Below are 112,756 nucleotides of genomic sequence, written 5' to 3' on the forward strand. Positions count from 1 at the left end.
TCGGCGGCCAGGTGAGGGCCGCCTCCCAGAGCCCGACCGACCAGGCGAACAGTGCCGTGCCGGCTGCCGCCGCGAGGACGAGGACGCCGGTCAGGCCGGCGCCGACCACCCGGTTGAGCGCGGCCGCGCCCGGCACACCCCACCGGTCGGCGCCCGTCGCCACCAGCAGCCCGGCCGTCGCCAGCGCGAACGCGGCGATCCAGAGCCAGTCCATCGAGGCGGAGAGGAGCAGGTAGCCGGCCGGCGGCCGGGGGCCGTCGCTCCAGCTCGCCCCCTGCCAGGTCAGGTCACCGGCGACGATCGCGACGGCGGCCACCGCGACGACCCGCAGCGCCAGCCCGCGCAGCGCGCCGACCGCCAGCTCGGCCTGGTACGCCGGGGCCAGCTGCGCCGGGTTGCCGAACTCGGCCACCGCGCGCCGCTGCGCCTCCGTCGGCGACAGCCCGCCCTCCCGATACGCCTCGACGGCGTCCAGCAGGCCGTGCCGGGCCTCGGTCAACAGGTCGGACTTGAGTCGTACCGGCCCGCGCAGCCGGTCACCCAGCTCGCGCAGGCGCGCCTCCACCAACACCTCGTCACCGCCGGACATGGCTCCACCCTGCCACGGCTGCCCGCCGTGCGTCGTCCGGGACAACCCTGGCCGGACCCGGAGGCGCGGTCAGGGGGTCAGCGCGAGATACCCGCGTTCGGCCGCCTCCTGGAGCCGCCACTGGTCCCGGTACCAGCCGGGGGCCGCGACCAGGTCGGCGTGCCGGCCGCGCTGGACCACCCGGCCAGCGTCCAGCACCACGATCTCGTCCAGCCCGGCCAGCCCGCTGAGCCGGTGGCTGATCAGCAGCACCGAGTGCCCGGGCGGGGTGGCGGCCAGCGTCGAGGCGAGCACCGCGTCGGCGGCGGCCGGGTCGAGCCCCTCGGTCGGTTCGTCGAGCACCAGCACGCCCGGGGCGGCGAGCAGCGCCCGGGCCAGCGCGAGCCGTTGCCGCTGGCCGCCGGAGAGCTGCCCGCCCTCCTCGCCGACCACCGTGTCCCAGCCCTCCGGCTGCTCGCGTACCCAGTCCAGCAGGCCGGCCGCCGCGGTCGCCGCGGCCAGCTCGTCGTCGCTCGCGCCGGCGCGGCCGAGCAGCAGGTTGTCCCGGACCGAGGCGTGGAAGACGTACGCCTCGGCGAGCAGGCCGCCGACCGCCCGGGGCAGCTCCTGCTCGGGATACGCCGACAGGTCCCGCCCGTCCAGGGTGACCCGGCCCGCCTCGGGCCGTACCGACCCGGTGAGGACGGCGGCGATGGTGCTCTTGCCCGCGCCGCTCGGCCCGACCACGGCGACCCGCCGCCCGGCGGGCAGGTGGAGGTCGAACCCTTCCAGGGCGGGTGCGGCGCCGGCCCGGTAGCGCACGGTCACGCCGGCGAACCGCACGTCGTGCGGGGCGGCCGTGGTCACCGTCGCGGCGCCGGGCGCCGCCGCACCGCCACCGGCCGGCGTGGCGTCGGCCGGCACCGGGAGGGCCGGGGCGGCGCCGCCCGGGGTGGCGTCGGCCGGGGTGGCGTCGGCCGGGGTGGCGTCGAGCAGGGCCGCGACCCGGGTCAGACCGGCGCGCAGCTGGGTCCACTGCCGGGCGGCCCCGACCAGCGCCAGCGCCACCTCCACCGCGGCGAGCGCGCCGACCGCGAGCACCCCGACCAGGACGCCGTTCACGTCCCCGGCCAGCGCGACGAGCACCACCGCGCCGGCGGTCAGCCCGGCGACCAGCACCCCGGCCGCGTCGACGGCGAACCCGGTCGCGGCGAGCCGTCGTTCCAGCCGGGCCAGCCGCCCGGCGCGCCGCTCGGCGGCCGCCAGCGCGGACCCGGTGGCGCCGAACGCGGCCAGGTCGGCCGCGCCGTGGGTGAGGTCGACGGCGTCGGTGGCCAGCGCCCCGCGCAGCGGCGCCACCTCGGCGGCGGCGCGCCGGGTGATCGCGGTGGCCAGCGCGGGCAGCGCGACGCCGGCCACCAGCAGGCCCAGGGCGAGCGCCCCGGCGGCCGCCGGGGAGATCAGCGCCGCCCCGCCCACCGCCACCACGCTGACCAGCGTGGCCGCCGAGGCCGGCACGAGCACCCGGAGCAGCAGGTCCTGCACCGCCTCCACGTCGGAGACCAGCCGGCTCAGCGCGTCCCCGGTGCGCTGCTCGGGCGCCCGCCGGGCGGCGAGGGTGGCGAAGACCCGGGCCCGGACGTCGGTGACCAGCCGGAGCACGGCGTCGTGCCCGGCGAGCCGCTCGGTGTAGCGGAACACGCCCCGGCTGATCGCCAGGGCCCGGACCGCGACGATCGCCACGGTGAGCCGGTCCAGCGGCGGCCGTCCGGCCGCGCTCATCAGCAGCCAGGTGGCGGTGGCCATCAGGGCCAGTCCGGCGAACTCGGTGACCGCGGCGAGCAGCCCCGCGCCGAGCAGCCGGCCCAGGTACGGCCGGGCCAGCCGGAGCACCGCCCGCTCGGGGCCGACGCCGCGCCGGCCGTCACCGCCCGGAGCCGGTGCCACGGCGGGTGCTGTCGGGCTCACCGGATCACCTCCGGGGTCGGTACCGGGCTGAGCTCGGTGACCCGGCCGTCCTCGACCCGCAGCACGCGGTCGGCGTCCTCGAGCAACGCGGGGCGGTGCGCGACCAGCAGCGCGGTCCGGCCGGCGACCAGCCGGCGCGTGGCGGCCAGCACGACCGCCTCGGACGCGCTGTCCAGCCGGGCGGTCGGCTCGTCGAGCAGCACCACCGGGGCGTGCCGCAGGAACGCGCGGGCCAGCGCCACCCGCTGCCGCTGGCCGCTGGAGAGGCCGTGCCCGCGCTCGCCGAGCACGGTGGCCAACCCGTCGGGCAGCCCGGCGACCACGTCGTCCAGCGCGGCGTCGTGCACCGCGGCGGCGAGCGCGGCGTCCGGGGTGTCGGGGGCGCCGAGCCGGATGTTGTCGGCCAGCGAGGCGGCGAAGAGGTGGGCACGCTGCGGCACCCAGGCCAGTTGCCGGCGCCAGGTCGCCGGATCCGCGCCGGCCAGGTCGACGCCGCCCACGGTGACCCGGCCCGCGGTCGGGGTGACGAAGCCGAGCAGCAGACCGAGCAGGGTGCTCTTGCCGGCGCCGCTGGGCCCGACGATCGCGATCCGCTCGCCCGGCCGGATGGTCAGCGTGACGTCCCGCAGCGCGGTGGTGCGCTCGTACTCGACGGTCACCGACTCGAACCGGATCTCCGCCCGTCCGTCCGGGGCGGGACCGTGCGTGCCCTCCGGCGCCGGCGGCGTGGCCGAGACGGTGAGCGCCTCGTCCAGCGCGGTGAGCCCTTCCATGCTGGCGTGGAACCGGGCCCCGGCGGCCCGCAGCGGCAGGTACGCCTCCGGGGTGAGCAGCAGTACCAGCAGCGCGGTCTGCAGGGCGAGCCCGCCGCCGAGCAGCCGCAGGCCGACCGGCACCGCGACCAGGGCTACCGAGAGGGTGGCCACCAGTTCCAGCACCAGGGCGGAGAGGAACGCGATGCGCAGCGTCTTCATGGTCGCCACCCGGTGCCCGTCGGCCATCCGGCGGACCGCGTCCACCTGGGCCCGGGCCCGGCCGAAGGCGCGCAGCGTGGGCAGCCCGGCGACCATGTCGAGGAAGTGCCCGCCGAGCAGCGACAGCCGTCGCCACTGCCGTTCGGTGGCGGCCTGGGCCTGCCAGCCGAGCAGCGCCCCGAAGATGGGGATCAGCGGCAGGGTGGCCGCGATGATCAGCGCGGAACTCCAGTCCGCCACGAAGACCCGGGCCAGCACGGCCAGCGGCACGGTGACGCTGAGCACGAGCTGCGGCAGGTAACCGGTGAAGTAGGCGTCCAGGGCGTCCAACCCGCGCCCGGCCAGGGTGGCCAGCTGCCCGGCACGCTGCCCGGCGACCCAGCCGGGGCCGTGCCGCCCGACCGCGCCGAGCAGTTCCACCCGCAGCGCCGCCTTGACCGTCGCGGCGGCCCGCGCCGACACGGTGCCCTGCGCCCAGACCAGCAGCGAGCGCGCGGCCACGGCGGCGACGAAGCCGGCCAGCGCCGGCCGGTCCAGCCGACCTTCGAACGCGGTCGCCAGCAGCGCCGCCAGCGCGGTCGCCTGGGCCACGACCAGCCCCGCGGCGACCACGCCCAGCAAAGCGAGCACGGCGAGGTCGCGCCGGGCCGCGGGGACCCGGCGCAGCAGACGCGGGTCGAAGGGACGGCGGTTCACCAGTACACCGGTGCCCTGCCGTCGGTCCGTCCCCGGAAAACCCACCAGCACATCAGCTGAAAGCCTAGTAGGGCCGGCAGGAGCGGCACCGTCAGCCAGCCCAGCAGTCGCAGGGTGGGGCCGCTGGCCGCCGCGTCGGCCACGGTCAGCGAGGCGCCGGGGTCGACGGTGGAGATCAGTGCGTACGGCCAGAGGGTCGCGCCGACCAGCGCCACCAGCCCGGCCAGGGCGGTCCCGGTGGCGGCGAAGGCCAGCCCCGGCCGGCGCCGGGCGAGCGCCGCCCGGGCCACCAGTAGCGCCCCGGCCAGCAGCGCCGGCGCGAGCAGCGCGGCCACCGGCTGCTGTGCGGCGGCGCGTACCCGGTCGGAGAGCAGGCCGAGGACGGTGGCCGTGCCGATCGCGGCGAGGGCCACCGGGATCAGCCGGCGGGCCAGCCGGCCGGTCGCTTCGGCGTCGGCGGCCGGCAGCCGCAGGGTGAGGAAGGTCGCGCCGTGCGCCGCGACCAGCGCCACCACGGCCAGCCCGGCGGCGGCCACGAACGGGGTGAACAGGTGGGTGATCCCGGCGACGTGCCCGTCGGCGTGCAGCGGCACGCCCTGGAGCAGGCCGGCCAGCAGGGCGCCCCAGCCGAGCGCGGCGAGCAGGCTGCCGATCACCACCACCCGGTCCCACCCGGCCCGGGACCGCTCGCCGGCCGGGCGGCTGCGCAACTGCACCCCGGCGGTCACCAGGATCACCCCGACCAGCGCGCCGACCACCGCCGGGTAGAACCCGGAGAGCAGCTCACCCTCCAGCACGGGGAAGGCGCCGAACAGGATGCCGACGGCGGCGACCAGCCAGACCTCGTTGCCCAGGAAGAACGGGCCGACGGCGTTGAGCGCCGCGCGGCGGCGGGCCGGGTCGGTGCCCCGGGCGAGCAGCAGCCCGACGCCGTAGTCGTAGCCGCCGAGCACCAGGTAGCTGGCGAAGAAGAGGCCGAGCAGGGCGTACCAGGCGAGTTCCACGGTGGTCTCTCCCTCAGGCGAAGGCGGGCGCGGGACGGGTGTCGGCGGGCGGCTGGGTGGGCGGCCGGCCCAGGGCCGGATCGGCCGCGCCCCGGGCGGCGTGCCGGGCCAGCAGCACCCAGTTGGCCACCGCCAGGGTGCCAAGCAGCAGGCTGAAGCCGATCAGCGAGGCGAGCATCACGCCGGCGTCGACGCCGGAGACGGCCTGTTCGGTGGGGAGCAGACCGTAGGCCACCCAGGGCTGCCGGCCGACCTCGCGGGCGATCCAGCCGAGGATCACCGCGACGAACGGCAGCGGCAGGGCGAGCAGGATCAGCCAGAGCGGGAAGCGCAGCCGGATCGCCCAGTCCCGCCAGAGCAGCGGGAGCAGCAGCCAGAGGGCGCCGAGGGTGAAGCCGATCAGGATCATGAAGCCGAGCCCGACGCTGGCCAGCACCGGCGGGGTGTAGTCGCCCTCGCCGAACCGGGTGGTCCACTCGGTGACCAGGGCGTCCGCGTCCGGGTTGCCGCCGAACTTGGTGGGCTGCACCTGCCCCACCGGCCCGAACTGGGCGAAGCCGAAGCCCTGCACCATGGTGATCGACAGCGCCGAGGTGACCAGGCCGATCCGCAGCGAGGTGCGGAACAGCGCGTGGTCGGGGGTGCGCCGGATCAGGTGCCAGGCGCTGACCGCGGCCATCAGCATCCCGCCGACCAGCAACGCGGCGAAGACCACGTGGCCGAAGGCCATGCCGAGGCTGGGGTTGGTGAGTAGGGCGGTGAAGTCGGTGAGGTGGGCGATCCCGTCGCGCAGTTCGTAGCCGACCGGGTTCTGCAGCCAGGAGTTGGCCACCATGATCCAGAACGCCGAGGCGTACGCGGTGAGCGCGACCCCCCAGAGCAGCGCGAGGTGGACGCCCTTGCGCAGCCGGTGCCAACCGAAGATCCACATGCCGAGCAGGGTGGACTCGAGGAAGAACGCGACCAGCGTCTCGATCGCCAGCGGGGCGCCGAAGACGTTGCCCACGTAGCGCGAGAGGCCGCTCCAGTTCAGCCCGAACTGGAACTCCATCACGATGCCGGTGGCGATGCCGAGCACGTAGTTGATCACGTAGAGCTGACCCCAGAACCGGGTCAGCCGCCAGTAGACCGGCTTGCCGGTCAGCACCGCGGTCGTCTGCAACCCCACGAGCAGGGTGACCAGGCCGAGGGTGACCACCACGAAGAGGAAGTGGATCGAGGTGGTGGTGGCGAACTGCAGTCGGGCGAGGAGGAGGGTGTCCATGGCCGGCTCTCCGTACTGTCGGCTCACTTGTCGTAGTGAGCCTACACGTAGATTACCTACGCATAACTACTACGCCACGTCGTAGGAAAGTTTACGACATGGCGTAGTAGTTTGGGGGAGTGCGGGCCGAGCGGTCAGGTGAGGAAGAGCGAGATCGGCAGGGCGACCAGCGTGCCGGCCACCGCCAGGGCGACGCCGCCGAGCAGCCGGGCCGGCTGGTCGGCGACCAGCAAACGCTGCACCCGGACGTCCAGGTCCCGGTCGCCGAGCCCGAGCGCGCCCGCCGGGGTGATCCGGTGTCCGGCCGCGGCGAACCGGCGCAGCGCGCGGCCCAGCGCCTCCGGGTGCGCCTCCCGGGCCTTGTCGTCGGCGCGCATCTCGACCAGCAGGGCGACCCGCTCGTGGATCTCGCGTACCCAGCCGAACCAGGGCAGCGTCCGGCAGAGCGCGGTGAACGGCAGCAGCACCAGGTCGTGCCGCTCCTCGGCGTGCGCCCGCTCGTGCGTCAGCACCGCCGCGAGTTCCGCGCGGTCCAGCAGGCTCAGCGTGCCGGCGCTGACCACCACCTGCGGCTTGACCCCCGGCAGGCAGTACGCCGCCGCGCTCGGGTGGTCGAGCACCAGCGCGCCGGGGGCCGCCGGGTCGTTCCGGGCCACCAGGGCGAGTAGGTCCCGGTGCCGGCGCTGGGCGCGCACCGCGCCGAGGATGGTGCGCACCGTCGTGGTCAGCAGCACCGCGCCGATGCCGAAGCCGACGCCGACCAGGCTCAGCTGGACCGCCCCGAGCCCGGGCGGCAGGGTGCCGTGGACCAGGTCGCCGCCCAGCGCCACCAGCGCGCTGCCGGTCGGCCGGTCGTACGGGGCCAGACCCACCGCGATCGGGAGGCCCATCTCGGAGAGGCCGAGCGCCAGCCCGATCGCCTGCCAGCAGACGATCGCCACCCGGGGGCTGCGCCAGGTCCAGGTGGAGCGGGCCAGCACCTGCGCGGTCGCCAGGCAGGCCAGCATCGACGCGGCGAAGTGCAGGGCGTACGCCACGGCCGCCGCCCTACCGGTCCGCGGCCTCGTCGGCGACGGGCGCGCGGGCGACCCGGTCGGTCGGTGCCTCGACCCGGTCGGTCAGCTCGCCGGTCGCGGCCGGCACGCCGCCGGCGGCCTCGGCGGCCAGCGCGGCGCGTAGCACCTCGGCCTCGGTGCCGGTCACCGAGCGGGCGAAGCGCACCAGCGCGGCGTCCCGGCTGCCGCCGAGGTCGAGCGCGTCGAGCATGAGCTGGGCGATGTACCCCTCGCGGCTGGCCGCGGCCCGGTAGCGCCAGGCCCGGCCCTCCCGCTCGCGCTGCACCATGCCCTTGCCGGCCAGCCGGTCCAGCACGGTCATCACCGTCGTGTACGCCAGTTCGCGCCCGGCCAACGCGTCCGCGACCTCCCGCACGGTGACGCCGTCCGACGCGGCGGGAACCGAGTCCCACAGCACGTCCATCACCGCACGTTCGAGATCACCCAGCCGAGTCACACCGCAATCCTACCCCCGGTAGTAGACCCCCGCCCCGCCCCCTCCACGCCCATGGGGCTGGGCGCAACTTCGGGGAAAGTGCGGCCTCCGGATGCGCCGAGGCCGCACTTTCAGGGATGTTGGCGTGGGCGCGGCTGCCCGAAACCAAGAGGTCGGGCCGGCTCACACCCCCTTGGGGTGCCAGACGGTCTTCGTCTCCAGCAGCGACGTCATCCGCGCGAGACCCGGGTCGCCGAACCAGTCGTGGTCGGCCGGCACCGGCCGGAGCACCCGCTTGAGGTTCTCCGCCGCCTTGACCTCGAGGTCGGTCGCCAGCTCCGGGTCGGTCACCCCGGTCAGGTCGATGGCGTTGACGTCCATGTGCCCGGCCAGCGCCGGCACGGTCTCGGAGAGCCGGCCGGTCAGGATGTTGACCACACCGCCGGGCAGGTCCGAGGTGGCGAGCACCTCGGCCAGCGTCACCGCCGCCAGGGGCTCGGCGGGCGAGGCCGCCACCACCACCGTGTTGCCGGTGACGATCGCCGGGGCGATCACGCTGACCAGGCCGAGCAGCGCCGGCCGCTCCGGGGCCACCACGGCGACCACGCCGGTCGGCTCCGGCGCGGAGAGGTTGAAGTACGGGCCGGCGACCGGGTTCGCGCCGCCGTACACCTGGGGGAGCTTGTCCGACCAGCCGGCGTACCAGACCCAGCGGTCGACCGCCGCGTCCACCTCGTCGCCGGGCACGCCGAGCGCGACGAACTGCTCGCGCCGGCCCTCCAGCATCTCGGCGGCCCGGTAGAGGATCTGCCCCCGGTTGTACGCGGTGGCGCCCGCCCAGCCCTTGACCGCGGCGCGGGCGGCGACGACGGCGTCCCGCGCGTCCTTCCGAGACGCCAAAGACACGTTCGCGTCCTGCACGAGATACGACCGTCCCGACTCGCTGCGTGGGAACTTCCCGCCGATGAAGAGCTTGTACGTCTTGCGTACCGCGACCCGCTCAGACATTGAGGTAGCCCTCCAGCCCGTGCCGGCCGCCCTCGCGACCGTAGCCCGACTCCTTGTAGCCGCCGAACGGCGAGGTGGGGTCGAACTTGTTGAACGTGTTGGCCCAGACCACCCCGGCGCGCAGCCGGTCGGCCGTCCAGAGGATCCGGGAGCCCTTGTCGGTCCAGATCCCGGCCGACAGCCCGTACGGGGTGTTGTTCGCCTTCTCCACCGCCTCGGCCGGGGTGCGGAAGGTCAGCACCGACAGCACCGGCCCGAAGATCTCCTCGCGGGCGATCCGGTGCGCCTGGGTGACCCCGGTGAAGATGGTCGGGGCGAACCAGAAGCCGCGCTCCGGCAGCTCGCACGGCGGCGACCAGCGCTCCGCGCCCTCCGCCGACCCGGCCTCGGACAGCTCCCGGATCCGGGCCAGCTGGGCGGCCGAGTTGATCGCGCCGATGTCGGTGTTCTTGTCCAGCGGGTCACCGACGCGCAGCTGGGCCATCCGCCGCTTGAGCGACTCGAGCACCCGGTCGGCGACGTTCTCCTGCACCAGCAGCCGGGAGCCGGCGCAGCAGACGTGCCCCTGGTTGAAGAAGATGCCGTTGACGATCCCCTCGACCGCCTGGTCGATCGGGGCGTCGTCGAAGACGATGTTGGCGGCCTTGCCGCCCAGCTCCAGGGTGAGCTTCTTGCGGGTGCCGGCGACCGAGCGGGCGATGGCCCGGCCCACCTCGGTGGAACCGGTGAAGGCGACCTTGTCCACGCCCGGGTGCTCGACCAGCGCCCGGCCGGTCTCGCCGGCGCCGGTGACGATGTTGACCACGCCGGCCGGCAGGTCGGCCTGCTGGCAGATCTCGGCGAAGAGCAGCGCGGTGAGCGGGGTGGTCTCGGCCGGCTTCAGCACCACCGTGTTGCCCGCCGCGAGGGCGGGCGCGATCTTCCAGGCCAGCATCAGCAGCGGGAAGTTCCACGGGATGACCTGCGCCGCGACGCCGACCGGCTTCGGGTCCGGCCCGAAGCCGGCGTACGGGAGCTTGTCGGCCCAGCCGGCGTAGTAGAAGAAGTGGGCGGCGACCAGCGGCAGGTCGACGTCGCGCGACTCCTTGATCGGCTTGCCGTTGTCCAGCGACTCCAGCACCGCCAGCTCGCGGGAGCGCTCCTGGATGATCCGGGCGATCCGGTACAGGTACTTGGCCCGGTCCCGGCCCGGCATCGGGCCCCAGACCTTGTCGTACGCCGCCCGGGCGGCCCGGACCGCGCGGTCGACGTCACCGGCGCCGCCCTCGGCGACCTCGGCGAGCACCTCCTCGCTGGCCGGGTTGATCGACTTGAAGCTGCCGCCGTCGGTCGGGTCGACGAACGCTCCGTCGATGAAGAGCCCGTACGTCGGCTTGATGTCCACCACCGAGCGGGACTCGGGGGCGGGGGCGTATTCGAACATCGGCTCTCAGTCCAGGGTGAAGTAGTCGGGACCGGAGTAGACGCCGGTCGTCAGCTTGGTGCGCTGCATCAGCAGGTCGTTGAGGAGGCTGGAGGCGCCGAACCGGAACCAGTCCGGGTCCAGCCAGTCCGGGCCGACGGTCTCGTTGACCATCACCAGGTACTTGACGGCGTCCTTGGTGGTCTTGATGCCGCCGGCCGGCTTCACGCCGACCTGGCGACCGGTGGCGGCGCGGAAGTCGCGCACCGCCTCCAGCATCACCAGCGTCACCGGGGGCGTGGCCGCGACGGGCACCTTGCCGGTGGAGGTCTTGATGAAGTCGCCACCGGCCAGCATCGCCAGCCAGGAGGCGCGCCGGACGTTGTCGTAGGTGGCCAGCTCGCCGGTCTCCAGGATCACCTTGAGGTGGGCGTCCCCGCAGGCCTCCTTGGTGGCGACGATCTCGTCGTACACCTCGGAGTAGCGGCCGGCCAGGAAGGCGCCCCGGTTGATCACCATGTCGATCTCGTCGGCGCCGGCCTCGACGGCGGCCCGGGTGTCGGCGAGCTTGACCTCCAGCGGCGCCTGGCCCGACGGGAAGGCGGTCGCCACGCTGGCCAGGTGCACGCCGCTGCCGCGGAGCACCTCGGCCACGTGCGGGACCATGGCCGGGTAGACGCAGACGGCGCCGACGTGCGGGCAGGACGGGTCGGCCGGGTCGGGACGCAGCGCCTTGGCGGCGAGCGCCCGCACCTTGCCCGGCGTGTCCGCGCCCTCGAGGGTGGTCAGGTCGACCATCCGGATGGCCAGGTCGATGGCCTTGGCCTTGGCGGTGGTCTTGATGGAGCGGGTGCCGAGCTGTGCCGCCCGCTGCTCCGCGCCGACCTGGTCCACGCCCGGCAGGCCGTGCAGGAAGGTCCGCAGAGCGGTCTCGGATCGTCCCAGCTCGGAGAGATCCGACCGGGCCGACGTCGCTGTCGCCGTCATGTCTGGAAGTCTACGCATCCGCCCGGTCAGTGATCTTGGTCACGCCGTCGGTCGGTGAGCGGGATCGCTGGTCCGCCCGCACCCGCAGTGCCCGGGCCGCCGGTTCGGTAGGTTGAGCGACCGTGGACGTACTCGTCATTGACCATCCGCTCGCCCAGTCGCGGCTGACCGCCATGCGGGACGCGCGCACCGATTCCGCCAACTTCCGCGCGGCGCTGCACGAACTCACCACCATGCTGGTGTACGAGGCGGCCCGGTCCTTCCCGGTCGAGCGGTACCCGGTGCAGACCCCGGTCACCGGCACCGAGGGCACCCGGCTGGCCAACCCGCCGCTGCTCGTGCCGGTGCTGCGGGCCGGGCTCGGCATGGCCGACGCCGCGCTCGGGCTGCTGCCCGAGTCCTCGATGGGCTTCGTCGGGCTGGCCCGCGACGAGGAGACCTACGAGCCGCGCGCCTACATGGAGTCGCTGCCCCGGGACCTGGCCGGGCTGCCGGTGCTGGTGCTCGAGCCGATGGTGGCCACCGGCGGTTCCCTCGAGCACTCCTGCCGGCTGCTCGCCGACCGGGGCTGCACCGACATCACCGTGCTCTGCGTCCTGGTCGCACCCGTCGCCATCGAACGGCTGGAGCGGTCCGGCCTGCCACTGCGCCTGGTCACCGCCTCGATCGACGAGGGCCTCAACGACCGGATGTTCATCGTCCCCGGTCTCGGCGACGCCGGCGACCGCCAGTTCGGCGGCATGCCCCGCTTCTGAACCCCGCCGGGCGCGCCCCACGCCGAGTTCGTGCGTGGGGTGCGCGCAGCCGCTAGCGTCTCGGGCCATGACTGGTGTTGCGCTCGCCGAAGAGCTGCTCCTCCTCGCCTACGACGACGAGACCGGCAAGGCGACCATGCCGAGGATCAGCCTCGACCTGGGGATGGCCGCGGCGGTGCTGATCGAGCTGGCCCTCGCCGGCCGGATCGCGTACTCCGACGGCTCCCTGACGGTGGTCGACCCGACGCCCACCGGCGAGCCGGTCGCCGACGCCGTCCTCGAGCGGATGGCCGCCGACACCCCGCACTCCGCCTCCTCCTGGGTGCAGCGGCTGCGGCACGGCCTGCGCGACCGCATCCTCGGTGACCTGTGCCGCCAGGGCGTGGTGCGGGACGTGGACGAGACCGAGCTGGGCTTCATCCACGTGCACCGGTACCCGGTGGTGGACCGGTCGGTGGAGGCGGACACCCGGCGCCGGCTGGCCGAGGCGCTGACCGGCACGGCGGCGCCCGACGAGCGCACCGCCGCGCTGGCCACCCTGGTCGCGGTGCTCCGGATGGAACCGGCGCTCGGGATCAGCGCCGAGGCCGCCGAGGACGCCCGCCGCCGGCTGGCGGAGATCGCCAGCGGCGCCGGCTTCTCCGGCGAGGTCAGCCTGGAGGACTCGGTGGTCCGCCCCTCCGTCGGCCTGGTCGTGGTCGCCCTGGGCCGGGCGGTCGACGCCGCCCTCGGCCCGCGCCGCTGACCCTTCCGCCCCGCCCTCCCGGTGCGCCCGCGACGGTGGCCGCGCCGCGGGCGTCCCGGCTAGAGCCCGAGCGCGGCGGCGATCTCGGCGCGGAGGGCGGCGACGGCCTCGGTTGCCCGGGCGCGCGCCGCGGCGACGTCGCCGTCCGCGACCGGCTCGACCACCTCGAGGTACGCCTTGAGCTTCGGCTCCGTGCCGGACGGCCGGATCACCACCCGGGCGGCCTCGGTGCGCAGGATCACCACGTCGGCCTCGGGGAGCAGGTCCTGCGTCGTGGTGACCGGGTGGCCGAGCAGCGCGGTGGGGGTGGCGGCCCGGATCCGGGCCATCGCGGTGGCGATCTCGCGCAGGTCGTCCACCCGCACCGAGAGCTGGTCGGTGTGGTGCACGCCGAACTCCGCCGCGAGCTCGTCCAGCCGGTCGGTCAGCGTCCGGCCCTGCGCCTTGAGCCCGGCGGCCAGCTCGGCCACGGTCAGCGCGGCGGTGATGCCGTCCTTGTCGCGTACGTGGTCGGGGGCCACGCAGTAGCCCAGCGCCTCCTCGTAGCCGAAGACCAGCGGCGCGCGCCCGCCGCCGGCCCGGACGATCCACTTGAACCCGGTCAACGTCTCGTCGTACGGCACGTCCCGGGCGGCGCACATCGCCCGCAGCAGGGACGACGACACGATCGTGGTGGCGTACAGGCCGGTCACCCCGCGGCGCATCAGGTGGTCGGCGAGGAGCACCCCCACCTCGTCACCGCGCAGCATCCGCCACCCCGCCGCCGCGTCCCGGACGACCACCGCGCAGCGGTCCGCGTCCGGGTCGTTGGCGATGGCGACGTCCGCGCCGGTCGACTCGGCGAGCGCGACCAGCCGGTCCACCGCCCCCGGCTCCTCGGGGTTGGGGAACGAGACGGTCGGAAACGCCGGGTCCGGCTCGGCCTGCTCCGGCACCACCCCGGGCACCGGGAAGCCGGCCCGGGCGAAGGCCGCGGTGAGCACCGCCGCGCCCACCCCGTGCAGCGGGGTGTACGCCACGGCGAGGTCCCGCGGCCCGTCCGGCGCGATCACCGCGGCGGCCCGTTCCACGTAGGAGGCCACCAGGTCGTCGCCGAGCACCTGGCCGGGCGGGCCGAGCGGCACCTCGGCCAGCGGGCCGACCGCCCGGATCGCGGCCTCGATCCCGGCGTCGGCCGGGGGCACGATCTGGGCGCCGGCGCCGAGTCCGCCGCCCAGCTCCGCGCCCAGGTAGACCTTGTAGCCGTTGTCCTGCGGCGGGTTGTGACTGGCGGTCACCATCACCCCGGCCACCCCGCCCAGGTGCCGCACCGCGTACGCCAGCACGGGGGTGGGCAGCGGGCGGGGCAGCAGCAGCGCGGGCCGGCCGGCGCCGGTGGCCACCTGGGCGGTCCGCTCGGCGAACTGGCGGGAGCCGTGCCGGGCGTCGTAGCCGATCACCAGGGGGCCGGTGCCACCCTGGTCGGCGAGCCAGCCGACCAGCCCGGCGGCGGCCTGGGTGACCACCGCGAGGTTCATCCCGTTCGGGCCGGCGCGCAGCGGGCCGCGCAGCCCGGCGGTGCCGAAGGTGAGCGGCCCGGCGAACCGGTCGGCCAGCTCCGGGGCGCTGGTCGGCAGCCGGTCGAGCATCGCCTGCAGCTCCGCCCGGCTGGTTGGGTCGGGGTCGTCGTGGAGCCAGCGCCGGGCTTGCTCGCGAATGTCGTCGATGTCAGTGGTGTCCGCCGGCATGCCTCTTGATAGCACGCCGGCGGATCACCCCATCGGCTTCCCCCGGCCTCAGCCGGCCGAGGTCAGCTGGAACGTCTTCACCATCTCGTCGAAGATCGGCTTGCTCTCCTCGAACTTGCCGTCGGTCGAGGTGAGGTAGAACGAGTAGGCCTTGCCGTCGCTGACCACGCCGCGCCAGACGCCGTGCCGCATGGTCTCGCCCTCGCCGCAGGTGTATTCCAACTCGGCCGCCGGCTTGCCGGCCAGCGTCGTCTCGGTCAGCGACACCTGGGCGTACGGCTCGACGCACGACTTCGACCGGGTCTTCAGGCCGTTCTCGGCCACCTCGGCCCAGCGCATCGAGTTGCTGCTGAACTTCTCGGTGATCAGGCGTACCTTGCGGCCGTCGTCCTCCGGGTCGACGTAGTCCGTGTAGCTGCCGGCGCTCGCCTTCTTCCAGCCCTTCGGCACCATCACCTGGACGCCGCGCGCCGAGTGCTCCTGCATCTCGACGCCCGGCCCGGCCGGGGCGGTGGCGGTCGGCTGGGCCTGCGGGGTGGGCGGGGCCGGGTCGTCGCCGCCGCTGAACAGGGCGACCGCCCCGATCAGCAGCACCACGGCCAGCCCGCCGGCCGCGGCGAGCTGGACCTTGCGCGGCCAGCCCTTGACGGTGGTGACCAGTTCACCGCCGACCCGGCGGACCCGGTCGAGCGGAGCGTTGCCCGCGCCCGGCGCGGTGGCCGGCGCGGTCCACGGCTGGCCGGTGCCGGGCACCGACCACTGGCCGCCGCCGTAGGTGCCGCCCACCCGTTGGGTGGCGTCCGGCGCGGCGGCGTAGGGCACCGCCTGGGTGGCGTCCGGTCGGGCGCCCCAGGTGACCCGCTGGGTCGCGTCGGGCTGGCCGGCGCCGTCCACCCGCTGGGTGGCGTCGGCGCCGCCGTAGGTGCGCCCGGTCGCCGGCGGCATCGCGCCGGTCGGCGTGTGCAGCGGGCCGGCCAGGGCGTCCGCGCTGGTCTGGTCCATCGCGGCGGCGCTCGGCGCGGCGGCCGGCTGCGGGCGTTCGCCCCGGCGCAGGGCGGCCAGCCGGTCGGTCAGCGACTCACCGGGGGCGAGCATCGCCCGGCCGCCGATCTGCCCACTGGGCTTCGGCTCCGGCTGGGCCGGCGGCGGGGTCGGCACCGGCCGCTGGACCGGCACCACCGAGTAGGGGTCGGTCACCGAGTTCACCGCGGTGGCGTTGCTGGTCAGCGGCCCGGCGAGCAGCTCGCGCAGCATGGCCCGGGCGGTGTGCACGTCCAGCCGGCGGGCCGGGTCCTTCTCCAGCAGGCCCATCAGCACCCGGGTCAGCGGGCCGCTGCGCTGCGGGGTGGCGGGCGGGTCCTCGACCACCGCGTGCATGGTCTCGATCGGGTCGCCCTTGTCGAACGGGGGCCGCCCCTCGACCGCAGTGTAGAGCGTCACGCCGAGCGAGAACAGGTCGCTCGGTGGGCCGAACTCCTGGCCCATGGCCCGCTCGGGGGAGATGAAATGCGGCGAGCCGAGCACCATTCCGGGCGTGGTGAGCTGCACGTCGGTGGGCATCCGGGCCACCCCGAAGTCGGTCAGCACGCAGCGGCCGTCGGAGCAGATCAGCACGTTGGCCGGCTTGACGTCGCGGTGCAGCACGCCGATCGCGTGGGCCACCTCGAGCGCGCCGAGCAGCGCGATGCCGATCTTGGCGACCACCCGGGGCGCGACCGGCCCGTCCTCGATCACCATGTCGGCGAGGCTGCGGGCGTCCAGCAGCTCCATCACGATCCACGGCCGGCCGCCCTCGGTGACCACGTCGTAGACCTGCACCACGGCGGGGTGCTGGATGGCCGCGGCGGCCCGGGCCTCGCGCAGGGTGCGCTCGTACATGGCGTCACGGTCACTGGGGGCCAGCCCCGGCGGGAGCACGACCTCCTTCACCGCGACGTCCCGGCGCAGGAGTGTGTCTGTGGCACGCCAGACCGTGCCCATGCCGCCGTTGCCCACCGCCGACCGCAGCGAGTAGCGACCACCGATGGTGGTGCCGGGTGCCGCGCGTCCGGTCGGGGGACTGACTGGTCCGCCGCTCCACGTCGGGATCTGAGTCACAGAAAAGCCACCGGGGGAATTCGAGGGGGCTGGGACACAACCCCCCTATCTTGCTGGTTCCGACGCCCGATGCGAAAGCCGACGCGACGGACGTTTACCGAACTCGACGGTCTGTGCCCGATCGTTCACCTTCCGTCGATGTCCGCCGACGCAGTGTGCGGAATCCCTCACCCGGCGGCGCGTGCGCTCGTCCTACCATCCGGGGATGAACGAACGGCGGTCAAGCGAGTCCGGTTTCCCGATCAAGGGCGTCTACACGGCGGCCGACCTCCCCGAGGACCTGGACTCCCGGCTCGGCGGCCCGGGCGAGTACCCGTACACCCGTGGGGTCTACCCCACCATGTACACCTCCCGACCCTGGACGATGCGCCAGTACGCCGGCTTCGGCACCGCGACCGAGTCCAACGCGCGCTACCACCAGTTGCTGCGCGCCGGCACGATGGGCCTCTCGGTCGCCTTCGACCTGCCGACCCAGATGGGCTACGACTCCGACGACCCGATCGCGCACGGCGAGGTGGGCAAGGTCGGGGTGGCCATCGACTCCATCGAGGACATGCGGCTGCTCTTCGACGGCATCCCGCTGGACAAGGTCTCCACCTCGATGACCATCAACGCGCCCGGCTCGGTGCTGCTGCTGCTCTACCAGCTGGTCGCCGAGGAGAACGGGGTGCCGGGCTCGGCGCTCAACGGCACCATCCAGAACGACATCCTCAAGGAGTACATCGCCCGGGGGACGTACATCTTCCCGCCGAAGCCCTCGCTGCGGCTGGTCGCCGACACGTTCGGCTACTGCCGCAAGGAGGTGCCGAAGTGGAACACCATCTCCATCTCCGGCTACCACATGGCCGAGGCCGGCGCGACGCCCGCGCAGGAGATCGCGTTCACCCTGGCCAACGGCGTGGAGTACGTCCGGGCCGCGCTGGCCGCCGGGCTGGCGGTGGACGACTTCGCCCCCCGGCTGTCGTTCTTCTTCGTCGCCCGCACCACGCTGCTGGAGGAGGTGGCGAAGTTCCGGGCCGCCCGGCGGATCTGGGCCCGGCTGATGCGCGACGACTTCGGCGCCAAGGATCCGAAGTCGATGATGCTGCGTTTCCACACCCAGACCGCCGGGGTGCAGCTCACCGCCCAGCAGCCCGAGGTGAACCTGGTCCGGGTGGCGGTGCAGGGGCTGGCCGCGGTGCTCGGCGGCACCCAGTCGCTGCACACCAACAGCTTCGACGAGGCGATCGCGCTGCCCACCGAGAAGGCCGCCCGGCTGGCGCTGCGGACCCAGCAGGTGCTGGCGTACGAGACGGACCTGACCGCGACCGTCGACCCGTTCGCCGGGTCGTACGTGGTCGAGGCGATGACCGCCGAGCTGGAGGCGGCGGCGAACGAGCTGATGGACCGGGTCTTCGACCACGGGTCGGCGGTGGACGCGATCGAGGCCGGCTTCCAGAAGCGGGAGATCGAGCAGTCGGCGTACCGGATCGCCCAGGAGATCGACTCGGCGGAGCGGGTGGTGGTCGGGCTCAACCGGTTCGCCATCGACGAGGAGGAGCCGTACGAGCCGCTGCGAGTCGACCCGGCGATCGAGGCGGCGCAGGCCGAGCGCCTGGCCGGGCTGCGCCGCTCGCGGGACGCGGGCGCCGTGGAGCGGGCGCTCGCCGAGCTGCGCGCCGCCGCCTCCGGTACGGAGAACGTGCTCTATCCGATGAAGGAGGCGCTGCGGGCGCGGGCCACGGTCGGCGAGGTCTGCGGGACGCTGCGGGAGGTCTGGGGGCTGTACCGCCCCTCCGACCGGTTCTGACGCTTTTCTGATCCCGCGGCCACCGGGGGCGCCCACCCGCGTCGCCGGTGGCCGCCGGCGTCCGCGCCGCAGGTCGGCACGGCGCTACAGTTCTAAGCAGGTTCCCCGCCGCCGATCGGCGGCGCAGGCGTGGAGCGGGCCGGCGACGCCGCCGCGGTCCCGCGTTCCCCGGGGCGGCGCGGCCCACCGGTCGCGGCGTGTGCCGGGAAGGTTTACGGGTACCCCGACCGGGTGATCGGGGACGCACACCCTGTGCGGTCGGATGGTGCCCGCCCGTGTGAACGTCGGCGGATGCCTCATTGCCGAGAGTGGTCGGGTAATTGTCGGAGTGTCAGTTCATTGAACCGACTAATGCGACAATTCGGAACAGCGGCCCGGTAGTCGGCGCCGACTTCGTGACCCGCGAAACGGTTACGCGTTGTAGGAGGTGTGGGGCAGATGACGGCGTTCGACCGCGATCTACCTGCTGTCCCGCAGATCTACGACCGCTCTCAGCAGGGCATTCGTGACGCTGTGCGCTCCGATCACTACCGTAAGGAGGTTGCGCAGCGTCACCGCCGGAGGTCTAGGCTGTCTGCTGTTCCTGATGATCCATCCATCTCTAGTGATCGAGAATTCGACGTGACGAGTGCGTTGACGCTGCCCACGGGCAGCCAGCTGGCGTCGTCCTGGCCGGAGGCGCCGACCGGGTCCCTACCCCTGCCCTTCGAGCTGGATCACCTTCTCGCCCTCCGGGTACCCGGGCTCATCGCCACCCGCCGTCACATCCACTCGCACCCCGAGCTCTCCGGCGAGGAGTTCGAGACCGCGGCGCTGGTCGCCCGGGAGCTCTCCCTGGCCGGGCTGAACCCCCGGATGCTGCCGAAGGGCAACGGCGTCATCTGCGACATCGACGGCCGCCCGGACGGCCCGGTGATCGCGCTGCGCGCCGACATCGACGCGCTGCCGCTGACCGACGTGAAGGACGCGCCGTACCGCTCGACGGTCGACGGGGTCTGCCACGCCTGCGGCCACGACGTGCACACCTCGATCATGCTCGGCGTGGGCATGCTGCTGGCTCAGCTCGCCGACCTCGGCGAGCTGCCCGGCCGGGTCCGGCTGATCTTCCAGCCCGCCGAGGAGATCCTGCCCTGCGGCTCGCTGGAGGTGATCGAGGCCGGCGGCCTGGACGACGTGGTGCAGATCTTCGCGCTGCACTGCGACCCCAACCTGCCGGTCGGGCAGATCGGCCTGCGGGTCGGCCCGATCACCGCGGCCGCCGACAACGTCACCGTCCGGCTGACCGGGCCGGGTGGCCACACCGCCCGGCCGCACCTGACCGTCGACCTGGTCGACGCGCTCGGCCGGCTGATCACCGAGGTGCCCGCGCTGGTCAGCCGCCGGGTGCCGGCCAACAGCGGGCTGCTGCTGGTCTTCGGCCACGCCTCGGCCGGCACCCGGTACAACGTCATCCCCTCCGAGGCGTGCGCGGCCGGCACCCTGCGGGTGATGGACCGCGACACCTGGGAGCTGGCTCCCAAGATCGTCGGTCAGGTGGTCCGGGACGTCATCGCGCCGACCGGCGCCACGGTCGACCTGGAATACCTGCGCGGCCGCCCGCCGGTGAGCAACGACTCCCGGGCCATCCAGGTGCTGACCTCCGCCACCACCGCCGCGCTCGGCGCGGAGGGCGTCGCCGAGACCCCGCAGAGCATGGGCGGCGAGGACTTCTCCTGGTACCTGGAGTACGTGCCCGGCGCGCTGGCCCGGCTCGGCGTTGGCCGCTCCGGGCCCAACGTGGACCTGCACCGCGCCTCGTTCGACGTGGACGAACGGGCCATCCCGGTCGGCGTACGCGTCATGGTGCAGACCGCGCTGCGGGCACTGGCGGCGGCGCGCTGACCGGCGGCGCCGGCTGGCGATGACGCCGCCGGCGCAGCACCACCAGCAGCACCGCCAGCGGTACGCCGAACGCGATCAGCCAGGGCAGCAGCGCACCGAGCACGGTCAGCAGCAGCGTCATCGAGGCGAGGAAGACCTTCCAGCCGCTCTCGAGCCCGACCAGGAAGCCGAGCTCGGTCTCCTTCTCCTCGGCAGGGCTGACGTCCGGCCCGACCAGCGACACGGTGATGGTCGAGAGGGCGCTGAGGTCGGCCAGCCGGCGCTTCTTCGCCTCCAGCGAGGCGAGGTCGGCCTCTCGGCGGCCCAACTCGTTCTCCAGCGACACCAGTTCGGTGATCGAGGTGGCCCGGGCGAGCAGGCGGCGGGCGCTCTCCACCCGAGCGCGCTGGCTGGTGATACGGGCGTCGAGGTCGATCGTCTCGTCGGTGACGTCCTCCGTCCTGATCTCCCGGCGCTGCTGCCGGCCCAGCTTCGCGAGTTCGTCGACGACCTCGTTGAACTTCGCCGCCGGCACCCGCAGCTCCAGGTCCGCCACCGCGTCCGCCGCCGAGTGTTGCCGCTGGTCACCGCCGACGAAACCGCCGGCCCGGGTGGCCGCGGCCACCGCTTCCCGCGCGGCGGCGTCCACATCGTCCACCTGCACCCGCATGGTTCCGGTGTAGATGATCGCCCGCTGGTCGATCCGCAGGTCCGGTGCGCCGGCGCCGGCCTGCTCCGGCGCGCCCGGGCCGGCCTTGTTCTGTTCCGCCGCGGCACCCGCCTCCTGCCCGGCCGGCGCACCGGCCGCCGAGTCCCGGGCGTCGCCGGAGTCACCGCCTCCGCTCCCGCAGCCCGCGAGGGCGAGCAGCGCGACAAGTCCCGCCGCGACCAGGGCCGTCCCACGGCGACGTGCTCTTCGTCCGTCCATCCCCGTTCCTCCTCAACCGCCCCGCTGCGGGGCGATACCTCAGACGCGACGCGTCGGCACGTCGGTTCCGGCAGACTGCGCTCAGTACGTCACGATTCGATAATCGAGGAGTCACGATGCAGCTCACCAAGTACGCCCACTCCTGTCTCCGGGTGGAGCACGACGGGGGAGTGCTGGTCATCGACCCGGGAGTGTTCAGCGATCCGGCGGCGCTCGACGGGGCGGACGCGGTGCTGATCACCCACGAGCACCCCGACCACGTCGACGTCGAGACGCTGGTCCGCCAACTCGACCGGCGCCCGGTGCCCGTGTACGGGCCGTCCTCACTCGCCCGCACCCTCGGCGACGCGGCCGAGGCGCTGGAGCCGGTCGAGCCGGGTCAGTCGTTCATCGCCGCCGGCGTGGCGGTCCGCGCCCACGGCGGCCGGCACGCCGTCATCCACCCCGACATCCCGGTGGTGGACAACCTGGCGTACCTGGTCAACGACGTGGTCTACCACCCCGGCGACTCGCTGGTGGTCCCCGACGACGTGCAGGTCGACACGCTCTTCGCGCCGATCCACGCGCCCTGGTCGAAGTTCTCCGAGGTGGTCGACTTCATCCGGGCGGTCGCCCCGCGGCGCGTCTTCGCGCTGCACGACGGGCTGCTCAACGACAACGGGTTCGCCGTGCTCGACCGGCAGTACACCGCGCTGTCCAACTGCGAGTACCAGCGGTTGGAGCCGGGCACCAAGATCGACGGCTGAGGCGATGGCCGGCCCCTCCCGCGACCTCGTCCAGCAGCTCTACAGCACGCCGCCCGACCGGTTCGTCGCCGCCCGCGACGCGGCCGCCGCCGAGGCCCGCAAGGCCGGCGACCCGAAGACCGCCCGGGAGATCGCCAAGCTGCGCCGCCCCACCGTCGCCGCCTGGTTGGTCAACCTGCTCGCCCTCCGCCGGCCCGAGCTGGTCGCCGACCTGGCGCAGCTCGCCGAGGCGCTCCGCTCCGCCCAGCGCGAGCTGCGCGGCCCCCGGCTGCGCGAGCTCTCGGCCCAGCGCCGCGCGGTGGTCGGCGCGCTGGTCGCCGAGATCCGCAAGCTGGCGGCGCAGACCGAGGGGGCGCCGCCGGCCGGGAAGCTGCCGCTGGCCGAGATCGAGGCGACCCTGAACGCCGCGCTCTCCGACACCGAGGTGGCCGAACAGGTCCGCGCCGGCCGGCTGCTGCGGGCCACCAGCTACGCCGGCTTCGGCGAGGTGCCCCGGCCGCAGCTGCGCCTGGTCACTGGCGGGGAGGAGGCCGAACCCGAGCCGCCCCGCCCGGAACGCGGCCGCCCGGACCGGGCCGCCCTGCGCGCGGAACAGGCCGACCGGGCCGCCCGGGCGGAGCGCGAGCGGCGGCGCCGGGCGCTGGAGAAGGAGCTGGCGAAGGCGCGTACCGACCAGGAGCGGGCGGAGGCGGAGCTGGCCGGCGCGGCGGCGGCCGAACGCGACGGTGCCGCCGCCCTGGACGCCGTCGAGGCGGAGCTGGCCGAGCTGGAACGCCGGCGGGCGGTCGTCGAGCAGGAGCTGAGCCGGTCCAAGCTGGCCCGACGGGCGGCCGAACGGACGCTCACCGCCGCCCGGCGCCGCACCGGCGAGGTGGAGGCGGCGGTCGAGGCGCTGGACGCCGAAGAGGGGGCTGCCGAGGGAGGTCGAGGCAGGGCAGACTGAACCGGCGATGAGCGGACGGCGGGGAGCGGGCGGATGACGCCGGAACAGGTTGCCGCGGCCAGCAAGCCGATCGTGCTCGAACTCGGCGACGCCTACACCCGGTGCCCCACCACGCTGCGCCGGGCCCGGCTGCTCGGCATCTCCGGCTGGGCGTTCTACATCACCGGCCGGGCCGGTGCGCTCGGGGACGTCCGGGCCGAGACGGCGGCCGCCGCGCTCGGCTTCATCGAGCCCGACGCGGTGGCCGACGGCTGGGACGCCGCCGCCCGGACGGTCCGGCCGATCGAGGTCGCGGTCGCCAGCCTGGCCGAGTGCTGCCGCTGGGGCGACGAGCGGCTCGGCACCGCCCCCGGCGTGGAGCGCCTCGCCGACCTGCTCGAGCGCGCGGTCCTCGCCGCCGACGCCAGCGGCATGCCGCTCTTCGCCGCCTGGCGGGCGGTGACGGTGCCGGGGCGGACGCCGGGCGCCCGGGCCGCCGCCGGGCTGCGCCTGCTCCGGGAGCACTTCGCCGGGGCGCACCTGCTCGCCGTACGGGCCAGCGGGATGAGCCCGCTGGAGGCGGTGCTGGCCGGGCCGGAGGGAGAGGCCGGCGCGCTGGCCTGTGGCTGGCCGCCGCCGTACCCGCCGGTGGGGCCGTTGGTGCGGCGCCGGCTGTGGGCCGAGGCGGTGACCGACCGGCTGACCGCCTCGGCGTTCGGGGCGCTCGGCCCGGCCGACGGCACCGCGCTGCTGGAACTGCTGGCCGCGACCCGGGCGCACCTGAGCCCCCGGTAATTCGGCGGCGCATCCCGGGCCGGCCTGTCAGGATCGCCCCCGTGATTCTCCCCGCCGGCTGGACCGCCCGCCGACCCACCCTCGACGACGTCCCCGCGATCCTGGCGGTGGTGCACGCCGCCGACACCTTCGCCGTCGGCTACCCCGATTTCGACGCCGACGACGTGCGGGACGCGCTCACCGCGCCCTTCGTCGACCCGCAGCGCGACTCCTGGCTGGTCACCGACCCCGAAGGCGTGGTGGTCGGCTGGGCGATCCTGGCCAACCCGACCGGCGTGGGCCGCGAGTTCGTCGAGGTCTACGTCGACCCGGAGCGCGGCGAGGGGGTGCGCGCCCCGCTGCTCGCCCGGCAGCTCGACCGGATCGCCGAACGGGCCGCCGAGCGGGGCCGGCCGGCGCTGACCGTGCGCACCGCGGTGTTCGCGCCGGAGACGCGCTGGGCGGCCGAGCTGGCCGAGGCCGGGTTCAGCCGGGCCAAGCGGTACGTGCGGATGCGTCGCGAGCTGGCCGACCTGCCCGCCGAGCCGCCGCTCCCGCCCGGGGTGACGGTCCGGCCGCTGCGCGCCGACGACGAGGCCGACCTGCGGCGGTTCCACCAGATCTACGACACCGCGTTCCGGGACACCCCGGACTACGAGCCGGCCGGCTTCGACCGCTGGCGCGAGGCGCTTCCCGCCCACGGCAACCTCTGGGACGAGTGGTTCGTCGCCGAGGTCGACGGGGTGCCCGCGGGGGCGTTGCAGTCCTCGGGCCAGGCGCTGGAGCAGGACGAGGGCTTCGTGCGGACGTTGTCGGTGCTGCCGGCGTACCGGCGGCGGGGGGTGGGCGCGGCGCTGCTGTGGCGGGCCTTCACCGGCTATGCCGCGAAGGGTCGCAAATATGCCGGGCTCGGCGTCGACCTGACCAACCCGACGGCCCCAGTGACGCTCTACCGGTCGGTCGGGCTGCGCGAGGTGCGCTGGACGGACATGTACGAGCTGGTCGTGCCGGCCGCCGGTGTGTGATTGACGACGCCGCACGGGGTCGGCTCGTCGGGCCGCCCCGGCCGGTAGCAGACTGTGGGTCGTGGGATACGCGCTACGCCGACGCGGTGCCGGTGGGGCGGGACCGCAGCTCGGTGACGTAGTCGTCCGGCGCGCCCGCCTTCTCGGCGGCGTTCGCGATCTCCGAGAGATACCACGAGGTGGGCAGGCCGCCCTCGTAGCCGTCGAAGACGTAGATCCACGCGGTGACGTCCCCGTCGAGGGCGGAGACCCGCACGTGCAGCTTGCGGTACGTGCCGGCGGTCACGCCCTCGATCTCGTCGAGCTGGGCGGCGTCGTACGGGTGGATGTCGTAGAGCGCCACGAACACCCGGTCGCCGGGGGACTCGACGACGGTGCTGACCGCGCCCTCCCAGCCGATCACGTCCTCACCCGCGAAGGTGAGCCGCCAGCCCTCCAGCCAGCCGGTGCCCACCATCGGCGAATGCGGACAGTAAGCGCGCATCCGGGCGGGGTCGAGGTTTGAGCCATAGGCGGCGTAATGACGCACGGCGATGACGATAGCCCGGCCGGCGGGTGGGGGAGAATACGACGGTGCGTGTCGGACGCGTTCGGGAGAAGAAAGTCACTGTGAGCATCGACGAAGGGCGAGCGCTGTGAGCCGGATCGTGATCATCGGAGGCGGACCGGCCGGCTACGAGGCGGCACTGGTCGCCGCCCAGCTGGACGCTGATGTCACCGTGGTGGAGGCCGAGGGCGCCGGCGGGGCGTGCGTGCTGTCCGACTGCGTACCGTCGAAGACCTTCATCGCCAGCTCCGAGGTGGTGACCGGCTACCGGGACACCGAGGAGTTCGGCGTGCACTCCGACGGGCTGGAGGCGGTCACCGTCGACGCCCGGGCGGTGCACGAGCGGGTCAAGCGGCTCGCCCTGGCCCAGTCCGCCGACATCCACGCCAAGCTGCTCAAGGCCGGGGTGACCTTCATCGCCGGCAGCGCCCGGCTCGGTGAGGACACGCTCGGTCACACCCACCGGGTCGTCGTCACCCCCGCGGACGGTGGCGCGGAGTACTCGATCGACGCGTCGACCGTGCTGGTGGCCACCGGCGCCACGCCGCGCCAGCTGCCCACCGCCGTACCGGACGGCGAGCGCATCCTGACCTGGCGCCAGGTGTACGACCTGCCCGACCTGCCCGAGCACCTGATCGTGGTCGGCTCCGGCGTCACCGGCGCCGAGTTCGCCAGCGCCTACCTCGCGATGGGCGTCCAGGTGACCCTGGTCTCCAGCCGCGACCGGGTGATGCCGCACGAGGACGCCGACGCGGCGATGGCCATCGAGCGGGTCTTCCGCAACCGGGGCATGAGCATCCTGAACAACTCCCGGGCCGACGCGGTCCGCCGGACCGCCGACGGTGTCGAGGTCGAGCTGTCCGACGGTCGCAAGGTGCACGGCTCGCACGCGCTGATCGCGGTCGGTTCGATCCCGAACACCGCCAACCTGGGCCTGGCCGAGTACGGCGTCGAACTGGCCCGGGGCGGTTACGTCACGGTCGACCGGGTCTCCCGCACGAACGTGCCCGGCATCTACGCCGCCGGCGACTGCACTGGGGTGCTCCCGCTGGCCAGCGTGGCCGCCATGCAGGGCCGGATCGCGATGTGGCACGCGCTCGGCGAGGCGGTCCGGCCGCTGCGGCTGCGGACCGTCGCGGCGAACGTCTTCACCGACCCGGAGCTGGCCACCGTCGGCGTCTCCCAGGACGAGGTCGACGCCGGCAAGGTCCCGGCCCGGCAGGTGATGCTGCCGCTCTCCGGCAACGCCCGGGCGAAGATGGCCGACCTGGCCGACGGCTTCGTGAAGCTCTTCTGCCGGCCGGCCAGCGGCCAGGTGATCGGCGGCGTGGTGGTCGCCCCGAAGGCCAGCGAGCTGATCCTGCCGATCACCATGGCCGTGGAGAACAACCTGACGGTCAACGAACTGGCCCAGACCATCACCATCTACCCGTCGCTGTCGGGCTCGATCACCGAGGCCGCCCGCCAGCTCATGCTCCACGAACTCGAGTGACCGGCGGTCAGTCCCAGAAGCATTCCAGGCCGCCGTCGAGGGTGACCGCCTCGGCGTCGACGCAGAACCGCTCGGCGGCGGCGCGCAGGTCGGCGTCGATCCGCGGCGCGTAGATGCTCTCCAGCGACGTGCGGTAGTCGGGGCGGTCGGGGCTCACCACGTAGCCCGCGGCGCGGACCTGCGGGTGTTCGCAGAGGAACCGGAAGATCTGCCACACCGTCGGCGCGGCGTTCTGCCGCTCGTACGGGTCGGCGAAGCGGGCCTCGATGAGGGCGGCCAGGTCGGCGGCGTCGAGGTCGCCGAAGGAGGCGATCCCGCCGGTGTACGGGTCGGCGGGGTCGATGCCGATGAGGCTGTCCCGCCGCTCCGAGTCCCGGTCGTACGGGAAGTCGCGCCGCTGCGCCGGTGCCGGTGCGGCGCACAGGCGGGGTGGTCCGGCCGAGGGCGGGGCGGGCGGACTCGCGCCAGCCGGCGTACCGGTCGCGGTGGACGCCGGCGCGGAACCGGCCGCCGCCCGGTCCGCAGACGAGCCGGGGCCACCGCAGCCGGCGAGGGCGATGACCAGGCCCAGGCCCGTTGCGATCCGTGCCGTCCGCACCGACTCGTCCGCCCTTCCGCCGCTAGCCGCCGTGCCCGTGATCTTGTCGCATCGGGCGGAGCGGGAGCCTAGCCGGTGCCGTGCGGCGCCGTTGCCCCGCCCGGACGTGCCATAGCGCCACCGTGGCAATCAGGGCCACCTCGGTGACGATGAGGAGCCGTTCGACCAGGCCGATCAGGAGGCGGTCGCCGGGGTAGGCCGACCAGACCATCGCCGCCGCCAGGGCCAGGCTGGCCAGGGCGAACCCGCGGATCCAGCGGCCGGCGCCGTCCGGCAGTCGCCGGGCGAGCAGCCAGCCGGCGAACGGCAGCGTCAGGAAGGCGACCACCGAGGCGTACCGGTGGACGTACGCGGCGGTGTCCATGGGCAGCCCGGGCTCGTTGGTCGGCACGACCGCGGCCAGCAGCAGCCCACCGACCCACGCCACCAGCAGCACCTCCGCCAACCGCCCGGGACCGGGCCGGTCGGCGACGGGCGGCCCGGTCACCCGGCGCAGGGCGGGCAGGAGCACGGCGGTGGCCACCGCCAGCACGACCATGGCCACGTCGATCACGCCGCCCCGGTCGGACACGGCGAAGTCGCTGACGGTCAGCGACCAGGGGTTCAGGTCGTCGTTCATCTCGAGGTGACCGATCACGGCGAGCAGCGCCGCCAGGGCGATCCCGCCGAGGGCCAGCAGGCCACTGTTCCGGGTTCCAGGCATGCCTCAGCCTGTCGCCGAGGACACCTCAGACGGATCCGGGACGACCACCGAGATCGATCCCGGGGGCGACCCCTAGAGGTTGTGCTTGATCGACTCCGGGTCGCCGATGTGGCGGTGTCCACGGGGTCCGGAGACCGCCACATCGCCGACGTGGCGCGCGGAGACCCGATGTCCGCTCAGTCGGTGGCCTCGGCGGGGGTGTGGTGCCGGGCGCTGAGCACGGTCATCGCCCAGCCGGCCGCCGCGAATCCGGCCGCCGCCGCCCCGGCGACCACGGCCAGCCGCCAGGCCGATCCGGTCAGCGCGGTCCCGCCGAGGTGCCCCACCAGCGCGCCGTACGTCGCCCAGGCCAGCGCGGCCACCGCCTCGTAGAGCAGGAAGAGCCGGTACGGGTACCGGCTGCGCCCGGCCGAGAAGCAGGCCGCCATCCGCCCGCCCGGCACGAACCGGCAGAGCAGGATCACCAGCGGGCCGGGTCGGCGCAGGCCTCGGGTGACCCGGCCGGCGACCCGTCGGGCCCGGCCCGGTCCGGTATGCCGGGGCGGCCGGCGGCCGGGCGCGCCCCGGCCAAGCAGGTAGCAGGCCAGGTCGCCGGCGAAGACGCCGAGCGCGCCGACGGCGATGGTCAGCGGCAGGTTCAGCCCGCCGTACACGGTGAGGGCGCCGCTGGTGATCATGATGACCTGGGTGGGGATCACCGGCACGAAGGCGTCCGCGACCAGCAACCCGAGCAACGCGAGGTACGCCCAGGTCGGCGACGCGACCTCAGTGAGTAGTTCGGGCACGACTGCCACCTCGCCGGACGGGGCCGATTGGGTGTACCGAGCCTGACGTCGTGTCCGGCGTCACGGGGGACGGCCCTGGCCTGGGGTGACCGTCGACACGACCACGCCACCGTGGATCCAACGACCGGTCGGCCAGGAGGTTACGGGCGCTCGCGCGGTCGGCGGATCGGCGGGCGTCGGCGTACCGTTGTCGGCGCGCGGCCCAGCACCGTCGGGTCCCCCGTCCCTGACGACGGGCCGCCGCGGGCCGCCGGCAGGTCCCGTGCCGGCGGCCCGCCCCCTGCCCCCGCCCGTCCGGCCGCGTCCCGCCGGGAAATGCGGGTGCGATCTGCGTCGCGGCCGGCGTACCGTCGCGGCATGCGCAGTGCGGAGCTGACCACGACGCCGGGAGACCCCGGCGCGCCGCACTGACACATCCGTCGACGAGGCCCCGGGGCGATCCGCCCCGGGGCCTCGTGGCGTTCCGGACCGGCTCGCCCGTGGGGCGTACCCGATCAAGGAGCGCGACATGATCGACCACCGCAGGCTCGGCCGGGAGCTGGACCTGTTCGTCTCCGACCCGCTGGCCGGCGCCGGGCTGCCGATCTGGCTGCCGGCCGGCGCCGCCGCCCGGCACGCCGTCGAGGAGTACGTGCGGGAGCTGGAGCGCCGGGCCGGCTACCGGCACGTCTACTCCCCGCCGCTGGGCAAACGGCAGCTCTTCGAGATCTCCGGCCACCTCGACTACTTCGCCGAGGACATGTTCCCGCCGATGCGGCTCAGCGCCGACGACGAGTTCGTGCTCCGGCCGGCGCTCTGCCCACACCACGCCCTGGTCTACCGGGCCCGGGGCCGCTCCTACCGGGAGCTGCCGCTGCGGATCGCCGAACTGGGCGGCATGTACCGGGCCGAGCGCTCGGGGGTGCTCGGCGGGCTGTCCCGGGTCCGCGCCATCTCGCTCAACGACGCGCACAACTTCTGCGCCCTGGAGCAGGTGGGCGAGGAGGTCGCGGCCATCCTCGGGCTGATCCGCGCGGCGCACGCCGCGCTCGGCGTCCGGCCCGCCGGGTTCCGGCTGTCGCTGCGCGGGCCGGATCAGCGCTCGTCGGGGACGACGCGCAGTGGGCCCGGGCCGAGGAGCTGCTGCGGGAGGCCCTGGCCGGGGTGGAGTACGCCGAGGCGCCCGGCGACGCCGCCTTCTACGGACCGAAGATCGACATCCAGATCGCGGACGCCGCCGGCCGGGAGTCCACCCTGTCCACCGTGCAGCTCGACTTCGACAAGCCGGCGAAGTTCGACCTGTGGTACACCGACTCGGACGGGTCGCGGCGCCGGCCGGTGATGGTGCACCGGAGCCTGGTCGGCAGCATGGAGCGGCTCTTCGCGTACCTCATCGAGGTGCACCAGGGGGCGTTCCCGGCCTGGTACGCCCCCGTCCAGCTGGTGGTGCTGCCGGTCGACGACGGGCAGGCGGAGGCGGCCGACCGGTTCGCCGCCGACGCGCTGGCGGCCGGGCTGCGGGTCGAGGTCGACGCCGCCGGCTCGCTGGGCGCCCGGGTGCGCGACGCCGCCCGGCGCCGGGTGCCGTACGCCGCGGTGATCGGGCCCCGCGAGGCGGCCGACGGGCTGGTCTCGCTGCGCCTGCGCGACGGCCGCGGGCTGGACCCGATGCCCGCCGCCGGCGCGCTCGGGCTGATCGCCGGCGTGGTGGCCGCCCGCTCGGCCGACCTGCTCGGCCCGGGCTGAGCCCTCGCCGGTTCCGGCCGGGGCCGGGTCGCTTCCGGTCCCGGCCGGGCCTGTTCCGGCGCGGGCCGGGGCGTCCGGCCATACCGTGTGGGTCAGGAGGAGATCGTGGCCCAGGCAGCTGTCGCGCACCGGACCGTCGAGGTCGACGGGATCGGCGTCTTCTACCGGGAGTCCGGGCCGCCGGACGCCCCGGTGGTGCTGCTGCCGCACGGCTACCCGTCCTCGTCGTTCCAGTTCCGCAACCTGCTGCCCGCGCTCGGCGACCGGTGGCGGGCGATCGCCCCGGACCATCCCGGCTTCGGGTACAGCGACACCCCGGACCCGGACCGGTTCGGGTACACCTTCGACGCCTACGCCGACCTGCTGCGCCGGTTCACCGAAGTGCTGTCGCTGACCCGCTACGTGATCTACCTGCAGGACTACGGCAGCCAGTTCGGGCTGCGGCTGGCGATGGCCACGCCGGAGCGGGTCGCCGGCCTGGTCATCCAGAACGGCGACATCTACCCCGACCAGCACGGCCCCAAGTACGAGCCGCTGAAGCGGTTCTGGCGCGACCCGACCGACGAGGGCCGGGCCCGCCTCGCCGAGGCGGTCAGCGAGGCGGGCTTCCGGAGCGAGTTCGTCGGTGAGCTGCCGGACCGGTTGGTCGACCGGGTCAGCCCCGACCTGTGGCGGCTGTCCTGGGCCCAGGTCGAGGCCGAGCCGGCGCGGCGGGCCAACCTGGTCCGCCTCCTGGCCGACCAGGGCAGCACCGTCGCCTGGTTCCCCCGCCAGCAGGAGTACCTGCGCGCCCACCGGCCGCCGACCCTGATCGTCTGGGGTCCGCACGACGGCTACATGCCGGCGGGCGCGGCGCAGGCCTACCTGCGGGACCTGCCCGACTCGGAACTGCACCTGCTCGACGGCGGGCACTGGCTGCTGGAGACGCACCTCGACGAGGTGGTACGCCTGCTGCGGGACTTCCTCAACCGGGTCCACCGCTGACCGTCCCGACTACCCCGCGACCGGCGCGGCGTCGACCTGGTCGTCGACCACCGGTTGGGCGAACTGGGCCTGGTACAGCCGGTGGTACGCGCCGCCGGCGGCGAGCAGTTCCTCGTGCGTGCCCTGCTCGACGATCCGGCCGTCCTCCATCATCAGGATCAGGTCGGCGTCCCGGATGGTGGAGAGCCGGTGCGCGATCACGAAGCTGGTCCGGTCCGACCGCAGCGCGGCCATCGCCCGCTGGAGCAGCACCTCGGTACGGGTGTCCACCGAGCTGGTCGCCTCGTCCAGGATCAGCAGCGACGGCTCGGCGAGGAACGCCCGGGCGATGGTGATCAACTGCTTCTCGCCCGCGCTGACGTTGCTGCCCTCCTCGTCGATCACCGTGTCGTAGCCGTCCGGCAGGCTGCGCACGAACCGGTCCACGAAGGTCGCCCGGGCCGCGGCCAGGATCTCCTCCTCTGCCGCGTCCGGCCGCCCGTAGGCGATGTTGTCCCGGATGGTGCCGCCGAAGAGCCAGGTGTCCTGGAGGACCATCCCGATCCGGCCGCGCAGCTCGTCCCGGCGCATCGTGGTGATGTCCACCCCGTCCAGGGTGATCCGGCCGGCGTCCAGTTCGTAGAAGCGCATGACCAGGTTGACCAGAGTGGTCTTGCCCGCCCCGGTCGGCCCGACGATGGCCACCGTGTGGCCGGGCTCGGCCACCAGCGACAGGTCCTCGATCAGCGGCTTGTCCGGGGCGTACCGGAACGACACGTGCTCGAACTCGACCCGGCCGTGCGGGTCGCGTACCCGGGCCGGCTCGGCCGGGTCCGGGCTCTGCTCCTCGGCGTCGAGCACCGCGAAGACCCGCTCGGCCGAGGCCACCCCGGACTGGAGCAGGTTGGCCATCGAGGCGACCTGGGTCAGCGGCTGGGTGAACTGCCGGGAGTACTGGATGAACGCCTGCACGTCGCCGAGGCTCATCGCTCCGGTGGCCACCCGCAGGCCGCCGACCACGGCGATCGCCACGTAGCTGAGGTTCCCGATGAACATCATCGCCGGCATGATCATCCCGGAGATGAACTGGGCGCCGAAGCTGGCCCGGAACAGTTCCTCGTTCTTGGCCGCGAAGGCGGCCTCGACCTCGCGCTGCCGGCCGAAGACCTTGACCAGCTCGTGACCGGTGAACGCCTCCTCGATCTGGCCGTTGAGCTGGCCGGTGTGCGTCCACTGGGCGATGAACTGCTGCTGCGACCGCTTGGCGATCCGCTGGGTGACCAGCACCGACAGCGGCACCGCGACCAGGGCCACCAGGGCCAGCAGCGGCGAGATCCAGAACATCATGGCGAGCACGCCGACCACGGTCAGCAGCGAGGTGAGCAGCTGGCTCAACGTCTGCTGCAGGCTCTGCGAGATGTTGTCGATGTCGTTGGTGACCCGGCTGAGCAGCTCACCGCGGGGCTGCCGGTCGAAGTAGGGCAGCGGCAGCCGGTTGAGCTTGTCCTCCACGTCGGCGCGCAGCTTCAGCACGGTCCGCTGCACCACGCCGTTGAGCAGCCAACCCTGCCACCACAGCAGGAGGCTGGCGGCGAGGTAGAGCCCGAGCGCCAGCAGCAGCACCCGGCCCAGCGCCGCGAAGTCGATGCCAACGCCGGGCACCACGTCCATCCGGGCGAGCATGTCGGCGAAGCTGTCGTTGCCGGCCGCCCGGGCCGCGGCCACCGCCTGCTCGGCGGTGGTGCCCGCCGGCAGTTGCCGGCCGATCACCCCGGTGAAGATCAGGTCGGTGGCGTGGCCCAGCACCTTCGGCCCGATCACGCTGAGCCCCACGCTGACCACCGCCAGCGCGATGATCGCGGTCAACTGGAGCCGGTGCGGCCGGAGCCGGCCGAGGAGCCGCCGGGCGGACGGGCCGAAGTTCATCGACCGCTCGGTGGGCATTCCCGCGCCCGCCCAGGGCGGTCCGCCGCGTTGCCCGCCGCCGGGCAACCGCTTCGGCGCCGGCGCGTCGGCGGCCGGCTTCTGGGCGGGTACGTTCGCCCTGCGCTCGCTCATGCCGCCACCTCCGCGCTCTGCTGCGAGGCGACGATCTCCGCGTAGGTCGGGCAGGTTTTCAGCAGTTGTTCGTGTCGGCCCACTCCGACCACGCCCCCGTCCTCCAGCACGATGATCTGATCGGCGTCGACGATCGTGGAGACCCGCTGGGCCACGATCACCACGGCGGCGTCGGCGGTGACCGGCCGCAGCGCCGCCCGCAGCCGCGCGTCGGTGCCGAGGTCGAGCGCGGAGAACGAGTCGTCGAAGAGGTAGATCTCCGGCCGGCGGACCAGCGCGCGGGCGATCGCCAGCCGCTGCCGCTGCCCGCCGGAGACGTTGGTGCCGCCCTGCGCGATCGGGGCGTCCAGCCGTTCCGGCATCGCCTCGACGAAGTCCCGCGCCTGGGCGATCTCCAGCGCCGACCACAGCTCCGCGTCGGTGGCGTCCGGGTTGCCGTAGCGCAGGTTGCTCGCCACGGTGCCGGTGAACAGGTACGGCCGCTGCGGCACCAGGCCGATCCGGCGCCACAGCTCGTCCGGCGCCAGTTCGCGGACGTCCACCCCGTCGACCAGCACCGCGCCGGCCGTCACGTCGACCAGCCGGGGGATCAGCGACAGCAGCGTGGTCTTGCCGGCGCCGGTGCTGCCGATGATCGCCGTGGTCGTCCCGGCGGCGACCCGGAACGAGATGTCGCGCAGCACCGGCTCGGCCGCGCCCGGGTACTGGAACCGCACCCCGCGCAGCTCCAATTCGCCCCGCGTCGGCACCTCGGTGACCCCGCCCGCCGGGGGCAGCACCGACGAGTCGGTGTCCAGCACCTCGACGATGCGTTCGGCGCAGACCGCCGCGCGCGGCACCATCATCATCATGAAGGTGGCCATCATGACCGCCATCAGGATCTGCATGAGGTACTGCAGGAAGGCGGTGAGCGCGCCGACCTGGATCGCCCCGGCGTCCACCCGCTGCGCGCCGAACCAGAGCACCGCGACGCTGGAGACGTTGAGCACCAGCATCACCATCGGGAAGATCAGCGCCAGCAGCCGGCCGGTGCGCAGCGCGGTCGCGGTCAGGTCGGCGTTCGCGGCGGCGAAGCGGCGCGTCTCGTACGGCTCGCGGACGAACGCCCGGACCACCCGGATGCCGGTGATCTGCTCGCGCAGCACCCGGTTGACCGTGTCGATCCGGGTCTGCATAAGCCGGAACCCGGGCACCATCCGGCGGATCACCAGCCCCAGCGCGACGGCCAGCACGGGTACGCAGACCAGCATCAGCCAGGAGAGGCCGACGTCCTCGCGCAGTGCCATGACCACGCCGCCGACGCTCATGATCGGGGCGGCCACCAGCATGGTGCAGCTCATCAGGACGAGCATCTGCACCTGCTGGACGTCGTTGGTGTTGCGGGTGATCAGCGACGGCGCCCCGAACCGGGCGACCTCGCGGGCGGAGAACCGGTTGACGTGCGCGAAGACCGCGGCCCGCACGTCCCGCCCGAAGCCCATCGCGGTACGCGCGCCGAGGTAGACCGCCGCGATCGCGCAGACGATCTGCACCAGGCTGACCAGCAGCATCCACATGCCGGTGCGCAGGATGTAGTCGGTGTCGCCGCGGGCCACGCCGAGGTCGATGATGTCGGCGTTGAGGCTGGGCAGGTAGAGCGAGGCCATGGTGCCGACGAACTGGAGCAGCACCACCGCGGTCAGCGGCCGGTGGTAGGGGCGCAGGCTGTCGCGGAGCAGTCGGATCAGCACGCCGGGCCTCCCGGCACGCCGGCGGTGCCCGTCATGGGTGGTTCCTCTCCACTGCCGATGACCTCCAGCAGGAACGCCCGGATCACGGCGGCCTTCGCCGGGTCGGCGTCGACCGAGGTGAGCGGAGGATTGGACTGGATCAGGGTGGTGACCGCCGCCAGCCGCTCCCGGCCGGTGGGGGTGATGGCGAGCCGGACGCTGCGCCGGTCGCTCTCGTCGCGCTGCCGCTCGACCAGCCCGTCGCGTTCGAGGGTGTCGATGATTCCGGTCAGGGTGGCTGGCCGGACGAAGCACCGTTGGGCGACCTCGCCGTGCGGCAGCGCGCCGTCCTTGTCGAGCGTCATCAGGGTGACCATGCCGGCCTGGGTGAGGTTGAACTTCTCGGCCAGGAAGCGGTTCCACCTCTGGCTGACCACATGGCCCGCGACCACCAGAAGGCGACCGATCGGCACGTCGTTGAGGGTGACCAGGTTCACGAGGCTATGTTAGCCCCCTGATTGTCAGGACCCAAACGAAATAGCGGCGGCCACGCCGACGAAGAAGACCTGCTCCACCGTCCGCGGCCCGAGGGGAGTCGCCGGCCGACCCCCCAGGGTCAGCCCGCGCCGCACCGCCGAGACGTTCGCCGGGAACATGGCCAGCATCAGCAGGGCCAGTCCGGCCGCCGCCCAGCGGGCGGTCGCCGGCAGCAGCAGCCCGACCGCGCCCACCAGCTCCAGCACCCCGGTGACCGCGACCAGCAGGTCGGGCCGGGGCAGGGCGGGGGGCACCATCGCGATCATGTCCGCCCGGTAGGCGGGGGCGAAGTGCGCGACACCGGTCACCACGAACATCAGCGCCAGCCCCACCCGCAGCGCTGGATGCCAGCCGTCGAGCGCACCCACGCCCAGCAGCCCGGCCAGCCGGGCGAGCGCGGTGCCGGCGACGAGCGCGATCAGTGGAGCCATCGGTACCTCCCAGGAAAGCCAATCTTGTCGACGACAAGATTGCCCCTCCGGGTGCCATCTTGTCAATGGCAAGTTAGGATTCCGGGATGACCGGCACACGTGGCTACCATCACGGCGACCTGCGGCGGGCCCTGCTCGCGGCAGCGGTGCAGGCGATCGAGGAGTCCGGCGTCAGCGCGCTCAGCCTGCGTGACCTGGCCCGCCGGGCGGGTGTCTCGCACGCCGCGCCGGCACACCACTTCGGCGACAAGGCCGGGCTGCTCACCGCGCTCGCCGTCGAGGGCTTCGACCTGCTGGCCGACCGGTTGCACGGCGCCGGCGACGACATGCTGGAGGCCGGTGTCGCGTACGTCGATTTCGCGGTCGGGCACCGCGCCCACTTCGAGGTGATGTTCCGCCCGGAGCTCTACCGGGCCGACGCCGCCGAGGTGCGGGCGGCCAACGAGCGGGCCCGCACGGCGCTCTACGCGGGGGTGGCGGCGCTGCCCGGCCGGCGGGCGCGGGGCGCCGACCCGGGGCGGGACGCGCTGGCCGCCTGGTCGATCGTGCACGGCTTCGCCACGCTCTGGCTCTCCGGCGCGCTGCCGGCCAGGATCGGCGACGACCCCGGGGAGGCGGCCAGGGAAGTGATCGCCCGCCTCTTCGCCTAGCCAGGGTAGACATTGACGAAGGTGACGGCCTTACTGTAAACAATGTGCACCGATGCCTCGCGGAGGTGCCCATGCGACGGTCCGTCCTGCTCGTGGTGGCCCTGCTCGTCCTGATCGCGGCGGCCCCACCGGCCGTCGCCGGCCCGGCCCCGGCCGTCGCCGGCCCGGCCCCGGCCGGCGCCGCACCCCCGGCCGGCATGGCGACCCAGGCCGCAAGCCCGGTGCAGATCTACGGTGCGTGGCACTGCGGCAACGACTTCTGCACCTGGGGCACGGTCCGCAGCGTCGCCGAGTTCGACGCCCAGAACCACTGGCTGGTCGACCGGGGCGACGGCCACCCCTCGGTCAACCTGGTCGTGCTCAGCTTCGTCAACCCGCTGGCGCTGCTGCGGCAGACCACCGACCAGGCCACCCTCGACGGCGTGCCGCGGGGGATGACCCCCGAGATCGTCAACTACTTCACCTCGCGGGGCATCCGGGTCATGCTCTCCATCGGTGGGATCACCTACACCGACGACTGGGACGCCGCGCTCGCCGAGAACCCGACGCTGTTCGGCCAGCGTGCCGCCGCGGTGGCCACCCGGCTCGGCGTCGGCATCGAGATCGACTACGAGCAGAACACCGATCCGAACCTGACCGCGCTCCAGGCGTTCATCGACGCCTACCGGGCCGTGCACCCGTACGACGCCACCGGCACCCGGCCCCAGGCCCGGCTCACCATCGACGTGGCGGCCGGTGACCGCTGGCTGATCGCGCTGAACCGCAAGGCGACCGCCGACTGGCTGCGCACCGACCGGCCGGTGCTCGACTACGCCAACGCGATGGTGACCGCCCGGCCCGCCTCGGCGAGCAGCGCGCAGGCCAACTGGCAGGAGCACGTCGACGGCAAGCCGCAGTACAGCCCCCCGGTGCCGCCGCTGGCCCCGGCCAAGTTCACCGGCGGCATCTACATCGCCTACGGCGGCCGGCCGCTGCCCGAGTGCGTCGGCTGGGCCGCGTCGGTCCAGCGGGCCACCGCCCCGTACGTCCAGACGGTCGCCCCGAACGGCGCGGGCACGACCGCCGGCATGCTCGGCTTCATGTTCTGGGCCGCCGAGCGCCCCTCCACCCGCGGCATCGGCACGGTGCCGCCGTATACCTGCGAGGGCGGGGTGGGCGCCGGCGCCTCCGCACTGGCCGTCCCGGTGCCGATGCCGCCGCTGCGCCAGAGCTGATCGGTACGACGCCCGGCCGGGCGCCGTACCGATCACGGCGGCGGGCTCACCAACTGGTGGGCAGCGGCATCCCCTCGGTGTAGCCGGCGGTGCTCTGCACGCCGACCACGGCCCGCTCGTGGTACTCCGCGAGGTTCCGCGCCCCGGCGTAGGTGAAGGCGCTGCGGACCCCGGCGATGATCTCGTCGATCAGGTCCTCCACGCCCGGCCGGTTCGGGTCCAGGTACATCCGCGCCGAGGAGATGCCCTCCTCGAAGACCGCCTTGCGGGCCCGGTCGTACGCGCTGTCGTCGGCGGTGCGCGCGCTGACCGCCCGCGCCGAGGCCATCCCGAAGCTCTCCTTGTAACGCCGCCCGTCAGGCTCGGTGTAGAGGTCGCCGGGGGACTCGTAGGTGCCGGCGAACCAGGAGCCGATCATCACGTTCGACGCGCCCGCGGCCAGCGCCAGCGCCACATCCCGCGGGTGCCGGACGCCGCCGTCGGCCCAGACGTGCCGGCCGAGGTCGCGGGCCGCCGCCGCGCAGTCGAGCACCGCGGAGAACTGCGGCCGGCCCACCCCGGTCATCATCCGGGTGGTGCACATGGCGCCCGGGCCCACACCCACCTTGACGATGTCCGCACCCGCCTCCACCAGGTCGCGTACGCCCTCGGCGGTGACCACGTTGCCGGCCGCCACCGGCACCGCCGGGTCCAGCTTGCGGACCGCCCGCAGCGCGGAGATCATCCGCTCCTGGTGCCCGTGCGCGGTGTCCACGACCAGCGTGTCCACCCCGGCTTCCAGCAGGGCCGCCGCCTTGCCGGTGACGTCCCCGTTGATGCCGATCGCCGCGGCGATCCGCAGCCGCCCCCGGTCGTCGACCGCCGGCTTGTAGAGCGTGGCGCGCAGCGCGCCCTGCCGGGTGAGCACCCCGACCAGCCGCCCCTCGGCGTCGACCACCGGGGCGAGCCGGCGCCGGCCCGCCGAGAGCCGGTCGAAGCCGGTCCGCGGGTCGGCGTCCGCCGGGACGGTGTGCAGTTCGGTCGACATCACGTGGCGCAGCTGGGCGAACCGGTCGACGCCCACGGTGTCCGCCTCGGTCACCACGCCCAGCGGCCGGCCCGCCGGGTCGACCACGATCACCGCCCCGTGCGCCCGCTTCGGCAGCAGGTGGATCGCGTCACCCACGGTGTCGGTCGGGCCGAGGGTGATCGCGGTGTCGTGCACCAGGTGCCGCTGCTTGACCCAGGCGACGACGTTCGCCACCACCTCGATCGGGATGTCCTGCGGGATCACCGCGATGGCGCCGCGCCGGGCGACCGTCTCGGCCATCCGCCGGCCGCTCACCGCGGTCATGTTCGACACCACCAGCGGGATGGTGGTGCCCGTACCGTCGCCGGTGGCCAGGTCGACGTCGAGCCGCGAGCCCAGGTCGGAGCGGGCCGGCGCCATGAAGACGTCGTTGTAGGTCAGGTCGTGCGCGGGGACCGCGCCATGAAGGAACCGCACCCGGCCATCATCCGCGACCGGCGGCCCGCCCGCCCCCGGTGGTCACGGAAAACACTCCCCGGCCCGGTCAGCCGAGCAGCAGCACGACGGCCAGCGCGGCCATCACGACGGCGATCACGCCGTCCAGCAGCCGCCAGGCGACGGTACGGGCGAGCAGCGGGGCCAGCCGGTGCGCACCGACGCCCAGCGCGGTGAACCAGACCACGCTGGCCAGCGCGGCGCCGACGCCGAACACCCAACGGTGCGGCTGCTGCTGGGCGATCCCGCCGAGGAGCAGCACGGTGTCCAGGTAGACGTGCGGGTTCAGGTAGGTGAAGGCGGCGCAGGCGAGCAGGGTCGCCCGCAGGGTGGCCGGCGGGCGTTCGGTGGGCAGCAGCGCGCCGGGACGCAGGGCGCGGCGGGCGGCGAGCGCCGCGTAGCAGAGCAGGAACACCGCGCCGCCCCAGCGGATCGCCGTCAGCAGCCCGGGCCGCCCGGTCACCAGCGTGCCCACCCCGGCGATGCCGGCGGCGATCAACAGCGCGTCCGAGGCGGCGCAGGTGAGGACCACGGGTACCACGTGCTCGCGGCGCAACCCCTGGCGCAGGACGAAGGCGTTCTGGGCGCCGATGGCGACGATCAGCGCGATGGACATGGAGAACCCGGCGACGGCGGAGGTGAGCACGTCACGACGCTAGAGCCGCCGCCGACCATCAGTCCAACTAAACATTCTGACGCGGCTTAAGCTGAATTTATGAACGGACTCGACTCGGCCCAGCTGCGTACGCTCGCCGCCGTGGTCGCCGAGGGCAGCTTCGAGGCGGCCGCCCGGCTGCTGCACATCACCCCGTCCGCGGTCAGTCAGCGGGTCAAGGCGCTGGAGGAGACGGTCGGCCAGGTGCTGGTCCGCCGCACCCGGCCGTGCGCGGCGACCGAGGCGGGCCGACCGCTGCTGCGGCTGGCCGGCCAGCTCGCGCTGCTGGAACGGGAGGCGCTGGCCGACGCCCGGGGCCCGCTGACCGGCGGGGGGCGCACCCGGGTGGCCGTGGTGGTCAACGCGGACTCGCTGGCCACCTGGTTCCCGGCCGCGCTGGCCCGGCTGCCGCAGCGGTCGGGGCTCTTCTTCGACCTGCGCCAGGACGACCAGGACCACACCGCCGAACTGCTCCGGGACGGCTCGGTGACGGCGGCGGTCACCGCCCAGCGGGAGGCCGTGCAGGGCTGCCGGGTGATCCGGCTCGGCGCGATGCGCTACCGCGCGCTGGCCGCTCCGGAGTTCGCGGCGGCCCACTTCGCCGACGGGCTCACCCCGGCCGCGATGGCCACCGTGCCGCTCGTGGTCTTCGACCGCAAGGACCGGGTGCAGCACCGGTTCCTGCGCGCGGTGGCCGGCCGCCCGCTGGAGCCGCCGGTGCACTACGTGCCCTCGGTGCCGGCCTTCAGCGAGGCGATCCGGTTGGGGCTCGGCTGGAGCCTGGTGCCCGAGCAGATCGCCGACGCCGACCTGGCCGCCGGGCGCTGCGTCGACCTCGCCCCCGGCCGGCACCTGGACATCCCGCTCTACTGGCAGCACTGGCGGCTGGAGTCGGACGTGCTGAACGCCCTCACCGCCGCGGTACGCGAGGTGGCCGCCGAGACCCTGCGCTGAGGCCGCACCCGTCGGCGCGACGGGAGGGGGTCCGCCGGCTCAGGCGATGGTGCAGATGGTCGCGCCCGCCGTGATCACCGCACCGACCTCGGCGCCCAGGCCGCTGACCGTGCCGGCCTTGTGCGCGTGCAGCGGCTGCTCCATCTTCATCGCCTCCAGCACCACGACCAGGTCGCCCTCGGCCACGGTGTCGCCGTCGGCGACCGCGATCTTCACGATGGTGCCCTGCATCGGGGAGGTGAGCGCGTCGCCGCTGACCGTGGCACCGGCCTTCGCGCCGCCACCCCGGCGGGCCGGCTTGCGGGCGGCGGGCACGGCGGTGGCCGTACCCCCGCCGAGGCCGGCGGGGAGCGTGACCTCCAGCCGCTTTCCGCCGACCTCGACCACGACGGTCTCCCGCTCGGCCGGCGCCTCGGCGGCGCCGGCGGCGGCGGTGAACGGCGGGACGGTGTTGTCGAACTCGGTCTCGATCCACCGGGTGTGCACGGTGAACGGCTCGGCGGTGAACGCCTCGTCCCGCACCACGAGCCGGTGGAACGGCAGCGCGGTGGCCATCCCCTCGACCGTCATCTCGTCCAGTGCCCGGCGGGCCCGCTCGATCGCCTCGGTGCGGGTCTCGCCGGTGATGATGACCTTGGCCAGCAGCGAGTCGAAGTTGCCGCCGATCACGTCGCCGGCCGAGATGCCGGTGTCCACCCGTACGCCCGGGCCGGTGGGCAGCCGCAGCGCGGTGACCGTGCCGGGGGCGGGCAGGAAGCTGCGGCCCGGGTCCTCGCCGTTGATCCGGAACTCGATGGCGTGCCCGCGCGGGGCCGGGTCCTCGGTGAACCGCAGCTTCTCGCCGTCGGCGATCCGGAACTGCTCGCGGACCAGGTCGATGCCGGCGGTCTCCTCGGTGACCGGGTGCTCGACCTGGAGGCGGGTGTTCACCTCCAGGAAGGAGATGGTGCCGTCCGCGCCGACCAGGTATTCCACCGTGCCGGCGCCGTGGTAGCCGGCCTCCCGGCAGATCGCCTTGGCACTGTCGTGGATCTGGGCGCGCTGCGCGTCGGTGAGGAACGGCGCGGGGGCCTCCTCGACCAGCTTCTGGTGCCGCCGCTGCAGCGAGCAGTCGCGGGTGCCGACCACGATCACGTTGCCGTGCTGGTCGGCCAGCACCTGCGCCTCGACGTGCCGGGGCTTGTCCAGGTAGCGCTCGACGAAGCACTCCCCGCGGCCGAAAGCGGCGACCGCCTCGCGGGTGGCCGACTCGAACAGGTGCGGGATCTCCTCCATGGTGCGGGCCACCTTGAGCCCGCGCCCGCCGCCGCCGAAGGCGGCCTTGATAGCGACCGGCAGGCCGTGGTCGACCGCGAACGCGATCACCTCGTCGGCGTTGCCGACCGGGTCCGGGGTGCCGGGGACCAGGGGCGCGCCGGCGCGCTGGGCGATGTGCCGGGCGGTGACCTTGTCACCCAGGTCGCGGATCGCCTGCGGCGTCGGGCCGATCCAGGTCAGCCCGGCGTCGATGACCGCCTGGGCGAAGTCGGCGTTCTCGGAGAGGAACCCGTAGCCCGGGTGCACCGCGTCGGCGTCGGCCTTGGCGGCGACCTCCAGCAGCTTGTCGATGCGCAGGTACGACTCAGCGGCGGTGTCCCCGCCGAGGGCGTACGCCTCGTCGGCCAGCGTGGCGTGCAGGGCGTCCCGGTCGGAGTCCGCGTAGACCGCGACGCTGCCCAGGCCGGCGTCCCGGCAGGCACGGATGACGCGGACGGCGATCTCGCCGCGGTTGGCGATGAGTACCTTGCGCACCTTGGTGACTCCTCCCGGAGGGTTACTGACCGGGAGTGTATCGGCCACTCTGACGGCCCTAACGATCGCTCAGTGTGGGATGCCGCACTGTCCGGAGGCGCCTTAGTCAAACTTGCTTATTACGCTTGACCGGTGTCTGCCACCCGAATGATGATCCTCGGTCTGGTTCGCTGGATGCAGCCGGTGCACGGCTACGACGTCCGCCGCGAGCTGCTCAGCTGGAACGCCGACAAGTGGGCCAACGTGCAACCGGGATCGATCTACCACGCCCTGCGCAAGCTGACCGAGGAGGGGCTGCTGCGCGAGGTCGCCATCGAGCAGGTGGGCGCCCGCCCGGCCCGTACCAACTACGAGGTCACCCCGAAGGGCGAGGAGGAGTTCGAGACGCTGCTGCGCGGGCTCTGGTGGCGGCTGGACGAGCCGCCCGACCCGTTCGCGGCCGCCTTCTCCTTCCTGCCGGCGATGCCTCGCGAGGAGGCGGCGGCGGCGCTGCGCAACCGGGCGAACCTGATGCGCGCCGGTGTCGAGTGGATGCGGACGTCGTTGAACTCTGACTGGATGCGCGAAACCAAGCCGGTGCACGTGGGCTGGATGTTCGAGCTCTGGACGGCCCGGTCGGAGGCGGAGATCGCCTGGTGCGAGCGGATCGCGGAACGGATCGAGTCGGGGGTGTCGTACCTGCCTGATGGACTCGAACGGGCGGAGGGTTGGGATGGCTGGGAAGAGCGCCTGCCACCACGGCAGCCGGGCGTCGAATAATCAACGTTGACCAAAAAAGCTATATCGCGTTAGCCTCGTCGCGGCACACGGGGGAGCGCGCCGTCCGGCGTCCGTCCCCATGGGACAGCCGGCCGGCCGCTGCCGGCCCGGACGACCAGGAGCAGAGATGATCGAGACCAGAGGGTTGCGGAAGTCGTTCCGCTCCCGTGCGGGTCGGGAGACCAAGACCGTCGACGCGGTGCGCGGGGTCAACCTGCAGGTCGCCGAGGGCGAGATCTTCGGCTTCCTCGGCCCGAACGGCGCCGGCAAGACGACCACCCTGCGGATGCTGGCCACGTTGATCGAGCCGGACGGCGGGGAGGCCAGCATCGCCGGGGCCGACCTGCGCAAGGACCCGGCCGAGGTGCGCCGCCGGATCGGCTACGTGGCCCAGGGCGGCAGCACCTGGGACGAGTCCACCGCCCGCGAGGAGCTGGTGCTGCACGCCCGGATGTACGGCATTGGCAAGGCCGAGGCGCACCGCCGGGCCGCCCGCGCCCTGGACGCCTTCCAGCTCACCGAGTTCGCCGACCGCAAGTGCAAGACCTACTCCGGCGGCCAGCGGCGGCGGGTGGAGATCGCGCTCGGCATCATCCACGAGCCGAAGATCGTCTTCCTGGACGAGCCGACCACCGGCCTCGACCCGCAGAGCCGGGCGCACATGTGGGACGAGATCCGGCGGCTGCGCACCGAGGGCATGACCGTCTTCATCACCACCCACTACCTCGACGAGGCCGACGCGCTCTGCGACCGGATCGCGATCATGGATCACGGCGAGGTGGTGGCCGAGGGCACCCCGGCCGACCTGAAGCGCGAGATCTCCGGCGACGTCGTGCTGCTCGGGCTGGACGTCGCGGCCACCCCGCAGGCCGCGCAACTGCTCGACAGCGAGCCGTACGTCAACAAGCTGGAAACCGCCGACGAGGGCGGGCTGCGGCTCTACGTCGACGAGGGCGCCACCGCCATCCCGCAGATCCTGCGCCGGGTGGACGGCGCCGGCCTGGCGCTGAACTCCATCGAGCTGCACCGGCCCAGCCTCGACGACGTCTTCCTGACCAAGACCGGCCGCTCGCTGCGCGAGTCCTGACCCCCATCCGGAGAGACCTCATGAAACTCGCCCGTGACACCTGGCTGATCTTCCAGCGCCAGCTCCAGCTGCTGCTGCGCAACCCGGTCTGGGTCTTCGTCGGCGTCTTCCAGCCGGTGATGTACCTGCTGCTCTTCGCCCCGCTGCTGAAGCCGGCGCTGAACGCGCCCAGCCAGGCCGAGGCCTACAAGATCTTCGTACCCGGCCTGCTGGTGCTGCTGGCCATCTTCGGCGGCCTGTTCCAGGGCTTCGGCCTGATCGCCGAGCTGCGCGCCGGCGTGATCGAACGCTCCCGGGTCACCCCGGTCAGCCGGCTGGCCCTGCTGCTCGGCCGCTCGCTGCGCGACGTGGTCTCGCTGATCGTGCAGGCAGTGATCATCACCCTGCTCGCGCTCCTGTTCGACCTGCGGGTCTTCATCGGCGACCTGCTGCTGGCGTACCTCATGCTCGCCCTGATCGCGCTGATGACCTCGGCCGTCTCCTACGGCGTGGCGCTCAAGGTCAAGAGCGAGGACGCCCTCGCCCCGCTGATGAACACCGTGGCGCAGCCGGTGCTGCTGCTCTCCGGCATCCTGCTGCCGCTCACCTTCGCGCCCGGCTGGCTGCAGGGCATCGCCGACTGGAACCCGTTCTCCTGGGCGGTCGACGGCACCCGCGCGCTCTTCGCCGGCGATCTCGGCGACGAAAGGGTCTGGCAGGGGCTGACCATCATCGCGGTGCTGGCCGCGGCCGGCGTCTTCTGGGCCGCCCGCCAGTTCGCCCGGAGCGTCCGCTGACCAGAGAGTTGCCTCTCACCGAAGGTGGGGCACCGGTCGAGCGCTTGTAGCGTAAGGCCGGTGCCCCATCTCACCCGTGACCGGCTCACCTGGCTGACCTACGCCCAGCTGGGTCTGTGGGGCTTCTTCCTCTACGGGTTCGGCCCGGTCGTCCCGCTGCTCCGCGACGAGCAGGGCACCTCGGCCGCCGTCGCCGGCCTGCACAGCACCGGCATCGCGATCGGCGCGCTGACCGGCGGTGCGCTCTTCGCGCCGATCGCCCGGCGGTTCGGCCGGGGAGCGGCCATCTGGCTCGGCCTGGCCGGGGTGGCCGTCGGCGTCGCCGCCCTCGGCACCCTCCGTGCCCTGCCGGCCACGCTCACCGCGGTCGCCGTGATCGCCACCTTCGGCATGATGGTGATCAGCGGGGTCAACGTCGTGCTCACCGCCCGGCACGGCCCCGCCGCACCGGCCGCGCTCACCGAGGCCAACGCCGCCTGCGCCGGCATGGGCATCCTCGCCCCGCTGGTGATCGGCACCAGCGTCGACGCCGGGTGGGGGTGGCGACCGGTGATGGCCGTCGAGGTCGGGCTGATCGCGCTGGTCGCGCTCGCCGCGCTGACCTTCCGCGTGCGCCTGCCGGAGGCCGCTCCCGCGCCCGCCGCTCGCCCCACGGCCGCCGCCGGCCCGGACCGGCGACTGCCCCGCGCGTACTGGATCGCCTGGGTGCTGATGGCGGTCACCGGCTCGATCGAGGTGTGCCTGTCGCTCTGGACCGCCGACGTGCTCCGCTCGCACGCCGGCATGACCGCCGGTGCCGCCTCGGCCGCCGTCGCGGCGATCGTCTGCGGGATGTTCCTCGGCCGGCTGCTCGGCGGCCGGATCGCGCTGCGGTACCGGCCGGTGCCGCTGCTGCTCGCGGCGCTGGGCGTGTCGCTGGCCGGGTTCACGGTGTTCTGGGCGGCCCCGATCGGCTGGCTCGCGGTTACCGGTCTGGTCGTGCTCGGCCTCGGCAACGCCCTGCACTACCCGCTGGCCATCTCGATCGCGCTCGCCGTGGCCGGGCCGGCCGCCGACCGGGCGGCGGGCTGGGCGTCGTACTCGATGGGGATCGGCTTCGGGATCGCGCCGGTGGCGCTCGGCCGGGTGGCCGACGGCGTGGGGCCGCACCTGGCGTTCCTGCTGCTGCCGGGCTTCATCGCGGCGGCCGCGCTGCTCGCCGTCCGCCTCGGTCGCGCGCTGCGCACCCCGCGTCCGGCGCAGGAGCGCGTGCCCACATCCGCGGGCGTCTGACCGGCCTTGCCGCGTGATCCACACAATGTCCCGGATGTCGCGGTTTCCGGGTAGGTCGGACACCGCAATATCCGGTATCCGGAGTGGATCGAGCCAGCCACGGCCGACCGGGGCCGCCCGTGGCCTGCTCAGTGCACCCGGGCCAGGGTCAGGCCGTCGGCGACCGGCAGCATCACCGCGTCCACCCGGACGTCGGCGAGCACCTCGTCGTTGAACGCGGCGATCGCCCGGTCGTCGGCGTTCTGCGGCGCGATCACCCGGCCGCCGCGCAGCACGTTGTCCACCGCGATCACGCCCCCCGGGCGCATCCGCGGCACCAGCTCGGTCCAGTAGATCGGGTAGCCGGTCTTGTCCGCGTCGATGAAGGCGAAGTCGAGGTACCGCTCGTGGGGCAACTCGTGCAGCCCGTCCGCGGCCGGCCCGATGCGCAGCTCGATCCGGTCCGCCACGCCCGCCCGATCCCAGTACCGCCGGGCGATGCCGGTGTACTCCTCAGAGATGTCGAAGCAGGTCAGCCGCCCGCCCTCGGGCAGCCCACGCGCGATGGCCAGCGACGAGAGCCCGGTGAACGTGCCGACCTCCACCGCCTGCCGCACCCCGAGCAGCCGGGTGAGGAAGGTCAGGAAGGCGGCCTGCTCCGGCGCCACCTGCATCTGGGCGTGCTCCGGCAGCGCCGCCCGGGTCTCCTCGGCCAGGTCACGCATGATCTCGTCCGGGGGGGAGCCGTGCGCGACCAGGTAGGCGTGCAACTCCTCGGTGAGCGGGATCGACTTGGTGGTCATGACCGGACGCTAACCGAGCGGTTCGACGGTCTGGTTGCCGGGCGCGACCTTCGTCCACAAATCGGTGATCCGGAGTTCGAGTTCGGCGAGCAGGCGGCGCAGCAACGGCAGGCTGAGCCCGACGACGGTGCCCGGGTCGCCCTCGATCCGCTCCACGAACGGCCCGCCCAACCCGTCGATGGTGAACGCGCCGGCCACCGCCAGCGGTTCACCCGTCGCCACGTACGTCGCGATCTCGTCGTCGCTGACGTCCGCGAAGTGCACGGTGGTGGACGCCACCGCCTCCGCCCGGCGGCCGGCCACGATGTCGATGAGGCAGTGCCCGCTGTGCAGCACTCCGCTGCGCCCGCGCATCCGCTCCCACCGCCGGGTGGCGTCCGCCGCGTCCGCCGGTTTGCCGAGGATCTCGCCGTCGAAACCGAGCACCGAGTCGCAGCCGAGCACCAGGGTCCGCTGGTCGTCGGTCGGCCGCAGCCGGGTGAGCACCGCCTGGGCCTTCATCCGGGCCAGTTCCAGGCACAGCTCCTCGGCCCGGTCGGTGACGACGAGGGACTCGTCGACCCCGCTGACCAGCACATCCGGTTCGATGCCGGCGGCTTGGAGGCTCTTGCGACGGGCGGGGCTCGCCGAGGCGAGCACGAGACGAAGTGGCGTGGAGTCTGGCACCTCGCCGACGTTACCGGGCACCGCAGCCTGGCGTGGGCCGGCCGGCCGGGGCACCGCTGAAGCACTGCGGGGCAGCCGGTCAGCGGCTGATGCGCGGCGGTGGATCGTCGCCCCGCCGGCGGTGCCGCGCGACCAGCACCCACGCCGCGCCGGCCGCCACGATCACACCGAGGGTGGCCCACCCGCGCGCGGTCGCCCCGCTGTCCCCGTCCTCCTCCGGTTGAGCCGCGGCCGTAGGGGTCGGGGCCGCGTCGGCGGGCGCGCTCGCCGTCGCCGATCCGAAACCCAGCGGCGGTACGTCTGCCGTTAGCGCCGCCACCAGGTCGATGACCCCGTACCCGTACTCGTCGTCGCGCCCCCGTGGACCCTTGTCGACAGCGGTAGCCGTGAGCCGATGCGCCACCTCGGAGGCAGGCAGGTACGGGTACTTGGACCGGATCAAAGCCGCCGCCCCCGCTACGATGGCAGTAGCACTGGAAGTTCCGGTTCCCTTGGAGTAGTTACCGTTATAGCTGGTGCTGTAGATATCGGTTGCTGGAGCCGCAACATCGATTTCGGGACCTTTGACGGAGATGGCGGCGTGGTTCCCAGTCTGATCTACACCTGCAACCGAAATGACCCCGGGATGAGATGCCGGATGTCCCACCTCGGCGGCTTGTGGCCGGTTTCCGGCACCTGCCACCACGACGATGTTCGCTGCAATGGCAGCATCAACCGCACTTATGAGGCGTTGGCTCGCCGCTCCTGTACTGGAGATACTGACGACATCTGCACCTTGCGCAATGGCATATTCGATGCCCGATGCTAGGTCGTCTGCTTCGCCGAGGTTAACTGCAGTAGAAACCATGATCGGCAGGATTCTAGCTCTAGGAGAAATGCCTAGGGCGCCCAAGTTCTTGCCGCGGCCATGAGCGGCGATTAGACCAGCCATCGCAGTGCCATGGCTGTTGTTATCCACGCGTCCGTCACCCCCGCCCCCGGGTATGACGTCGACACCTGGTAGCAGATCGCTCCGCAAGTCTGGGTGAATCGCAACGCCGGTATCCGGGACGGCCACGATGACTCCCTCACCTTGGGAGATATGATGAGCCTCGCTTACCTTCAGGTAGCGTAGGTGCCATTGATCGCCACGTATGCGCGAGATGCCATCAGAAGTGGGGGCCGGGCTAGTAGACCTGCCGTGGACGGGTGCCGCCCCTGTTAGAGCAGCCGGCAAGGCGACCAGTATCGCAAGAAGACCCCGACTGACGATCCGCCTCACCTATCGAAACCGATAGCGGGTCCAGGGTCGATCGGACGATCTTCGTCTGGCGGGCGTACCACCGGCGTTACGCCACGGTCAGTTTCCCACGGGTGATCTGGATCCCAGGGGCGTGATCCGTCGTTGCCCGGTTCGGGCCGCCCTGAGCGGCCGTTGGGCCCAGCGCCGCTCATGCCGGAGAAGCCCGGTACTCCAGGAGACCCTCCCATTGGAGCCAAACCGTGCGCCGCCCCGAGGCCCCGACCGCCGCCTGGACGCGAGCCTGCACCACCGGTCGGGGCTGTCCCTGCACCGCCTCCACCGATCACACCCCCAATTGGATTAACTCGCCTTGGCTGTGAATTGGTTGCACCTGGCTGGTTCAGCCCCATGCCCGGTACTCCGCCAATCAATCCACCGGGCGGCATCGGTCGCGGTGGAGTCGGGTGCGGAATGCCGCTGGCTGGCCGGGTTACGTGACCGGGGGAACCTGGTGTCAGGCCAGGTGCCCCTGGCGGCCTTCCCCCGGTACGGATCGTCGGTGGTAGCCCAAGCCCGTTGGTTGGGCCTAGCGCAGGAGGCGGAGCCACGACGGACTGCCCGGCGTTAACAGGCCCGGGTGCGAGGCCGGTGCCAGCCCTGCCAAGCACTGGGCCTACGCCCGGCTTGGGCGAGGTAGACACCGGTCGGGTTGTGGTGGTGGTGCGGCCACCAGGTGGGGCGCTGACTGTCCCTACAGGTACGGGCACGATTGGCGGAATGATCGGTGCGGCAGTTGTACCCGCGTAGACGTCGGGGTCGTTCGCCTGAACTCCGGGACGGGGTGGCGGGGGAGGTGGTTGGCGGAGCATTACCTGGGCGTGTTGGAGTTTGCCGCTGAGGCCGTACATGATGCCGCGCGCCTGGACGTTGAGCTGTTCCAGGTCGGCGTCCGTCACCGGTTGGTCCGGCACCCGGCTGCCCATGGCCGCCTTCGGATCGGCGGCCGTCGCCTCGTACGCCCGCTTCTGCTGGAGCTTGACCGCGTACTCCTGGTAGAGCTTTTCCAGCTTGGCTCGGCTGCTGCCGATGGCCTGGGTGGCGGCGGAGAGGGCGGTGTAGTTGGTGCCGGCCGCGTCGTGCGTGCGTCGCACCTTGTCGATCAGCTCGTCCAGCTCGCGCAGGTAGGCGCGTGCGGCCTCGTTGGTCTCCGGCGGCCACGCCTCGGCCAGGCCGCGCCGGTATTCCTGGAGCCGGCTCAGGTGGGTCTGGGCCAGGTCGCAGACCTTGCGCCAGCCGGCGACCTGCTTCCAGTGGTTGGTGGTGTCGTGGTCCTGCAGGCAGGCCCACATGCTCGCCACGTCCATCAGGCGCCAGTCGGTGAGGCCGGACGTCCGGCCGTTGCCCCGTTCGATCACGGCAGCACCACCGGCCCGCCCTCCGGCCCGGTCGGATCTCGCAGCGCCGGCGCCGGAGCGGTTGGCGCGGTCGGGCCCGGGGCGGCGAGCGCCCGCTCGACGTCGACCACCCGGGCGGAGGAGAAGGCGTCGGAGCCGGCGTACTGCTCGGCCACGGTGCCGGCGGCGGCGGCGAGGTGCCCGGTGGCGCCGCCCACGCCCCACACCATGTCGGCGGTGGCCTGCTGGGTCTCGTGGTGCGCGCGCAGGAAGTCGACCAGCTCGATGAAGGCGTCCGCCGGGTTGGGCAGCTTCGCCGTCATGTCCTCGGCGATGTACGACAGGTGCGGTGCGTAGTTGCGCTCCACCTCGGCCTGGAGCTTGTCGGCGAACTCGCGCATCTTGCGGATGTCGGCCTCGATGCCGCCGTAGCCGCGGAGCCAGGACGCTGGGCGGTCCTCCTCGGGGATCATCGACCCTCCCTACCTGTTACGGCGCGGTTTCCCTGAGTGAGGTTAATGGCTGCACGACGGCGGCGGCAGCCCCAACGCCGTGGACATCGGTCACCCGGCGGCCGGGGCACCGCGATCGAGCTGCGGTGATCCGTACCTGGAAAAGTCAGCGGGGCAGGCCGGAGGCGCGCCACGCGCCGGGGCCGGCGACCGGGGCCGCGCCGGCCGGTCGCGCGCTGCGCGCCCAGGCCGAGACGGCGGCCGGCGCGGGGGCGGCGGCCGGCCGGGACCGCACGGCGATCGCGCCCACCAGGGCGGCCAGCTCCTCGGCGGTCGGTACGCCGCGGACGACCCGGAACAGCGGCTCTTCGGCAGACATGCCGTCAGCGTACGCGTCCAGAAGTTGACCTACGCCGCACAGTGGCGTGCCGCCGGTGTGACTGTCGTGGCAGCCGGGTACCGTCTCTGCGATGTCGAACGCGCTTCCCCAACTCGTCGCCGACCGATACCGGCTGATATCGCCGCTCGGTCAGGGCGGCATGGGTCGGGTGTGGAAGGCGCGCGACGAGGTGCTGCACCGGGACGTGGCGATCAAGGAACTGGTCCCGCCGCCCAGCCTCACCGACGACGAACGTCGCGAGATGCGGGAGCGTTCGCTGCGCGAGGCGCGGGCCATCGCCCGGCTCAACCACATCAACGTCGTCCGCATCTTCGACGTGCTGCGCACCGACGGCGATCCGTGGATCGTCATGGAGTACGTGCCGTCGAAGTCCTTGCAGGACACTCTCGCCGAGGACGGCCCGGTGCCGCCCGCCCGCGCGGTGGAGATCGGGCTCGGCGTGCTCGGCGCGCTGAAGGCGGCGCACAAGGCCGGCGTGATGCACCGGGACGTGAAGCCCGGCAACGTGCTGCTCGGCAACGACGGCCGGGTGGTGTTGACCGATTTCGGCCTCGCCACCATCCCCGGCGACCCGAACGTCACCCGCACCGGCATGGTGCTCGGTTCACCCGCGTACATCGCGCCGGAACGGGCCCGCGACGGCACCGCCGGGCCGGAGGCCGACCTCTGGTCGCTGGGCGCCACCCTCTACGCCGCGGTGGAGGGCAAGTCGCCGTACGCCCGGCCGTCGGCGATCGCCACGCTGGCCGCGCTCGCCACCGAGCCGATGCCGCCGCCGAAGAACGCCGGGCCGCTCAAGCCGGTGCTCAACGGCCTGCTGCGCAAGGACCCGAACGAGCGGATCACCGCGGAGGTGGCCGAGCGGCTGCTGCGCCGCGCCGGCGGCAGGCGGTCGCGGACCATCCCGCTGCTCGACGGCGTACGCCGGCCGGGGCCGAACGGCCCGCGTGAGCCCCGGCCGCCGCTGGTGCCCGCGCCGCGGCCGGCGGAGGAGCGCCGCGACCAGCCGGTCAGCCCGCCGGCGCCCCGGGCGCCGCTGGCGCAGGCCGCGGCCGCCGGTGCCACCGCCGAGGACGCCACCGCGAAGGTCCCGGCCGCCTCGGACGTCGCGCCCACGGCGAAGGTCGAGCCGCCGACCAGCGTGGACGCCGGCCCCACCACGAAGGTGGACCCGCCGGCCGCCGGTGGCGGGCCGGCCGAAAAGCGCAAGCCGGTGAACCCGACCTCCGTCATGCCCGCCCCGGTGAGCCCGCCGTCCGGGCGGGCGCCGGTGCTGCCCGCCGAGGGTACGAAGCCGGATAACACCCGGCGCAATGTGCTGATCGGCGTCGTGGTGGCGCTGCTGCTGCTCGGGCTCGTGGTGGTCGTCCCGCTGCTCAACAGTGGGGACGACAAGACGCCGCAGGCGGATCCGACCGGCGGGGCGGCCACGTCGGCCCCGGCGCCGCAGACGTCCGCGCCGGCCCCGCCGCCGCCGACCAGCGCCGCCCCCAGCGCAACCCCGTCCGTGTCGCCGTCGGCCGGCCTGGTGCTGCCGGCGGGCTGGAAGCTGCACAAGGATCCGGTCGGTTTCACGCTGCCGCTGCCCGAGGGCTGGACCCGCAGCAAGCCTAATGGCAACACGGTGGTGTTCCAGGAGCCGGGCGGGGTCCGGGAACTGCTCGTCCAGTGGACCAGCACGCCGAAGTCGGACGCGTACGCCGACTGGAAGCGAATCGAGCCGGCGCGGAAGAACATCGTCAACGACTACGAGTACATCGACATCGTGCGGTGTGACTTCTGGAAAACGTGCGCGGACTGGGAGTGGCGGGAGACCCGCGACAACACTCGGATCCGGGTTCGCAACCGCGGCTTCGTCACGGCCAGCAACCGCGGCTACGCCCTCCGCTGGGAGGTCGCCGACAAGGACTGGCAGGCCAACCTGCCCAACTTCGACCTGATCGCGAAGGGCTTCGTGCCCGACCGCAAGGACTGATCCGCGCAACTCCCGTCCGGCGCCGCATCGAGCACGTCATCGTAGGTGGATGGACGACGGGGAACGCGAGCAGGCGCTGCTCACCGCCCTGACCACCGAGCATTTCGTGCTCCAGACCTCGCGTAGCGCGACGGTCACCGAGTCGGTGGGCCGGGCGACCGTCTTCCTGTCCATGCTCTCCGCCGCGCTGATCGGGTTCGGTTTCGTCGCCGACAGCGCCGCGTTCGTCCGGCCGTACCTCGGGGCGGTGCTGCCGACGCTGGTGGTCACCGGACTGCTCACGTTCCTGCGGCTGGTGCAGAACATGGTGGAGAACGAGCTGGACCTGGCCCGGATCCAGCGCATCCGGGCGTACTACCACCGCCGGCTGGCGGGCGAGCACGACTTCTTCGCCGACGCGGTGCAGGGCGAGGGCATCATGCGGGCGACCTGGGCGGCGGTCGGTAACGCGCCGCGGCGGGCGCAGCTGCTGCTGACCACGGCGGCGATGGTCGGCGCGGTGAACGCGCTGCTGGTGGGGCTCGCGGTGACGCTGCTGGTCGGGCTCGCGGGGCTGTCGCCCGGGTCAGCGATCGGCGTCGGCGCCGCGCTGGCGCTGCTGGCCTTCGCCGCCCAGGTCGCCCACATCAACCGCGAGTCGATCTCCCAGCCCGGGTAGGGATTGTCAATTGACCGGCATGACCTGCCGATCTCCCGGGTACCTCAACCGGCACGACGGAAGGAGGTACGACATGGGTTACCGACGGAAGGACGCCCGGCCCCGGTTGGCACTGTGGATGCTCGTCGCACTCGGCGACATCGTCCTGGTCCTGGTCAGCGCCGGGCTGCCGGTGCTGGTCGCGCTGCTCAGCGTCGTGACCGTCACCGTCGCCGGAGTGGCTGTCTGGCGGCTGTCGCGGCGCGGCGCCCTCGCCCGCGAGGACGCCCCGGTTCCGGTGCCGGTGCTGGGCCGGCGACGGGTCTGACTCCGGACGGGTGGCGTGGCGGCAGCCGGACCGGTTGTCGACCGTACGGTCACAGCCGATCCCGCTGCCGCCAACTGCCTCCCTAGGCGGATCAGGTGTTGTTGGCCAGCGCGATCAGCCGGGTCCGGTCACCGTTCCAGTAGTTGCGGTCGACGTTGCCGGCGATGCCGGCGACGCTGCCGGTGCTGGTGTACTGCCAGAAGCTCCAGAACGGCGCGCCGGGCGGCAGGGTGCCGGGCGAGCTGGCCCACCGAGCGATCCACAGCGGGTGGTTGCCCCACGGGCCGCTCCAGCTGCCGGTGCAGGTGTTCCAGAAGCTGGTGGTGGTGTAGATGACCGCGTAGCGGCCGGTGCGGGAACGGTAGGTGTTGAGGAAGTCCTGCACCCAGTTCCGCATGCCGGTGGTGCTCAGGCCGTAGCAGTAGCCGCCGGCGTACGGGTTGGCCTCGAGGTCCAGGGCGGCGGGCAGGGTGCGGCTGTCGGCCGACCAGGCGCCGCCGTTGGAGGCCAGGTAGTTCGCCTGGACCGCGCCGGAGGAGATGTTCGGCCGGGCGAAGTGGTACGCGCCACGGATGACACCGGCGTTGTAGGCGGCCACGTAGTTCGTGTTGAACCTCGGGTCCTTGTAGCTGGTGCCCTCGGTGGCCTTGATGAAGGCGAACTGGATGCCCGCGTTGCGGACGCTGGTCCAGTTGATCGCTCCCTGGTAGTGGGACACGTCGATGCCGGGGACGGTGGCGGCCTGCGCGGGGGCCGCGGTGGCCACGAGCCCGGCCGCCGCGGTGGCGAGCACGGTGAGGCCGGCGGCGAGCAGTCGGCGCAGCGGTGATCTGGTACGGGTCATGGATGCCTCCAAGGACGCCGATGGAATTGACGCCTATCTTTGGAGGTAAATGCCCTCGATCACAAGAGGCACTAAAGAAATCTACATAGATATTGGACGTTGTATGGCCCTGCGCCCGGCACGCGATGGGCGCACGGTGTCGGGGTGGTTACCCTCGGTTCCCGCGCTCGTGGATTCCGGTCAGCCGGAGTTCAGCGCAGCGATGCGGGATCGAGGCGCCAGCGGAACGGCTCGGCCAGGCTGAACTCCTCGCCCGCCTTGGCGACCTGGTCCTCGACATAGTGGGCGCCGTCCAGCCGGAACAGCCGCAGCGAGTGGCTCGGGCCGTCCTGCTCGACCAGCAGGTACCAGGGGATCCGGGCGATGGCGTAGAGCTGCATCTTGACCAGCCGGTCGGCGGCCGCGTTCCCCGGCGAGACGATCTCGCAGACCAGGACGACCTCGCCGGCCTCCACCACGGTGCCCTCGTCGTCGGTGTCGGCAACGACCACGTCCGGGATGACGATCCGGTCGACCCCGAGCCGGACGTTGACCGCCTCGAACACCGCGAGCTCACCGGCCGCGGCTTCGACGCTGTTGGCCAGCTGCCGCGACACCCGCTGGTGCCGCTTGCTCGGGGCAGGGCTCACGATCAGGCTCCCGTCGAGCAGCTCGATCCGGTTCGGGGTCTCGCCCATGGCGAAGTAGTCGGCCTCCGTCCAGAGTCCGACGTGGTGCTCCAGGGGTGCCGCGCTCACCGGCGTTCACCTCCCGCTCCGATCGCCACCCGGTCAGTTTCACACGATACGAGCCGGCGGCCGGGGATCGACACCGGGAACGGGCCGGTAGGCTCGCGCCCCATGGTGTCGATCGACGGGTTGACCGGGCTCTGGGACCGCCTCTTCGGGGCGCAGCCGGATCCACCGCCGCTGCTGGTGCTGATCACCGCCGCCGTCGCCCTGGTGGTGGTCTCCACCCGATTGCCCTGGCGGATCGCCCGCAACGCGGTCACCATCGCGCACGAGGGCGGCCACGCGCTGGTCGCCCTGCTCACCGGCCGCAGGCTGCGCGGCATCCGGCTGCACTCGGACACCTCGGGGCTGACCCTCTCGGCCGGCCGGCCCACCGGCCCCGGGATGATCCTCACCCTGCTCGCCGGCTACGTCGCCCCGCCGCTGGTCGGCCTGGCCGGGGCGTGGCTGCTCGGCGGCAACCGGATCACCCTGCTGCTCTGGGTCGCCGTGGCGCTGCTGCTCGCCATGCTGGTCATGATCCGCAACGTGTTCGGGGTGCTCTCGCTACTGGTCACCGGCGGGATCGTGCTCGCCGTCTCCTGGTACGCCGAGCCGCAGGTACAGGCCGCCTTCGCGTACACCGGGGTGTGGTTCCTGCTGCTCGGCGGCGTCCGCCCGGTGCTGGAACTGCAACGGCTGCGCGGCCGGGGCCGGATGCCGGAGTCCGACGCCGACCAGTTGGCCGGCATCACCCCGCTGCCGGCGTTCTTCTGGGTGACCGTCTTCGCGCTGGTCAACCTGGCCACTTTGGCCGCCGGCGCGCTCCTGCTGGCCGGCCCGATCCTCACCGACGCCGGCCTCACCCTGTGAGCATCGACCGCGACGGCGAGGAGGCAGGATGACGGAGCTGACCGAGCGGCACCGGGCCGTGTACGACCAGATCGCGGCGGAGTTCGAGGCGCGGAACCGGGAGGTGCCGGCGACCTACCGGGCGCTGGTCGACGACTTCCGGGCCCGGGTCGACGGGCCGGTGCTCGACCTGGGCTGCGGGCCGGGGCGGGACCTCGCCTTCCTGGCGGAGCGGGGGCTCACCGGCATCGGGCTGGACCTGTCGGCCGGGATGCTGGCGCGGGCCCGCGCCCGGGTCGGCGCGCCGCTGGTGCAGGGCGACCTGCTCCGGCTGCCGTTCCGGCCGGCCACCCTGGGTGGCGTCTGGTGCTCAGCGGCGCTGCTGCACCTGCCCAGGGCCGACGCGCCGGCCGCGCTGGCCGGCGTCCGCCGGCTGCTGCGACCGGGCGGCCCGCTGCTGCTCAGCCTGAAGGAGGGCGACGGGGAACGCTGGGAACGCCGGCACGGCGAGGCGGTCGAGCGGTTCTTCGCCCGCTACCGCCAGCCGGCAGTCGGGGCGTTGCTCACCGGCGCGGGCCTGGCCCCGCTGCGTTGGGAGCGGAACATCTCACCGGTCGGCGATACCTGGCTGGCCTGCCTGGCCGTCGCCGCCGGCTGAGGCGGCCGGGCGTACCAGGCAGAATGGGGCCCGTGCGGTATGTGATCATCGGAGCGGGCGCGGTCGGCGGCACCATCGGCGTACGGCTGGAGGAGGCCGGCCACGACGTCACCCTGGTGGCCCGCGGCGCGCATCTGGACGCGATCCGGCAGCGGGGTCTCACCCTGCGCCAACCCGAGCGTGAGCAGACCGCCCGGCTGCCCGCCGTGGCCGGTCCCGACGACCGGCCGCTGGCCGCCGACACCGTGCTGGTGCTGACGGTCAAGTCGCAGGACACCGCGGGCGCGCTGGCCGCCTGGGCGGACGCGCCGGTGGCCGGCGGCGGTACGGCGGGGGAGCGGCTGCCGCTGTTCACCGCGCAGAACGGGGTGGCCAACGAGCCGGCGGCGCTGCGGCTCTTCGCCGACGTGCACCCGGTCTGCGTCTGGCTGCCCTCCACCCACCTGGAGCCGGGCGTGGTGGTGGCCAACGGTCACCCTCATCCGGGGATGCTGCACCTGGGCCGTTACCCCGCCGGCTCCGACGCGGTCGATCGGGCCGTCGCCGCCGACCTGACCGGTGCCGGCTTCGTCGCCCCGGTCCGGGACGACGTGATGCGCTGGAAGTACGGCAAGCTGCTGGTCAACCTCGGCAACGGCCTCCAGGCGCTGCTCGGCCGGGACATCCCCGACGACCTCGCCGCCCGAGCCCGTGCCGAGGGCGAGGCGGTGCTCGCCGCGGCCGGCATCGCGCACACCACCCGTGCGGAGGAGGCGGCCGAGCGGGGCGACCTGGTCCAGCACCGGCCGGTCGGCGGGGAGGCGCGGGCCGGCGGCTCCACCTGGCAGAGCCTGGCCCGCGGCGCCGGCTCGGCCGAAGCCGACCACATCAACGGCGAGATGGTCCTGCTCGGCCGGCTGCACGGCGTACCGACGCCGGTGAACGCGGCCGTGCAGGTCGCGGTGCGCCGCGCGGTGCGGGAGCGGATCCCGGCCGGCGAGTTCCCGCTCGCCGAGCTGGCCAAGTTGGTCGGCTGAGCCGGCAACCGGTGGCACCGGTCCGCGCGTGTCCCCTGCGACCGCCACGGGGGAGGTAACCAGGTGCCGGACGTCGACGGGTTCGACGAGTTCTACCGCGGCAGCCGGCAACGGCTGCTCGGCTTCGTCTACGTGCTCACCGGCGATCTCGCCGAGGCGCAGGACGCCGTTCAGGAGGCGTACATCCGGGCCTGGCAGCGCTGGTCGACGGTGAGCGGGTATGACGAACCGGAGGCGTGGGTGCGGGTGGTGGCGAGCCGGATCGCGGTCAGCCGGTGGCGCAGCCTGCGCAGCCGGGCCCGGGCCTACCTGCGGCACGGCGCCACCGAGAGCGTCCCCGGGCCGGACACCGACACCGTCGAGGTGGTCGCCGCGCTGCGCCGGCTGCCCGAGGAGCAGCGCACCGCGATCGCGCTCTACTACCTGCTCGGCATGCCGGTCGCCGAGGTGGCCCGGGAGACAGCCGCCCCGGTCGGCACGGTCAAGGCCCGACTCTCCCGGGGGCGGGCCGCGCTCGCCGGGCTGCTTGCCGTCTCTGATCTGGAGGAGGCCGCCGATGCGTGACGATCTGCTGGTCGTCGAAGAGCTGCACCGTCAGCTGCGGGACGTCCGCTGGCCGGAGCCGGCGGAGATCCGGGCCCGGGCCCGCCGGCGCAGCCGGCGCACCGCGGTGCTGGCGGCGACCGCGGTGCTCGCGGTGATGGCGGGCCACGCGTACGTGGCGCACGGGTGGCGGTCGCCGCCGCCGCCACCCGTGGTCGCCGCCACCCCCGTCCCGCCGGCGACCGTCGCGCTGGCCGAGGTCCCGCAGGAGGCGCTGCTCACCCCCGGGGACGTGCCGTTGAAGACCGGCACGCGACTCGGTGAGACCGGCCTGCGGGAGCCGGTGCGGGTCGACCCGATGCTGGAGTCCTGCGGCCGCGAGCAGGGCATGCCGTCGACCACGCCCACGTCCCGCTATTCGCGCTCGCAGACCCTGCTCCGGCCGGTGGCCGACCCGACGAGGCAGCACCCGGTGCTCACCCAGGACGTCTACCGGGTCGAACCGAGCCAGAGCCCGCTGGTCTTCGGCCTCGTCAAGCTGCTGCTGCACGCCTGTGATGAATGGCAGTCCAGCGGATCCGCCGTGCTGGACGGCCGGCTGGTGCCGACCGTGAACACGCACCGGTGGGAGATGTCGGTCAGCGATTTCGCCGGCGACGAGTCCGTGATGGTGCGCCACGTGTCGCTGGCGCCCCGCGACCCTACGGGCGGGAAGCCGGTGGCCGCGAACCCGCCGGTCGAGGTCACCATGGTGGTGCGCGTCGGCGACCTGGTCAGCGTGGTCGCGACCGGCCCGGAGACCCTGGAGGACACGGTTGACGGCGCCCGTCCCGGCGGCCTCAGTCACGCCGACCTGGAGGCGTTGGGCCGGACCGCGGCGCGCCGGATGTGCGCGGCGGCAAACCCGGCCTGCTGACCGGCCCAAATCCCGTCATGATCCGCGCAACGTCAGGGAAACAGTCGTCTCCCGCGACCGGGAGGGGACAACTTCCCCGACGTTGCGCGGATCTTGCGGCGCGCCGGCGCGGCCGCGCGGGGCGGCGGGGCGGTCGCGCGGGGCGGTGGGGCGTCAGAGCGGGATGTTGCCGTGCTTCTTGGGGGGCAGGGTCTCCCGCTTGGTGCGCAGCACGCGCAGGGCACGGACGATCTGGGCGCGGGTCTCGTGCGGCGGGATCACCGAGTCGACGTAGCCGCGCTCGGCCGCGATGTACGGGTTGGCCAGGGTGTCCTCGTACTCGGCGATCTTCTCCGCGCGCACCGCGGCCGGGTCCTCGGCGGCGGCCAGTTCCGAGCGGTAGAGGATGTTCACCGCGCCCTGCGCGCCCATCACCGCGATCTGCGCGGTCGGCCAGGCGAAGTTCAGGTCCGCGCCCAGGTGCTTGGAACCCATTACGTCGTACGCCCCGCCGTAGGCCTTGCGGGTGATGACGGTGACCTTCGGGACGGTGGCCTCGGCGTACGCGTAGATGAGCTTGGCGCCCCGGCGGATGATGCCGTCCCACTCCTGGCCGGTGCCGGGCAGGAAGCCGGGAACGTCCACGAAGGTCAGCACCGGGATGTTGAACGCGTCGCAGGTGCGCACGAACCGGGCGGCCTTCTCCGACGCGGCGATGTCCAGCGTGCCGGCGAAGTGCATCGGCTGGTTGGCCACCACGCCCACCGGCCGCCCCTCGACCCGGCCGTACCCGATGACGAGGTTCTGCGCGTAGAGCGGCTGGACCTCCAGGAACTCGCCGTCGTCGAGGACGTGCTCGATCACCCGGTGCATGTCGTACGGCTGGTTCGCCGAGTCCGGGATCAGCGTGTCCAGCTCCCGGTCGGAGTCCGTGACGTCGAGGTCGACATCCACGGAGTAGACCACCGGCTCGTCCAGGTTGTTCGACGGCAGGTACGACAGCAGCGCCTTGACGTACTCGACCGCGTCCTCCTCGTCGCTGGCGAGGTAGTGCGCGTTGCCGCTGCGGGTGTTGTGCGTCCGGGCGCCGCCCAGGTCCTCCATCGCCACGTCCTCGCCGGTGACCGTCTTGATGACGTCCGGGCCGGTGATGAACATGTGCGAGGTCTGGTCGACCATCACGGTGAAGTCGGTGACCGCCGGGGAGTAGACCGCGCCGCCCGCGCACGGGCCCATGATCAGGGAGATCTGCGGGATGACGCCGCTGGCCCGGACGTTGCGGAAGAAGATCTCGCCGTAGAGGCCGAGCGAGGCGACACCCTCCTGGATCCGGGCGCCGCCGGAGTCGTTGATGCCGATGACCGGGCAACCGATCTTCATGGCCAGGTCCATCACCTTGACGATCTTCTCGCCGAAGACCTCTCCGAGGGAGCCGCCGAAGACGGTGAAGTCTTGGGCGAAGACGCAGACCTGCCGGCCGTCGATGGTGCCGTAGCCGGTGATGACGCCGTCACCGTACGGGCGGGTCTTCTCCAGCCCGAAGTTGGTGGACCGGTGCCGGGCAAGCTCGTCCAGCTCGACGAACGAGCCCTCGTCGAGCAGCAGCTCGATCCGTTCCCGCGCGGTCTTCTTGCCCCGTGCGTGCTGCTTCTCGACCGCACGCGCCGATCCGGCGTGCACCGCCTCGTCGACCCGGCGCTCCAGGTCCGCCAGCTTGCCCGCGGTGCTGTGGATGTTGATCCCGGTCTCGGTAGTCACCCTGGGAATATAACGATGGTTCAGGCCGGTGCCGCTGTGCAGTACACCTCAGTACCCTCCGTCGACCCGGGCCGTAGGCTGACGGGATGCCGGGCTCGCCGTACACCGATCTGGACCGCCCGCCGCTGTCGGCGGCGCGGCTGCGGCGGGCGCTGGTCACCCCCTACGGCCCGTGGTCCCGCCTGGAGCTGCGCGCCGAGACGGGCTCGACCAACGCGGACGCGGCCGAGGCGGCCCGGGCCGGCGAGCCGGAGGGGTTGGTGGTGGTCGCCGAGCGGCAGACCGCCGGGCGCGGCCGGCGCGGTCGGGAATGGCAGTCGCCGCCGCGGGCCGGCATCGCGACCAGCGTGCTGCTGCGGCCGGGCGAGGCCGTCGCGGAGCGCCGCTGGCCGCCGGCGCCGGCCACCGGGTACGGCTGGCTGCCGCTGCTGGCCGGCGTCGCGCTGGTCGAGGCGGTAACCCGGCTGGCCGAGCTGGACGCCGGCCTGAAGTGGCCGAACGACCTGCTGGTCGGCGACGCGAAGTGTGCCGGGATCCTCGCCGAGGCGGTGCCGGCGGCCCGGCCCGGCGACCCGCCCGCGATCGTGCTCGGCATCGGGCTGAACGTCACGCTGCGCGCCGACGAGCTGCCGGCGAACCCGACCGGGCTGCCCGCCACCTCGCTGCAGCTGGCGGGCGCGTCGGCCACCGACCGGGACCCGTTGCTGCGGGCCCTGCTGCGCGCGGTCGCCGACTGGTACGACCGCTGGCGCACCGCCGGCGGTGACCCGGTGGCCAGTGGGCTGCGCGACGCCTATCTGGCCGCCTGCGTCACGGTGGGCCGGGAGGTACGCGTGCTGCTGCCGGACGCCACCGAGGTGACCGGCACCGCCACCGGCGTGGACCTGGAGGGGCACCTGCTCGTCGACACAGCGGCCGGCGAGCGCCGGCTCACCGCCGGCGACGTGCTGCACTTGCGCTGAGCCGGGCGGCTCCGGGGGACCACCGCGCGGCTGATGTCCGGGCGCGCGCTGACCGGTTACGGTCAGCGCGTCCGTTCCTGCGAGGAGGTTCCCGTGGCGTTCCCCGAAGACGTGCTCACCGAGGACGAGCACGTCGTGCTGCACCTGCACCCGCACTGGAAGGCGCTGATCCGGCCGGTGGCCGTGCTGGTGCTCGCCGTCGCCGCGGTGGTGGCCGGTGTGGCCCTGTTGCCGTCCGGCGGGGGTGGCTCGATCGCGCTCGCCGTGATCGGGGTGCTGGCCCTGGTGGCGGTGCTCTGGCTGGCGCTCTGGCCGTTTCTGGTCTGGCGCACCACGCACTACCTGTTCACCAACGAGCGGGTGCTGCTCCAACAGGGGGTGCTCTCCCGGGACCGGCGGGACATCCCGCTCACCCGGATCAACGACCACGCGATGAGCCAGCGCTTCGTCGAGCGCCTGCTCGGCTGCGGCACGCTGACCATCGAGTCGGCCGGCGAGCGGGGCCAGTCCGTGCTGCCCGACGTGCCCGGGGTCGGCCAGGTCCAGACGAAGCTCTACGAGCTGGTCGAGGCGCACCACGACAAGCACTCGCTCGGCGACTCCGAGATGCGCGAGATCCTCGCCGACCTCAACGAGGGCAAGCCCCTGCGCGACCCCACCGCCTGACCCCGCCCGGGTCCGGTGCCGACGAAGGGGCCGGACCCGGTCAGCGGCGCGGGGTGCGGGGGGTGGGTTGGAGTTCGGCGGCCAGTTCGGCCTCGAGCTCGCGGTCCAGGGAGGCGCCGAGGCCGGCGTCGAGCGGGACCGGTCGGCCCTGCAGCGGAGCGCCCGGTCCGTGCGCCGGCGCGGCGGCCGGGTCGCGCCGATCGCCGGACGGTGGCGGCTGGGCCTCCTCCAGCTCGGAGATCGACTCGGCCAGTTCGGCCACCGGGTCCATCTCGGCCATCGCGTCCCACTCGTCCCGCGGGATGCTGTGCCAGGTCGCCTCGGCCTCCGCCGGCGCGGGCTGGAAGACGAACGTGCGGTACGACCAGAACCGGAACAGCGTGGCCAGCAGCACGCCGCCGGTCTTTGCCACGTTCAACGCCAACAGGCTGGTCACGCCCAGGCCGTACTTGGCCGCGGCGAGCACGCCCAACTCGATGAGCAGGCCGGTCGCATTGAACAGGAAGAACAGGATGTATTCGCGTCGTAGGGCTGATTTCGGACGGTCGCGGTACGTCCAGTGACGATTCATCAGATACGACGTGATCGTCGCCACCACGGTGGCGATGACCGTCGCCTTCAGTTGCCCGTCGACAAAAACGGTGAGTGCCAGGGCATTGAACACCGCGTAATTGATGATGGTGTTGATGCCGCCGACGATGCCGAATTTGAGCGCCTCGTGGATGAACTTCTGCCAGCGCTCGGGCAGCAGACGGACAAGACGCATGCGGAACACCTTAGGCCAGTGGATGGGGCCGGCAGGGGCCGGCCGGACGAGTGGGCGGCAGGTCACGCCCCAGGTCGGTCGTGCGTCACTTCCGGAACGGCCGGAGTTCCCGCTGCCACGAAGACGAACCGTCGATACGACCAGAACCGGAACAGGGTGCCGAGCCCGGTGCCGACGATGAAGCTGGCGATGTTGTCCGCCAGCGGGGTCTTGAACACCTCCGGCCAGATGCTGCCGAGCCCGTACCGGCTCACCGCGAGGCAGGCGACCGTGATGCCCAGGCCCACCCCGTTGAAGAAGAAGAACAACGCGTACTCGCGGGCCGGGTTGGCCCCCCTGCGGTGCCGCCACGTCCAGAACCGGTTCCCCAGGAAGGCGACGGTGGCCGCGATGACGGTCGAGATGGTCTTCCCGATGACCGGCTCGACGTCCCGTACGCCCGTCAGGTAGTTGAACAGGGCGAAGTCGATGAGGAAGGCGATCCCGCCCACGGTGGCGAACTTGCTCAGCTCCCGGACCAGATGACCGAACCGGTCGAGCAGCGAGCGGACGAGACCCGGTCGGGTCTGCCGGGAGCTCGGCTCCCCGGTCATCGTCGCGGCCACGGAGCGAGCGTACCGGCTGCCGTCACCTCGCATGGGTAGCAACGGCGAGCCGCCTCGGCGGGTGCGATGTCGATGAGCGGAGCGTAACCGTCCGGAGGGGAATCCTGAGCCGGTTCGCGGGTATCAACCCGGGTGTGGGCCGGGTCGTACCGCGACGCCCGGCGGGTCCGGTGATCCGCCGCCGATCGAGGGTGCGCGACAGGATTTGCGTGAAACTGCGCGCGAAAGCGGGTATTAGCTCGTGATGCCGCAGCGTGGCCGTACCTTGTGCAGTTCTTCACAACCAGTACCACTGACTGGCGAGGTCCACCGGTTTACGCTGAGCCCAATCCCAGGTTTCCACGAAGGTGACGCATCGCGCCGCCGAGACTCGTGCATCCCATAGACCGGTCAGCGTCGACCACAAGGAGATGTGTCATGGTTGCTCCGGCTACCGTTCGGGGTATCGATCAGGCCCCGACGTCCCACCCCAAACTTCTCGCCTGGGTCCGTGAGGTCGCCGAACTGACCACCCCCGACCGGGTGGTCTGGGTGGACGGGTCCGACGAGGAATGGCGTCGGCTCACCGACGAACTGGTCGAGGCCGGCACCCTGATCCGGCTCAACCCCGAGAAGAAGCCCAACTCGTTCTACGCGCGGACCGACCCGACGGACGTCGCCCGGGTCGAGGAGCGCACCTTCATCTGCTCCGTCGACGAGGCGGACGCCGGCCCCACCAACAACTGGATGGCGCCGGCCGAGATGAAGCAGACGATGACGGAGCTCTACCGCGGGTCGATGCGCGGCCGGACGATGTACGTCATCCCCTTCTGCATGGGCCCGGTCGAGGCCGAGAGCCCCATGTTCGGCGTGGAGATCACCGACAGCCCGTACGTGGTCGCCTCGATGCGCATCATGACCCGGATGGGCTCGAAGATCCTCGAGGCGATGGGGAACGACGCCGACTTCGTGCACGCGCTGCACTCGATCGGCGCCCCGCTCGCCCCCGGCCAGCAGGACGTGTCGTGGCCGTGCAACGACACGAAGTACATCTCGCACTTCCCGGAGACCCGGGAGATCTGGTCGTTCGGCTCCGGCTACGGCGGCAACTCGCTGCTCGGCAAGAAGTGCTACTCGCTGCGGATCGCCAGTGTGATGGGGCGGGACGAGGGCTGGCTCGCCGAGCACATGCTGATCCTGAAGATCACCTCGCCGGAGGGCCGGGTCTACCACATCGCCGGCGCCTTCCCGTCGGCCTGCGGCAAGACCAACCTGGCCATGCTGGAGCCGACCATCCCGGGCTGGAAGGTCGAGACGATCGGTGACGACATCGCCTGGATGCGGTTCGGCCCGGACGGCCGCCTCTACGCGATCAACCCCGAGTACGGCCTCTTCGGCGTCGCGCCGGGCACCGACTGGAAGACCAACGCCAACGCGATGCGCACGCTCGACCGCGGCAACTCCATCTTCACCAACGTGGCCCTGACCGACGACGGGGACATCTGGTGGGAGGGCATGGGCGAGCCGCCGGCGCACCTGATCGACTGGAAGGGCAACGACTGGACGCCGGAGAGCGACAGCCTCTCCTCGCACGCGAACAGCCGGTTCTGCACCCCGATCACCCAGTGCCCGATCCTCGCCGAGGACTACTACGACCCGAACGGCGTGCCGATCGACGCGATCCTCTTCGGTGGCCGCCGCCGGGACACCGTCCCGCTGGTCACCGAGGCGCGCGACTGGGTGCACGGCGTCTACATGGGCGCGACGCTCTCCTCGGAGACCACCGCCGCCGCCTCCGGCGCGGTCGGCGTGGTCCGCCGCGACCCGATGGCGATGCTGCCGTTCATCGGCTACCACGCCGGGGACTACTTCCGGCACTGGATCGAGATGGGCAAGGGCGTCGACGGCGACGAGGCCAAGCTGCCCAAGATCTACTACGTCAACTGGTTCCGCAAGGACCCGGAGGGCAACTTCCTCTGGCCCGGGTTCGGCGAGAACTCCCGCGTGCTCAAGTGGGTCATCGAGCGGATCGAGGGCCGGGCCGACGCGGTGGAGACCCCGATCGGCATGGTCCCGGCGCAGGACGCGCTGGACGTCGAGGGTCTGGACATGACCCCGGAGGACGTCCGGATCGCGCTCAAGGTCGACCCGGAGGAGTGGCGCAACGAGCTTCCGCTGGTCACCGAGTGGTTCGAGAAGTTCGGCGACAAGCTGCCCGGCGTGCTCTGGGCCGAGCTGGACGCGCTGCGGGCCCGGCTGGACGCGGAGCAGCCGCGGAAGTAGGTGTGACGGTTGCCCGTACCGGGCACCATCGGATCCCATGAGGACGGCCGCCGAGACCGAGGTCCGGCGGCCGTCCGCCGTCCGGGCGCTGACCGCGCTGCTCGCGCTGACCGCGGCGGCCACCGTCGTGGTCGAGCTGCTGAACTGGTGGTACGCCCCGGAGCAGGGCTTCGGACTGGCCGTCCGGACCGGCTGGGCGATGCTGCGGTCGCTGGGCTTCCTGCTGCTGATCGGGCACGTCCGTCGCGGCCGGACGGTGGCCCGCCCGTTCGGGCTGATCCTCGCGGTGACCACGGTCTTCGCGGTCGGCCGGCTGGTCGTCCCCCGGCAGGGGGTGCCGCCACTGCCCGGGCTGGTCGGCTTCGCCGTGCTCACCGCGCTCTGCGCGAGCGTGGTCTGGCTGCTCTACCGCTCGTCGGCGCTGGCCGGGCACCTGGTGCGGCACCGGCCGCGGCTGGTCATCGACCGGGCGGGCATCTCCTGGCGGGAGACGCCGCCCCGGCGCCCGCAGGTCAGCGGCTGGCTGTTGACCAGCCGGGTCGCCGCCTTCACCTACAGCCCGCTGATGCTGGTCCCGGCGCTGGTGGCCGCCGCCGCCATCCTGGACGGCCGGCTGATCGCCGCGCCCGCGGTGCTGTTCTGGTTCGCCGCGGGCATCGCGACCAGCTACGTGGTGCTCTTCTGCACCGCCTTCCTCATGCGGGGCAAGCGGTGGGCCCGCACCCTGCTGGTCGTGGTCACCCTCGTCGTGCTCGCCGTCGACCTGCCGCTGTGCGGCTGGCTGCTCGGCGCCGACGGCCTGGTCCGGGACGGCGGGCCGCTGGTCGCGGCGGCCGGCCTGACCCTGTACGGCCTGTGGCGCGCCACCCGCGCCGAACACGCCACCCGCGCCGAGCCTGCCACCGCGGCCTGACGCCCGACTCCGGTTCGGGATCCTCGCGCCGCCCGCGCCGAGCCCGGTGCTCCCGGCCCGACCTGCCCGAGCCCGCGGCGGCCAGCCACCCTGCCGCTCGGCCTTTGCTCTGCTTCAATCCACGCAACACCCGCGACCTCCTTTCGGTGCGGTGGTTGAAGCAGAGCAAAGGGGCCGAGGGAGGGATCGGGCGTCGATCGCGGCCGGCCCGGCGACGGCCGCCGGAAGGAGGCGGGCGCGGTGAGCGACGAGTTCGACGTGGTGGTGGTCGGGGCGGGCCCGGCCGGGGCGGCCGCGGCGCTGGCGGCCCGCCGGTCCGGGGCCCGGGTGCTGCTGCTGGACCGGGCCGACTTCCCCCGGGACAAGGCGTGCGGGGACGGCATCGCCGCGCACGCGCTGGACGTGCTCGCCGACCTCGGGGTGCGCGACGCGGTCGCCGGGTATCCGCCGCTGCCCGCGTTGCGGCTGGTCGGTCCCGGTGGCGGCGCGGTGGCCCGGACGCTGCCGCGGCCGGCGTACACGGTGCCCCGGACGGTCTTCGACGCCCGGCTGGTGGCGGCGGCGGTGGCGGCCGGCGTGCGGCTGCGCCGGCACGCGGTGCGTCGGGTCGAGGTCCGCGCCGACCGCGTGGTGCTCGACGGGGAACTGGCCGCCCGGGCGGTGGTCGGCGCGGACGGCGCCGGGTCGGTGGTCCGGCGGGCGCTCGGGCACCCGGTGAACCCCGACCGGCACCTCGCGCTGGCCATCCGGGGGTACGCCCCGGCGCTGCCCGGCCCGCCCGAGCAGCTCATCGTCACCTCGGCGCCGCGCTGGCCGGCGTACGCCTGGTCGTTCCCGATCGGCGACGGCCGGGCGAACGTCGGGTACGGGGAGGTGCTGCGCGGCGAGCCGCTGACCCGGGCCCACCTGCTCGACCGGCTCGGCGCGCTGCTGCCCGGGACGGACCCGGGCGCGGTGACCGGTCTGCGCGCCCACCACCTGCCGCTGTCGACGCACCGCCCGTCGCCCGGCCGGGGCCGGGTGGTGCTCGCCGGCGACGCGCTCTCGCTGATCAATCCGTTCACCGGCGAGGGGATCTTCTACGCCCTGCTCTCCGGGGCGCTGGCCGGCGCGGCGGCGGCCGGGGCGCCCGAGCAGGCTGCCCGCCGGTACGCCGCCGCGCTGCGTGGCCGCCTCGGCACCCACCTGCGGCACAGCTCGGTCGCGGCCTGGCTGGCCCGGCGTCGCCGGGTGGTCGACGCGGCGGTCCGGGCGGCCACCCGCGACGACCGGGTCTACCGCACCATCGTCGAGCTGGGGCTGGGTGACGGCCGGCTGGATGCCCGTACGCTGGGCATGATCGGCATCGGTCTGCCGGCGTGGGAACGGGCTCCGGGGCCGTGATCGGTCCGGTGGGTCGCTACGCTGCAAGGTGATGACGCTGCGGAACCTTATCTACTCGGTGTACGAGCGCCGGCTCACGGCGAAGCTCGCGGGCAAGCCGGTGCCCCGGCACGTCGGCGTGATGTGCGACGGCAACCGTCGGTGGGCCAAGGAGATGGGCTTCGTCGACCCGAACGACGGGCACCGGGTCGGCGCCGCCAAGATCAAGCACGTGCTGGGCTGGTGCGATCAGGCCGGCATCGCGCACGTCACGCTCTACCTGCTCGCCACCGACAACCTGCGCCGGCCGGCCAGCGAGCTCGACCCGCTGCTGGAGATCATCGAGCGCCTGGTGGTCGAGTTGGCCGAGGAGGGCAACCCCTGGCGACTGCGCATGGTCGGCGCGCTCGACGTGCTCCCGGCGCAGACCGCCGCCTCGCTCAAGGCGGCCGAGGAACGCACTCGGGAGCGCAGCGGCGGGGCCGAGGTCAACATCGCGGTGGGCTACGGCGGCCGGCGGGAGATCACCGACGCGGTGCGCTCGCTGCTGCTGGAGCACGCCGCCGCCGGCGGCACCATCGAGGAACTGGCCGAGGTGCTGGACGTCGAGCACATCGCCGAGCACCTCTACACCCGCGGCCAGCCCGACCCCGACCTGGTCATCCGCACCAGCGGCGAGCAGCGGCTGTCCGACTTCATGCTCTGGCAGTCGGCGCACTCCGAGTTCTACTTCTGCGAACTCAACTGGCCCGACTTCCGGCACATCGACTTCCTCCGCGCCCTGCGCTCGTACGCCAACCGCCAACGTCGCTACGGCGCCTGACCCTCCCGCGCGCCCGGCCCGTTGGTGGGCGGCGGGGTGCGGTCAGGCCAGGTGCTCGGCGGCCTGGGTGAGGAAGTCGCCGAGGGCGGCGGGGGAGTCGATGGTGACGTCGGCGGCGGAGGCCACCTCGTCCCCGGTCTCCGGGTTGGCGACGGCGACGCAGACGGCGAAGAACGCCGGATCGGCGGCGCTCCGGGCGCGCAGCGCCGCGAACGCCTTGATGTCGGAGACGTCGTCCCCGAAGTACCAGGCCGCCCCGGCGTCCCGGACCACCTCGCCGATCACCATGCCCTTGTCCCGGTCGACCGGGGGCTTGAGCTCGAGCACCATCCGCCCGGCCTGCATCCGCAGCCCGAGCCGCTCGGCCTGGGCCCGGCCCCACTCCTCGACGACGGCGGCGAGCTGGGGCGCGGTGCGGTAGTGCAGCGCCACGGAGAGCCGCTTGTACTCGACCAGGGCGCCTGGCGGCAGCTCGGCCCGGGCCTGGTCGGCCAGCTCCGCCATGGTCGGCACCCAGGGCAGCGCGGCGGGTTCGGTCACCGTCCCACCGCCGGAGTGGCTGTGCTCCAGCCCGTAGAGGCCGTACAGGTCGACGCCGGTGAGCCCGCCGAAGTGGTCGCGGAGGAACTCCACCGGGCGGGCGGAGACGATCGCGATCCGCCGGACCGCCGGCGCGAGCGCCTCGATCGCCTCGATCACCTTCGGCGCCGGCAGCACCGCGGTCGGGTCGTCGCCCACCGGGGCCAGGGTTCCGTCGAAGTCGAAGAAGAGCACGGTCTCGGCCGCCCGGGGGGCGGTCGTTCGCCACGCCTGGTCGACGTCCAACGGGGTCCTCGGCTGCTGGTTGCCCAGATTCAACGGCGGCACGCGCGACAGCGTACCCCGGCTCCGAGGGGTCATTCCTCGGCCGGAAGAGCGACCTGGCGCGGTTCAGCTCAGCCTTCGGCGGCTCCCCGTCCCCGGCGCCCGAACGGCACCACGGCCGCCTCCTGGCCGTGGCTGAGCAGGTAGCCCTCCACGAAGCCGGTGTTGCGGTCGCCGGTGTGTGCCTCGATCTCGTTGAGTCGCGCCACCATGAACTCGGTGAGCGCGCTGACCCGGTCGTTCAGCCGGTCGTGCAGCTCGGCGATGACGGCCAGGATGACCGCGGTGCCGGCGGTGGTGAGCGCGAAGAGATTGACGAGCAGGGGAAGCTGCCCGCCGTCGACCGCGAGGGTCACCGCGTTCCCAGTCGCGCACAGTGTCAACGACACGGTGGCCACTACGACTGCCAACCATTTCAGGGTCATGGACAGACCCCTCCTTCTGTCCCGCAGGGCTGGGTTCGGCCTTGTCCCGTCCCCCCGCCGACGACGAGCCCAAGCAGTACGAATAGGGACGCTAGCGCGCCCGTTCCGGCCCCGGAGCGAAACGAATGAGTCTGACCTGCTGTTCTTTCGCTATCTGAGAACTAGCCGGCTTGTTTACCTCGTTTTCGGACATCGACCGGAAGGGTCGGCCGGTATGCGAGGTAACGAATGGTTTCCCGAATGTGGAACTTCTCCGCGTCGGAGACGTTGGGGTCGACCAGCCGGCGCAGCAACGCCTCGACGTCCGGGTCCATCGGCGGCGGGGTCGGCGTACTGCGCGGGCGGGCGGCCCGGTCCCAGCCGAGCGCGGCGAAGGCGTTGGCCGGATCGAGGCCCAGCCCCTCGCAGAACGCCACCACGCGTTCCGCCTCCGGGTCGCTGGCCCAGTCGCCGCGCACCCACCGGTTGATGGTCTGCCGGGAGACTCCGGTGCGTCGGGAGACCTCGGTGCCGCTCCAGGCCCGGGTGGCCCGCGCCTCGTCGAGCGCGCGGCGGACGAAGGTGGCGAAGGCGATCTTCCGTGCGTTGGCCGTCTCGGTCACCTCGTGACGGTACGGCCAGTTCGCCGCCGGTGGGCGGCCCGGCACACTCCTGTCACGTGGACGTGACGGGATCTTCAGGTTTGGCGTTAACGATCCAGCGCCGTTTTCGAGGGGTGTCACGCGGGCAGAATAGATGACCGTAGGTGCGGGGGTAAACGGACGAAAAGCTGATACTGTCACGCTCATGAGACAACCTACGGTGTGTCACGTGCTTGAGACGATCAGTGCTCACATGCGTCACGCCCCCGGCGCGAGGGGGGTGTGGTGACTGAGCTCGCTACCCGCGCCCAGGCCTTCGCCCTGATCGCCGACGGGGTGGCCGCGGGGCTGAGCGCGCCGTGGCGCCTCTACCTCGCCCGGGGCTGCCGGTTTCTCTCCCTCAGCGTCGCCGACCGGGCCGAGTGGAACGCCTGGCGTACCCACCTCGGCTGCCCGGAGCTCAGCGTGCGGGTGTACGACGCCGGGGGCGAGATCCGCCGCTCGTCGGCGGCCGAGGTGGTCCTCGACGGCTGCCGGATCAGCGTCGAGCTGGTCGAGGAGGTCAGCACGGACGACCTCGACCGGCTCCTGGTCGCCGATCCCGCCTCGGTCGAGCCGGAGGAGCGATGACCCGGTACGCGCGGCCGGCCGGAGCCGCCCGATGAGCCCCTTCCTCGCGGTCTTCCTCGTCCTCCTGCTCGGCTCGACGAGCTACGCGGCCGGGCGGCTGCACGGTCAGCTCAGCTATCGGATCGGCTACCGGTTCGGCTACCGGCAGGGCTACTTCGACGGCGACCGGGGCGCCTGGAACCGACGCCGCCGTGACGCCCAGGCGGCCATCGCCTCCGCGCTGTCGACCCCGCCGTCGACCACCCGGGTCAGTGCCACGGTGGTCCGTCCCGGCACCACGTACACCGGCTCGTCGTTCACGGCGCCGGCCGCTCCGGTCACCGGGCGGCACCCGACCGGCACCCTCGTCCGACGGACCGGCTGAGCCCGGTCGACGGGGTACCCGAGAGCCCCGCCGGCCGGACCCAGGGCACGGTGCGTCGTCCGCGGCGGACACGCACCGTCGGGGCCACGTCAGACCGGTGACGGTGGTCCCGCCGGCCGGGATGCGCGCAGGGGGCATGCATCCCGGCCGGTTCCGCCGTGCCCGCCCGCCGGGTCGCCCCGCCGTGCGTCGCATGCCCGGGGTCACACGTCGTTGACGGGAGCGTTACCAGAGATCCACGATCGCCCCCTAGCCGGGACGGTCGCACGCCGCTAGCGTCTAGGCATGGCCCGGGGTTGTCCCGGGTCAGCCGGCCCGCCCGGACCTGCGACCTCGCACACGGGGCCCGCATCCGACCCCGTGTCCCCGGGCACCGGACGAGGCGGAACGCGGGTGGCCGGGTGCCCATCCGCCGGAGCAGGCCTGTGACGACTCGCCGTACCACCGCCGGTGCCGACCAGACCCCGGCCGCGACTGCCACGACCCGCCGCGCCACCCGGAACCGCCGTACGGCGGCCGCCGCGCCGGCCGACCCCAAGGAGCCCCGACCAGCAGGCCAGGCCTTCGTCCTGGACACCTCGGTGCTGCTCTCCGACCCGGCGGCCTTCCACCGGTTCGCCGAGCACGAAGTGGTGCTGCCGCTCGTGGTCATCTCCGAGCTGGAGGGCAAGCGGCACCATCCCGAGCTGGGCTGGTTCGCCCGGCAGTCCCTCCGCATGCTGGACGAGCTGCGGGTGCGGCACGGCCGGCTGGACCGGCCGGTGCCCGCCAACGACGCCGGCGGCACGCTGCGGGTCGAGCTGAACCACACCGACGACGGCGTGCTGCCGCCCGGTTTCCGCAACGAGAGCAACGACGCCCGGATCCTCTCCGTGGCGCTGAACCTGGCCGCCGAGGGGCGCGAGGTCACCCTGGTCAGCAAGGACATGCCGCTGCGGGTCAAGGCCGCCTCGGTCGGCCTGCGCGCCGACGAGTACCGGCACGGCCAGGCCAGCGACCCCACCTGGACCGGGATGTCCGAACTCGAGCTGGCCGAGGAGGAGATCGGCCGGCTCTACGCCGGTGAGGTGCTCGACCTGGACGCCGCCGCCGGCCTGCCCTGCCACACCGGCCTGGTGCTGCACTCCGCGCGGGGCTCGGCGCTCGGCCGGGTGCTGCCCGACAAGACCGTACGGCTGGTCCGCGGCGACCGGGAGGCGTTCGGCGTGCACGGCCGCTCGGCCGAGCAGCGGATCGCCCTCGACCTGCTGCTCGACGAGTCGATCGGGATCGTCTCGCTGGGCGGCCGGGCCGGCACCGGCAAGTCGGCGCTCGCCCTCTGCGCCGGGTTGGAGGCGGTGATGGAGCGCCGCCGGCACAAGAAGGTGATCGTCTTCCGGCCGCTGTACGCCGTCGGCGGCCAGGAGCTGGGCTACCTGCCCGGCTCGGAGTCGGAGAAGATGTCGCCCTGGGCGCAGGCGGTCTTCGACACCCTCGGCGCGGTGGTGCACGAGAACGTGCTGGAGGAGGTCACCTCGCGCGGCCTGCTGGAGGTGCTGCCGCTGACCCACATCCGGGGCCGCAGCCTGCACGACGCCTTCGTGATCGTGGACGAGGCGCAGTCGTTGGAGCGCGGGGTGCTGCTGACCGTGCTGTCCCGGATCGGCCAGGGGTCGCGGGTGGTGCTCACCCACGACGTCGCCCAGCGGGACAACCTCCGTGTCGGCCGGCACGACGGGGTGACCGCGGTCATCGAGGCGCTGAAGGGGCATCCGCTCTTCGCGCACGTCACGCTCAGCCGTTCGGAGCGTTCTCCGATCGCCGCGATGGTGACGGATCTGCTGGAGGACATCCCCACCTGATGGCCGTTTCGTAGTACTTTGTCCGCATTTTTTTAGTGGCGCAAGTCACAATTGGGGCTCTTGGTTTCCCATCAGCCTCACTGTGCGCGATCGTGTCCCACGAGCGCCCACGCACCGGAAAGATCGTTGGTGATCGTTCGTCACACGGCGGACGCCCCGACGGTGCGGCCCGTCGAGCCGGTTTCCACCGGCGCAGGGCCGCCGGCGCTCACGGCGTGGACCGCCCGACCAGGGCGACTTCGTGCCGTGTCCTTGCCCCCGACGAAGGGACCACTTCGTGAGTCGGCTGTGGAGCCGGTTCGGCGCCCGCACGGCCGCTGTCGCGCTGCTCTCCGTGGGCGTTGCCGGCGGTTTCTACCTGGGCGAAGACCGGGAGACCCAGCAGCAGGGCCTGACCGCGCAGGCCGGAGCCGCGGTCGAGCAGGCCGAGTTCGACTACCAGCGCGAGCGGCAGGCCGCCCACCAGATGCAGTCCGCCAAGCAGCGGGCCGCCGAGTACCAGGCCAAGCTGCGGGCCGCCGCGGCCGCCAAGGAGGCCGCCGAGCGGGCCCGCGAGGCCGAGGCCGCCGCGGCGTCCCGGAAGAAGGCCCGGGAGGAAGCCGAACGCAAGGCGGCGGAGTCGAAGCCGTACGACGGGCCGATCCCGGCGTCCTGCGCCGAGTTCAGCGGCAACCGCGAGGTCGGGTGCGCGCTGATGCTCGACGCGGGCTTCGAGATCGACCAGTTCCCCTGCCTGAACAAGCTCTGGGACAAGGAGAGCGGCTGGAACCACAAGGCCGAGAACTCCTCCTCCGGGGCGTACGGCATCCCGCAGGCGTTGCCGGGCAGCAAGATGGGCTCGGTCGCCGACGACTGGCGGACCAACCCGGCCACCCAGATCAAGTGGGGCCTCGGCTACATCGAGGGCCGCTACGGCACCCCGTGCAAGGCGTGGGCGCACTCACAGGACGTGGGCTGGTACTGATCGACCGCGGTCGGCGGGGCGGGTGGCCTACCACCCGCCCCGCCGCCGTCTCGCGTCCGCGGTGCGGGCCGCGAGTGGCGGCGGCCGGCGATTGCTGATAGCCATTGGAGGGTGACCCTGCTCCCGGGAAGCGGCGACCCGCACCGGTTCGGCACCGAGGCGTTTTACGCCGCGCTCGGCCGGGCCTTCGTCGCCATGTGCGCGGTGGTGCCGTTCCTCTTCCTCGTCGAGGCCGCCGACCAGGGGTTGGCCTTCGGGCTCGACGCCGCCGCCGGCATCATCCCGCACCGCATCGACGGGCTGGACGGGGTCTTCTTCTCGCCGTTCCTGCACCACGGCTTCGACCACCTCTACAGCAACAGCATCCCGCTGATCCTGCTCGGCACCTTCGTGCTCGCCGCGGGGGCCCGCCGGTTCCTCTGGTCCACTCTGGTGATCGTGCTGGTCAGCGGGCTCGGCGTGTGGTTCACCGGCTCGTCCAACTCGGTGGTCGTGGGCGCCAGCGGGGTGATCTTCGGCTACCTGGGCATCCTGCTCACCCGGGGCATCGTCGAACGCAGCTGGTGGAACTTCGCGGTCTTCCTGCTGGTCGGCCTCCTCTACGGCTGGCAGCTGGTCGGCATCCTCCCGACCGACGAGCGGATCTCCTGGCAGGGCCACCTGTTCGGGCTGCTCGGCGGGGTGGTGGCCGCGATCGTCTTCCGGCGCCGCCGCCCCGACCTGGGTGGCCCGTACCACTCCGAGTCCTCGCTCACCCTGCCCTGACCAGGCCGCCGACGCGATCCGCGCGGCGGTGGGACGTGCTTGCCCGGACCCGCCGGCGGCCCTACCGTCGGGATCAGCACGCGTAGATCCGTGAGCGGAAAGCGACGGTACGCCCATGCGCGAGGTCGATGTCGCGGTGATCGGGGCCGGTCCGGCCGGTCTCTTCGCGGCCTACTACGCCGGCTTCCGGGGGCTCTCCGTCGCGGTGGTCGACGCGCTGCCCGAGCCCGGCGGCCAGATCACCGCCATGTACCCGGAAAAGCTGATCTACGACGTCGCCGGCTTTCCGGTGGTCAAGGGGCGTGACCTGGTGGCCAACCTGGTCGCCCAAGCCGCCCCGTTCGACCCGCTCTACCTGCTCGGCACCCGGGCCGAGAAGCTGAGCTACGCCGGTGAGCGTCCGGTGCTCGGCCTGGCCGGCGGCGAGCAGCTGAGCTGCGGCGCCGTCCTCATCACCGGCGGGCTGGGCAGCTTCACGCCCCGCCCGCTGCCGGTCGCCGAGCACTTCGTCGGCGCCGGGATCGTCTACTTCGTACCGCAGCCGGCCGAGCTGGCCGGCCGCGACGTGCTGATCGTCGGCGGCGGTGACTCGGCGTTCGACTGGGCGTCGACCCTCGAGCCGCTGGCCCGGTCGGTGACCCTGGTGCACCGCCGGGAGAAGTTCCGGGCGCACGCCGGCACGGTCGCCCGGGTGCTGGCGCTGCCGGTCCGGGTGGTGGTCAACGCCGAGGTGACCCGGCTGCACGGCGACGGCGTGGTGTCCGGTGCCGAGATCACCGTGCGCGGCGGCGCCGCGGAGACCCTGCCGGTCGACGTCGTGATCGCCGCGCTCGGCTTCACCGCCGACCTCGGGCCGCTCGCCGAGTGGGGGCTGCGGCTGGACCGCCGGCACATCGTGGTCGACAGCGCGATGGCGACGAACCTGCCCCGGGTCTTCGCGGCCGGCGACATCACCGAGTACCCGGGCAAGGTGCGGCTGATCGCGACCGGGTTCGGGGAGGCCGCCACCGCGGTGAACAACGCGGCGGTGGTCATCGACCCGAGCGCGCACCTCTTCCCCGGGCACTCCTCCGACGGCACCTGACGCGCCCGCGAGGGTCAGCGGGGCAGCCCGATCAGGTCGGCCATCAGGGCGATCTGGTGGTGGAAGTAGTCGTCCCGGTGCGGCAGCGTGCGGTTGATCCGGCCGAACAGCTCGAAGCTGATCAGCCCGAAGAGCTGGGTCCAGCCGGCCATGCCCCGGGCCAGCAGGGCCTCGGGCAGGCCGCCACCCAGCAGCGCGGCCATCTCCGCCAGGTCGGCGCGGAGCGGGCCGGCCGGCTCGGTGGCCGGCGGCGGGTCGATCCGGCCGGCGGCGCACCCGTCCCGGAGGATGCCGACCAGGACCAACGGTGGCCGCTGGGCCGGCCCGACGGTGTCGTCCGGGGCGGCGTAACCGGGCACCGGGCTGCCGTAGAGCAGCGCGTACTCGGCGGGGTGGGCGAGCGCCCAGCCGCGGGCCGCCCGGCAGGCCGCGTGCCAGCGTCCGCGCAGGTCGAGGCGGTCGCAGCCGGCGTCCGCCGCCTCCACCGCGGCGCCGAGCGCGTCGTACGCCTCGATGATCAGCGCGGTGAGCAGCTCGTCGCGGCTGGGGAAGTAGCGGTAGATCGCCGACGAGACCATGCCCATGTCGCGGGCCACCGCCCGCAGCGAGAGGTTGGCGCCGTCGGTGGCCAGGTGCCGCCGGGCCACCGCCTTGATCTCGTCGATCATCTCGGCGCGGACCCGGGCGCGGATCGAGGAAGCGGGCATGGGACCACTCTGCCACGAATCAGAGCGGCAATCAAAATAGAGAGCACTGCTCTTGACTGATCGGCGGGTGAGCGGTCATGCTGGTGTCGGCAAGCGAGAGCGGTGCTCTCAGTTCGTATCCCCGCTTCGAAAGGCATTCCCATGTCGCTGCACGTGATCGTCGGCTCCGGTCCGGTCGGTACGGCCACCGCCCGTCTCCTTGCCGAGCGGGGTGAGCGCGTCCGGGTGATCACCCGCCGGGGCGCCGGGCCGGAACACCCCGCGGTCGAGCGGGTCGCCGCCGACGCCGCCGACGCAGAGCGGCTCACCGCGCTCGTCGAGGGCGCGGACGCGCTGTACAACTGCGCCAACCCGGCGTACCACCGGTGGGCCACCGACTGGCCGCCGCTGGCCGGCGCGCTGCTCACCGCCGCCGAGCGGACCGGCGCGGTGCTCGCCACCGTCGGCAACCTCTACGGCTACGGGCCGGTCGACGCCCCGATGACCGAGCGCACCCCGCCCGCGGCCAGCGGCACCAAGGGCCGCGTGCGCAACCGGATGTGGGCCGACGCGCTGGCCGCCCACCGGGCCGGCCGGGCCAGGGTCACCGAAGTGCGCGGCTCCGACTACCTCGGCGTCGACGGCATGTCCCTGGCGATGCTGGTGCTGCCCCGGGTGATCGCCGGGCAGCGGGTCTTCCTCCCGGTCGACTGGGACGCCCCGCACACCTGGACGTACATCCCGGACGTCGCCCGTACCCTCGTCGCCGCCGCCGCCGACGCGCGAGCCTGGGGTCGGGCCTGGCACGTGCCCAGCCCGCCCGCCGCCGCCATGCGGGAGCTGGCCACCCGCGCGGCGGCGCTGGTCGGCGCGCCCGCGCCGAAGCTGACCCGGATGCCCTACCCGGTGCTCTGGCTCGGCGGCCTGGCCAACCCGTTCGTCCGGGAGCTGCGCGAGACCGCCTACCAGTTCGACCGGCCGTTCCTGATGGACTCGACCGCCGCCACCGCGACCCTCGGCGTCGAGCCGACCTCGCTGGACCGGGCGATCGAGGAGACCGTCGGAGCCCTGCGCCGCTGACCCGCGCCGCGCTCACCCGCCGCGAGCCCGTCCGGGCTCAGCGGCGGGGCGCCGGGCCGAGCGCGGTCACCAGCACCGCCACCAGGGTCAGCGCGGCGCCGATGAGGGTGGCCGGCCCCGGGTGCGACGCCTCGGTGGGCAGCAGCACGTCGAGCAGGACGGCGCCGACGACCTGCCCGGCGATGGTGGCCAGGCCGAGCAGCAGCACGCCGGTGAAGCGGACGATCGCGGCGGCGACCGCGATGAACACGATGCCGATCGGGCCACCCAGGTAGAGCCAGGGCTCGGCCGGGAACCCGCCGGCCGGGCGGCCGCGTACCGCCACGTCGACGGCGAACGTGACGAGCAGGGCCAGCGTGCCGGCGGTGAAGTTGACCAGGGTGGCGGTCAGCGCGCTGCCGGTGGCCACCCGCACCCGGCCGTTGACCGCCTGCTGCCAGGCGATTCCCACCCCGGCCAGCAGCGGCAGCACGGCCAGCGCCAGTGCGGCCGGATCGCCGAACCGGTCGCCGACAGCGAGCAGGACGGCGACCACGGTCAGCGCGGCGCCGGCCAGCCGCCGGCCGGTGATCGGCTGCCGGCCGGTCGGGCCGACCCCGGCCCGGTCCACCGCCAGGCTGCTCCCGGACTGGCCGGCGACCACCGCCACGGTGAAGACGGCCACGCCGAGGGCGCCGATGGTCAGGCCCTGGGTGGCCACGAGGAACGCGCCGCAGACCCCGCCCAGGCACTGCACCGGCCGCAGCTCGCCGGTGGCCAGCGCCCGCCGTAGGGCGGCCAGCCCCCGCCGCGCACCGGGGGTGGCGGGGACCAGCACCAGCAGCACCAGCAGACCCAGCCCGAAGGAGACCACCGCGGCGGCGATCCCGTCGGCCAGGCGTACGCCCAACTCGCCGTTGATCCGGGACTGCACGGCCACGGCGACCCCGGAGGCGGTCGCCAGTCCCACCCCGAGGATCCGGCGGCTCGCCGGCAGGACGGGTCGGACCGTCGTCCCGGCGGCGCTCACTCCTGCTCGGCCAGCGGGCGGCCGTCGAAGTCGACGGCCGAGTAGAGCGCCAGCTTCTCCAGCCGGTGGTACGAGTCGATCACCCGGATGGTGCCGCTCTTCGAGCGCATCACGATCGACTGGGTGTACGCCCCGCCCGCCCGGTAGCGCACCCCGCGCAGCAGGTCGCCGGAGGTGACCCCGGTGGCCACGAAGAAGCAGTTGTCCCCGGTGACCAGGTCGTCGGTGGTGAGCACCCGGTCCAGGTCGTGCCCGGCCGCGAGCGCCTTCTCCCGCTCCTCGTCGTCGCGCGGCCAGAGCTTGGCCTGCATCATCCCGCCCATGCACTTGAGCGCGCAGGCGGCGGTGATCCCCTCCGGCGTACCGCCGATGCCCATTAGCACGTCGACGTCCGACTCGCCGCGGGCGGCGGCGATGGCGCCCGCGATGTCGCCGTCGGAGATGAACCGGATGCCGGCGCCGGTCCGGCGGATCTGCGCGACCAGGTCGTCGTGCCGGGACCGGTCGAGGACGCAGACGGTTACCTCGGAGATGTCGGTCCCCTTGACCTTGGCGATCCGGCGCAGGTTCTCGGCCACCCCGGCGTTGATGTCCACCACGTCGGCGTAGACCGGGCCGACGGCGAGCTTCTCCATGTAGAAGACCGCGCTGGGGTCGAACATCGCGCCCCGCTCGGCGACCGCGAGCACGGCCAGGGCGTTGGGCATGCCCTTGCTCATCAGGGTGGTGCCGTCGATCGGGTCGACCGCGACGTCCACCTCCGGGCCGGTGCCGTCGCCGACCTCCTCGCCGTTGAACAGCATCGGCGCGTTGTCCTTCTCGCCCTCGCCGATCACCACGACCCCCCGCATCGGGATCGAGTTGATCAGCTTGCGCATCGCGTCGACGGCGGCCCCGTCGCCGCCCTCCTTGTCGCCCCGACCGACCCATCGGCCGGCGGCCATCGCCGCGGCCTCGGTGACCCGGACCAGGTCGAGGGCAAGGTTGCGGTCGAGATCCTGTGGGATCCGCGTCCTGGTGTTCGTCATGACGGCTCCTCCTCGCGACGGTGCGGGGTGGGTCGGCAGCGTTCGGTGTCGCCGCTGCCGGTTTGTCGCTGATCCTCACACGATGGCCGACCCGGCGCCGGGGCGGGGCGGTGATGGCCCGGATACCGCCGGTCGGGCGGTGCGGGAAGATGGCGGGGTGGAACCCGCACAGCCTGCCGACCGCGTACCCGCCGACTCGACCCCGCCGGACGGCCAGCCGCCGGTACGGGAGGGCGGCCGACCCCCCGCCGCCGCCCCGGCCGGCGAGCCGGCTCTGGTCGAGCCGGGCCCGGCCGCCCCCGTACCGCAGGGGGAGCCGGCGGCCGGCCCCGGCGCGCCGACCGTCGGCGCCGCGGAGACCGGGGAGGTCCCCGCCCCGCCGCCGCGGGTGGACGCGGGCAAGTCGGAGCGCTCGCCCAAGGACATGGCGATCTCGCTGCTGGTGCTGCTGATCCCGATCGCCCTGCTGCTCGCCTTCTACCGGGGCTTCCTCGGCGGCGACGAGCCGGTCACGGTCGACCCGGCGCCGGCCATCGAGTCGGCCCGGGCGGCCGACGCGTTCCCGGTGGGCGTCCCGGCCGATCTCGGCGACGGCTGGCGTACGGTCAGCGCCAACTTCCAGACCGTCGAGGGCGGGTCGACCCTGCGCCTGGGCTACCTCACCCCGGAGGGGCGGGGCGCCCAGCTGGTGCAGAGCAGTGTGCCCGCGGAGCGGCTGCTGCCGACCGAGCTGACCGACCAGGGGCAGCCGCAGGGGCAGACCGACCTGGGCGGGCGCACCTGGCAGCGGTACACCGCCCGGGGCAACGAGCAGGCGCTGGTGCTGCTGGAGCCGACCCGGACGGTGATCGTGGTCGGCGACGCGCGGGACAACGAGCTGCGGCACCTCGCCACCTCGCTGCGCTGACCCGCCAGCGCCCAGTTGGGAAACGGGGCGGCCGCGGCCGCCCCGTTTTCCGCGTTCCGGAGGCGGTTCTCGCAGGTCCGCCGCGGACCGGTGGCGCGCCCGGCAGGTGGCGCGGCTGCCGTCCCGGGTCACCCGGCCGGGGTAACCGGACAGACCGGTGATTGTGCGACGCGACGGCAGGGAACAGGAGAGGAGCGGACCCGGCCGACTCGGGCGGCTCGGGCCCGCGCGACGCAGCCGGCAGTGGTGCTGCGCCGCAAGGTTTCCGGCCGCCGCCAGGTGCGTCGGGTGACCCCCTTGGGAGACACAGATGACTGTTCGACGACTGAGCGCCGGTCTGGTGGCCGCCGCGTTGTTCACTCCCGGTCTCGCCGCCTGCAACGCCACCGGGACCCCTTCGGCGGGCTCGTCCGCCACCCCGACCGTGTCGGCGTCCGGCACCCCCTCCGGCGCCGCGTCCCCGGTGCCCGGTGACGCCAAGCAGGCGCTGCTCAACTCCACCCGCGAGATCAGCAACGGCAACTTCCGGTTCAGCATGTCCGGCGCCGGGTCCACCGCCGAGGGGCAGGTGCACGAGCCGAGCCAGAGCGCCGAGATGCGGGTGACCGTCGGCGCGCCGACCGACGACCTGTTCATGAAGCTCGACCTCATCCACGCCCGGCCGGACAGCTGGGTCAAGGTGGAACTGGGCGGCAAGACCGCCGGCAGCCTGCCGGCCGTGCAGAAGCTCAACCTCGGCAAGTACCAGCACCTCGACCAGACCCGGATCAAGGGCAACCGGAACCTCGGCTTCGACTTCGACAAGCTCGACCCGGCCGGTAGCGAGGTGCTCACCCAAGGCATCACCGAGGTGCGGCAGACCGGCGAGGGCAGCTACGCCGGCACCATCGACGTGTCGAAGGCCGCCGAGGCCGGCTCCATCGACCCCACGGTGATCACCGCGCTCGGCGCGCAGGCGCAGTCGGTGCCGTTCACCGCGAAGCTCGACCCGCAGGGGCGGCTCAGCGAGCTGGTGATCCAGCTCCCGGCCGCCGGCCAGAGCAAGGCGCAGGACATCCGGATCACGTACTCCGACTACGGCAACGCCGCCGCCGCCCAGAAGCCCCCGGCGGGCCAGGTGGTCGAGGCTCCGCCGGAGCTCTACAACCTCTTCAACTGAACCCCGCTCTGACGGTCATGCGGTTGTGGTGGGCGGCGACGGCCGGCGCGAAGCGCCCGTTACCGTCCACCACAACTCCATGCCCGGCAGGTCAGGAGGTGGCGTCCTGGCGGGCGGCGTCGATGCGGGCCCGGGCGCCGTCGAGCCAGCGCTGGCAGATCACCGCGAGCGCCTCGCCGCGCTCCCAGAGGGCCAGCGACTCCTCCAGCGACGTGCCGCCGGCTTCCAGCCGCTCGACCACCGACGCCAGCTCGGCGCGGGCCTGCTCGTAGCTGAGCCGCTCGTCGTTCTTCTCGTCAGTCATCGCTGCCATCCCACCACATCGCGCTTCCGACCCCGGGTCACCCGTCGACCGTGGCGGCCAGCTCGCCCTCGGCCAGTCGCACCCGCACCGGTTCACCCTTGCCCACCTCGGACGCGGCCCGCACCACGTGGCCGTCGGCGCGCTGCACGATCGCGTACCCCCGGTCGAGCGTGGCGGCCGGGGAGAGCGCGCGCAGCCGGGCCAGGGTGTGCCGCAGGTCCTCGCCGGCCGCGCCGAGGCGGTGGTCCAGGCAGCGCCCGGCCCGCTGGCGCAGCGCGGTCAGGTCGGTGGCCCGCTGGTCGACCATCACCTGGGGCCGGGCCAGCACCGGCCGGGAGCGGAGCAGGTCCAGCCGGTGCTGCTCCCGGTCGACCAGGTTGCGGACCGCCCGCTCCAGCCTCGACCGGGCCTGGCCGATCAGGCGTACCTCCTCGGCGAGGTCGGGCACGATCCGCTTGGCCGCGTCGGTGGGCGTCGAGGCGCGCAGGTCGGCGACGTAGTCGACCAGCGGCGCGTCCGTCTCGTGGCCGATCGCGCTCACCACCGGCGTACGGCAGGCGAAGACCGCCCGGCAGAGCGCCTCGTCGGAGAAGGGGAGCAGGTCCTCGATGCTGCCGCCGCCCCGGGCGATGATGATCACGTCGATGCTCGGGTCGGCGTCCAGCACCTTGAGCGCGTCGACGATCTGCGACACGGCGCTCGGCCCCTGCACCGCCACGTTGACGGTGCGGAACTCCACCGCCGGCCAGCGCCGCCGGGCGTTGGTCAGCACGTCCCGCTCGGCCGCCGACGCCCGGCCGGTGATCAGGCCGATCCGGTTGGGCAGGAACGGCGGGCGGCGCTTGCGGGCCCGGTCGAAGAGCCCCTCGGCGGCGAGCAGCTTCTTGAGCTTCTCCAGCCGGGCCAGCAGCTCACCGAGGCCGACCTGGCGGATCTCGTCGGCGCGCAGGCTCAACGTGCCCCGGGCGGCGTAGAACTCGGGCTTGGCGTGCAGCACCACCCGGGCGCCCTCGCGCAGCTCGGGCGCGCCGGCGTCCAGCACGTCGCGGTTGGTGGTGACGGTCAGGCTCAGGTCGGCCGACGGGTCGCGCAGGGTGAGGAAGACGGTGGTGGCACCCGGGCGGCGGCTGATCTGGGCCACCTGACCGTCCACCCACACCCAGCCCAGCCGGGCGATCCACGCGCTGACCTTCTGGCTCACCACCCGGACCGGCCACGGCTCCTCGGACGTGCTCCGCCCCACCTCGCCCGTACTCACCCGCCCACCCTACGGCCCACCCCCGACGGGGCCTTCGTCGATCATGGGGTTGGCGGCGATGTCGATGTCGAAGGATCACCGGTGCGCGGGTCCTCTCGTACCGGAATGTCCGTCTCCGGTGGCCGTGCGCGCTGCCGGTCCGCTCAGCCAGCCAGCCCCGGGCGGCGGCTGTGGCGACGGTCGCAGCCGCTGTGGGTCTCCGGGCCGGCACGTACGATGGGCGGGTGACTCAGGCTGAAGCGACTTCCCGGGCCGGCAAGCGCGTGCTCCTGGCCAAGCCCCGCGGCTACTGCGCGGGGGTCGACCGCGCGGTGCAGACCGTCGAGGAGGCGCTCAAGCTCTACGGCGCCCCGATCTACGTGCGCAAGCAGATCGTGCACAACAAGCACGTGGTGCGCACCCTGGAGGCCAAGGGCGCGATCTTCGTGGAGGAGAACGAGGAGGTGCCGGAGGGCGCCACCGTCATCTTCTCCGCGCACGGCGTGGCCCCCGAGGTCTACCAGCAGGCGAAGGCGCGCTCCCTGAAGGCGATCGACGCGACCTGCCCGCTGGTGACGAAGGTGCACCAGGAGGCCAAGCGGTTCGCCGCCGAGGACTACGACATCCTGCTGATCGGCCACGAGGGGCACGAGGAGGTCATCGGCACCTCCGGCGAGGCCCCGGAGCACATCCAGCTGGTGGACGGCCCCGAGGATGCCGACAAGATCACCGTCCGCGACCCGAGCAAGGTCGTCTGGCTCTCCCAGACCACGCTCTCGGTCGACGAGACGCTGGAGACGGTGGCCCGGCTCAAGCAGCGGCTGCCGTTGCTCCAGTCGCCGCCGAGCGACGACATCTGCTACGCCACCTCCAACCGCCAGCACGTGGTCAAGGAAATCGCCCCGGACTGCGACGTGGTGATCGTGGTCGGCTCGCGCAACTCCTCCAACTCGGTACGCCTCGTCGAGGTCGCCGTGGACGCCGGCGCGCGCGCCGGTCACCTGGTCGACTTCGCCGACGAGATCGACGACGCGTGGCTGGCCGGGGCCCGGACGGTCGGGCTGACCTCCGGGGCGAGCGTCCCCGACGAACTGGTCCAGGACGTGCTGACCCACCTCGCGGCGCGCGGCTTCACCGACGTGGAGGAGGTGGTCACCGCCAACGAGCGGCTGACCTTCTCCCTGCCGCAGGAGCTCAAGCGCGACATGAAGGCCGCGGCGGCCCGCGGCTGACGCCGGTGGCCGAGGCGCCGGCGGTGCCCGGTGCGGGACGGGTCGGCCGACTGCCGGCCCGGCCCGGCCCGGGAACGACGGCCGGCGCCGGTGCGTCCGATACGGGTATGAGGACCTTTCGGCTCGCCCTCTCCGCGCTGGTCATCTGCGCGGCGCTGAGCGCCTGCGGCGGCCAGGACGGCGGCGACGGCGCCCCCACCCCAACCCCGACGGGAGCGCAGCCGGTGACCAGCCCACCCCAGCCGGATCCGGCGAGCCCCAGCGGGTCGCCGAGCACCCGGGTCCCGGACGACCCGGTCGACCCGACGGTGCCCGACCCGCCGCCCCTCGGCACCACCCGCCCGGGCGGGCCGACCAAGCCGCCGCCGGCCGGTGACACCACGCTGACCGGCACGGTCACCGCCGGGGTGGAGCCCAACTGCGTGCTGCTCGACGGCTACCTGCTAATCGGCGGCCCGCGCGACGTGCTCACCGCCGGCGCGAAGGTGACCGTCACCGGCCGCGCCCAGCCCGGCATGATGACCACCTGCCAGCAGGGCGTCCCCTTCGTGGTCGAATCCGCCCGTCGCGGCTGACCGGGCCGGTCAGTCCAGCGGGGCGCGGCGCGGGGGAACCTCGGCGTCGGGGCCGTCGAGCAGCTCCGGCGCCTGGGGCTGCCGGGGCGCCAGCTCGATCTGCGCCGGCGCGGTCAGCTCCTGGTCGGAGACCCCCAGCTCGGCGAGCTTGCGCGCGCTGACCAGCACCCGCGCCTCCAGCGACCCCACCGCCCGGTTGTACGCGGTGACCGCGCCGCTCAGCGAGGCGCCGAGCTTGCCGACGTGGTCGCCCAGTGTGGACAGCCGACCGTAGAGCTCGCGGGCCAGCGAGTGCACCGCCACCGCGTTGCGGGCCAGTGCCTCCTGCCGCCACGAGTAGGCGACCGTACGCAGCAGCGCGACCAGGGTGGCCGGGGTGGCCAGCACCACGTTGCGGGCGAACGCGTGCTCCAGCAGCGTCGGGTCGCGCTGCAGGGCCACGTCGAGGAACGGGTCGGCCGGCACGAAGAGCACCACGAACTCGGGGGTGCTGTCGAACGCCGCCCAGTAGGACTTGGCGGCCAGCGCGTCGACGTGCCCCCGCAGGTGCTTGGCGTGCGCGTCGAGGTGGGTGTCGCGACCGCGCTCGTCGCGCGCCTCCATCGCGGTCAGGTAGGCGTCGAAGGGCGCCTTGGCGTCCACCACCACGGACCGGCCGCCGTGCAGCCGGACCACCAGGTCGGGGCGGACCCCCTGGTGGTCGGTGGCGGCGGTGACCTGCTCGGCGAAGTCGCAGTGCTCGAGCAGGCCGGCCGCCTCGACGATCCGGCGCAACTGGTGCTCGCCCCAGCGGCCGCGCACCTGGGGCGCCCGCAGCGCCGCCACCAGCTGCTTGGTCTCGGTGCGCAGCTCGCCGGAGACGGTGCTCATCGCGCGGACCTGCTCGCGCAGCTCGGCGTAGGCGTCGACGCGGTCGCGCTCCAGCTCGGCGACCCGCTGTTCGTAGCGGCGCAGCGTGTCGTGCAGCGGCGCCACCGCCCGGGCGACCGCCTCCTGGGACTGGGCGGTGGCCTCGTAGCTCAACGCCCGCATCGACTGCTCCAGCCGGCCCTCGCCCTCGCGGGTGGCGCGCAGCGTGGCGTCCAGCCGGGCGATCTCGGCGGCGGCGCGGGACCGGGCGGCGAGCCAGCCCAGGGCGCCGCCGGTGGCGAGGCAGACGACCACCACGGCCAGCGTCGAGAAGTCCACCACCGGAGCTTGCCAGACGAGTACGACTCAACCGGCGCGGGTACCTTCGTGCCATGGAACTTCTGCTGGTGGTGATCCTGGTGGCGTTGCTGCTGGGGGCGTTCCTGTGGTGGCGGCGGGAGACCGCGGCCCGGCAGGCGCGGGACCTGGCCGACGTGCGCGCCGACGCCCAGCGGTGGTACGAGCGGCTCGGCGGCCAGGTGATGAACCTGCACGGTGACGACCCGGCGGTCCGCCAGGCGCTGGTCGACGCCGGCGAGCGCTACAACGCCGCCGGCGGGCAGCTGGAGCAGGCCAGCACCGTCCAGCAGTACCGGCTGGCCCGGGAGACCGCGCTGGAGGGGCTCGCGTACGCGCGGGCGGCCCGGGTGGCGCTCGGCATCGACCCCGGCCCGGAGCTGCCCCCGTTGGCCGCCGCGGAGGGCGCCGGCCAGCTCACCAAGGAGCGCCAGGTCGACGTGCAGGGGCAGACGTTCAAGGCGGGCCCGCAGCCGGGCCGGGACACGCCCTACTACTACCCCGGCGGGCGGTTCGAGGGCCGGCCAGTGCCGGCGGGCTGGTACTCCACCCCGTGGTGGAAGACGGCGCTGGGCGCCGGCGCCGGCGTGCTCGGCGGCCTGCTGATCGCCGACGCGCTCTTTTCGCCGGCCTTCGCCGATCCGGGCTACGGCTACGAGGCGGGCTACCAGGAGGGCTACGCCGACGGCACCGACTACGGCGATCAGGGCGGCGACGTCGGTGGCGACGTCGGTGCCGACCAGGCCGGTGACGTCGGCGGCGGTGACTTCGGTGGTGACTTCGGCGGTGGAGATTTCGGCGGCGGCGACTTCTGAGCCTGCGGTCGCCTACCGGCTGAGCTGCCGGACCGTGCTTGCGCCCGGACCGTGCATGCGCGGCGGCGGCTTCGCGGTTGCGCCGGCGGCGGTCTCGTGCGGCCGGCGGACCACATTCAGGACGAGCCTGATACCTGGGAGGCATATGTACGACTCTCAGGTATCAGGCTCGCGGGCACGCCTGGTCGGCGAGGGCTCAGCCCGTGTTGCGCATGCCGGCGGCGATGCCGTTGACCGTGGTGAGCAGGGCGCGCTCCAGCGCGGTGCCGTCGCTCGGCGCGCGCCGGCCACCCGGGGCGGTGGCCACCGCCCGGCCGGCGGCGCCGGAGTCGCGGTACTGCCGCAGCAGCGCCACCTGGAGGTGGTGCAGCGGCTCCAGGTAGGTGTCCCGCACGGCGAGGGTGCGTTGGAGCACCGGCGAGCTGTCCAGCAGCGCGGGGGAGCCGGTCACCGCCAGCACCTCCTGCCGGGTCAACTCGTACTCCTGCTCGATCTGGTGGAAGATCGGGTGCAGCTTCTTCGGCACCAGTGTCTCGACGTACCGGCGGGCGATGCTGAGGTCGGTCTTGGTCAGCATCATCTCCACGTTGGACAGGAACGTGCGGAAGAAGTGCCAGTTGCGGTGCATCTCGGCCAGCACGTCCGCCCGGCCGGCGGCCCGGGCCGCGGCCAGCCCGGAGCCGACCCCGAACCAGCCGGGGACGATCTGCCGGGTCTGCGTCCAGCCGAACACCCACGGGATGGCGCGCAGCCCGGCCAGCCCGGCCCCGGTGTTCGGGCGCTTCGCCGGGCGGGAGCCGATGTTCAGCGCGCCGAGCAGCTCGGTCGGCGTCGACGCCCAGAAGTACGCCGGCAGGTCCGGGTCCTCGACCAGCGACCGGTACGACCGGAACGCCGCCTCGGAGACGAGCTCCATCGTCGCGTCCCAGCGTTCCAGCAGCTCGGCGGGCTGGCGCGGGGCGGTGTGCAGCAGCGTCGCCTGCAACACGGCGGCCAGGGTCAGCTCCAGGTTCTCCCGAGCCAGCGAGGGCAGCGTGTACTTGTCGGAGATGACCTCACCCTGCTCGGTGACCTTGATCGCGCCGTCCAGGGTGCCGTACGGCTGGGCCAGGATGGCCTCGTGCGTCGGCCCGCCGCCGCGACCCACCGTGCCGCCTCGGCCGTGGAAGAGCCGCAGATGCACGCCGTGCCGGGCGGCCACGTCGCGCAGCGCGCGCTGGGCCCGGTGGATCGACCACTGGCTGGTGGTGATGCCCGCCTCCTTGTTGGAGTCGGAGTAGCCGAGCATGACCTCCTGCACGTCACCGCGGGCGGCGACCAGCGCGCGGTAGGCCGGCAGTGAGAGCAGCTCGTCGAGCAGGTCGCCGCCGGAGTTCAGCTCGGCCGGGGTCTCCAGCAGCGGGACGAAGCCGATCCGGGCCCGGCCGCTGTGCACGTCGACCAGGCCGGCCTCGCGGGCCAGCACCACCGCGGCGAGCACGTCGTCCACGCCGAGGGTCATCGAGATGATGTACGACTCGATGACCTCGTTGCCGAACCGGTCCTGTGCCTCGCGGATGGTGCCGAACACGTCGAACGTCTTGCGCGTCGCCTCGGTGAGCGGGGTGTCCAGGGTGGACAGCGGCCGGCGGCCGGCCAGCTCGTCGGCGAGCAGCTTGGTGCGTTCCAGCCGGGTCAGCGACGGGTAGTCGGAGACCTCGCCGACGGCCGCGTAGAGCTGGGCCAGCACCGCGTGGTGCGCCTCGGCGTGCTCGCGCACGTCCATGGTCGCCAGGTGCAGCCCGAACGCGGAGACGGTGCGGATCGTGGAGGCGAGCCGGCCCACCGCGGTGAGCTGACCGGAGTTGCGGGCCAGCGAGGCGCGCAGCAGCTCCAGGTCGGCGATCAGCTCGGCGGAGCCGCGGTAGTCCCGGCCGGGTACGTGCGCGGTGCCCTGCCGCAGCCGCTGCCGGGTGTTGGCCAGCTTGGCCTTCACGCAGCGGGCCTTGAGCCGGTAGGGCTCCTCGGCGTTGACCCGGCGGAACCGCGGCGCCACCTCGGGCAGCGCGTCCAGGTCGGTGGCGAGGCTGGCGGAGAGGTCCAGCGACACCCCGCGCAGCCGGCGGGAGACGGACACCTCGTTGATCAGGTGGTCCATCGCCTTCTCGGTGGCCTCGATGCCGTGCTCGTGCTGGATGGTCAGCACGTCGCGGGTCACCGTCGGGGTGACGAACGGGTTGCCGTCCCGGTCGCCGCCGATCCAGGTGCCGAAGGTCAACGGCCGGGCCGTCGGCGAGGTCTCCACGCCGAGGGTGCGCAGCGTGTCGGCGAGGTCGTCGAGCACCTGCGGGGCGGCCTCGGCGTACAGGTCGCGCAGGTAGTAGATGGCGTTGCGGGCCTCGTCGGTTGGGTCCGGCCGGTCCAGCCGCAGCTCGTCGGTCTGCCACATCAGGTCGAGCAGCTCGGCCAGCCGGCGGTTGGCCGGTCCCTCGTCGCTGGCCCCGTAGAGGATCGCGTTCGCGGTCTCGGCGTCCAGCTCGTCGGCGATGGCCCGCAGCTTCGACAGGATCGACCGGCGGGCCGCCTCCGTCGGGTGCGCGGTGAACACCGGCCGGACCGCGAGCCGGCGGGCCACCGAGGCGATCTCCTCCGCCGGCACCCCGCGCTCGGCGATCATCTTGGCCGCCTGGTCCAGCCAGCCGCCCTGGATCGCCCGGCGGCGCCGCAGGTCGCGGGCCCGGTGCACCTGCTCGGTGATGTTGGCCAGGTGGAAGTAGGTGGAGAAGGCTCGGGCCAGCTTGGTGCCGGTGGTGACGTCCAGGCCACCGAGCCGCCGGGCGGCGGTGGGGGCGTCGGAGCGGACCAGCGCGCGGATCTCCTCGACCAGGTCGAGCAGCGGGCGGCCCTCCTGGCGGGCCAGGGTCTGGCCGAGCAGGGTGCCGAGGCGGCGGATGTCGGCCCGCAGGGCGGCGTCGGGGCCGTCGTGGTCGTGCTGGTCGGTCACGGTGCGCTCCTTACGCGAGTACGAAGGACAGCGCTGTCCGACTCCCTGGATCGTATCCGCGTGGCCCCGGCGGGAAGGAGGGGGTCCGAACCTCAGCCTAAGGCGGTTTTTGCCGGATTCCTGCGTCTTCGCCGGCCGGAAACCGCTCGACCAGCCAGTTAGCGTTCGATCATGACGTCGCTGAGCTATCCCCCCAAGCCCCGACCCGGCGACCGGGTCGCGGTCGTCTCGCCCTCCGCCGGCCTGCCGGGTCTCTTCCCCGAGGTGTACGAGCTGGGGCTGCGCCGGCTGCGCGAGGAGTTCGGCCTGGAACCGGTGGAGTATCCGACCACCCGGGTGATGGGCGCCGACCCGCGCGACCGGGCCCGGGATCTCACCGCCGCCTTCGCCGACCCGTCGATCAACGCCGTGCTGGCCACCGTGGGCGGCGAGGACCTGATCACGGTCACCGCGCACCTGGACGACGCGGTGCTGCGGGCCAACCCGAAGCCGTACTTCGGCTACTCGGACAACACCAACGTGCTCAACCACCTGCACCGGCTGGGCATCGTCGGCTATCACGGCGGGTCCGTGCTGGTGCACCTCGGCCGGCCCGGCTCGCCGCACCCGCTGACCGTCGACTCGCTTCGCGCCGCCCTGTTCACCTCCGGCTGGTACGAGCTGGCACCGGCCACGGAGTGGGGCGACCAGCCCAACGACTGGCGGGACCCGGCCACGTTGGCGGTCGAGCCGTTGATGTTCCCGGGCACCGGTTGGACCTGGCAGGGGCCCCGCCGGGTGGTCGAGGGACGTACCTGGGGCGGCAACCTCGAGGTGCTGAACTGGCTGCTCGCCGCCGACCGGGTCGCGCCGGTCGAGCAGCTCGCCGGGTCGATCTTCCTGGTGGAGACCTCGGAGGAGCTGCCGTCGGCCACCGAGGTCTACCGGATCCTGCGCAACCTCGGTGAGCGCGGGCTGCTGGCCACCTTCCCGGCGGCCGTGGTCGGGCGGGCCAAGGCGTGGGACTTCGAGCGGCCGCTCTCGCCCGAGCAGCGCCAGGTGTACGCCGCGGAGCAGCGGGCGGCGGTGACCCGGGCGTTCGCCGAGTACGCCCCGGACGCGGTGCTGGTCTTCGACGTCGACCTGGGCCACACCGACCCGCAACTGATCGTCCCGTACGGCGGCGAGATCCGCGTCGACGCCGTCGACCGCCGCATCTCGGTCCGCTACTGAGATCGACGGGCCCGACCCGACCCGCCGGCTCGGCGAGCTGGGCCCGGCCTCAAGATCCGCGCACTATCGGGAAGTTGCTGGCTCGGCACGGCGGGAGGCAGCAGCTTCCCCGAAGTTGTCGACCGTGTCGGGACGCGTGCGTGCGGGGCGCGGGTCAGGCGTCGACGAGGGCGAAGGCGCGCACCGGGAAGGTGCCCATGCCGGCGACCCGCGGCGGGGCGGCGGTGAACCGGAAGCCCTCCGGGGGCAGCTCAGCCAGGCCGGTGAGGTGTTCCACGATCGGGATGCCGGCGGCCAGCAGGGTGCTGTGGGCGGGGCGTTCGCCGCCGGCCGCCGGGCTTATGTCGTCGATGTTGATCGAGTCGATGCCGACCAGCGCCACGCCCGCGTCAGCCAGTGCCCGTGCGGCGTCCCCCGTCAGGTGGGGTGCCTCCGGCGCGCCGTACCGGTCGGTGCCGAAGTGCGCGTCCCAACCGGTGTGCAGCAGCACCGCGCGCCCGGCCACGTCGTACGGGGCCAGCATCAGCCGATCGATCGCCCGAGTGCCGGCGGGCAGCCGGACCACGATGCCGGGCAGGTCGGCGAGGCGGTCCAGTGGCATGCCGGACAGGTCGGCGCCGTCGGACCAGCGGTGCGCGGGAGTGTCCAGGTAGGTGCCGGTGTTGGCGATCATCTCGATCCGGGCCACCCGGAACTCGGTGCCCGGCGCGTAGTTCGCCCGGGACGCCGCGAAGGTCAGCCAGTCACCGATCCGCGGCGCCGGCCAGCCGGGCAGGGTGACCATCCCGTCGCTGATCACGTGGCTCAGCTCGACCAGCCGCCGCCCGGCGCCGGGCGCACCCGCACCGGCACCCGGCTCGGCGGCGGCCACGCCGCGACCGCCCTTGTGCGGCTCCTGGATGATCGTCTTGTTGCTGATCCGGACCTCGGCGACCATCAGCAGGCCGAGATGCCGGACCAGGAGCGCGCCCAGGTCCCCGTCGCTGATCTCCCGGCCGGGGATGTCCAGCCGGAATCCCTCTGTCCGCAGCCCGCCGCCGTTGGCGAAGCTCACCTCCGCGTCGAACTGCGCCCGCCACTGCTCCGTCATTCCAAGACCCGATCATGACCTCGCAGCACCCGTCAAGATCGCCCGCCGCCCGCGCGCTCTGGACGTGGGGCGGCGGGGCGTGGGGTGGCCCGCGTGCTCAGTTCCCGAGGCTGCGGTGCGGGAAGGGGGTGGGGTGTCGGCCGGCGGGGATAGGCTGGCAGTCGTGCACCCCCCGTCCGGCCGGACGAGGGGCATCTGTCGTGTGCCCGTCCACGCGTGCCGACTCCCCTGGAAGTGATCACATGCTCACCGGTCTGTTCTCCGCCGCCCTGGCCGACCCCGGGCTGGCCCGGGCGCGTGACCTGGCGCGCTCCGGTGCCGCCCAGGTCGACGGGCTCGACATCACCGCCCCGGCGGCGCTGCGCCCGTTCGCGGTCGCCGCCGTCGCGGCGGACGCCGACGGGGCCGGCGGGGGAGCCGGCCGGCCGGTGCTGGCCGTGACGGCCACCAGCCGGGAGGCCGACGACCTGGCCTCGGCGCTGGGCAGCCTGCTGCCGCCGGAGCAGGTGGCGGTCTTCCCGTCCTGGGAGACGCTGCCGCACGAGCGGCTCTCGCCCCGATCCGACACCGTCGGGCGTCGGCTGGCCGTGCTGCGCCGGCTCGCCCACCCCGACGCGGCCGACGCGCACGGGCGCACCGGCCCGCTGCGGGTGGTCGTCGCCCCGGTCCGGTCGCTGCTCCAGCCGCAGCTCAAGGGCCTCGGCGACCTGGTTCCGGTGCAGCTCGCGGCCGGCGACGAGGCCGACCTGGAGGACGTCGCGCGCCGGCTCACCGACATGGCGTACGCCCGGGTCGACCTGGTCACCAAGCGCGGCGAGTTCGCGGTGCGCGGCGGCATCCTGGACGTCTTCCCGCCCACCGACGAGCACCCCTCCCGGGTCGAGTTCTGGGGCGACGAGGTGGAGGAGATCCGCACCTTCGCCGTCGCCGACCAGCGCACCATCGAGCAGGTCGCCGGGCTCTGGGCGCCGCCCTGCCGCGAGCTGCTGCTCACCCCGGCGGTACGCGAGCGGGCCGCCGCCCTGGCCCAGCGGCACCCGGAGCTGGCCGAGATCCTCGACAAGCTCGCCGAGGGCATCCCGGTCGAGGGGATGGAGTCGCTGGTCCCGGCGCTGCTCGGCGACGAGAGCCTGGAGCTGCTGCTGGACACCATGCCGGCCGGCACCCACGTGATCCTCTGCGACCCGGAGCGGATCCGTACCCGGGCGCACGACCTGGTGCGTACCTCCGAGGAGTTCCTCCAGGCCAGCTGGGCCGCGGCCGCCACCGGTGGCCAGGCCCCGGTCGACCTCGGCGCCGCCGCCTTCCGCACCCTGGCCGACGTACGCGCCGCCGCGGCGGCGCTGCGCCAGCCGTGGTGGACGCTCTCACCGTTCGGCCTGGCCGAGGCGGCCGCCGCCCCGGCGCGCCAGCCGTGGGAGGACGAGCCGGAAGAGGTTGCGGTCACCCCGGACGACGCGATCTCGGTGACCCTGGCCGCCCAGCCGGCCCCGCTCTACCACGGCGAGACCGTCCGGGTGGTCGACGACCTGAAGCGCTGGGCCGGCGAGGGCTGGTCGATGGCGCTGGTCTTCGAGGGCCACGGTCCCGCCCAGCGGGCGGTCGAGGTGCTCCGCGACGCCGGTCTCGGGGCCCGCCTGGTCGAGGAGGTGCCGACCGCCCCGGCCCCGGGCGAGCTGCTGGTCAGCTGCGGCAGCCTGACCAGCGGGTTCGTCGACGAGGCGTCCCGGTTCGTGCTGCTCACCGGCAACGACGTCACCGGCGGGCGGGGCACCTCGACGCGCGACATGCGCAGGATGCCGAGCCGCCGCCGCAACACCATCGACCCGCTGGAGCTGAAGGCCGGCGACCACGTGGTGCACGAGCAGCACGGCATCGGCCGCTACCTCGAACTGGTGCAGCGCACGGTCAACGGCGCCAGCCGGGAATACTTGGTCATCGAGTACGCCCCGAGCAAGCGCGGCCAGCCCGGCGACCGGCTCTTCGTCCCCACCGACCAGCTCGACCAGCTCTCCCGGTACGTCGGCGGCGAGCAGCCCACCCTGCACAAGATGGGCGGTTCGGACTGGCAGAAGTCCAAGGCGCGGGCCCGCAAGGCGGTGCGCGAGATCGCCGCCCAGCTGATCCAGCTCTACGCGGCCCGCAAGGCGTCCAAGGGGCACTCGTTCGGCCCGGACAGCCCGTGGCAGCGGGAGCTGGAGGACGCCTTCCCCTGGCAGGAGACGCCCGACCAGCTCGCCGCCATCGAGGAGGTCAAGCGGGACATGGAGCAGTCGGTCCCGATGGACCGGCTGATCTGCGGCGACGTCGGCTACGGCAAGACCGAGATCGCGGTCCGGGCGGCGTTCAAGGCGGTGCAGGACGGCAAGCAGGTGGCCGTGCTGGTGCCCACCACGCTGCTGGTGCAGCAGCACTACAACACCTTCGCCGAGCGGATGAGCCAGTTCCCGGTGGCCATCCGGCAGCTGTCCCGGTTCCAGACGCCGAAGGAGGCCGAGCAGACCCTGGCGATGGCCGCCGACGGTACGGCGGACATCGTCATCGGCACCCACCGGCTGCTCCAGGCGGCGACCCGGTTCAAGCAGCTCGGCCTGGTGATCGTCGACGAGGAGCAGCGCTTCGGCGTCGAGCACAAGGAGCACCTGAAGTCCATGCGCGCCTCGGTCGATGTGCTGAGCATGTCGGCCACGCCGATCCCGCGCACCCTGGAGATGGCGATCACCGGCATCCGGGAGATGTCCACCATCGCCACCCCGCCGGAGGAGCGGCACCCGGTGCTGACCTTCGTCGGGGCGTACGACGACAAGCAGGTGGCCGCCTCCATCCACCGCGAGCTGCTCCGCGACGGGCAGGTCTTCTACCTGCACAACCGGGTGGAGTCGATCGACCGGGCGGCGCGGCGGATCCGCGAGCTGGTGCCCGAGGCGCGGGTCGCGGTGGCGCACGGCCAGATGGGCGAGGAGGCGCTCGAGAAGGTCATGGTCGGCTTCTGGGAGAAGGAGTTCGACGTGCTGGTCTGCACCACGATCGTGGAGTCCGGCATCGACATCCCGAACGCCAACACACTGATCGTGGAGCGGGCAGACCTGCTCGGCCTGGCCCAGCTGCACCAGATCCGCGGCCGGGTGGGCCGGGGCCGGGAGCGGGCGTACGCGTACTTCCTCTACCCGCCGGAGAAGCCGCTCACCGAGCACGCCCACGAGCGGCTGGCCACCATCGCCCAGCACACCGAGCTGGGCGCCGGCATGTACGTGGCGATGAAGGACCTGGAGATCCGGGGTGCCGGCAACCTGCTCGGCGGCGAGCAGTCCGGGCACATCGAGGGGGTCGGCTTCGACCTGTACGTGCGGATGGTCGGCGAGGCGGTGCAGGCGTTCAAGGGCGAGCGTCCGGAGGAGGAGGTCGACGTCAAGATCGACCTGCCGATCGACGCGCACCTGCCGCACGACTACGTCGGTGTGGAGCGGCTGCGCCTGGAGATGTACCGCAAGCTCGCCGAGGCCCGCGACGAAGAGCGGCTGAGCGAGGTGGTCGCCGAGATGACCGACCGGTACGGCGAGCCGCCCGCGCCGGTGCAGAACCTGGTCGCGGTGGCCCGGTTCCGGCTGCTGGCCCGCCGGTACGGCCTCACCGACGTCTCGATGCAGGGCAAGCACATCCGGTTCGGCCCGCTGCCGCTGCCGGATTCCAAGCAGCTGCGGCTCAAGCGCTACCACCCGGACGCGGTCTACAAGTCCGCGCTGGACCAGGTCAGCGTGCCCCGGCCGAGCACCCGCCGGGTCGGCGGCGAGCCGCTGCGTGATCAGGCGCTGCTCCAGTGGTGCGCCCAGCTCCTCTCCGACGTCCTGGGCGAGCCGGCCCCGGCGGTCCCGGCCGGCGCGACCGCCTGACCCGACGAGCCCGGGTACGGCCGGGGAGGGTGCCCGCGGGGCACCCTGCCCGGCCGGCGAAGCTGGAGTCGTCAGTTGCCGGGCTGGCGGTCCAGGAGAAGGCGCCGGCGGTGAAGACGTGGGCCACCGACCTGGCCGCTCGGGGAGGTGGGGGGCGTCACAGCGACCTGGGATGGCGTGAGAGAGTGAGCCCCATGCGTGCTCGCCGTCTTGTCGCCGTCGCCAGCCTGGCGGTCGGCCTCGTCGCCCTCTCCGGTTGCCGTGCCGAGCCCGGCGTCGCCGCGTACGTCGGTGACCACCGCATCACCGAGGATGCGGTCACCGCCGTGCTGGACGACGCGCGGGCGAAGAACCCGGCACCGAGCCCGAGCCCCGCCGCGGAGCCCACCGAGGGGGCGGAGCCCACCGAGGGGAACGAGCCCGTGGCGCAGGGGCCGCAGCTGCCCCGGCGCGGTCAGGTGGCGAGCGTGCTGGTGCTCGCCGAGGTGTGCGAGCGGGTCTCGGCCGAGCGGAACTACCAGCCGCGCGGGCAGGTGTCGCCGGAGCAGGTCGCCGAGCAGTCCGGCCTCTCTCCCGACACCGAGTACGTGCGCCAGGTGGCCACGCTCTACACCTGCCTGTCCGGCGTGCCGGCCGCGGCGCCGGCCGCGCCGACCGAGCAGGAGATGGCCGACGTGATCGCGGCGGGCCGCAAGGCCGGGTCGATCCCGGCCGACATGACCGACGAGGCGGCCGCCGGTCAGCTCGACGGCGAGCAGCTGCGTGGCGCGCTGGCCACCCGCAAGGCGCTGGCCGAGGCGGTGGAGAGCCACGATGTCACGGTGAACCCGCGCTACCGCCCGCTGGAGGTCCCGCTGCTCAACTTCTCGGCCGAGGTCGCCGCGGTGAGTGTGCCGCTGGGTGAGCCGGGCTCCGACGCGGTGATCGACCTCTCCTGAGCATGGCGCCACGGATCGTCCTGCTGGTCACCTCGCCCCGGCTGCCGGCCGGGTTGCTGACCGCGGCCGCCTGGGACGTCGTACGACAGGCCCCGGTGCTGGTCGGCGCGGAGAGCGAACTGACCACGGCGGTCCGCGCGGCGGGCGCCGAGGTCACCGTGGTCGAGAGCGCGGCGACGACGGCGCTGCTGGACGCGGCCGCCGCACGCGGCACCGCGGTCTGGCTGGCCGGGCCGACCGGCGACGAGTCGCTGGCCCGGGAGCTGGGGCTGCGGCTGGCCCGCGAGCCGGGCCTGGCCGAGCTGGAGCTGATGTACGGCTCGTGGGATCCGCCCGGGGCCCGGCTGCTCGACGCGGTCGCGGTGATGGACCGGCTGGCGTCGCCCGGCGGCGACCCGTGGAAGCGGGCCCAGACCCACGAGAGCCTGGCCCGGTTCCTGCTCGAGGAGTGCTACGAGGCGTACGACGCGATCGGCGCCGGGGACACCGACGCGCTCCGCGAGGAACTGGGCGACGTGCTGCTCCAGGTGGTACTGCACGCCCGGCTCGCCGAGGAACTGCCCGAGGGCGAGCGGTGGACCATCGACGACGTGGCCGGCGGGCTGGTCGACAAGATGATCCGGCGCAACCCGCACGTCTTCGCCGGCGCCGAGGCGGGCACCCTGGAGGAGATCACCGAGAACTGGGAGCGGATCAAGCGGGCCGAGAAGCCGCGCGGCTCGGTGCTGGACGGGGTGGCGCCCAGCCAGCCCGCGCTGGCGCTGGCCGCGAAGATCCTGGAGCGCGCCGCCCGGGTCGGCCTGGCCGTCCCGCCCCCGCTCGCCGAGTCCCAGGTGGACCCCGAGGCGCGGCTCGGCGCCAGCCTGCTGGCCACGGTCGCCGCCGCCCGGGAGGCCAACCTCGACCCCGAGGCCGCCCTCCGCCGCACCGCCCTCGCCTACGCCCAGGCCATCCGCGCCACCGAACCCCCCACCCCCGACCAGTCCGGTTGATCATGAAGTTGTCGTCGCGACACGCCGTGGCGGGTGACGACAACTTCATGATCAACGCGCCGGGCCGGGTGGGTGGGTAGGGTTCGGGGGTGCAGGAGTTTGGGGCGCTCGCGGAGCGGATCGTCGAGGCGTTGCTGGAGAGCCGGCCGGGGCTGGCCACGTCGGCGGGGGATCACCGCTACGACGACCGGCTGCCCGACCTCTCCACCGACGCCCTCGCCGCCGACCAGGCGATGCTCCGGGAGGCGGCGGACGCCCTCTCCGAGCTCGACCCGGACGCGCTGGAGACCGAGGAGCGGGTCGACCACGCGCTGCTGAGCGCCCTGGTCGACCGGGCGCTGTTCGAGGCGACCGAGATCCGCACGCACGAGTGGGACCCGCTGCGGCACAACCCCGGCCCGCTGCTGCACGCGCTGGTCGCCCGCCCATACGCCCCGGTCGAGGTCCGGCTGGAGAGCCTGGCCGGCCGGCTCGCCGCCGTACCGGACGCGCTGGCGACCGCGCGCGCGACGCTGCGCGACATGCCGCGGATCCACGCCGAGACGGCGGTCGGGCAGTTCACCGGCACGGCGGCGCTGATCCGCGACGAGGTGCCGGCGCTGCTTGCCCAAGCCCCCACCCGGTACGACCGGATCGAGCCCGCCGCCACCGCGGCCATCGCGGCGCTGGAGGAGTTCGTCGCCTGGCTGCGCATCGGCCTGGCCGAGGACGCCGGGCCCGGACGGGACCCGCGGCTGGGCCGCCGCCGCTGGGAGGCGCGGCTCTGGCACACCCTGGACACCGAGCTGGGCGCCGCCGAGATCCAGCGCCGGGCCTGGGCCAACCTGGACCGGGTCACCGAGGAGATCCGGGCGGCGGCGGTCGAGCTGGTCGGCGGCCCGGCCGACGACGAGACGGTACGCCGGGCGCTGGACCTGCTCGCCGCCGAGCACCCGGACAACCACTCCATCGTGGACCTGGCCGGCGTGACGCTGGACGAGGCGACCGACTTCGTCCGCGCGCACGACCTGGTCACCCTGGTCGACGACCCGTGCGTGATCCAGGAGATGCCCGAGTTCGCCCGGGGCGTGGCGGTCGCCTACTGCGACTCGCCCGGCCCGCTGGAGACGGCGGACGTGCCGACCTTCTACTGCATCTCGCCGACCCCGGCGGACTGGCCGGCGCACCGGGTCGAGTCGTTCTACCGCGAGTACAACGACCACATGGTCCGCAACCTGACCGTGCACGAGGCGATGCCCGGGCACTTCCTCCAGCTCGCCCACGCCCGCCGCTACGCCGGCGGCACCCGGGTGCGGGCGGTGGCCCGGTCCGGCCCGTTCATCGAGGGCTGGGCGGTCTACGCCGAGGAGCTGATGGCCGGTCTCGGCTTCGGTGGCCTGCCGGTGCGGTTGCAGCAGCTCAAGATGCAGCTGCGGATGACCATCAACGCGCTGCTCGACCAGCTGGTGCACTGCGAGGAGATGACCGAGGCCGAGGCGATGGCGCTGATGACCGGGCGTGGCTTCCAAGAGGAGGGCGAGGCCGCCGGCAAGTGGCGGCGCGCGCTGCTCACCTCCACCCAGCTGTCGACCTACTTCGTGGGGTACAGCGAGGTGGCCGACCTCGCCGCGGCCCGGCCGGACGGGGTGTCGGTGCGCGACTGGCACGACGCGATGCTGGCCCACGACTGCCCGTCCCCGCGCCACCTGCGCACCCTGCTCGACGTCTGAACGGCCGACCCGGCCCGTGCGGCCGTCGCCGCTCGGATCAGCCGCGCGCGGCGGTCACCGCCGCGTCGATCAGCCAGCGCGAGATGGAGTACGCCGGCGGCAGCTCCGCCGGCAGCGCGTCCAGCGGGAACCAGCGCGCCTGCACCAGTTCCTTCCCGTCGACCACCGGCTCGGCGGCCGGGTCGGCGGCGGTGGCGGTGAAGCCGGCGAGCAGCACCCCGGGGCCGGACATCGCCCACGGCTGGCTGCCGAAGTAGGTCAGCCGGTCGAGGGTCAACCCGACCTCCTCGCCGACCTCCCGGTGCGCGGCCGCCTCCAGCGTCTCGCCGGCCTCGACGAAGCCGGCGACCAGCGCCCACAGCTCCGTCGGCCCGTACGAGTGGCGGACCAGGAGCAGTTCGTCGGGGCGGCCGGCCGACCCGGGCCGGGTGATCGCCACCAGCACGGCCGGGGAGAGCTGCATCGGCACGTACAGCCCGCAGTCGGGGCAGCGCCGGGCCGACTCGCCCGGCACGTCGGCCAGCTCGGCCCGGCAGGCGCCGCACCAGCGGTGGGCGTGCCGCCAGGTCGCCACCTGCAGCGCCCGCCCGGCCAGCGCGGCCAGTGGTTCGGGCACCTCGGCGGCGAGCGCCCGCCAGCTCAGCCAGCGACCCGGGTAGTCGCCCGCGGACCGGGCGGTGACCCAGACCGGGGTGCCGTCGAGCGTGCCGAGCGGCACCCAGCCGGTGTCGGCGGGCAGGTCGGCGATCCGGGGGAACCGCCCGTCCGCGCCGACCAGCAGTTTCCGGCCGGCCACCACCAGCGCCGGGTCGTCCGCGGCCGGCGGGCCGGCCTGCCCCGCCCCGGGCACGAACCGGCTGCCGGCGCCGGCCGTCGCGGTCATGAGCTGGTCGAGCGGCGGTCGACGATGCCGGCGCCGGGCGGCAGGTCGAACGCCGTCCCGTCGACGGTCTCCCGGTAGCGGCTCAGTGCCAGCTCCACCGGCTTGCCGTCGACCTGCCCGGTGAAGCTGCCCAGCGCGCCCTCGGTGGTGACACAGGCGGTGAAGTTGCCGGCCGACTGCCGCACGTCCACGCAGGTGGCGTGCCGGCCGGCCAGGGTGGTGTCGCTCTGCGTGATCACCGCCTCCGGGTCGAGCGCGGCGGCGGTGAGCAGCCCCACCACGACCGGCGGGGTGACCAGGCCCCGCTGCTTGGCCTCGGTGAAGACGGCCACCGACGGCTTGCTGTTCGGCGCGGGCGGCGCATCGAGGGTGCAGATCGTACGGCCGCCGGTGGTCTCGCAGCGGGTGGTCGCCTCGTCGGTGACGGTCAGCTTGCCGCCCGGGTAGCTGTACGCGGAGCGGGCCGGCTCCTGCGCCTGGGCGATGCTGGCGGTCTGCCCGCCGGGAAGCTGGTAGTCGGCGGAGTAGGTCAGCTCCAGTGCCCGGTCCAGCCGGGCGGCGAGGTCGTTGACCAGATCGGCTCGCCCGATCGCCCGGCCGGCGTCGTCGAGGGCCTGGCAGCCGGTGACGGTGAGCGACGCGATGACCGACACGGCGAGCATTCGGAGGGTGGTCGAGGCGGCGGGCATGGCGCCCAGCCTCCTCGATCGGTCCCACGGTACGCAAACCCGTTGCCGGTTGAGGCCCGAGAATCCGGGAATGTCCGGGTAACCCGGCGTCGGGGGCAGGTTTCGGGCCGGGCTGCGCCCGATCGGAGGGGTCCTCGTGTGACCGCACGGCCCGCGCCCGAGCCCCGCCCGATACGCTGCGTTCAACACCTGCCTCAGCCGCACCGTCGCGGCTCATACCGCACCGGAACCACACAAACGAGGAGCGACTCAGTGGCAACCATCGAGGGAATCGTCGCCCGGGAGATTCTCGACTCGCGGGGCAACCCGACGGTCGAGGTCGAGGTCGGCCTGGACGACGGCACGGTGGCCCGCGCCGCGGTGCCCTCCGGCGCCTCCACCGGCGCCTTCGAGGCGCTCGAGCTGCGCGACGGTGACGCCGACCGCTACCAGGGCAAGGGCGTGGAGAAGGCGGTCTCCAACGTCGAGGACAAGATCGTCGACGAGCTGATCGGCTACGAGGCCAGCGAGCAGCGGCTGATCGACCAGAAGATGCTCGACATCGACGGCACCGACACCAAGTCCGAGTTGGGCGCGAACGCCATCCTCGGGGTGTCCCTGGCGGTGGCGAAGGCCGCCGCCGGCAGCGCCGAGCTGAGCCTCTTCCGCTACCTGGGCGGCCCGAACGCGCACCTGCTGCCGGTGCCGATGATGAACATCCTCAACGGTGGGGCGCACGCCGACTCCAACGTCGACATCCAGGAGTTCATGATCGCCCCGATCGGCGCCCCCAGCTTCCGGGAGGCGCTGCGCTCCGGCGCGGAGGTCTACCACGCGCTCAAGTCCGTGCTGAAGAAGAAGGACCTCTCCACCGGCCTCGGCGACGAGGGCGGCTTCGCGCCGAACCTGCCCACCAACTCGGCCGCGCTGGACCTGATCGCCGAGGCGGTGGAAAAGGCCGGCTACCGGCTCGGCACCGACATCGTCTTCGCGCTGGACGTGGCGGCGACGGAGTTCTTCGACAACGGCACCTACACCTTCGAGGGCGCCACGAAGACCGCCGAGGAGATGAGCAACTACTACACCAAGCTCATCGGCGACTACCCGATCGTGTCGATCGAGGACCCGCTGTCCGAGGACGACTGGAGCGGCTGGCAGACGCTGACCGCGTCGGTCGGCGACCGGATCCAGATCGTCGGCGACGACCTGTTCGTCACCAACCCGCAGCGGATCGCCCGGGGCATCGCCGAGAAGGCTGCCAACGCCGTGCTGGTCAAGGTGAACCAGATCGGTTCGCTGACCGAGACCCTCGACGCGGTCGACCTGGCGCACCGGGCCGGCTTCACCTGCATGATGAGCCACCGCTCCGGCGAGACCGAGGACACCACCATCGCCGACCTGGCCGTGGCCACCGGCTGCGGCCAGATCAAGACCGGTGCCCCGGCGCGTTCGGACCGGGTGGCCAAGTACAACCAGCTCCTGCGGATCGAGGAGGAACTGGCCGACGCGGCGCGGTACGCCGGGGCGGGCGCCTTCCCGCGCTACCGTTCCGCCTGAGTCGCGCGAAGCCTCGGGGGAGGGGTGTGACGATGCAGCAGCGCCGCACACCGGGTGGTCAGCGTCCCGTCCGCCGGCCGGGTCAGCCCGGCCGGCCAGGCGGGAGCCGGGCCGCCCGGGGATCGGTCCGCGACGGCGGGGTCCGCGCCGACCCGCGCGCCGCCGCCGGCCGCGCGCCCGGCACGGCCCGCGGCGCCGAGGGCGTACGCTCCGCGAACCGGCCCGCCGCCCGTCGTACGGCGGCCGGTGGCACGGTCAAGCGGCTCACCGCACCCCACCCCCGACGCTTCACCGGGCGGGCCACCGTGCTCTTCGCGGTGCTGATCGCCCTCGCTCTGGCCTACACCTACCCGGTGCGGGTCTACCTGGACCAGCAGGCCGACATCGAGCGGATGGAGGCGTCCCAGGCGAAGCAGGAGAAGCTGATCGCCGACCTGTCCGCCGAGGCGGCCAAGTGGCAGGACGACGCGTTCATCGAGACCAAGGCCCGGGAGCGGTTCTTCATGACCCGACCGGGCGAGAAGATCGTGATCCTGCTCAACGACCCGGCGGGCGCCGCCCGGGACGCGGGTCGCGGCAACCCGGCCGGCCCGGCCACCCCCGACCCCTGGTACGACACCCTCTGGTCGAGCGTGGAGGCCGCCAACGGCGAGCAGCCCGACAAGTGAGCAGCAACGCAGCACCGAACGAGAGATGGGCACCGTGACTGTCGTACCACCGCAGGAGCCGGCGGCGGATTCCGTACCCCTGCCGCAGCGGGAACCGGCCACCGAGGCCGACCTGGCCGCGGTGGCCGCGCAGCTCGGCCGCCCGCCCCGGGGCACCCGGGCGGTGGCCCACCGCTGCCCCTGCGGCCTGCCCGACGTGGTGGAGACGACCCCCCGGCTGGCCGACGGCACGCCTTTCCCGACGCTTTATTACCTGACCTGCCCCCGGGCGACCGCCGCGTGCAGCCGGCTGGAGTCCGCCGGGCTGATGAAGGACATGGCCGACCGGCTCGACACCGACCCGGAACTGGCCGCCCGCTACCGGGCCGCGCACGAGGACTACCTCACCCGCCGGGAGGCGATCGGCCACGTGCCCGAGATCGCCGGCATCTCCGCCGGCGGCATGCCGGGACGGGTGAAGTGCCTGCACGTGCACCTCGGGCACGCGCTCGGCGCGGGGCCCGGGGTGAACCCGTTCGGCGACGAGACGCTGGAGCTGGTGGAGCCTTGGTGGACGGCGGGGCCGTGCGTGGACGTGCCGGCGGGCGGATGACCGGGGAGGCCGGACCGGGCCGGGCCGCCGCGGACGAGATCGTCGTCCGCCGGGCCCGCACCCGCGACGTACGCGGCATCCGGCGGCTGGTCGACACCTACACCGACGACCGGCGGCTGCTCAGCAAGGCCACCGTCACGCTCTACGAGGACGTGCAGGAGTTCCGGGTCGCGGTCCGGGCCGCCGACGACGCGGTGGTCGGCTGCGGCGCGCTGCACGTGATGTGGGAGGACCTGGCCGAGATCCGGACGGTCGCCGTCGACCCGGCGTGCCGGGGTCGCAAGATCGGCCACCGGATCGTCGGGGAGCTGATCGACGCCGCCCGGGAACTCGGGGTGGCCCGGATCTTCGTGCTCACCTTCGAGACCCGGTTCTTCGGCTCGTTCGGCTTCACCGCGATCGACGGCGCCCCGGTGCCGCAGCCGGTCTACGAGCAGCTGCTGCGCTCCTACGACGAGGGTGTCGCCGAGTTCCTGGACCTGGAGCGGGTCAAGCCGAACACCCTCGGCAACACCCGCATGCTGCTGCGCCTCTGACCGGCGAACCCGGCGGACTGCCGTAGGGTTGCTGCCGTGACGACGCGCGTGGCCGCCATCGACTGCGGGACCAACTCGATCCGCCTGCTGGTCGCCGACCTGCCCGATCCGGACGCCGGGCCGGAGGCGCCGCTGGTCGACCTCAGCCGGCGGATGGAGATCGTCCGGCTCGGCCAGGGCGTCGACAAGACCGGTCGGCTGGCGCCGGAGGCGATCGAGCGCACCCGGGTCGCGCTCGCCTCCTACGCGGCCGAGATCGAGCGGCTCGGCGCCGAGCGGGTCCGGATGTGCGCCACCTCGGCCACCCGGGACGCCGCCAACGCCGGGGACTTCCGCACCATGGTGGAGCGGACCCTCGGGGTCGCCCCCGAGGTGGTGACCGGCGACGAGGAGGCCCGGCTCTCCTTCACCGGCGCGGTGCGCGGGCTGCCGACCGACGCCAAGGAGCCGTACCTGGTCGTCGACATCGGCGGCGGCTCGACCGAGTTCGTGGTCGGCACCCGCGCCGGCGGGGTCGAGGCCGCCATCTCGATGGACATCGGCTGCGTCCGGATGACCGAGCGGCACCTGCACGGCGACCCGCCGAGCCCGGACGAGGTGACCGCCGCGCAGGCCGACATCGCGGTCGCGGTCGACCGGGCGCTGGAGGTGGTGCCGGGCCGCCAGGCGGCCACCCTGATCGGGCTCGCCGGGTCGGTCACCACCGTGGTCGCGACCGCGCAGGGCCTCCAGGCGTACGACCCGGCGCGCATCCACCACGCCCGGGTGTCGTACGAGGCGGTCGCCGAGGTGACCGCCGACCTGCTCGGCAAGACCCGCGAGCAGCGGCTGGCGATCCCGGTGATGCACCCGGGCCGGGCCGACGTGATCGGCGCGGGCGCCCTGGTGCTCCGGGTGATCATGGAGCGGGCCGGGATGCCCTCGGTGGTCGCCTCCGAGCACGACATCCTCGACGGCATCGCCTGGAGCCTGCAGGCGTCTATGAGCTAGCGGATTGCGCTGGTGACAGGCGGTATGATTTCCATATGGTCACCACGGTCAATCTTCCGGACGGGCTGCACGAGCGGCTCAAGCAGCTCGCCGAGCAGGAGCATCGGTCGATGAACGCCACCATCGTCGTGGCGGTGGAGGAGTATGTCTCGGCGCGCAGCCGTCGGGCCCGGGTGCGGGATCTCGCGCGGGAGGTTGCCGAGCGCGATGCTGAACTGCTGCGGCGGCTGGCGGAGTGACCAACTACCTCGAGGTCGACGATCTCGTGGAGATCGCCTCGATCGTGTTGGGTGAGACGCCGCAGGTCCGTGACTTCGGTCTGCTCTCCTCGGCGGTGGTCCGCCCGGCGACGGTCGCCTTCGGCCAGGAGGCCTACACCGACCTCTGGAGCAAGGCCGCCGCTCTGCTCCACTCGGTCTGTATGAACCACGCCCTGATTGACGGCAACAAGCGTCTCGCGTGGGCGGCGGCTCGCGTCTTTCTGGCCCTCAACCAGGTGGCGATCCAGGATGTCGACGTCGATCAGGCCGAGGCTCTCGTGATGTCGGTGGCCGGCGGCGCGCTGACGGACGTCGCCGACATCGCCCGCGAACTCCGCAAGCTCTATATCTGATGCCTCCCACGGCGTTGTCGCAGCCGCCGGACGGCATCGCCGGGAGCCTCCAGCGACAGCGCCTCGTGGTGCGGCCCGATGGCGGTCAGGCGCGTTCGGTGGCGAGGCGGACGCCGAAGCCGAGCAGGGCCAGCCCGGTCAGCCCGTCCAGCCAGCGGCGCACCCGCCGCCGGGAGAGCACCTGCCGGGCCCGGTGCAATGCGCCGACCAGCACCAGCAGGTACAGCAGCGAGAGCACCGCGTGGCTGAGCGCGAAGGCGACCAGCACCGTCAACGGCGCCGACCCGCCGACGAACTGTGGCAGCACGGCCAGGTAGAAGGCGAGCACCTTCGGGTTGGTGATGTTCGACAGGAAGCCCTGCCGGAAACCGGTCAGCGCCTGCCCGGGCGGGGCCGCGTCGCCGGCCAGCGGTGGATACCGGCCGACCCACGCCGAGCGCCAGGCCTGCACGCCGAGGTACGCCAGGTAGGCCACGCCGGCCCAGCGGATCGCCTCGAACAGCGGCTGGGAGCGGACGACGAGCGCGCCGAGGCCGGCGGCCGCCGCGATGCCCTGCACCGCGTTGGAACCGGTCACCCCGACGGCGCTCCACACGCCGCGACGCCGGCCGGAGGCCAGGGTGTTGCGGGTGACCACGGCGAAATCCGGGCCGGGGATCAGGATCAGCACCAGGGCGAAGACCAGGAACGATCCGTAGCTGCTCCAGGACATGGTTCGACCCTACGCAGGCCGTCCGGCGCCGGCCACCGACGCGACACGCTACTGTTTCGTTGACGGTACTACGCATCAAACAGTAGTGTCCGACGCGTGGACACCACACAGCTGCTGAAGGGCGTGCTGGATCTCGCGGTCCTCGCCGTGCTGCGCGAGGAGGACGGATACGGCTACGACATCCTCCGCCGGCTGCGCGAGGCCGGCCTGGAGGAGGTCGGCGACGCCTCCGTCTACGGCACGTTGCGCCGGCTCTTCACCGCGGGCCTGTTGACGACGTACGTCGTGCCCAGCGAATCCGGCCCGCACCGCAAGTACTACTCGCTCAACGCCGCCGGCCGGGACCAGCTCACCCGCTCCGGCAAGCTCTGGCGCTCGTTCGCCACCACCATGGACACGCTGCTCGACGATCGGGGGATGGCGGAATGACCGTCACGGAGCAGGAGATCGCGGACTACGTCGCGCGGGTCCGGGCCGCGCTGACCGACCTGCCGGCGGCGGTCCGCGACGAGCTGACCGAGGACCTGCCGGAGCACCTCGCCGAGGTGGCCGCCGAGGCCGACGGCTCGCTGGTCGAGCGGTTGGGGCAGCCCGAGGAGTACGCGGCGGAGCTGCGGGCCGCGGCCGGCGCGCCGGCGACCGCCGGGCGCAACCTCGACCAGCGGGTGGCCGCCGCCGTGGGCCGGGCCCGCCGCCAGCTGCGCGCGCTGGACACCCAGCTCGGCCCGCCGCTGGGTTACGCGACGTTGAGCGAGTTCCTGCGGCTGCTCCGCCCGGCCTGGTGGGTGCTGCGCGGCTACCTCGCCGCCATGCTGGTCACCGTGATCTCCACCGGCGGCAGCTTCGGCCTGCTGCCGCGGTTCGGCGGTGAGCTGCTCGCCGGCCTGGTCATGCTGGTCGGCTTCGTGCTCGCCTCGATCTGGCTCGGCCACCGCTCCGGGCGGCTGCGGCGCTGGCCCCGCTGGGCAGTGCACGCGGGCAGCGCGGTGCTCGTCGTCTTCGCCCTGGCCGGGCTGGTCAACGCCGAGGACCGGGCGGGCTACCACGACTACGGCTACGACCCGATCGCGGTGCAGAACCCGTACGACCGGGTGCGGGACGTCTTCGTCTACGACAGCGAGGGGCGGCTGGTGGAGAACGCCCGCCTCTTCGACCAGAACGGCGACCCGATCCGGCTCGGCTACCCGGACTGCCCGGACGCGCGCGACCCGCACGGCACCGGCAATCCGCTGCTGCGCACCTACCCGTACTGCCCCGATCAGGCGCCCTTCGCGCCGCGTGCCCCGGTCGGGCCGGCGCCGGGGTCGACCCTGCCCCCGCTGGCCACCCCGACGCCGGAACCCACCGGCGAGCCGGGTCCCACGCCGGGCGGCACCGGCACGCCGAGCCCTGGCCCGACGGTGAGCCCGAGCGCCACCCCGACCCCGAGCGCCACCCGCTGAACGCCCCGGAGACCCCGGTCACCCGTCCCGTGGTGATCGGGGTTCGCCGTGCCGTTACGAAGCTGGGAAATAGCTGAACGGATGAGGGCGACGGGACAGCGCGCCGCGTTGTTGATCGTTACGGTGTCGTCTGCTCATCTACCCCTCGGAAGGAAAACCCGTGTCAGAGCAGGTCGCACCGCCCCCCGCCCCGGACGCCCACCAGCCCCAGCCCGGCGTCCAGGCGCCGCCCCCGGCGCAGCCGGCGAAGAAGTCCGGCGGCAAGAAGGTGCTCGGCATCGTGGGCGCGATCGTCGTGTTCCTGGTGATCGCGGGGCTGAAGTTCGGTCTCGGCAACGTCCTGAACAAGGACGAGACGGCCGAGGCGAAGGCCGGCGACTGCATCGCCGAGCTGCCCGAGATCACCGGCACCGAGGAGGAGGAGGTCGACAACGCCAAGGTCGTCGACTGCACCTCGACCGAGGCCGTGTACAACGTGGTCGGCCGGGTGGACGGGCAGACCGAGGCGCAGGCCAAGACGGGCGAGGCCTGCGAGCAGTACATCAAGGAGGGTGAGGACGGCTACGTCTTCTACAGCATCGAGCCCGGCAAGAAGGGCTACCTGCTCTGCCTCACCAAGAAGGCCTGACCTCCCCGGATCGGCAGCACCGACGGCGGCGCGGAGAACCTCCGCGCCGCCGTCGGCGTACCCGGAGTCACCGGCGGGCGAACGGGAGGTGAATGCCACTGTTCCAGCGTCTTCCCGGCGCGGTCGCGGCGTGGCAGGCTACCGGCACGTAGGACCACTGGGCGACCAGCCAACGATGACTGACCGCTAGGAGGACGGGCCGATGGGCGAAATGGTGAGCTTCACCAGCAACGGGGGGACGAGCGAGGGGTATCTCGCGATACCCTCCGGCGGTGCGGCCAGCCCCGCGGTCATCGTCATCCAGGAGTGGTGGGGTCTGGTGCCGCACATCACCTCGGTGGCGGACCGCTTCGCCGAGGCCGGTTTCGTCGCCCTCGCGCCCGACCTCTACCACGGCGAGACGGCCAGCGAGCCGGACGAGGCCCGGCGGCTGCTGATGGACCTGCGGATGGACGAGGCGGCGCGGGACATCGCCGCCGCGGCGAACTACCTCGCGCAGCGGCCGGAGGTGACCGGCAAGGTGGGCTGCGTCGGGTTCTGCGCCGGTGGCAGCCTGGCGCTCTGGTCGGCCACCATCTCCGAGCGGATCGTCGCCACGGTCGGCTTCTATCCGCGGCTGCCCTGGGAGAAGATGCGCCCCGACTGGGCCGACTACGCCGGCAAGGCCGCGGTCGTGCACTGCTCCGAAGAGGACGGCACCTCCACCGGGGAGGGCGTGCAGACCGCCCGCCGGGCGATCGAGGAGGCCGGCGGCACCTGCCACCTCTACGACTACCCGGGCACCGCGCACGCCTTCTTCAACGACGACCGGCCCGAGGCGTTCGACCAGCGGGCCGCGTCCAGCGCCTGGGCCCGCACCCTCGAGCTCTTCCGGGCCAAGCTTGGCTGAGCCGCGTACCCCCGAGGAGGTGGTCGCCCGCGCCGCGCGGGCGACCGACCTGGCCGACCTCGACGCCGCCGTCAGCGACTGCTTCGCCTGCCCGCGGCTGGTCGACTGGCGGGAGGAGGTCGCCCGGACCCGCCGGGCGGCCTTCCGCGACCAGGAGTACTGGGGACGGCCGGTGCCCGGCTTCGGCGCGTCCGACGCGCGGATCGCCATCCTCGGCCTAGCGCCCGCCGCGCACGGCGGCAACCGCACCGGCCGCATCTTCACCGGCGACCGCTCCGGCGACGTGCTCTTCGCCGCGCTGCACCGCGCCGGCCTGGCCAACCAGCCGACCAGCGTCTCCGCCGACGACGGCCTCACCCTGCGGGACACCCGGATCTTCGCCGCGGTGCGCTGCGCGCCGCCGGACAACAAGCCCACGCCACAGGAGCGGGACACCTGCGCGCCGTGGCTGCACCGCGAGGTCGCGCTGATCCGGCCGACGCTGCGGGTGGTGGTCGCGCTGGGCGCGTTCGCCTGGGCCGCGTGGTGGCCGGTGCTGCGTGCGGTGTACGGCCAGCGCCCGCCCAGCCCGCGACCG

The 112,756-nt window shown here is 73.4% G+C and carries 108 protein-coding genes and 1 pseudogene (2 of these 109 cut by a window edge); 61 read left to right on the forward strand and 48 right to left on the reverse strand.

What is annotated here, in order from left to right; genetic code table 11:
* From ACVCAH_RS06650 to deoC, 10 genes are all read right to left on the reverse strand, one after another.
* On the reverse strand, positions 1-589 hold the 5' portion of the coding sequence (locus ACVCAH_RS06650) for a permease prefix domain 1-containing protein (protein WP_447135146.1). The gene continues 83 nt to the left of window position 1, outside the view; the window shows 589 of its 672 coding nt (coding positions 1-589); the start codon lies at positions 587-589; the stop codon falls past the left edge of the window.
* 69 nt (positions 590-658) lie between these two features.
* Complete coding sequence (gene cydC / locus ACVCAH_RS06655) at positions 659-2,536, reverse strand: thiol reductant ABC exporter subunit CydC (RefSeq protein WP_447135147.1); 1,878 nt, start codon at positions 2,534-2,536, stop codon at positions 659-661.
* Positions 2,533-4,206: a thiol reductant ABC exporter subunit CydD gene (cydD, locus tag ACVCAH_RS06660; protein ID WP_447135148.1), complete on the reverse strand. Its 1,674-nt coding sequence runs from the start codon at positions 4,204-4,206 to the stop codon at positions 2,533-2,535. Before cydD ends, cydC begins: the two co-directional genes overlap by 4 nt.
* Positions 4,203-5,210 (reverse strand): cytochrome d ubiquinol oxidase subunit II, encoded by a 1,008-nt coding sequence (gene cydB, locus ACVCAH_RS06665; RefSeq protein WP_447135149.1) that lies wholly within the window; start codon positions 5,208-5,210, stop codon positions 4,203-4,205. Before cydB ends, cydD begins: the two co-directional genes overlap by 4 nt.
* 13 nt (positions 5,211-5,223) lie before the next feature.
* On the reverse strand, positions 5,224-6,474 hold the full coding sequence (locus tag ACVCAH_RS06670) for a cytochrome ubiquinol oxidase subunit I (protein ID WP_447135150.1): 1,251 nt from the start codon (positions 6,472-6,474) through the stop codon (positions 5,224-5,226).
* A gap of 134 nt (positions 6,475-6,608) precedes the next feature.
* A complete protein-coding gene (locus ACVCAH_RS06675; RefSeq protein WP_447135151.1) occupies positions 6,609-7,511 on the reverse strand; it encodes a M56 family metallopeptidase in 903 nt (300 codons plus the stop codon).
* 10 nt (positions 7,512-7,521) lie between these two features.
* Complete coding sequence (locus tag ACVCAH_RS06680) at positions 7,522-7,986, reverse strand: BlaI/MecI/CopY family transcriptional regulator (protein WP_447135152.1); 465 nt, start codon at positions 7,984-7,986, stop codon at positions 7,522-7,524.
* Between the two features lie 162 nt (positions 7,987-8,148).
* Positions 8,149-8,973 carry an aldehyde dehydrogenase family protein gene (locus ACVCAH_RS06685; protein ID WP_447135153.1) on the reverse strand — a complete coding sequence of 275 codons (825 nt, stop codon included), beginning with the start codon at positions 8,971-8,973 and terminating at the stop codon, positions 8,149-8,151.
* Positions 8,966-10,396 (reverse strand): aldehyde dehydrogenase family protein, encoded by a 1,431-nt coding sequence (locus ACVCAH_RS06690; protein ID WP_447135154.1) that lies wholly within the window; start codon positions 10,394-10,396, stop codon positions 8,966-8,968. The genes ACVCAH_RS06685 and ACVCAH_RS06690 overlap by 8 nt, the downstream gene beginning before the upstream one ends.
* Before the next feature lie 6 nt (positions 10,397-10,402).
* Entirely contained in the window at positions 10,403-11,362 is a 960-nt protein-coding gene (gene deoC, locus ACVCAH_RS06695) for a deoxyribose-phosphate aldolase (RefSeq protein WP_447135155.1), read from the reverse strand.
* A gap of 122 nt (positions 11,363-11,484) precedes the next feature.
* Here deoC and upp point away from each other — a divergent pair, with 122 nt between their 5' ends.
* Positions 11,485-12,117, forward strand: a complete 633-nt coding sequence (upp, locus tag ACVCAH_RS06700; protein WP_447135156.1) for a uracil phosphoribosyltransferase — start codon at positions 11,485-11,487, stop codon at positions 12,115-12,117.
* Positions 12,118-12,184: 67 nt separating this feature from the next.
* Positions 12,185-12,862, forward strand: a complete 678-nt coding sequence (locus tag ACVCAH_RS06705; protein ID WP_447135157.1) for a GOLPH3/VPS74 family protein — start codon at positions 12,185-12,187, stop codon at positions 12,860-12,862.
* A 59-nt stretch (positions 12,863-12,921) separates the two neighbouring features.
* On the opposite strand, the gene ACVCAH_RS06710 is transcribed toward ACVCAH_RS06705, so the two are convergent.
* On the reverse strand, positions 12,922-14,589 hold the full coding sequence (locus tag ACVCAH_RS06710; RefSeq protein ID WP_447135158.1) for a phospho-sugar mutase: 1,668 nt from the start codon (positions 14,587-14,589) through the stop codon (positions 12,922-12,924).
* A gap of 48 nt (positions 14,590-14,637) precedes the next feature.
* Positions 14,638-16,686 carry a serine/threonine-protein kinase gene (locus tag ACVCAH_RS06715; RefSeq protein WP_447135159.1) on the reverse strand — a complete coding sequence of 683 codons (2,049 nt, stop codon included), beginning with the start codon at positions 16,684-16,686 and terminating at the stop codon, positions 14,638-14,640.
* A 205-nt stretch (positions 16,687-16,891) separates the two neighbouring features.
* Here ACVCAH_RS06715 and ACVCAH_RS06720 point away from each other — a divergent pair, with 205 nt between their 5' ends.
* Positions 16,892-18,475: an acyl-CoA mutase large subunit family protein gene (locus ACVCAH_RS06720; RefSeq protein ID WP_447135160.1), complete on the forward strand. Its 1,584-nt coding sequence runs from the start codon at positions 16,892-16,894 to the stop codon at positions 18,473-18,475.
* Between the two features lie 621 nt (positions 18,476-19,096).
* Positions 19,097-20,356 carry an amidohydrolase gene (locus tag ACVCAH_RS06725; RefSeq protein ID WP_447135161.1) on the forward strand — a complete coding sequence of 420 codons (1,260 nt, stop codon included), beginning with the start codon at positions 19,097-19,099 and terminating at the stop codon, positions 20,354-20,356.
* On the opposite strand, the gene ACVCAH_RS06730 is transcribed toward ACVCAH_RS06725, so the two are convergent.
* A complete protein-coding gene (locus tag ACVCAH_RS06730; RefSeq protein WP_447135162.1) occupies positions 20,313-21,263 on the reverse strand; it encodes a DUF4349 domain-containing protein in 951 nt (316 codons plus the stop codon). The genes ACVCAH_RS06725 and ACVCAH_RS06730 overlap by 44 nt on opposite strands.
* A 116-nt stretch (positions 21,264-21,379) precedes the next feature.
* Here ACVCAH_RS06730 and ACVCAH_RS06735 point away from each other — a divergent pair, with 116 nt between their 5' ends.
* The 4 genes from ACVCAH_RS06735 to ACVCAH_RS06750 are packed head-to-tail and all read left to right on the forward strand — an operon-like array spanning position 21,380 to position 24,730.
* Complete coding sequence (locus ACVCAH_RS06735; protein ID WP_447135163.1) at positions 21,380-22,009, forward strand: MBL fold metallo-hydrolase; 630 nt, start codon at positions 21,380-21,382, stop codon at positions 22,007-22,009.
* Between the two features lie 4 nt (positions 22,010-22,013).
* Entirely contained in the window at positions 22,014-22,952 is a 939-nt protein-coding gene (locus tag ACVCAH_RS06740) for a hypothetical protein (RefSeq protein ID WP_447135164.1), read from the forward strand.
* A gap of 33 nt (positions 22,953-22,985) precedes the next feature.
* Complete coding sequence (locus ACVCAH_RS06745) at positions 22,986-23,726, forward strand: SCO6745 family protein (RefSeq protein ID WP_447135165.1); 741 nt, start codon at positions 22,986-22,988, stop codon at positions 23,724-23,726.
* A 41-nt stretch (positions 23,727-23,767) separates the two neighbouring features.
* Positions 23,768-24,730 (forward strand): N-acetyltransferase family protein, encoded by a 963-nt coding sequence (locus ACVCAH_RS06750; RefSeq protein ID WP_447135166.1) that lies wholly within the window; start codon positions 23,768-23,770, stop codon positions 24,728-24,730.
* Positions 24,731-24,803: 73 nt separating this feature from the next.
* Here ACVCAH_RS06750 and ACVCAH_RS06755 read toward each other — a convergent pair whose 3' ends face one another.
* Positions 24,804-25,259: a gamma-glutamylcyclotransferase gene (locus ACVCAH_RS06755; RefSeq protein WP_363766054.1), complete on the reverse strand. Its 456-nt coding sequence runs from the start codon at positions 25,257-25,259 to the stop codon at positions 24,804-24,806.
* 106 nt (positions 25,260-25,365) lie between these two features.
* Between ACVCAH_RS06755 and ACVCAH_RS06760 the strand changes: the two genes are divergently transcribed.
* Positions 25,366-26,769 (forward strand): NAD(P)H-quinone dehydrogenase, encoded by a 1,404-nt coding sequence (locus ACVCAH_RS06760; RefSeq protein ID WP_447135167.1) that lies wholly within the window; start codon positions 25,366-25,368, stop codon positions 26,767-26,769.
* Between the two features lie 7 nt (positions 26,770-26,776).
* Here the strand turns inward: ACVCAH_RS06760 and ACVCAH_RS06765 are convergent, their stop codons facing one another.
* From ACVCAH_RS06765 to ACVCAH_RS06775, 3 genes are all read right to left on the reverse strand, one after another.
* The gene (locus ACVCAH_RS06765) at positions 26,777-27,367 is read right to left on the reverse strand and encodes a hypothetical protein (protein WP_447135168.1); all 591 of its coding nucleotides are present in this window, start codon (positions 27,365-27,367) and stop codon (positions 26,777-26,779) included.
* Positions 27,368-27,389: 22 nt separating this feature from the next.
* On the reverse strand, positions 27,390-28,070 hold the full coding sequence (locus ACVCAH_RS06770) for a DUF998 domain-containing protein (RefSeq protein WP_447135169.1): 681 nt from the start codon (positions 28,068-28,070) through the stop codon (positions 27,390-27,392).
* A 176-nt stretch (positions 28,071-28,246) separates the two neighbouring features.
* Positions 28,247-28,855 (reverse strand): DedA family protein, encoded by a 609-nt coding sequence (locus ACVCAH_RS06775; protein ID WP_447135170.1) that lies wholly within the window; start codon positions 28,853-28,855, stop codon positions 28,247-28,249.
* 508 nt (positions 28,856-29,363) lie between these two features.
* Here ACVCAH_RS06775 and thrS point away from each other — a divergent pair.
* Together thrS and ACVCAH_RS06785 are read left to right on the forward strand one after the other, a co-directional pair.
* Positions 29,364-30,580, forward strand: a pseudogene (gene thrS, locus ACVCAH_RS06780) (threonine--tRNA ligase).
* Between the two features lie 105 nt (positions 30,581-30,685).
* Positions 30,686-31,564, forward strand: coding sequence for an alpha/beta fold hydrolase (locus ACVCAH_RS06785; RefSeq protein WP_447135171.1), 879 nt, complete (start codon positions 30,686-30,688; stop codon positions 31,562-31,564).
* Between the two features lie 9 nt (positions 31,565-31,573).
* On the opposite strand, the gene ACVCAH_RS06790 is transcribed toward ACVCAH_RS06785, so the two are convergent.
* From ACVCAH_RS06790 to ACVCAH_RS06805, 4 genes are read right to left on the reverse strand one after another with little or no spacing between them, the layout of a single operon-like run.
* Complete coding sequence (locus tag ACVCAH_RS06790) at positions 31,574-33,601, reverse strand: ABC transporter ATP-binding protein (RefSeq protein WP_447135172.1); 2,028 nt, start codon at positions 33,599-33,601, stop codon at positions 31,574-31,576.
* Entirely contained in the window at positions 33,598-35,331 is a 1,734-nt protein-coding gene (locus tag ACVCAH_RS06795; protein WP_447135173.1) for an ABC transporter ATP-binding protein, read from the reverse strand. The genes ACVCAH_RS06790 and ACVCAH_RS06795 overlap by 4 nt, the downstream gene beginning before the upstream one ends.
* Positions 35,325-35,807, reverse strand: a complete 483-nt coding sequence (locus ACVCAH_RS06800) for a MarR family winged helix-turn-helix transcriptional regulator (RefSeq protein ID WP_447135174.1) — start codon at positions 35,805-35,807, stop codon at positions 35,325-35,327. Before ACVCAH_RS06800 ends, ACVCAH_RS06795 begins: the two co-directional genes overlap by 7 nt.
* Positions 35,808-35,831: 24 nt before the next feature.
* A complete protein-coding gene (locus ACVCAH_RS06805; RefSeq protein WP_447135175.1) occupies positions 35,832-36,278 on the reverse strand; it encodes a DoxX family protein in 447 nt (148 codons plus the stop codon).
* Positions 36,279-36,364: 86 nt separating this feature from the next.
* Here ACVCAH_RS06805 and ACVCAH_RS06810 point away from each other — a divergent pair, with 86 nt between their 5' ends.
* Positions 36,365-36,928, forward strand: a complete 564-nt coding sequence (locus ACVCAH_RS06810) for a TetR/AcrR family transcriptional regulator (protein WP_447135176.1) — start codon at positions 36,365-36,367, stop codon at positions 36,926-36,928.
* 71 nt (positions 36,929-36,999) lie between these two features.
* Positions 37,000-38,142 (forward strand): hypothetical protein, encoded by a 1,143-nt coding sequence (locus ACVCAH_RS06815; RefSeq protein WP_447135177.1) that lies wholly within the window; start codon positions 37,000-37,002, stop codon positions 38,140-38,142.
* A 46-nt stretch (positions 38,143-38,188) separates the two neighbouring features.
* Here the strand turns inward: ACVCAH_RS06815 and ACVCAH_RS06820 are convergent, their stop codons facing one another.
* Positions 38,189-39,628 (reverse strand): GuaB1 family IMP dehydrogenase-related protein, encoded by a 1,440-nt coding sequence (locus ACVCAH_RS06820; RefSeq protein WP_447135178.1) that lies wholly within the window; start codon positions 39,626-39,628, stop codon positions 38,189-38,191.
* 67 nt (positions 39,629-39,695) lie between these two features.
* Positions 39,696-40,292: a LysE/ArgO family amino acid transporter gene (locus tag ACVCAH_RS06825; protein WP_447135179.1), complete on the reverse strand. Its 597-nt coding sequence runs from the start codon at positions 40,290-40,292 to the stop codon at positions 39,696-39,698.
* 69 nt (positions 40,293-40,361) lie between these two features.
* Between ACVCAH_RS06825 and ACVCAH_RS06830 the strand changes: the two genes are divergently transcribed.
* Positions 40,362-41,255, forward strand: a complete 894-nt coding sequence (locus ACVCAH_RS06830; protein WP_447135180.1) for a LysR family transcriptional regulator ArgP — start codon at positions 40,362-40,364, stop codon at positions 41,253-41,255.
* Positions 41,256-41,294: 39 nt separating this feature from the next.
* On the opposite strand, the gene ACVCAH_RS06835 is transcribed toward ACVCAH_RS06830, so the two are convergent.
* Positions 41,295-43,046, reverse strand: a complete 1,752-nt coding sequence (locus ACVCAH_RS06835) for an acetyl/propionyl/methylcrotonyl-CoA carboxylase subunit alpha (protein WP_447135181.1) — start codon at positions 43,044-43,046, stop codon at positions 41,295-41,297.
* A gap of 147 nt (positions 43,047-43,193) precedes the next feature.
* Here ACVCAH_RS06835 and ACVCAH_RS06840 point away from each other — a divergent pair, with 147 nt between their 5' ends.
* The 4 genes from ACVCAH_RS06840 (at position 43,194) to ACVCAH_RS06855 (ending at position 46,940) form a co-directional block, all read left to right on the forward strand.
* Positions 43,194-43,805: a PadR family transcriptional regulator gene (locus tag ACVCAH_RS06840; protein ID WP_447135339.1), complete on the forward strand. Its 612-nt coding sequence runs from the start codon at positions 43,194-43,196 to the stop codon at positions 43,803-43,805.
* Between the two features lie 127 nt (positions 43,806-43,932).
* On the forward strand, positions 43,933-44,892 hold the full coding sequence (locus tag ACVCAH_RS06845) for an ATP-binding cassette domain-containing protein (RefSeq protein WP_447135182.1): 960 nt from the start codon (positions 43,933-43,935) through the stop codon (positions 44,890-44,892).
* 20 nt (positions 44,893-44,912) lie between these two features.
* Complete coding sequence (locus ACVCAH_RS06850; RefSeq protein ID WP_447135183.1) at positions 44,913-45,668, forward strand: ABC transporter permease; 756 nt, start codon at positions 44,913-44,915, stop codon at positions 45,666-45,668.
* 60 nt (positions 45,669-45,728) lie between these two features.
* Positions 45,729-46,940, forward strand: a complete 1,212-nt coding sequence (locus ACVCAH_RS06855) for an MFS transporter (RefSeq protein ID WP_447135184.1) — start codon at positions 45,729-45,731, stop codon at positions 46,938-46,940.
* 128 nt (positions 46,941-47,068) lie between these two features.
* Here the strand turns inward: ACVCAH_RS06855 and ACVCAH_RS06860 are convergent, their stop codons facing one another.
* The 5 genes from ACVCAH_RS06860 to ACVCAH_RS06880 form a co-directional block, all read right to left on the reverse strand.
* Positions 47,069-47,722 (reverse strand): O-methyltransferase, encoded by a 654-nt coding sequence (locus ACVCAH_RS06860; protein ID WP_447135185.1) that lies wholly within the window; start codon positions 47,720-47,722, stop codon positions 47,069-47,071.
* Between the two features lie 9 nt (positions 47,723-47,731).
* Complete coding sequence (locus ACVCAH_RS06865) at positions 47,732-48,388, reverse strand: Maf family protein (protein WP_447135186.1); 657 nt, start codon at positions 48,386-48,388, stop codon at positions 47,732-47,734.
* Positions 48,389-48,467: 79 nt separating this feature from the next.
* A complete protein-coding gene (locus ACVCAH_RS06870; protein WP_447135340.1) occupies positions 48,468-49,616 on the reverse strand; it encodes a S8 family serine peptidase in 1,149 nt (382 codons plus the stop codon).
* A gap of 1,405 nt (positions 49,617-51,021) precedes the next feature.
* The gene (locus tag ACVCAH_RS06875) at positions 51,022-51,477 is read right to left on the reverse strand and encodes a hypothetical protein (protein WP_447135187.1); all 456 of its coding nucleotides are present in this window, start codon (positions 51,475-51,477) and stop codon (positions 51,022-51,024) included.
* A 145-nt stretch (positions 51,478-51,622) separates the two neighbouring features.
* Positions 51,623-51,835: an acyl-CoA carboxylase subunit epsilon gene (locus ACVCAH_RS06880; protein ID WP_447135188.1), complete on the reverse strand. Its 213-nt coding sequence runs from the start codon at positions 51,833-51,835 to the stop codon at positions 51,623-51,625.
* Between the two features lie 91 nt (positions 51,836-51,926).
* On the opposite strand from ACVCAH_RS06880, the gene ACVCAH_RS06885 reads away from it, so the two are divergent.
* From ACVCAH_RS06885 to ACVCAH_RS06895, 3 genes are all read left to right on the forward strand, one after another.
* Positions 51,927-53,831, forward strand: coding sequence for a protein kinase domain-containing protein (locus ACVCAH_RS06885; RefSeq protein WP_447135189.1), 1,905 nt, complete (start codon positions 51,927-51,929; stop codon positions 53,829-53,831).
* A 49-nt stretch (positions 53,832-53,880) separates the two neighbouring features.
* Positions 53,881-54,489 carry a hypothetical protein gene (locus ACVCAH_RS06890; RefSeq protein WP_447135190.1) on the forward strand — a complete coding sequence of 203 codons (609 nt, stop codon included), beginning with the start codon at positions 53,881-53,883 and terminating at the stop codon, positions 54,487-54,489.
* A gap of 73 nt (positions 54,490-54,562) precedes the next feature.
* Positions 54,563-54,796, forward strand: coding sequence for a hypothetical protein (locus tag ACVCAH_RS06895; RefSeq protein ID WP_447135191.1), 234 nt, complete (start codon positions 54,563-54,565; stop codon positions 54,794-54,796).
* 91 nt (positions 54,797-54,887) lie between these two features.
* Here ACVCAH_RS06895 and ACVCAH_RS06900 read toward each other — a convergent pair whose 3' ends face one another.
* The gene (locus ACVCAH_RS06900; RefSeq protein ID WP_447135192.1) at positions 54,888-55,640 is read right to left on the reverse strand and encodes a GH25 family lysozyme; all 753 of its coding nucleotides are present in this window, start codon (positions 55,638-55,640) and stop codon (positions 54,888-54,890) included.
* Positions 55,641-55,831: 191 nt separating this feature from the next.
* Complete coding sequence (locus tag ACVCAH_RS06905; protein ID WP_447135193.1) at positions 55,832-56,377, reverse strand: Uma2 family endonuclease; 546 nt, start codon at positions 56,375-56,377, stop codon at positions 55,832-55,834.
* Between the two features lie 102 nt (positions 56,378-56,479).
* Between ACVCAH_RS06905 and ACVCAH_RS06910 the strand changes: the two genes are divergently transcribed.
* From ACVCAH_RS06910 to ACVCAH_RS06930, 5 genes are all read left to right on the forward strand, one after another.
* Positions 56,480-57,223: a M50 family metallopeptidase gene (locus ACVCAH_RS06910; RefSeq protein WP_447135194.1), complete on the forward strand. Its 744-nt coding sequence runs from the start codon at positions 56,480-56,482 to the stop codon at positions 57,221-57,223.
* A gap of 28 nt (positions 57,224-57,251) precedes the next feature.
* On the forward strand, positions 57,252-57,860 hold the full coding sequence (locus ACVCAH_RS06915; RefSeq protein ID WP_447135195.1) for a class I SAM-dependent DNA methyltransferase: 609 nt from the start codon (positions 57,252-57,254) through the stop codon (positions 57,858-57,860).
* A 23-nt stretch (positions 57,861-57,883) separates the two neighbouring features.
* Complete coding sequence (locus ACVCAH_RS06920; protein ID WP_447135196.1) at positions 57,884-58,876, forward strand: ketopantoate reductase family protein; 993 nt, start codon at positions 57,884-57,886, stop codon at positions 58,874-58,876.
* A gap of 63 nt (positions 58,877-58,939) precedes the next feature.
* Positions 58,940-59,440: a SigE family RNA polymerase sigma factor gene (locus ACVCAH_RS06925; RefSeq protein ID WP_447135197.1), complete on the forward strand. Its 501-nt coding sequence runs from the start codon at positions 58,940-58,942 to the stop codon at positions 59,438-59,440.
* Entirely contained in the window at positions 59,433-60,335 is a 903-nt protein-coding gene (locus tag ACVCAH_RS06930; RefSeq protein ID WP_447135198.1) for a hypothetical protein, read from the forward strand. Before ACVCAH_RS06925 ends, ACVCAH_RS06930 begins: the two co-directional genes overlap by 8 nt.
* A gap of 153 nt (positions 60,336-60,488) precedes the next feature.
* Here ACVCAH_RS06930 and ACVCAH_RS06935 read toward each other — a convergent pair whose 3' ends face one another.
* On the reverse strand, positions 60,489-62,072 hold the full coding sequence (locus ACVCAH_RS06935) for an acyl-CoA carboxylase subunit beta (RefSeq protein WP_447135199.1): 1,584 nt from the start codon (positions 62,070-62,072) through the stop codon (positions 60,489-60,491).
* An 86-nt stretch (positions 62,073-62,158) separates the two neighbouring features.
* On the opposite strand from ACVCAH_RS06935, the gene ACVCAH_RS06940 reads away from it, so the two are divergent.
* Both ACVCAH_RS06940 and ACVCAH_RS06945 read left to right on the forward strand, forming a co-directional pair.
* Positions 62,159-63,034 (forward strand): biotin--[acetyl-CoA-carboxylase] ligase, encoded by an 876-nt coding sequence (locus ACVCAH_RS06940; protein ID WP_447135200.1) that lies wholly within the window; start codon positions 62,159-62,161, stop codon positions 63,032-63,034.
* A gap of 93 nt (positions 63,035-63,127) precedes the next feature.
* Positions 63,128-63,700, forward strand: coding sequence for a PH domain-containing protein (locus ACVCAH_RS06945; protein ID WP_447135201.1), 573 nt, complete (start codon positions 63,128-63,130; stop codon positions 63,698-63,700).
* A gap of 40 nt (positions 63,701-63,740) precedes the next feature.
* On the opposite strand, the gene ACVCAH_RS06950 is transcribed toward ACVCAH_RS06945, so the two are convergent.
* Both ACVCAH_RS06950 and ACVCAH_RS06955 read right to left on the reverse strand, forming a co-directional pair.
* A complete protein-coding gene (locus tag ACVCAH_RS06950) occupies positions 63,741-64,466 on the reverse strand; it encodes a GtrA family protein (RefSeq protein WP_447135341.1) in 726 nt (241 codons plus the stop codon).
* 62 nt (positions 64,467-64,528) lie between these two features.
* Positions 64,529-65,104 (reverse strand): GtrA family protein, encoded by a 576-nt coding sequence (locus tag ACVCAH_RS06955; RefSeq protein WP_447135202.1) that lies wholly within the window; start codon positions 65,102-65,104, stop codon positions 64,529-64,531.
* Positions 65,105-65,488: 384 nt separating this feature from the next.
* On the opposite strand from ACVCAH_RS06955, the gene ACVCAH_RS06960 reads away from it, so the two are divergent.
* The 4 genes from ACVCAH_RS06960 (at position 65,489) to ACVCAH_RS06975 (ending at position 70,431) form a co-directional block, all read left to right on the forward strand.
* Positions 65,489-67,333, forward strand: coding sequence for a phosphoenolpyruvate carboxykinase (GTP) (locus ACVCAH_RS06960; RefSeq protein ID WP_447135203.1), 1,845 nt, complete (start codon positions 65,489-65,491; stop codon positions 67,331-67,333).
* 37 nt (positions 67,334-67,370) lie between these two features.
* Entirely contained in the window at positions 67,371-68,246 is an 876-nt protein-coding gene (locus ACVCAH_RS06965; RefSeq protein ID WP_447135204.1) for a hypothetical protein, read from the forward strand.
* Positions 68,247-68,486: 240 nt separating this feature from the next.
* Positions 68,487-69,629 carry a geranylgeranyl reductase family protein gene (locus tag ACVCAH_RS06970; RefSeq protein WP_447135205.1) on the forward strand — a complete coding sequence of 381 codons (1,143 nt, stop codon included), beginning with the start codon at positions 68,487-68,489 and terminating at the stop codon, positions 69,627-69,629.
* A gap of 31 nt (positions 69,630-69,660) precedes the next feature.
* Positions 69,661-70,431 (forward strand): isoprenyl transferase, encoded by a 771-nt coding sequence (locus ACVCAH_RS06975; protein WP_447135206.1) that lies wholly within the window; start codon positions 69,661-69,663, stop codon positions 70,429-70,431.
* Between the two features lie 42 nt (positions 70,432-70,473).
* Here ACVCAH_RS06975 and otsB read toward each other — a convergent pair whose 3' ends face one another.
* The 3 genes from otsB to ACVCAH_RS06990 all read right to left on the reverse strand — a co-directional run bounded on the left by otsB (position 70,474) and on the right by ACVCAH_RS06990 (position 72,322).
* The gene (gene otsB / locus ACVCAH_RS06980) at positions 70,474-71,298 is read right to left on the reverse strand and encodes a trehalose-phosphatase (RefSeq protein ID WP_447135207.1); all 825 of its coding nucleotides are present in this window, start codon (positions 71,296-71,298) and stop codon (positions 70,474-70,476) included.
* A 68-nt stretch (positions 71,299-71,366) separates the two neighbouring features.
* The gene (locus ACVCAH_RS06985) at positions 71,367-71,720 is read right to left on the reverse strand and encodes a hypothetical protein (protein WP_447135208.1); all 354 of its coding nucleotides are present in this window, start codon (positions 71,718-71,720) and stop codon (positions 71,367-71,369) included.
* Positions 71,721-71,881: 161 nt separating this feature from the next.
* Positions 71,882-72,322 (reverse strand): helix-turn-helix domain-containing protein, encoded by a 441-nt coding sequence (locus ACVCAH_RS06990; RefSeq protein ID WP_447135209.1) that lies wholly within the window; start codon positions 72,320-72,322, stop codon positions 71,882-71,884.
* 264 nt (positions 72,323-72,586) lie between these two features.
* On the opposite strand from ACVCAH_RS06990, the gene ACVCAH_RS06995 reads away from it, so the two are divergent.
* The 6 genes from ACVCAH_RS06995 to ACVCAH_RS07020 all read left to right on the forward strand — a co-directional run bounded on the left by ACVCAH_RS06995 (position 72,587) and on the right by ACVCAH_RS07020 (position 77,949).
* Positions 72,587-72,931, forward strand: coding sequence for a hypothetical protein (locus ACVCAH_RS06995; protein ID WP_447135210.1), 345 nt, complete (start codon positions 72,587-72,589; stop codon positions 72,929-72,931).
* 31 nt (positions 72,932-72,962) lie between these two features.
* Complete coding sequence (locus ACVCAH_RS07000) at positions 72,963-73,295, forward strand: hypothetical protein (RefSeq protein WP_447135211.1); 333 nt, start codon at positions 72,963-72,965, stop codon at positions 73,293-73,295.
* A gap of 425 nt (positions 73,296-73,720) precedes the next feature.
* Positions 73,721-75,136 carry a PhoH family protein gene (locus ACVCAH_RS07005; protein ID WP_447135212.1) on the forward strand — a complete coding sequence of 472 codons (1,416 nt, stop codon included), beginning with the start codon at positions 73,721-73,723 and terminating at the stop codon, positions 75,134-75,136.
* A gap of 277 nt (positions 75,137-75,413) precedes the next feature.
* A complete protein-coding gene (locus ACVCAH_RS07010) occupies positions 75,414-76,100 on the forward strand; it encodes an aggregation-promoting factor C-terminal-like domain-containing protein (protein ID WP_447135213.1) in 687 nt (228 codons plus the stop codon).
* 111 nt (positions 76,101-76,211) lie between these two features.
* Positions 76,212-76,865, forward strand: a complete 654-nt coding sequence (locus ACVCAH_RS07015) for a rhomboid family intramembrane serine protease (protein ID WP_447135214.1) — start codon at positions 76,212-76,214, stop codon at positions 76,863-76,865.
* A gap of 115 nt (positions 76,866-76,980) precedes the next feature.
* On the forward strand, positions 76,981-77,949 hold the full coding sequence (locus tag ACVCAH_RS07020) for an NAD(P)/FAD-dependent oxidoreductase (RefSeq protein ID WP_447135215.1): 969 nt from the start codon (positions 76,981-76,983) through the stop codon (positions 77,947-77,949).
* A 14-nt stretch (positions 77,950-77,963) separates the two neighbouring features.
* On the opposite strand, the gene ACVCAH_RS07025 is transcribed toward ACVCAH_RS07020, so the two are convergent.
* Complete coding sequence (locus ACVCAH_RS07025; RefSeq protein WP_447135216.1) at positions 77,964-78,656, reverse strand: TetR/AcrR family transcriptional regulator; 693 nt, start codon at positions 78,654-78,656, stop codon at positions 77,964-77,966.
* A 141-nt stretch (positions 78,657-78,797) separates the two neighbouring features.
* Here ACVCAH_RS07025 and ACVCAH_RS07030 point away from each other — a divergent pair, with 141 nt between their 5' ends.
* Positions 78,798-79,715 (forward strand): NAD-dependent epimerase/dehydratase family protein, encoded by a 918-nt coding sequence (locus tag ACVCAH_RS07030; protein ID WP_447135217.1) that lies wholly within the window; start codon positions 78,798-78,800, stop codon positions 79,713-79,715.
* A gap of 37 nt (positions 79,716-79,752) precedes the next feature.
* Here the strand turns inward: ACVCAH_RS07030 and ACVCAH_RS07035 are convergent, their stop codons facing one another.
* Positions 79,753-80,724, reverse strand: coding sequence for a DMT family transporter (locus tag ACVCAH_RS07035; RefSeq protein WP_447135218.1), 972 nt, complete (start codon positions 80,722-80,724; stop codon positions 79,753-79,755).
* Positions 80,721-81,752, reverse strand: a complete 1,032-nt coding sequence (glpX, locus tag ACVCAH_RS07040; protein WP_447135219.1) for a class II fructose-bisphosphatase — start codon at positions 81,750-81,752, stop codon at positions 80,721-80,723. The genes ACVCAH_RS07035 and glpX overlap by 4 nt, the downstream gene beginning before the upstream one ends.
* A 157-nt stretch (positions 81,753-81,909) precedes the next feature.
* Here glpX and ACVCAH_RS07045 point away from each other — a divergent pair, with 157 nt between their 5' ends.
* On the forward strand, positions 81,910-82,659 hold the full coding sequence (locus ACVCAH_RS07045) for a DUF4245 domain-containing protein (RefSeq protein ID WP_447135220.1): 750 nt from the start codon (positions 81,910-81,912) through the stop codon (positions 82,657-82,659).
* 310 nt (positions 82,660-82,969) lie between these two features.
* Positions 82,970-83,818 carry a hypothetical protein gene (locus tag ACVCAH_RS07050; RefSeq protein WP_447135221.1) on the forward strand — a complete coding sequence of 283 codons (849 nt, stop codon included), beginning with the start codon at positions 82,970-82,972 and terminating at the stop codon, positions 83,816-83,818.
* A 91-nt stretch (positions 83,819-83,909) separates the two neighbouring features.
* Here the strand turns inward: ACVCAH_RS07050 and ACVCAH_RS07055 are convergent, their stop codons facing one another.
* Together ACVCAH_RS07055 and xseA are read right to left on the reverse strand one after the other, a co-directional pair.
* The gene (locus ACVCAH_RS07055; RefSeq protein WP_447135222.1) at positions 83,910-84,122 is read right to left on the reverse strand and encodes an exodeoxyribonuclease VII small subunit; all 213 of its coding nucleotides are present in this window, start codon (positions 84,120-84,122) and stop codon (positions 83,910-83,912) included.
* Between the two features lie 37 nt (positions 84,123-84,159).
* The gene (gene xseA / locus ACVCAH_RS07060) at positions 84,160-85,380 is read right to left on the reverse strand and encodes an exodeoxyribonuclease VII large subunit (protein ID WP_447135223.1); all 1,221 of its coding nucleotides are present in this window, start codon (positions 85,378-85,380) and stop codon (positions 84,160-84,162) included.
* Between the two features lie 224 nt (positions 85,381-85,604).
* Here xseA and ACVCAH_RS07065 point away from each other — a divergent pair, with 224 nt between their 5' ends.
* Together ACVCAH_RS07065 and ACVCAH_RS07070 are read left to right on the forward strand one after the other, a co-directional pair.
* Positions 85,605-86,591 (forward strand): 4-hydroxy-3-methylbut-2-enyl diphosphate reductase, encoded by a 987-nt coding sequence (locus ACVCAH_RS07065; protein WP_447135224.1) that lies wholly within the window; start codon positions 85,605-85,607, stop codon positions 86,589-86,591.
* A 107-nt stretch (positions 86,592-86,698) separates the two neighbouring features.
* On the forward strand, positions 86,699-87,166 hold the full coding sequence (locus ACVCAH_RS07070) for a hypothetical protein (protein WP_447135225.1): 468 nt from the start codon (positions 86,699-86,701) through the stop codon (positions 87,164-87,166).
* Between the two features lie 9 nt (positions 87,167-87,175).
* Here the strand turns inward: ACVCAH_RS07070 and ACVCAH_RS07075 are convergent, their stop codons facing one another.
* Entirely contained in the window at positions 87,176-88,354 is a 1,179-nt protein-coding gene (locus ACVCAH_RS07075) for a DNA recombination protein RmuC (protein WP_447135226.1), read from the reverse strand.
* A gap of 53 nt (positions 88,355-88,407) precedes the next feature.
* On the opposite strand from ACVCAH_RS07075, the gene ACVCAH_RS07080 reads away from it, so the two are divergent.
* Positions 88,408-89,187 (forward strand): hypothetical protein, encoded by a 780-nt coding sequence (locus ACVCAH_RS07080; RefSeq protein WP_447135227.1) that lies wholly within the window; start codon positions 88,408-88,410, stop codon positions 89,185-89,187.
* 196 nt (positions 89,188-89,383) lie between these two features.
* Here the strand turns inward: ACVCAH_RS07080 and ppc are convergent, their stop codons facing one another.
* On the reverse strand, positions 89,384-92,170 hold the full coding sequence (gene ppc, locus ACVCAH_RS07085; RefSeq protein WP_447135228.1) for a phosphoenolpyruvate carboxylase: 2,787 nt from the start codon (positions 92,168-92,170) through the stop codon (positions 89,384-89,386).
* Positions 92,171-92,341: 171 nt separating this feature from the next.
* On the opposite strand from ppc, the gene ACVCAH_RS07090 reads away from it, so the two are divergent.
* Complete coding sequence (locus tag ACVCAH_RS07090; RefSeq protein WP_447135229.1) at positions 92,342-93,382, forward strand: S66 family peptidase; 1,041 nt, start codon at positions 92,342-92,344, stop codon at positions 93,380-93,382.
* A gap of 154 nt (positions 93,383-93,536) precedes the next feature.
* Here ACVCAH_RS07090 and ACVCAH_RS07095 read toward each other — a convergent pair whose 3' ends face one another.
* Entirely contained in the window at positions 93,537-94,472 is a 936-nt protein-coding gene (locus ACVCAH_RS07095; RefSeq protein ID WP_447135230.1) for a cyclase family protein, read from the reverse strand.
* Between the two features lie 242 nt (positions 94,473-94,714).
* Between ACVCAH_RS07095 and mfd the strand changes: the two genes are divergently transcribed.
* The 4 genes from mfd to ACVCAH_RS07115 all read left to right on the forward strand — a co-directional run bounded on the left by mfd (position 94,715) and on the right by ACVCAH_RS07115 (position 102,001).
* Positions 94,715-98,362: a transcription-repair coupling factor gene (gene mfd, locus ACVCAH_RS07100; RefSeq protein ID WP_447135231.1), complete on the forward strand. Its 3,648-nt coding sequence runs from the start codon at positions 94,715-94,717 to the stop codon at positions 98,360-98,362.
* 194 nt (positions 98,363-98,556) lie between these two features.
* The gene (locus ACVCAH_RS07105; RefSeq protein WP_447135232.1) at positions 98,557-99,300 is read left to right on the forward strand and encodes a hypothetical protein; all 744 of its coding nucleotides are present in this window, start codon (positions 98,557-98,559) and stop codon (positions 99,298-99,300) included.
* 2 nt (positions 99,301-99,302) lie between these two features.
* Positions 99,303-100,292 carry a nucleoside triphosphate pyrophosphohydrolase gene (locus tag ACVCAH_RS07110; RefSeq protein ID WP_447135233.1) on the forward strand — a complete coding sequence of 330 codons (990 nt, stop codon included), beginning with the start codon at positions 99,303-99,305 and terminating at the stop codon, positions 100,290-100,292.
* An 89-nt stretch (positions 100,293-100,381) separates the two neighbouring features.
* A complete protein-coding gene (locus ACVCAH_RS07115) occupies positions 100,382-102,001 on the forward strand; it encodes a DUF885 domain-containing protein (RefSeq protein ID WP_447135234.1) in 1,620 nt (539 codons plus the stop codon).
* Between the two features lie 37 nt (positions 102,002-102,038).
* On the opposite strand, the gene nudC is transcribed toward ACVCAH_RS07115, so the two are convergent.
* Both nudC and ACVCAH_RS07125 read right to left on the reverse strand, forming a co-directional pair.
* Positions 102,039-102,884 carry an NAD(+) diphosphatase gene (nudC, locus tag ACVCAH_RS07120; RefSeq protein ID WP_447135235.1) on the reverse strand — a complete coding sequence of 282 codons (846 nt, stop codon included), beginning with the start codon at positions 102,882-102,884 and terminating at the stop codon, positions 102,039-102,041.
* Positions 102,881-103,573 carry a hypothetical protein gene (locus ACVCAH_RS07125; protein WP_447135236.1) on the reverse strand — a complete coding sequence of 231 codons (693 nt, stop codon included), beginning with the start codon at positions 103,571-103,573 and terminating at the stop codon, positions 102,881-102,883. The genes nudC and ACVCAH_RS07125 overlap by 4 nt, the downstream gene beginning before the upstream one ends.
* 252 nt (positions 103,574-103,825) lie before the next feature.
* On the opposite strand from ACVCAH_RS07125, the gene eno reads away from it, so the two are divergent.
* The 7 genes from eno to ACVCAH_RS07160 are packed head-to-tail and all read left to right on the forward strand — an operon-like array spanning position 103,826 to position 108,508.
* Positions 103,826-105,109 (forward strand): phosphopyruvate hydratase, encoded by a 1,284-nt coding sequence (gene eno / locus ACVCAH_RS07130; RefSeq protein ID WP_447135237.1) that lies wholly within the window; start codon positions 103,826-103,828, stop codon positions 105,107-105,109.
* Positions 105,110-105,141: 32 nt separating this feature from the next.
* Entirely contained in the window at positions 105,142-105,777 is a 636-nt protein-coding gene (locus ACVCAH_RS07135) for an FtsB family cell division protein (protein WP_447135342.1), read from the forward strand.
* Positions 105,778-105,811: 34 nt separating this feature from the next.
* Complete coding sequence (locus ACVCAH_RS07140; RefSeq protein ID WP_447135238.1) at positions 105,812-106,369, forward strand: DUF501 domain-containing protein; 558 nt, start codon at positions 105,812-105,814, stop codon at positions 106,367-106,369.
* Positions 106,366-106,905 (forward strand): amino-acid N-acetyltransferase, encoded by a 540-nt coding sequence (locus ACVCAH_RS07145; protein WP_447135343.1) that lies wholly within the window; start codon positions 106,366-106,368, stop codon positions 106,903-106,905. The genes ACVCAH_RS07140 and ACVCAH_RS07145 overlap by 4 nt, the downstream gene beginning before the upstream one ends.
* A 48-nt stretch (positions 106,906-106,953) precedes the next feature.
* The gene (locus ACVCAH_RS07150; RefSeq protein WP_447135344.1) at positions 106,954-107,895 is read left to right on the forward strand and encodes a Ppx/GppA phosphatase family protein; all 942 of its coding nucleotides are present in this window, start codon (positions 106,954-106,956) and stop codon (positions 107,893-107,895) included.
* Positions 107,896-107,930: 35 nt separating this feature from the next.
* Positions 107,931-108,134 carry a ribbon-helix-helix domain-containing protein gene (locus tag ACVCAH_RS07155; protein WP_447135239.1) on the forward strand — a complete coding sequence of 68 codons (204 nt, stop codon included), beginning with the start codon at positions 107,931-107,933 and terminating at the stop codon, positions 108,132-108,134.
* Positions 108,131-108,508 (forward strand): type II toxin-antitoxin system death-on-curing family toxin, encoded by a 378-nt coding sequence (locus ACVCAH_RS07160; RefSeq protein WP_447135240.1) that lies wholly within the window; start codon positions 108,131-108,133, stop codon positions 108,506-108,508. Before ACVCAH_RS07155 ends, ACVCAH_RS07160 begins: the two co-directional genes overlap by 4 nt.
* An 85-nt stretch (positions 108,509-108,593) precedes the next feature.
* Here ACVCAH_RS07160 and ACVCAH_RS07165 read toward each other — a convergent pair whose 3' ends face one another.
* A complete protein-coding gene (locus ACVCAH_RS07165) occupies positions 108,594-109,220 on the reverse strand; it encodes a LysE family translocator (protein WP_447135241.1) in 627 nt (208 codons plus the stop codon).
* A 96-nt stretch (positions 109,221-109,316) separates the two neighbouring features.
* On the opposite strand from ACVCAH_RS07165, the gene ACVCAH_RS07170 reads away from it, so the two are divergent.
* The 5 genes from ACVCAH_RS07170 to ACVCAH_RS07190 form a co-directional block, all read left to right on the forward strand.
* Positions 109,317-109,649 carry a PadR family transcriptional regulator gene (locus tag ACVCAH_RS07170; protein WP_447135242.1) on the forward strand — a complete coding sequence of 111 codons (333 nt, stop codon included), beginning with the start codon at positions 109,317-109,319 and terminating at the stop codon, positions 109,647-109,649.
* Positions 109,646-110,662, forward strand: a complete 1,017-nt coding sequence (locus tag ACVCAH_RS07175; protein ID WP_447135243.1) for an HAAS signaling domain-containing protein — start codon at positions 109,646-109,648, stop codon at positions 110,660-110,662. Before ACVCAH_RS07170 ends, ACVCAH_RS07175 begins: the two co-directional genes overlap by 4 nt.
* 160 nt (positions 110,663-110,822) lie before the next feature.
* Entirely contained in the window at positions 110,823-111,290 is a 468-nt protein-coding gene (locus ACVCAH_RS07180; protein ID WP_447135244.1) for an LppU/SCO3897 family protein, read from the forward strand.
* A gap of 202 nt (positions 111,291-111,492) precedes the next feature.
* The gene (locus tag ACVCAH_RS07185) at positions 111,493-112,179 is read left to right on the forward strand and encodes a dienelactone hydrolase family protein (RefSeq protein WP_447135245.1); all 687 of its coding nucleotides are present in this window, start codon (positions 111,493-111,495) and stop codon (positions 112,177-112,179) included.
* 19 nt (positions 112,180-112,198) lie between these two features.
* Positions 112,199-112,756: the 5' portion of a uracil-DNA glycosylase gene (locus ACVCAH_RS07190; protein WP_447135345.1), read on the forward strand. It continues 156 nt past the right edge of the window; only the first 558 of its 714 coding nucleotides appear in the window; the start codon lies at positions 112,199-112,201; its stop codon lies off the right edge, out of view.

The organism is Micromonospora sp. LZ34 (genome assembly GCF_052981855.1).

Coding starts and splice junctions, on each gene's coding strand:
- ACVCAH_RS06815 (WP_447135177.1), top strand. CDS start 37,000: ATGCGACGGTCCGTCCTGCTCGTGGTGGCCCTGCTCGTCCTGATCGCG.
- ACVCAH_RS06960 (WP_447135203.1), top strand. CDS start 65,489: ATGGTTGCTCCGGCTACCGTTCGGGGTATCGATCAGGCCCCGACGTCC.
- glpX (WP_447135219.1), bottom strand. CDS start 81,752: ATGACGAACACCAGGACGCGGATCCCACAGGATCTCGACCGCAACCTT.
- ACVCAH_RS06890 (WP_447135190.1), top strand. CDS start 53,881: ATGGACGACGGGGAACGCGAGCAGGCGCTGCTCACCGCCCTGACCACC.
- ACVCAH_RS07125 (WP_447135236.1), bottom strand. CDS start 103,573: ATGCCCGCCGCCTCGACCACCCTCCGAATGCTCGCCGTGTCGGTCATC.
- ACVCAH_RS06735 (WP_447135163.1), top strand. CDS start 21,380: ATGCAGCTCACCAAGTACGCCCACTCCTGTCTCCGGGTGGAGCACGAC.
- ACVCAH_RS06690 (WP_447135154.1), bottom strand. CDS start 10,396: ATGTTCGAATACGCCCCCGCCCCCGAGTCCCGCTCGGTGGTGGACATC.
- ACVCAH_RS06685 (WP_447135153.1), bottom strand. CDS start 8,973: ATGTCTGAGCGGGTCGCGGTACGCAAGACGTACAAGCTCTTCATCGGC.
- mfd (WP_447135231.1), top strand. CDS start 94,715: ATGCTCACCGGTCTGTTCTCCGCCGCCCTGGCCGACCCCGGGCTGGCC.
- ACVCAH_RS07020 (WP_447135215.1), top strand. CDS start 76,981: ATGCGCGAGGTCGATGTCGCGGTGATCGGGGCCGGTCCGGCCGGTCTC.
- ACVCAH_RS06895 (WP_447135191.1), top strand. CDS start 54,563: ATGGGTTACCGACGGAAGGACGCCCGGCCCCGGTTGGCACTGTGGATG.
- ACVCAH_RS06790 (WP_447135172.1), bottom strand. CDS start 33,601: ATGAGCGAGCGCAGGGCGAACGTACCCGCCCAGAAGCCGGCCGCCGAC.
- ACVCAH_RS06930 (WP_447135198.1), top strand. CDS start 59,433: ATGCGTGACGATCTGCTGGTCGTCGAAGAGCTGCACCGTCAGCTGCGG.
- ACVCAH_RS07175 (WP_447135243.1), top strand. CDS start 109,646: ATGACCGTCACGGAGCAGGAGATCGCGGACTACGTCGCGCGGGTCCGG.
- ACVCAH_RS06975 (WP_447135206.1), top strand. CDS start 69,661: ATGACGCTGCGGAACCTTATCTACTCGGTGTACGAGCGCCGGCTCACG.
- ACVCAH_RS07050 (WP_447135221.1), top strand. CDS start 82,970: ATGACTGTTCGACGACTGAGCGCCGGTCTGGTGGCCGCCGCGTTGTTC.
- ACVCAH_RS06940 (WP_447135200.1), top strand. CDS start 62,159: ATGCCGGGCTCGCCGTACACCGATCTGGACCGCCCGCCGCTGTCGGCG.
- ACVCAH_RS06710 (WP_447135158.1), bottom strand. CDS start 14,589: ATGCCGGCGGACACCACTGACATCGACGACATTCGCGAGCAAGCCCGG.
- ACVCAH_RS06850 (WP_447135183.1), top strand. CDS start 44,913: ATGAAACTCGCCCGTGACACCTGGCTGATCTTCCAGCGCCAGCTCCAG.
- ACVCAH_RS06840 (WP_447135339.1), top strand. CDS start 43,194: ATGATGATCCTCGGTCTGGTTCGCTGGATGCAGCCGGTGCACGGCTAC.
- ACVCAH_RS06860 (WP_447135185.1), bottom strand. CDS start 47,722: ATGACCACCAAGTCGATCCCGCTCACCGAGGAGTTGCACGCCTACCTG.
- ACVCAH_RS06910 (WP_447135194.1), top strand. CDS start 56,480: ATGGTGTCGATCGACGGGTTGACCGGGCTCTGGGACCGCCTCTTCGGG.
- deoC (WP_447135155.1), bottom strand. CDS start 11,362: ATGACGGCGACAGCGACGTCGGCCCGGTCGGATCTCTCCGAGCTGGGA.
- ACVCAH_RS06730 (WP_447135162.1), bottom strand. CDS start 21,263: ATGGACGGACGAAGAGCACGTCGCCGTGGGACGGCCCTGGTCGCGGCG.
- ACVCAH_RS07110 (WP_447135233.1), top strand. CDS start 99,303: ATGGCGCCACGGATCGTCCTGCTGGTCACCTCGCCCCGGCTGCCGGCC.
- ACVCAH_RS07080 (WP_447135227.1), top strand. CDS start 88,408: ATGGAACTTCTGCTGGTGGTGATCCTGGTGGCGTTGCTGCTGGGGGCG.
- ACVCAH_RS06900 (WP_447135192.1), bottom strand. CDS start 55,640: ATGACCCGTACCAGATCACCGCTGCGCCGACTGCTCGCCGCCGGCCTC.
- ACVCAH_RS06880 (WP_447135188.1), bottom strand. CDS start 51,835: ATGTCTGCCGAAGAGCCGCTGTTCCGGGTCGTCCGCGGCGTACCGACC.
- nudC (WP_447135235.1), bottom strand. CDS start 102,884: ATGACCGCGACGGCCGGCGCCGGCAGCCGGTTCGTGCCCGGGGCGGGG.
- ACVCAH_RS06885 (WP_447135189.1), top strand. CDS start 51,927: ATGTCGAACGCGCTTCCCCAACTCGTCGCCGACCGATACCGGCTGATA.
- ACVCAH_RS07090 (WP_447135229.1), top strand. CDS start 92,342: ATGACGTCGCTGAGCTATCCCCCCAAGCCCCGACCCGGCGACCGGGTC.
- ACVCAH_RS06740 (WP_447135164.1), top strand. CDS start 22,014: ATGGCCGGCCCCTCCCGCGACCTCGTCCAGCAGCTCTACAGCACGCCG.
- ACVCAH_RS06745 (WP_447135165.1), top strand. CDS start 22,986: ATGACGCCGGAACAGGTTGCCGCGGCCAGCAAGCCGATCGTGCTCGAA.
- ACVCAH_RS06830 (WP_447135180.1), top strand. CDS start 40,362: ATGAACGGACTCGACTCGGCCCAGCTGCGTACGCTCGCCGCCGTGGTC.
- ACVCAH_RS07185 (WP_447135245.1), top strand. CDS start 111,493: ATGGGCGAAATGGTGAGCTTCACCAGCAACGGGGGGACGAGCGAGGGG.
- ACVCAH_RS06950 (WP_447135341.1), bottom strand. CDS start 64,466: ATGCGTCTTGTCCGTCTGCTGCCCGAGCGCTGGCAGAAGTTCATCCAC.
- ACVCAH_RS06810 (WP_447135176.1), top strand. CDS start 36,365: ATGACCGGCACACGTGGCTACCATCACGGCGACCTGCGGCGGGCCCTG.
- ACVCAH_RS07095 (WP_447135230.1), bottom strand. CDS start 94,472: ATGACGGAGCAGTGGCGGGCGCAGTTCGACGCGGAGGTGAGCTTCGCC.
- ACVCAH_RS06670 (WP_447135150.1), bottom strand. CDS start 6,474: ATGGACACCCTCCTCCTCGCCCGACTGCAGTTCGCCACCACCACCTCG.
- ACVCAH_RS07165 (WP_447135241.1), bottom strand. CDS start 109,220: ATGTCCTGGAGCAGCTACGGATCGTTCCTGGTCTTCGCCCTGGTGCTG.
- ACVCAH_RS07070 (WP_447135225.1), top strand. CDS start 86,699: ATGAGGACCTTTCGGCTCGCCCTCTCCGCGCTGGTCATCTGCGCGGCG.
- ACVCAH_RS07135 (WP_447135342.1), top strand. CDS start 105,142: ATGCAGCAGCGCCGCACACCGGGTGGTCAGCGTCCCGTCCGCCGGCCG.
- ACVCAH_RS06720 (WP_447135160.1), top strand. CDS start 16,892: ATGAACGAACGGCGGTCAAGCGAGTCCGGTTTCCCGATCAAGGGCGTC.
- ACVCAH_RS07145 (WP_447135343.1), top strand. CDS start 106,366: ATGACCGGGGAGGCCGGACCGGGCCGGGCCGCCGCGGACGAGATCGTC.
- ACVCAH_RS06705 (WP_447135157.1), top strand. CDS start 12,185: ATGACTGGTGTTGCGCTCGCCGAAGAGCTGCTCCTCCTCGCCTACGAC.
- ACVCAH_RS06845 (WP_447135182.1), top strand. CDS start 43,933: ATGATCGAGACCAGAGGGTTGCGGAAGTCGTTCCGCTCCCGTGCGGGT.
- ACVCAH_RS07155 (WP_447135239.1), top strand. CDS start 107,931: ATGGTCACCACGGTCAATCTTCCGGACGGGCTGCACGAGCGGCTCAAG.
- ACVCAH_RS07025 (WP_447135216.1), bottom strand. CDS start 78,656: ATGCCCGCTTCCTCGATCCGCGCCCGGGTCCGCGCCGAGATGATCGAC.
- ACVCAH_RS06985 (WP_447135208.1), bottom strand. CDS start 71,720: ATGACCCTGAAATGGTTGGCAGTCGTAGTGGCCACCGTGTCGTTGACA.
- ACVCAH_RS06920 (WP_447135196.1), top strand. CDS start 57,884: ATGGGGCCCGTGCGGTATGTGATCATCGGAGCGGGCGCGGTCGGCGGC.
- ACVCAH_RS06965 (WP_447135204.1), top strand. CDS start 67,371: ATGAGGACGGCCGCCGAGACCGAGGTCCGGCGGCCGTCCGCCGTCCGG.
- ACVCAH_RS06875 (WP_447135187.1), bottom strand. CDS start 51,477: ATGATCCCCGAGGAGGACCGCCCAGCGTCCTGGCTCCGCGGCTACGGC.
- ACVCAH_RS06770 (WP_447135169.1), bottom strand. CDS start 28,070: ATGCCTGGAACCCGGAACAGTGGCCTGCTGGCCCTCGGCGGGATCGCC.
- ACVCAH_RS07055 (WP_447135222.1), bottom strand. CDS start 84,122: ATGACTGACGAGAAGAACGACGAGCGGCTCAGCTACGAGCAGGCCCGC.
- ACVCAH_RS07030 (WP_447135217.1), top strand. CDS start 78,798: ATGTCGCTGCACGTGATCGTCGGCTCCGGTCCGGTCGGTACGGCCACC.
- ACVCAH_RS07105 (WP_447135232.1), top strand. CDS start 98,557: ATGCGTGCTCGCCGTCTTGTCGCCGTCGCCAGCCTGGCGGTCGGCCTC.
- ACVCAH_RS06805 (WP_447135175.1), bottom strand. CDS start 36,278: ATGGCTCCACTGATCGCGCTCGTCGCCGGCACCGCGCTCGCCCGGCTG.
- ACVCAH_RS06955 (WP_447135202.1), bottom strand. CDS start 65,104: ATGCGAGGTGACGGCAGCCGGTACGCTCGCTCCGTGGCCGCGACGATG.
- ACVCAH_RS06915 (WP_447135195.1), top strand. CDS start 57,252: ATGACGGAGCTGACCGAGCGGCACCGGGCCGTGTACGACCAGATCGCG.
- ACVCAH_RS07000 (WP_447135211.1), top strand. CDS start 72,963: ATGAGCCCCTTCCTCGCGGTCTTCCTCGTCCTCCTGCTCGGCTCGACG.